Annotated in this window: 85 protein-coding genes, 1 pseudogene and 2 riboswitches (1 of these 88 cut by a window edge); of the genes and pseudogenes, 31 read left to right on the forward strand and 55 right to left on the reverse strand. The window is 72.0% G+C overall.

The annotated features are described in order from the left end of the window. The 10 genes from ACIA6T_RS02515 to rsmH all read right to left on the reverse strand — a co-directional run. A protein-coding gene (locus ACIA6T_RS02515; RefSeq protein ID WP_399444697.1) for a cell division protein FtsQ/DivIB crosses the window boundary here: on the reverse strand, positions 1 to 785 show its 5' portion. Its footprint begins 13 nt before the window's first position; the window shows 785 of its 798 coding nt (coding positions 1-785); the start codon lies at positions 783 to 785; its stop codon lies off the left edge, out of view. A gap of 26 nt (positions 786 to 811) precedes the next feature. Further along, complete coding sequence (gene murG, locus ACIA6T_RS02520) at positions 812 to 1,906, reverse strand: undecaprenyldiphospho-muramoylpentapeptide beta-N-acetylglucosaminyltransferase (protein WP_385058311.1); 1,095 nt, start codon at positions 1,904 to 1,906, stop codon at positions 812 to 814. A 6-nt stretch (positions 1,907 to 1,912) separates the two neighbouring features. Next, positions 1,913 to 3,265 (reverse strand): putative lipid II flippase FtsW, encoded by a 1,353-nt coding sequence (gene ftsW / locus ACIA6T_RS02525; protein ID WP_399444698.1) that lies wholly within the window; start codon positions 3,263 to 3,265, stop codon positions 1,913 to 1,915. Positions 3,266 to 3,339: 74 nt separating this feature from the next. Further along, the gene (murD, locus tag ACIA6T_RS02530) at positions 3,340 to 4,758 is read right to left on the reverse strand and encodes a UDP-N-acetylmuramoyl-L-alanine--D-glutamate ligase (protein WP_399444699.1); all 1,419 of its coding nucleotides are present in this window, start codon (positions 4,756 to 4,758) and stop codon (positions 3,340 to 3,342) included. Further along, a complete protein-coding gene (gene mraY, locus ACIA6T_RS02535) occupies positions 4,740 to 5,813 on the reverse strand; it encodes a phospho-N-acetylmuramoyl-pentapeptide-transferase (protein ID WP_030820598.1) in 1,074 nt (357 codons plus the stop codon). The genes murD and mraY overlap by 19 nt, the downstream gene beginning before the upstream one ends. Further along, positions 5,810 to 7,225 (reverse strand): UDP-N-acetylmuramoyl-tripeptide--D-alanyl-D-alanine ligase, encoded by a 1,416-nt coding sequence (gene murF / locus ACIA6T_RS02540; protein WP_399444700.1) that lies wholly within the window; start codon positions 7,223 to 7,225, stop codon positions 5,810 to 5,812. The genes mraY and murF overlap by 4 nt, the downstream gene beginning before the upstream one ends. A 4-nt stretch (positions 7,226 to 7,229) precedes the next feature. Further along, a complete protein-coding gene (locus tag ACIA6T_RS02545) occupies positions 7,230 to 8,750 on the reverse strand; it encodes a UDP-N-acetylmuramoyl-L-alanyl-D-glutamate--2,6-diaminopimelate ligase (protein ID WP_399444701.1) in 1,521 nt (506 codons plus the stop codon). Between the two features lie 170 nt (positions 8,751 to 8,920). Further along, positions 8,921 to 10,879, reverse strand: a complete 1,959-nt coding sequence (locus tag ACIA6T_RS02550) for a peptidoglycan D,D-transpeptidase FtsI family protein (RefSeq protein ID WP_399444702.1) — start codon at positions 10,877 to 10,879, stop codon at positions 8,921 to 8,923. 5 nt (positions 10,880 to 10,884) lie between these two features. After that, complete coding sequence (locus ACIA6T_RS02555) at positions 10,885 to 11,370, reverse strand: septum formation initiator family protein (protein WP_399444703.1); 486 nt, start codon at positions 11,368 to 11,370, stop codon at positions 10,885 to 10,887. An 89-nt stretch (positions 11,371 to 11,459) separates the two neighbouring features. After that, positions 11,460 to 12,392: a 16S rRNA (cytosine(1402)-N(4))-methyltransferase RsmH gene (gene rsmH / locus ACIA6T_RS02560; RefSeq protein ID WP_399444704.1), complete on the reverse strand. Its 933-nt coding sequence runs from the start codon at positions 12,390 to 12,392 to the stop codon at positions 11,460 to 11,462. Between the two features lie 489 nt (positions 12,393 to 12,881). Between rsmH and ACIA6T_RS02565 the strand changes: the two genes are divergently transcribed. From ACIA6T_RS02565 to ACIA6T_RS02580, 4 genes are all read left to right on the forward strand, one after another. Beyond that, entirely contained in the window at positions 12,882 to 13,430 is a 549-nt protein-coding gene (locus ACIA6T_RS02565; RefSeq protein WP_399444705.1) for a beta-class carbonic anhydrase, read from the forward strand. 261 nt (positions 13,431 to 13,691) lie between these two features. After that, complete coding sequence (locus ACIA6T_RS02570) at positions 13,692 to 14,723, forward strand: AAA family ATPase (RefSeq protein ID WP_399444706.1); 1,032 nt, start codon at positions 13,692 to 13,694, stop codon at positions 14,721 to 14,723. Then, positions 14,723 to 16,096 (forward strand): DUF58 domain-containing protein, encoded by a 1,374-nt coding sequence (locus ACIA6T_RS02575; protein ID WP_399444707.1) that lies wholly within the window; start codon positions 14,723 to 14,725, stop codon positions 16,094 to 16,096. Before ACIA6T_RS02570 ends, ACIA6T_RS02575 begins: the two co-directional genes overlap by 1 nt. A 47-nt stretch (positions 16,097 to 16,143) precedes the next feature. Beyond that, a complete protein-coding gene (locus ACIA6T_RS02580; protein WP_399444812.1) occupies positions 16,144 to 18,483 on the forward strand; it encodes a DUF3488 and DUF4129 domain-containing transglutaminase family protein in 2,340 nt (779 codons plus the stop codon). Between the two features lie 405 nt (positions 18,484 to 18,888). On the opposite strand, the gene ACIA6T_RS02585 is transcribed toward ACIA6T_RS02580, so the two are convergent. From ACIA6T_RS02585 to ACIA6T_RS02595, 3 genes are all read right to left on the reverse strand, one after another. Beyond that, on the reverse strand, positions 18,889 to 19,290 hold the full coding sequence (locus tag ACIA6T_RS02585; RefSeq protein WP_399444708.1) for a DUF3040 domain-containing protein: 402 nt from the start codon (positions 19,288 to 19,290) through the stop codon (positions 18,889 to 18,891). 288 nt (positions 19,291 to 19,578) lie between these two features. Further along, positions 19,579 to 20,349 carry a methyltransferase gene (locus ACIA6T_RS02590; protein ID WP_399444709.1) on the reverse strand — a complete coding sequence of 257 codons (771 nt, stop codon included), beginning with the start codon at positions 20,347 to 20,349 and terminating at the stop codon, positions 19,579 to 19,581. Between the two features lie 87 nt (positions 20,350 to 20,436). Continuing rightward, entirely contained in the window at positions 20,437 to 21,036 is a 600-nt protein-coding gene (locus ACIA6T_RS02595) for an SAV_6107 family HEPN domain-containing protein (protein ID WP_399444710.1), read from the reverse strand. Between the two features lie 721 nt (positions 21,037 to 21,757). Here ACIA6T_RS02595 and ACIA6T_RS02600 point away from each other — a divergent pair. Next, on the forward strand, positions 21,758 to 22,387 hold the full coding sequence (locus tag ACIA6T_RS02600; protein ID WP_399444711.1) for a TetR/AcrR family transcriptional regulator: 630 nt from the start codon (positions 21,758 to 21,760) through the stop codon (positions 22,385 to 22,387). A 416-nt stretch (positions 22,388 to 22,803) separates the two neighbouring features. Continuing rightward, the gene (locus tag ACIA6T_RS02605; RefSeq protein ID WP_399444712.1) at positions 22,804 to 24,300 is read left to right on the forward strand and encodes a phytoene desaturase family protein; all 1,497 of its coding nucleotides are present in this window, start codon (positions 22,804 to 22,806) and stop codon (positions 24,298 to 24,300) included. Between the two features lie 6 nt (positions 24,301 to 24,306). On the opposite strand, the gene ACIA6T_RS02610 is transcribed toward ACIA6T_RS02605, so the two are convergent. The 6 genes from ACIA6T_RS02610 to ACIA6T_RS02635 all read right to left on the reverse strand — a co-directional run bounded on the left by ACIA6T_RS02610 (position 24,307) and on the right by ACIA6T_RS02635 (position 29,639). Then, positions 24,307 to 25,254: a hypothetical protein gene (locus ACIA6T_RS02610; RefSeq protein ID WP_399444713.1), complete on the reverse strand. Its 948-nt coding sequence runs from the start codon at positions 25,252 to 25,254 to the stop codon at positions 24,307 to 24,309. A gap of 56 nt (positions 25,255 to 25,310) precedes the next feature. Next, on the reverse strand, positions 25,311 to 26,234 hold the full coding sequence (metF, locus tag ACIA6T_RS02615; RefSeq protein WP_399444714.1) for a methylenetetrahydrofolate reductase [NAD(P)H]: 924 nt from the start codon (positions 26,232 to 26,234) through the stop codon (positions 25,311 to 25,313). 107 nt (positions 26,235 to 26,341) lie between these two features. Further along, positions 26,342 to 27,073 (reverse strand): thiamine phosphate synthase, encoded by a 732-nt coding sequence (gene thiE, locus ACIA6T_RS02620; RefSeq protein ID WP_399444715.1) that lies wholly within the window; start codon positions 27,071 to 27,073, stop codon positions 26,342 to 26,344. Positions 27,074 to 27,583: 510 nt separating this feature from the next. Further along, positions 27,584 to 27,949: an Rv2175c family DNA-binding protein gene (locus tag ACIA6T_RS02625; RefSeq protein WP_399444716.1), complete on the reverse strand. Its 366-nt coding sequence runs from the start codon at positions 27,947 to 27,949 to the stop codon at positions 27,584 to 27,586. Positions 27,950 to 28,026: 77 nt separating this feature from the next. Next, positions 28,027 to 29,268 carry an NAD(P)/FAD-dependent oxidoreductase gene (locus tag ACIA6T_RS02630; RefSeq protein WP_399444717.1) on the reverse strand — a complete coding sequence of 414 codons (1,242 nt, stop codon included), beginning with the start codon at positions 29,266 to 29,268 and terminating at the stop codon, positions 28,027 to 28,029. Between the two features lie 32 nt (positions 29,269 to 29,300). Beyond that, positions 29,301 to 29,639 (reverse strand): hypothetical protein, encoded by a 339-nt coding sequence (locus ACIA6T_RS02635; RefSeq protein ID WP_399444718.1) that lies wholly within the window; start codon positions 29,637 to 29,639, stop codon positions 29,301 to 29,303. Between the two features lie 43 nt (positions 29,640 to 29,682). Then, positions 29,683 to 29,794, forward strand: a riboswitch (TPP riboswitch). Here ACIA6T_RS02635 and thiO point away from each other — a divergent pair. The 5 genes from thiO (at position 29,792) to ACIA6T_RS02660 (ending at position 35,056) form a co-directional block, all read left to right on the forward strand. Further along, positions 29,792 to 30,958 (forward strand): glycine oxidase ThiO, encoded by a 1,167-nt coding sequence (gene thiO, locus ACIA6T_RS02640; protein WP_399444719.1) that lies wholly within the window; start codon positions 29,792 to 29,794, stop codon positions 30,956 to 30,958. Its footprint overlaps the riboswitch before it by 3 nt. After that, entirely contained in the window at positions 30,955 to 31,155 is a 201-nt protein-coding gene (gene thiS, locus ACIA6T_RS02645; RefSeq protein ID WP_399444720.1) for a sulfur carrier protein ThiS, read from the forward strand. Before thiO ends, thiS begins: the two co-directional genes overlap by 4 nt. 2 nt (positions 31,156 to 31,157) lie before the next feature. Continuing rightward, the gene (locus ACIA6T_RS02650; protein WP_385053980.1) at positions 31,158 to 31,955 is read left to right on the forward strand and encodes a thiazole synthase; all 798 of its coding nucleotides are present in this window, start codon (positions 31,158 to 31,160) and stop codon (positions 31,953 to 31,955) included. Positions 31,956 to 32,181: 226 nt separating this feature from the next. After that, on the forward strand, positions 32,182 to 34,143 hold the full coding sequence (pknB, locus tag ACIA6T_RS02655) for a Stk1 family PASTA domain-containing Ser/Thr kinase (RefSeq protein WP_399444721.1): 1,962 nt from the start codon (positions 32,182 to 32,184) through the stop codon (positions 34,141 to 34,143). 34 nt (positions 34,144 to 34,177) lie between these two features. After that, positions 34,178 to 35,056 (forward strand): deoxyribonuclease IV, encoded by an 879-nt coding sequence (locus ACIA6T_RS02660; protein ID WP_399444722.1) that lies wholly within the window; start codon positions 34,178 to 34,180, stop codon positions 35,054 to 35,056. 13 nt (positions 35,057 to 35,069) lie between these two features. Here ACIA6T_RS02660 and ACIA6T_RS02665 read toward each other — a convergent pair whose 3' ends face one another. Then, positions 35,070 to 35,717: a sulfite oxidase-like oxidoreductase gene (locus ACIA6T_RS02665; RefSeq protein WP_399444723.1), complete on the reverse strand. Its 648-nt coding sequence runs from the start codon at positions 35,715 to 35,717 to the stop codon at positions 35,070 to 35,072. Between the two features lie 184 nt (positions 35,718 to 35,901). Here ACIA6T_RS02665 and bfr point away from each other — a divergent pair, with 184 nt between their 5' ends. Continuing rightward, on the forward strand, positions 35,902 to 36,420 hold the full coding sequence (gene bfr / locus ACIA6T_RS02670) for a bacterioferritin (protein WP_399444724.1): 519 nt from the start codon (positions 35,902 to 35,904) through the stop codon (positions 36,418 to 36,420). 8 nt (positions 36,421 to 36,428) lie between these two features. On the opposite strand, the gene ACIA6T_RS02675 is transcribed toward bfr, so the two are convergent. Continuing rightward, on the reverse strand, positions 36,429 to 36,665 hold the full coding sequence (locus tag ACIA6T_RS02675) for a bacterioferritin-associated ferredoxin (RefSeq protein ID WP_399444725.1): 237 nt from the start codon (positions 36,663 to 36,665) through the stop codon (positions 36,429 to 36,431). 153 nt (positions 36,666 to 36,818) lie between these two features. After that, a complete protein-coding gene (locus tag ACIA6T_RS02680; protein ID WP_399444726.1) occupies positions 36,819 to 38,171 on the reverse strand; it encodes a class II 3-deoxy-7-phosphoheptulonate synthase in 1,353 nt (450 codons plus the stop codon). Between the two features lie 96 nt (positions 38,172 to 38,267). Between ACIA6T_RS02680 and ACIA6T_RS02685 the strand changes: the two genes are divergently transcribed. Both ACIA6T_RS02685 and ACIA6T_RS02690 read left to right on the forward strand, forming a co-directional pair. Next, on the forward strand, positions 38,268 to 38,324 hold the full coding sequence (locus tag ACIA6T_RS02685; RefSeq protein ID WP_399444813.1) for a trp operon leader peptide: 57 nt from the start codon (positions 38,268 to 38,270) through the stop codon (positions 38,322 to 38,324). Positions 38,325 to 38,431: 107 nt separating this feature from the next. Continuing rightward, a complete protein-coding gene (locus tag ACIA6T_RS02690) occupies positions 38,432 to 40,321 on the forward strand; it encodes an anthranilate synthase family protein (protein WP_399444727.1) in 1,890 nt (629 codons plus the stop codon). Here the strand turns inward: ACIA6T_RS02690 and ACIA6T_RS02695 are convergent. The 4 genes from ACIA6T_RS02695 to ACIA6T_RS02710 form a co-directional block, all read right to left on the reverse strand. Further along, the gene (locus ACIA6T_RS02695; RefSeq protein ID WP_399444814.1) at positions 40,273 to 41,268 is read right to left on the reverse strand and encodes a 2-hydroxyacid dehydrogenase; all 996 of its coding nucleotides are present in this window, start codon (positions 41,266 to 41,268) and stop codon (positions 40,273 to 40,275) included. The two genes, ACIA6T_RS02690 and ACIA6T_RS02695, sit on opposite strands and share 49 nt — an antisense overlap. An 80-nt stretch (positions 41,269 to 41,348) precedes the next feature. Further along, a complete protein-coding gene (locus ACIA6T_RS02700) occupies positions 41,349 to 42,041 on the reverse strand; it encodes a response regulator (protein WP_399444728.1) in 693 nt (230 codons plus the stop codon). After that, positions 42,038 to 43,276: a MacS family sensor histidine kinase gene (macS, locus tag ACIA6T_RS02705; RefSeq protein ID WP_399444729.1), complete on the reverse strand. Its 1,239-nt coding sequence runs from the start codon at positions 43,274 to 43,276 to the stop codon at positions 42,038 to 42,040. The genes ACIA6T_RS02700 and macS overlap by 4 nt, the downstream gene beginning before the upstream one ends. Before the next feature lie 51 nt (positions 43,277 to 43,327). Beyond that, positions 43,328 to 44,110 carry a lysophospholipid acyltransferase family protein gene (locus ACIA6T_RS02710; RefSeq protein ID WP_399444815.1) on the reverse strand — a complete coding sequence of 261 codons (783 nt, stop codon included), beginning with the start codon at positions 44,108 to 44,110 and terminating at the stop codon, positions 43,328 to 43,330. Between the two features lie 180 nt (positions 44,111 to 44,290). Here ACIA6T_RS02710 and ACIA6T_RS02715 point away from each other — a divergent pair, with 180 nt between their 5' ends. Both ACIA6T_RS02715 and ACIA6T_RS02720 read left to right on the forward strand, forming a co-directional pair. After that, the gene (locus tag ACIA6T_RS02715) at positions 44,291 to 45,088 is read left to right on the forward strand and encodes an alpha/beta hydrolase (RefSeq protein WP_399444730.1); all 798 of its coding nucleotides are present in this window, start codon (positions 44,291 to 44,293) and stop codon (positions 45,086 to 45,088) included. Beyond that, positions 45,081 to 45,749, forward strand: coding sequence for a hypothetical protein (locus ACIA6T_RS02720; RefSeq protein ID WP_399444731.1), 669 nt, complete (start codon positions 45,081 to 45,083; stop codon positions 45,747 to 45,749). The genes ACIA6T_RS02715 and ACIA6T_RS02720 overlap by 8 nt, the downstream gene beginning before the upstream one ends. Before the next feature lie 27 nt (positions 45,750 to 45,776). On the opposite strand, the gene ACIA6T_RS02725 is transcribed toward ACIA6T_RS02720, so the two are convergent. From ACIA6T_RS02725 to ACIA6T_RS02735, 3 genes and pseudogenes are all read right to left on the reverse strand, one after another. Further along, positions 45,777 to 46,532: an endonuclease/exonuclease/phosphatase family protein gene (locus ACIA6T_RS02725; protein ID WP_399444732.1), complete on the reverse strand. Its 756-nt coding sequence runs from the start codon at positions 46,530 to 46,532 to the stop codon at positions 45,777 to 45,779. Positions 46,533 to 46,571: 39 nt separating this feature from the next. After that, complete coding sequence (locus ACIA6T_RS02730) at positions 46,572 to 46,757, reverse strand: DUF397 domain-containing protein (protein WP_399444733.1); 186 nt, start codon at positions 46,755 to 46,757, stop codon at positions 46,572 to 46,574. Next, positions 46,754 to 46,852: pseudogene (locus tag ACIA6T_RS02735) on the reverse strand (transcriptional regulator); the annotation flags it as partial. The gene ACIA6T_RS02730 and the pseudogene ACIA6T_RS02735, both read right to left, overlap by 4 nt. Before the next feature lie 50 nt (positions 46,853 to 46,902). On the opposite strand from ACIA6T_RS02735, the gene ACIA6T_RS02740 reads away from it, so the two are divergent. Next, a complete protein-coding gene (locus tag ACIA6T_RS02740; protein WP_399444734.1) occupies positions 46,903 to 48,306 on the forward strand; it encodes an FG-GAP repeat domain-containing protein in 1,404 nt (467 codons plus the stop codon). 293 nt (positions 48,307 to 48,599) lie between these two features. Here the strand turns inward: ACIA6T_RS02740 and ACIA6T_RS02745 are convergent, their stop codons facing one another. From ACIA6T_RS02745 to ACIA6T_RS02765, 5 genes are all read right to left on the reverse strand, one after another. Next, on the reverse strand, positions 48,600 to 49,553 hold the full coding sequence (locus ACIA6T_RS02745) for an ROK family glucokinase (RefSeq protein WP_030859055.1): 954 nt from the start codon (positions 49,551 to 49,553) through the stop codon (positions 48,600 to 48,602). A gap of 126 nt (positions 49,554 to 49,679) precedes the next feature. After that, entirely contained in the window at positions 49,680 to 50,198 is a 519-nt protein-coding gene (locus ACIA6T_RS02750; protein ID WP_399444735.1) for a DUF5304 domain-containing protein, read from the reverse strand. A gap of 57 nt (positions 50,199 to 50,255) precedes the next feature. Then, complete coding sequence (locus ACIA6T_RS02755; RefSeq protein WP_399444736.1) at positions 50,256 to 51,404, reverse strand: ArsA family ATPase; 1,149 nt, start codon at positions 51,402 to 51,404, stop codon at positions 50,256 to 50,258. A 121-nt stretch (positions 51,405 to 51,525) separates the two neighbouring features. Further along, entirely contained in the window at positions 51,526 to 51,969 is a 444-nt protein-coding gene (locus ACIA6T_RS02760; protein WP_399444737.1) for an SRPBCC family protein, read from the reverse strand. Positions 51,970 to 52,095: 126 nt separating this feature from the next. Next, positions 52,096 to 52,893 (reverse strand): metallophosphoesterase, encoded by a 798-nt coding sequence (locus tag ACIA6T_RS02765; protein ID WP_399444738.1) that lies wholly within the window; start codon positions 52,891 to 52,893, stop codon positions 52,096 to 52,098. 296 nt (positions 52,894 to 53,189) lie between these two features. Between ACIA6T_RS02765 and ACIA6T_RS02770 the strand changes: the two genes are divergently transcribed. Beyond that, positions 53,190 to 54,986, forward strand: coding sequence for an AMP-dependent synthetase/ligase (locus ACIA6T_RS02770; protein WP_399444739.1), 1,797 nt, complete (start codon positions 53,190 to 53,192; stop codon positions 54,984 to 54,986). A gap of 130 nt (positions 54,987 to 55,116) precedes the next feature. On the opposite strand, the gene ACIA6T_RS02775 is transcribed toward ACIA6T_RS02770, so the two are convergent. Continuing rightward, positions 55,117 to 56,259 (reverse strand): glycosyltransferase family 4 protein, encoded by a 1,143-nt coding sequence (locus ACIA6T_RS02775; RefSeq protein WP_399444740.1) that lies wholly within the window; start codon positions 56,257 to 56,259, stop codon positions 55,117 to 55,119. Positions 56,260 to 56,384: 125 nt separating this feature from the next. Between ACIA6T_RS02775 and ACIA6T_RS02780 the strand changes: the two genes are divergently transcribed. Continuing rightward, on the forward strand, positions 56,385 to 57,620 hold the full coding sequence (locus ACIA6T_RS02780) for a glycosyltransferase 87 family protein (protein ID WP_399444741.1): 1,236 nt from the start codon (positions 56,385 to 56,387) through the stop codon (positions 57,618 to 57,620). Between the two features lie 242 nt (positions 57,621 to 57,862). Here ACIA6T_RS02780 and ACIA6T_RS02785 read toward each other — a convergent pair whose 3' ends face one another. From ACIA6T_RS02785 to ACIA6T_RS02805, 5 genes are all read right to left on the reverse strand, one after another. Then, positions 57,863 to 59,053 carry a hypothetical protein gene (locus ACIA6T_RS02785; protein ID WP_399444742.1) on the reverse strand — a complete coding sequence of 397 codons (1,191 nt, stop codon included), beginning with the start codon at positions 59,051 to 59,053 and terminating at the stop codon, positions 57,863 to 57,865. A 33-nt stretch (positions 59,054 to 59,086) separates the two neighbouring features. After that, a complete protein-coding gene (locus tag ACIA6T_RS02790; protein ID WP_399444743.1) occupies positions 59,087 to 60,100 on the reverse strand; it encodes an NlpC/P60 family protein in 1,014 nt (337 codons plus the stop codon). A 176-nt stretch (positions 60,101 to 60,276) separates the two neighbouring features. Continuing rightward, a complete protein-coding gene (locus ACIA6T_RS02795; RefSeq protein WP_399444744.1) occupies positions 60,277 to 61,317 on the reverse strand; it encodes an NlpC/P60 family protein in 1,041 nt (346 codons plus the stop codon). A gap of 231 nt (positions 61,318 to 61,548) precedes the next feature. Then, positions 61,549 to 62,892 carry an NYN domain-containing protein gene (locus ACIA6T_RS02800; RefSeq protein ID WP_399444745.1) on the reverse strand — a complete coding sequence of 448 codons (1,344 nt, stop codon included), beginning with the start codon at positions 62,890 to 62,892 and terminating at the stop codon, positions 61,549 to 61,551. A 103-nt stretch (positions 62,893 to 62,995) separates the two neighbouring features. Next, complete coding sequence (locus tag ACIA6T_RS02805; RefSeq protein WP_085576074.1) at positions 62,996 to 63,235, reverse strand: hypothetical protein; 240 nt, start codon at positions 63,233 to 63,235, stop codon at positions 62,996 to 62,998. A gap of 156 nt (positions 63,236 to 63,391) precedes the next feature. Between ACIA6T_RS02805 and ACIA6T_RS02810 the strand changes: the two genes are divergently transcribed. From ACIA6T_RS02810 to ACIA6T_RS02840, 7 genes are all read left to right on the forward strand, one after another. After that, positions 63,392 to 64,126 (forward strand): rhomboid family intramembrane serine protease, encoded by a 735-nt coding sequence (locus tag ACIA6T_RS02810; RefSeq protein WP_399444746.1) that lies wholly within the window; start codon positions 63,392 to 63,394, stop codon positions 64,124 to 64,126. Next, positions 64,123 to 64,404, forward strand: a complete 282-nt coding sequence (locus ACIA6T_RS02815; RefSeq protein ID WP_030859083.1) for an Lrp/AsnC family transcriptional regulator — start codon at positions 64,123 to 64,125, stop codon at positions 64,402 to 64,404. The genes ACIA6T_RS02810 and ACIA6T_RS02815 overlap by 4 nt, the downstream gene beginning before the upstream one ends. A 254-nt stretch (positions 64,405 to 64,658) precedes the next feature. Further along, a complete protein-coding gene (locus ACIA6T_RS02820) occupies positions 64,659 to 64,931 on the forward strand; it encodes a small secreted hydrophilic protein (protein WP_399444747.1) in 273 nt (90 codons plus the stop codon). Continuing rightward, complete coding sequence (locus tag ACIA6T_RS02825; RefSeq protein WP_399444748.1) at positions 64,900 to 66,357, forward strand: sensor histidine kinase; 1,458 nt, start codon at positions 64,900 to 64,902, stop codon at positions 66,355 to 66,357. The genes ACIA6T_RS02820 and ACIA6T_RS02825 overlap by 32 nt, the downstream gene beginning before the upstream one ends. Continuing rightward, on the forward strand, positions 66,354 to 67,016 hold the full coding sequence (locus ACIA6T_RS02830; RefSeq protein WP_344556068.1) for a response regulator transcription factor: 663 nt from the start codon (positions 66,354 to 66,356) through the stop codon (positions 67,014 to 67,016). The genes ACIA6T_RS02825 and ACIA6T_RS02830 overlap by 4 nt, the downstream gene beginning before the upstream one ends. A 76-nt stretch (positions 67,017 to 67,092) precedes the next feature. Continuing rightward, on the forward strand, positions 67,093 to 68,508 hold the full coding sequence (locus ACIA6T_RS02835) for an SLC13 family permease (protein WP_399444749.1): 1,416 nt from the start codon (positions 67,093 to 67,095) through the stop codon (positions 68,506 to 68,508). 12 nt (positions 68,509 to 68,520) lie between these two features. Beyond that, positions 68,521 to 69,678: a glycerate kinase gene (locus tag ACIA6T_RS02840; RefSeq protein WP_399444750.1), complete on the forward strand. Its 1,158-nt coding sequence runs from the start codon at positions 68,521 to 68,523 to the stop codon at positions 69,676 to 69,678. Between the two features lie 175 nt (positions 69,679 to 69,853). Here the strand turns inward: ACIA6T_RS02840 and ACIA6T_RS02845 are convergent, their stop codons facing one another. The 6 genes from ACIA6T_RS02845 to ACIA6T_RS02870 form a co-directional block, all read right to left on the reverse strand. Next, positions 69,854 to 71,221: an aminotransferase class V-fold PLP-dependent enzyme gene (locus ACIA6T_RS02845; protein ID WP_399444751.1), complete on the reverse strand. Its 1,368-nt coding sequence runs from the start codon at positions 71,219 to 71,221 to the stop codon at positions 69,854 to 69,856. A 162-nt stretch (positions 71,222 to 71,383) separates the two neighbouring features. Beyond that, positions 71,384 to 71,500: riboswitch (SAM riboswitch) on the reverse strand. 79 nt (positions 71,501 to 71,579) lie between these two features. Then, positions 71,580 to 72,644 carry an anthranilate phosphoribosyltransferase gene (trpD, locus tag ACIA6T_RS02850; RefSeq protein ID WP_399444752.1) on the reverse strand — a complete coding sequence of 355 codons (1,065 nt, stop codon included), beginning with the start codon at positions 72,642 to 72,644 and terminating at the stop codon, positions 71,580 to 71,582. Positions 72,645 to 72,798: 154 nt separating this feature from the next. Next, entirely contained in the window at positions 72,799 to 74,436 is a 1,638-nt protein-coding gene (locus tag ACIA6T_RS02855; protein ID WP_399444753.1) for a cytochrome bc complex cytochrome b subunit, read from the reverse strand. Continuing rightward, the gene (locus ACIA6T_RS02860) at positions 74,433 to 75,491 is read right to left on the reverse strand and encodes a Rieske 2Fe-2S domain-containing protein (RefSeq protein WP_399444754.1); all 1,059 of its coding nucleotides are present in this window, start codon (positions 75,489 to 75,491) and stop codon (positions 74,433 to 74,435) included. Before ACIA6T_RS02860 ends, ACIA6T_RS02855 begins: the two co-directional genes overlap by 4 nt. After that, entirely contained in the window at positions 75,488 to 76,300 is an 813-nt protein-coding gene (locus tag ACIA6T_RS02865) for a c-type cytochrome (RefSeq protein ID WP_399444755.1), read from the reverse strand. The genes ACIA6T_RS02860 and ACIA6T_RS02865 overlap by 4 nt, the downstream gene beginning before the upstream one ends. Positions 76,301 to 76,383: 83 nt before the next feature. Further along, positions 76,384 to 76,995 carry a heme-copper oxidase subunit III gene (locus ACIA6T_RS02870; RefSeq protein WP_385059205.1) on the reverse strand — a complete coding sequence of 204 codons (612 nt, stop codon included), beginning with the start codon at positions 76,993 to 76,995 and terminating at the stop codon, positions 76,384 to 76,386. Positions 76,996 to 77,233: 238 nt separating this feature from the next. Here ACIA6T_RS02870 and ACIA6T_RS02875 point away from each other — a divergent pair, with 238 nt between their 5' ends. Next, positions 77,234 to 77,635, forward strand: a complete 402-nt coding sequence (locus tag ACIA6T_RS02875) for a hypothetical protein (protein WP_399444756.1) — start codon at positions 77,234 to 77,236, stop codon at positions 77,633 to 77,635. A 95-nt stretch (positions 77,636 to 77,730) separates the two neighbouring features. Here the strand turns inward: ACIA6T_RS02875 and ACIA6T_RS02880 are convergent, their stop codons facing one another. The 4 genes from ACIA6T_RS02880 to coxB form a co-directional block, all read right to left on the reverse strand. After that, a complete protein-coding gene (locus ACIA6T_RS02880; protein WP_399444757.1) occupies positions 77,731 to 79,014 on the reverse strand; it encodes an Ig-like domain-containing protein in 1,284 nt (427 codons plus the stop codon). A gap of 117 nt (positions 79,015 to 79,131) precedes the next feature. Further along, the gene (locus tag ACIA6T_RS02885; RefSeq protein WP_361743743.1) at positions 79,132 to 79,530 is read right to left on the reverse strand and encodes a cytochrome c oxidase subunit 4; all 399 of its coding nucleotides are present in this window, start codon (positions 79,528 to 79,530) and stop codon (positions 79,132 to 79,134) included. Next, positions 79,527 to 81,266, reverse strand: coding sequence for a cytochrome c oxidase subunit I (gene ctaD, locus ACIA6T_RS02890; protein WP_399444758.1), 1,740 nt, complete (start codon positions 81,264 to 81,266; stop codon positions 79,527 to 79,529). Before ctaD ends, ACIA6T_RS02885 begins: the two co-directional genes overlap by 4 nt. Beyond that, the gene (coxB, locus tag ACIA6T_RS02895; protein WP_399444759.1) at positions 81,263 to 82,222 is read right to left on the reverse strand and encodes a cytochrome c oxidase subunit II; all 960 of its coding nucleotides are present in this window, start codon (positions 82,220 to 82,222) and stop codon (positions 81,263 to 81,265) included. The genes ctaD and coxB overlap by 4 nt, the downstream gene beginning before the upstream one ends. Positions 82,223 to 82,496: 274 nt before the next feature. Between coxB and ACIA6T_RS02900 the strand changes: the two genes are divergently transcribed. Beyond that, the gene (locus ACIA6T_RS02900; RefSeq protein ID WP_399444760.1) at positions 82,497 to 83,885 is read left to right on the forward strand and encodes a cysteine desulfurase/sulfurtransferase TusA family protein; all 1,389 of its coding nucleotides are present in this window, start codon (positions 82,497 to 82,499) and stop codon (positions 83,883 to 83,885) included. Positions 83,886 to 84,098: 213 nt separating this feature from the next. Here ACIA6T_RS02900 and ACIA6T_RS02905 read toward each other — a convergent pair whose 3' ends face one another. Beyond that, positions 84,099 to 85,073: a carbohydrate kinase family protein gene (locus tag ACIA6T_RS02905; protein ID WP_399444761.1), complete on the reverse strand. Its 975-nt coding sequence runs from the start codon at positions 85,071 to 85,073 to the stop codon at positions 84,099 to 84,101. A gap of 129 nt (positions 85,074 to 85,202) precedes the next feature. Between ACIA6T_RS02905 and ACIA6T_RS02910 the strand changes: the two genes are divergently transcribed. Both ACIA6T_RS02910 and ACIA6T_RS02915 read left to right on the forward strand, forming a co-directional pair. Next, positions 85,203 to 85,418, forward strand: a complete 216-nt coding sequence (locus tag ACIA6T_RS02910; RefSeq protein WP_399444762.1) for a hypothetical protein — start codon at positions 85,203 to 85,205, stop codon at positions 85,416 to 85,418. Positions 85,419 to 85,580: 162 nt separating this feature from the next. Beyond that, on the forward strand, positions 85,581 to 87,341 hold the full coding sequence (locus ACIA6T_RS02915) for a hypothetical protein (RefSeq protein WP_399444763.1): 1,761 nt from the start codon (positions 85,581 to 85,583) through the stop codon (positions 87,339 to 87,341). Between the two features lie 87 nt (positions 87,342 to 87,428). Here ACIA6T_RS02915 and erpA read toward each other — a convergent pair whose 3' ends face one another. Then, a complete protein-coding gene (gene erpA / locus ACIA6T_RS02920) occupies positions 87,429 to 87,785 on the reverse strand; it encodes an iron-sulfur cluster insertion protein ErpA (protein ID WP_073935599.1) in 357 nt (118 codons plus the stop codon). Between the two features lie 298 nt (positions 87,786 to 88,083). Between erpA and nadA the strand changes: the two genes are divergently transcribed. Next, positions 88,084 to 89,268 carry a quinolinate synthase NadA gene (nadA, locus tag ACIA6T_RS02925; protein WP_399444764.1) on the forward strand — a complete coding sequence of 395 codons (1,185 nt, stop codon included), beginning with the start codon at positions 88,084 to 88,086 and terminating at the stop codon, positions 89,266 to 89,268. Positions 89,269 to 89,334: 66 nt separating this feature from the next. On the opposite strand, the gene ACIA6T_RS02930 is transcribed toward nadA, so the two are convergent. The 3 genes from ACIA6T_RS02930 to ACIA6T_RS02940 form a co-directional block, all read right to left on the reverse strand. Further along, complete coding sequence (locus ACIA6T_RS02930) at positions 89,335 to 92,451, reverse strand: efflux RND transporter permease subunit (RefSeq protein ID WP_399444765.1); 3,117 nt, start codon at positions 92,449 to 92,451, stop codon at positions 89,335 to 89,337. A 164-nt stretch (positions 92,452 to 92,615) separates the two neighbouring features. Continuing rightward, positions 92,616 to 93,299 (reverse strand): response regulator, encoded by a 684-nt coding sequence (locus ACIA6T_RS02935; protein WP_399444766.1) that lies wholly within the window; start codon positions 93,297 to 93,299, stop codon positions 92,616 to 92,618. A gap of 26 nt (positions 93,300 to 93,325) precedes the next feature. Then, positions 93,326 to 94,549, reverse strand: coding sequence for a sensor histidine kinase (locus ACIA6T_RS02940; protein ID WP_399444767.1), 1,224 nt, complete (start codon positions 94,547 to 94,549; stop codon positions 93,326 to 93,328). Positions 94,550 to 94,797: the final 248 nt, after the last annotated feature.

Below are 94,797 nucleotides of genomic sequence, written 5' to 3' on the forward strand. Positions count from 1 at the left end.
GACGCCGGGGCCGTGGGCACGCTGACGTCGAAGTGCCGCGCGCCGGGCTCCGCTTTCATCAGTGCGGTGAGGATACGGCCCTTCTCGGCACCCTTCTCACTGCTTCCCCAGTCGACCGTACGGCCGTCCGCCAGTTCCAGCGAGATGTCGTCATAGGAACGGACCTTGACGCTGCGGGTGGCGTGCGCCACGGAGGCCGGGATCGCGCCGGCCACCCGCACCGCCTCCCGGGTCAGCCGGTCCTCGTCGAAGCGACGCAGACTCGCCGCCGCGGAACCGTTCCCGGAAACGGTCATCTTCAGCGCGGGTACCCCTCCGGGATCCTTGGAAACCGTGGCGAACCGGACACCTTCCTCGTCCACTTCGATGTATTTCCCGCCTTTGTGGACGAGGAGGACAGCGGTGCGTTCCGTCACTTTCAGCGAGATCCCGCTCGGCCAGGAACGGACCACGTCAACCGTGTCGATCCGGGGCAACGCCTCGGAAAGCCGCGCCTCGATCACGTCGGTGTCGACGGAGACCAGTTGTTCCCCGAGGGGGACGTCGGCGGCCTCGCGCACCTCCGCCGGGGTCAGGACCCGGGTCCCCGACACCGTCACGCGCTCCACGCGCACCAGGTCCGACCCGTACAGCAGCCAGAACGTCCCGCTGCCGAGGAACACCAGGACGACGGCCGATGCGATGATCCGACGAACCTGCCGTCGCCCGAACCGCCGGACGGGCGGCGGCGGGCCGGACGACTCCCGCTTGCGTTCACCACGCTCGGCGGTGGTCGATCCGGCCATGGCTGCCTGCCTTCCGTCATACGCCTCTAGCGGTGCGCACGGGCGGCGATCGCCTCGTACACCATGCCGACGAGCAGGTCGTCGGCGTCCCGGCGGCCGAACTCGGCGGCGGCGCGGGACATCTCGTACAGCCGGTGCGGGTCGGCGAGCACGGGCAGGACGTTCTGCTGCACCCACTCGGGCGTCAGCTCCGCGTCGTCGACCAGCAGTCCGCCGCCGGCCTTGACCACCGGCTGGGCGTTGAGCCGCTGTTCGCCGTTGCCGATGGGCAGCGGGACGTAGGCGGCCGGGAGCCCGACGGCGGAGAGCTCGGCGACGGTCATCGCGCCCGCGCGGCAGAGCATCATGTCGGCCGCGGCGTACGCGAGGTCCATCCGGTCCAGGTAACTTACCGGGATGTAGGGGGGCATGCCCGGCATCTGGTGCACCTGCGGCAGTTCGTTCTTCGGGCCGACCGCGTGCAGGATCTGGATCCCGGCCTGCTGGAGCCACGGAGCGACCTGCTGGACCACCTCGTTGAGCCGGCGGGCGCCCTGTGAGCCGCCGGAGACCAGCAGGGTGGGCAGATTGGGGTCGAGGCCGAACGCGGCGCGGGCCTCGGGGCGTACGGCGGCCCGGTCCAGGGTGGAGATGGAGCGGCGCAGCGGGATGCCGATGTAACGGGCGCCCCGCAGCTTGCTGTCGGGCGTGGAGACGGCGACCTGGGCGGCGTACCGGGAGCCGATCTTGTTGGCCAGTCCGGGCCGGGCGTTGGCCTCGTGGATCACGATCGGCACACCGAGCCGCTTGGCCGCGAGGTAGCCGGGCAGGGCGACGTAGCCGCCGAAGCCGACCACGGCGTCCGCCTTGGTGCGCTCCAGGATCTGCTCGGCCGCCTTGATGGTGCCGCGCAGCCGGCCCGGAACGGTGATCAGCTCGGGGGTGGGCTTGCGCGGCAGCGGTACGGCGGGGATCAGCGCCAGTTCGTACCCGCGCTCGGGTACGAGACGGGTCTCCAGGCCGCGTTCCGTGCCCAGGGCCGTGATGCCCACGGTCGGATCCTGCCTGCGCAGGGCGTCCGCGAGGGCGAGCGCGGGCTCGATGTGGCCCGCGGTTCCTCCGCCGGCGAGTACGACATGCACCGAAATTCACCGCTCTCCGGACGAACGCGCCACCGGGGCGCGCCGTCGCATCGTGTTCCATCTGCGGGGCCGCTGTGAACCCCCGTTCCGCTTTCTACCAAAGCGGGGTTGCCGCATGGCAAGCGCCATCCGTGCAGCGGGGTCCTCACGCGCGAAGGCGATCAGCAGCCCGATGGCGAACATGGTCGGCAGCAGGGCGGATCCTCCGTAGGAGAACAGCGGGAGCGGGACTCCGGCGATCGGCAGCAGACCGAGCACCGCACCGATGTTGATCACGGCCTGGGCCGTGATCCAGGTGGTCACGCCTCCCGCGGCATACCTGACGAAGGGGTCCTCCGTGCGTCCGGCCACGCGGATACCCGCATAGCCTAGAGCCGCGAACAGGGCGAGCACCGACAGTGTCCCCGCCAGGCCCAGTTCCTCACCGGTGATGGCGAAGATGAAGTCCGTATGGGCTTCGGGCAGTTGGCCCCATTTCTCCACGCTCGCGCCGAGTCCGGAACCGAAAATTCCGCCGGAGGCGAGGGCGTAGATCCCGTGCACCGCCTGCCAGCAGTCGACCGGTCCCGTCTGGGGCTCGGTGGCGCCGAGGCAGGTGAGCCGGGCCATGCGGTTGGGGCTGGTGCGGATGAGGATCGCGCCGAGCAGCGCGGCGATCGACAGCACGCCGACGAACAGCCGGGTCGGTGCCCCCGCCAGCCACAGCAGGCCGAAGAGGACCGCCGTCAGGATGATCGCCGTACCCATGTCGCCGCCGAGCATGATCAGCCCGAGCAGCATGAAGGCGGCCGGGACCAGTGGCACCAGCATGTGCTTCCACTGGGACAGCAGCCGCTTGTCCTGCTTGCGGGCGAGCAGATCGGCGCCCCACAGCACCAGCGCGAGTTTGCCGAACTCGCTGGGCTGGAGCTGGAAGGAGCCGCCGAGGGCGATCCAGTTCTGGTTGCCGTTGACCGCGATCCCGATCCCCGGCACCTGCACCAGGACCATCAGGACGACGGCGCCCGCCAGGATCGGGTAGGCCAGGGCCCGGTGCAGCCTCACCGGCATCCTGGAGGCCGCCAGCAGCAGTACGCAGCCGATCGCGGCGGCCAGGAGCTGCTTGCGGAAGAAGTAGGAGCCCGGCAGCGACATCTGCAGCGCCGTGATCTGGGAGGCCGAGTAGACCATCACCAGGCCCAGCACGGTGATCAGCGCGCTGCCGCCGAGGATCAGGTAGTACGCGGTCAGCGGCCGGTCCCAGGCCCTGCGCGCCCGGGTGACCAGGGTGCGGACGGGGTTCTCGCGCGGGGGCCCGGGTACGACGGGTCCGCGTACGGCCCGCCGCACGGGCGGGCGGCCGGTACGGCTACCGGGCATCCTGGCCTCCGCTGTACGCCGTCGACGGTCCCACGCGTCCCTCCCAAGGTCGCCCGGCGCCAGGCGGGCCGGGGTCAGGCGCCGAGCTCGCGCACCGCCTGTGCGAACGCGTCACCGCGCTTGTTGTAGTTGGCGAACATGTCCATCGAGGCGCAGGCCGGGGCCAGCAGCACCGTGTCGCCGGGCCGGGCGAGCCGCCGCGCCTCCTGGACGGCCCGGAGCATCGCCCCAGTGTCGGTCCGGTCGAGGTCGACGACGGGTACTTCCGGGGCGTGTCGCGCGAGGGCTTCGCGGATCAGGGCGCGGTCCCGGCCGATCAGTACGGCACCGCGCAGCCGCTTCGCCGAGCCGGCGACCAGTTCGTCGAAGGTGGCGCCCTTGGCGAGCCCGCCGGCGATCCACACGATCGACTCGTAGGCCGCCAACGAGGCTTCGGCGGCATGGGTGTTGGTGGCCTTGGAGTCGTCGATGTACGCGACCCCGTCCACGTCGGCGACGTGCGCGATGCGGTGGGCGTCCGGGGTGAAGGCCCGCAGGCCGTCCCGTACGGCGCTCGCGGGCACCCCGTAGGCCCGCGCGAGGGCCGCCGCGGCAAGGGCGTTGGCGATGTTGTGCGGGGCGGGCGGGGTGACGTCGGAGACCTCGGCGAGTTCCTGGGCGTTCTTCTGCCGGTTCTCGACGAAGGCGCGGTCGACCAGGATGCCCTCCACGACGCCGAGTTGGGAGGGACCGGGCGTTCCCAGGGTGAAGCCGACGGCGCGGCAGCCCTCCTCTACGTCGGCCTCGCGGACCAGGTCCTCGGTGGCCTTGTCGGCCATGTTGTAGACGCAGGCGACGCGGTTGCCCTCGTAGACACGGCCCTTGTCCCTGGCGTACGCCTCCATGGAGCCGTGCCAGTCGAGGTGGTCGGGGGCGAGGTTGAGCACGGCCGCCGAGTGGGCGCGCAGGGACGGCGCCCAGTGGAGCTGGTAGCTGGACAGCTCCACGGCGAGCACGTCGTACTGCTCCTCGCCGAGCACGGCGTCCAGGAGGGAGACGCCGATGTTGCCGACGGCGGCGGTGCGCAGGCCCGCCGCCTTCAGGATGGAGGCGAGCATCTGGACGGTCGTGGTCTTGCCGTTGGTGCCGGTGACCGCGAGCCAGGGGGCCGCACCGGGCTTCCTGAGCCGCCAGGCGAGTTCGACGTCGCCCCACACCGGCACCCCGGCCGCGTCCGCCGCCGCGAACAGCGGCTTGTCCGGCTTCCAGCCGGGGGCCGTGACGATCAGCTCGGTGCCTTCGGGCAGGGTGTCGCCGTCGCCCAGGCGCACGGTGACGCCCAGCGCCTCCAGTTCGGCGGCCTGCTCCCGGGCGCGCGGGTCGTCCCCGTCGTTGACGACGGTGACCTTCGCGCCGAGCCCGTGCAGCACCTTGGCCGCCGGGACGCCGGAGACGCCGAGTCCGGCGACGGTGACGTTCTTCCCCTGCCAGTCGGTCACTTGTCCGCTGCCCATCCCGCGTAGAAGAGGCCCAGTCCGACGATCACACAGATGCCCTGGATGATCCAGAAGCGGACCACCACAAGGACTTCGGACCAGCCCTTGAGTTCGAAGTGATGCTGGAGCGGCGCCATCCGGAAGACCCGCTTCCCGGTGAGCTTGAACGAGCCGACCTGGATGACCACCGACATGGTGATGAGGACGAACAGACCGCCCAGGATGGCCAGCAGCAGCTCGGTGCGGGAGCAGATCGCGAGACCCGCGAGCACACCGCCGAGCGCCAGCGAACCGGTGTCGCCCATGAAGATCTTGGCCGGGGAGGTGTTCCACCACAGGAAGCCGAGGCAGGAACCCATCAGCGCGGAGGCGACGACCGCGAGGTCCAGCGGGTCGCGCACCTCGTAGCAGGCGCCCGGGTTGGTCAGCGTCTCACCGTTGGCGCAGGACTCCTGGAACTGCCAGACGCCGATGAAGGTGTAGGCGCCGAAGACGAGCACCGAGGCACCGGTGGCGAGACCGTCCAGACCGTCGGTCAGGTTCACGCCGTTCGACATCGCCAGGATCATGAACAGCGCCCAGACGACGAACAGCACCGGGCCGATGGTCCAGCCGAAGTCCGTGATGAACGACAGCTTCGTGGAGGCCGGGGTCTGTCCGCGGGAGTCCGCGAACTGCAGCGAGAGCACCGCGAAGGCGATACCGACGATGAGCTGGCCGGCCATCTTCGCCTTGGCCCGCAGACCCAGCGAACGCCGCTTGACGATCTTGATGTAGTCGTCCAGGAAGCCGACCAGACCCATGCCGACCATCAGGCCCAGCACCAGCACGCCCGAGTACCTCGGCGGCTCGCCGCTGATCACCTTGCTGAGGAAGTACGCGGCGACCGTCGCCAGGATGAAGGCGATACCGCCCATCGTCGGCGTACCGCGCTTGCTGGCGTGCTCGCGCGGGCCGTCGTCACGGATGTACTGCCCGTACCCCTTGCGCGCGAGCAGCTTGATCAGCAGCGGGGTGCCGATCAGCGTCAGGAAGAGGCCAATGACTCCTGCGAACAGGATCTGATTCATCATCGGGCGGAGACCTCACCCTCGGCACCGGTCTCGAGCAGCGCCTGCGCCACGCTCTCGAGCCCGACCGAACGGGATGCCTTCACCAGTACGACATCCCCCGGGCGCAATTCGCTGCGCAACAGGTCGACCGCCGCCTGTGCGTCGGACACGTGCACCGACTCCTCACCCCACGAACCCTCGTTATATGCGCCCAGTTGCAGCCAGGCGGCTTCCCTGCCCCCGACCGCGACGAGCTTGCTGACGTTGAGCCGGACGGCGAGCCGTCCGACCGCGTCGTGCTCGGCGAGCGCCTCGTCCCCGAGCTCGGCCATCTTGCCGAGCACCGCCCACGTACGGCGTCCCTTGCCCATGGCCGCCAGCGCGCGCAGCGCTGCCTTCATGGACTCGGGGTTCGCGTTGTAGGCGTCGTTGACGACCGTCACGCCGTCCGGGCGCTCGGTGACCTCCATCCGCCAGCGGGAGAGGGAGCCCGCCTCGGAGAGCGCGGTGGCGATCTCGTCTGCGGACATGCCCAACTCGTGGGCGACGGCGGCCGCGGCGAGCGCGTTCGACACGTGATGCTCACCGTACAGGCGCATGGTCACATCGGATGCACCGGAGGGTGTGTGAAGCCTGAAGGAAGGCTGTCCGCTGTCCGTGAGTCGCACGTTCTCGGCCCGAACGTCCGCTTCGTCGGACTCTCCGAAAAGGATCACCTTCGCCTTCGTACGGGACGCCATGGCCCGTACGAGGGGGTCGTCCGCGTTGAGGATCGCGGCACCGCTCTCCTCGGCCGGGGGCAGGGCCTCCACCAACTCGCCCTTGGCCTGGGCGATCTGCTCCCGGCCGCCGAACTCGCCGATGTGGGCGGAGCCGACGTTCAGGACCAGTCCGACCTTCGGGGGCGTCAGACCGGTGAGGTACCGGATGTGGCCGATTCCGCGCGCTCCCATCTCCAGCACGAGGAACCTCGTCTCCTCGGTGGCGGTGAGCGCGGTGAGCGGCAGGCCGATCTCGTTGTTGAGCGAGCCGGGGGTGAAGACCGTCGGCGCCTTGCGCTGGAGCACCTGGGCGATGAGGTCCTTGGTGCTGGTCTTGCCGGCCGAGCCGGTGAGCGCGACGAGGGTGGTGCCGAGCCGGCCGACGACGTGCCGGGCGAGGGCGCCGAGGGCCGTCTGGACGTCCGCCACGACGATCGCGGGAACCCCGACGGGCCGGGAGGCGAGCACGGCGACCGCGCCCGCCTCGACGACCTGCGCCGCGAAGTCGTGGCCGTCCACGCGCTCGCCGGCGAAGGCGACGAACAGGCTGCCCGGACCCGCCTCCCGCGAGTCCCGGACGACCGGTCCGGTGACCCGGACGGACGGGTCCGGTATGTCGTGCGTCTGCCCGCCGACGACTTCTGCGATCTCGGCGAGGGAGAGGGCGATCACAAGTTCATCCCTGGGTTTTCTTGATGGCTTCCCGAAGCACCTGGCGGTCGTCGAAGGGACGCACCACCCCGGCGATGTCCTGCCCCTGCTCATGGCCCTTGCCGGCGACCAGCACCGTGTCGCCGGGCCGCGCCCGTGCGACGGCGGCGGCGATCGCGGCGGCCCGGTCCTCGAAGACCTGCACCTCGCCGCGCTCGTGGGCGGGCACGGAGGCGGCGCCGTGGAGCATGGTGGCGAGGATCGCGAGGGGGTCCTCGGAGCGGGGGTTGTCGGAGGTCAGTACGGCGGTGTCGGCGAGCCGCGCGGCGGCGGCGCCCATGGGCATCCGCTTGGTCACGTCGCGGTCGCCGCCGCAGCCCAGCACGACGTGCACCCGGCCCTCGGTGACCTTGCGCAGGGCGCGCAGCACCGATTCCACGGCGTCGGTCTTGTGGGCGTAGTCCACCACCGCGAGGTACGGCTGTCCGGCGTCCACCCGCTCCAGCCGGCCCGGCACGCCCGGTACGGCGGCGACGCCGTCGGCGGCGGCCTGCGGATCCAGTCCGGCGGCGGCGAGGGCGACGATCGCGGCGAGGGTGTTGGCCACGTTGAAGGGCCCCGGCAGCGGCGACCTGGCGCCGATCCGCTCGCCCTCGGGGCCGGTCACGGTGAACGTCGAGTCCATCGGGCCGACCTCGACGTCCTCGGCGCGCCAGTCGGCGTCGGGGTGGCCCTCGGCGGAGTAGGTGACGACCGGGACGCCGGCCTCCTTGGCGAGCCGGCGGCCGTACTCGTCGTCCACGTTGACCACGCCGAGCCGGCTGCGCTCCGGCGTGAACAGCTGCGCCTTGGCCCGGAAGTAGTCCTCCATGTCGGAGTGGAACTCCATGTGTTCCGGGCTGAGGTTGGTGAAGACGGCGATGTCGAAGACGCAGCCGTCGACCCGGCCGAGGACCAGGGCGTGGCTGGAGACCTCCATGGCGACCGCGTCGGTGCCGCGCTCGCGCATGACGGCGAACAGGGCCTGGAGGTCGGTGGCCTCGGGCGTGGTGCGTTCGGACTTGATGCGCTCGTCGCCGATGCGCATCTCGACGGTGCCGATCAGTCCCGTGTTGTGGACGGTCCTCAGGCCGCCCTCGACGAGGTAGGCGGTGGTGGTCTTGCCGGAGGTGCCGGTGATGCCGAGCTGGAGCAGCTCGCGGCCCGGACGGCCGTAGATGGTGGCCGCCAGCTCGCCCATCCTCGCGCGCGGGTCGTCGACCACCAGCGCCGGCAGTCCGGCCGCGGCGACGCGCTCGGCGCCGGACGGGTCGGTCAGCACGGCGACCGCGCCCAGGCCGGCGGCCTGGGTGACGAAGTCGGCGCCGTGGGCGCGGGCGCCCGGGAGGGCGGCGTACAGGTCGCCGGGGCGGACGGCGCGCGAGTCATGGGTGATGCCCGTGACGTCGGCGGCCTGTTCCGGCGTGGGGACACCCAGCTGACCGGCGAGTTCCGCGAGGGGTGTGGCGGAGACCTGAACCGGACGGGGCGGTCCCGGATATGTCACGGGGTGGCCCTTCTGGGCGGTTTGGGACTGATCAGCGTGTGGCACGGCGGTGAGCGTACCGGGCGTACCGGCTCGGGGGCTAAGTGAGGGGCGGGGGCCGCCCTGGTTCCCGGGGTCGGGGGTGATCGTCGTCACGGGGTGGTTCCTGGTGGCTCGGTGCTCGGTACGGTTCAGGGTTTGAAGGTGACCGGGAGGTCGGCGGGGTCGGCGCCGGTCGGCGGCACCTGAAGGGTCTTCAGGGCGAACTCCATGACCTGCTTGTACACGGGTCCGCAGATCTGGCCGCCGAAGTAGCTGCCCTCGGTGGCGTTCTGGATGGCGCAGTAGACGGTGATCCTGGGCTTGTCGGCGGGGGCGAAACCGGCGAAGGACGAGGTGTAGCCGTGGTACCTGCCGGTGGCCGGATCCACGCGGTTCGCCGTACCCGTCTTTCCCGCGACCCGGTAGCCCGGGATGCGCGCCTTGGTGCCGGTGCCCTCCTCGTCGTCGACGACCGACTCCAGCATCCGGGCGAGCGTCTTCGCCGTCTTCTCGCTGACGACCCTGGTCTTCTCGGGCTCCGGGGCGGGGGTGAAGCGCCCGTCGGGGCCCGTGGAGCCGCGTACGAGGGTGGGTTCGACGCGGACGCCGCCGTTGGCGATGGTCGAGTAGACGGACGCGGCCTGCATGGCGTTCACGGAGACGCCCTGGCCGAAAGGAATCGTGTACTGCTGCGAGGTGGACCACTCGTCCGGCGGGGCGAGGATGCCCTTGGTCTCGCCGGGGAAGCCGATCCCGGTGTGGCTGCCGAGGCCGAACTTGCGCAGGTACTCGTAGAGGACCTTGTTGGCCTGCGCCTGGGTCCTGCCGAGCTGGCCGGTGGCGAGGATGGTGCCGATGTTGCTGGACTTGGCGAGTACGCCGTTGAGCGTCAGGTACCAGGTCGGGTGGTCGATGTCGTCCTTGAAGAGCCGGTCGCCGCGGTGCAGCCGGTTGGGCACGACGACGTGGGTGGTGGGGGTGGCGGCGTTCTCCTCGAGGACCGCCGCCATGGAGAGCACCTTGGCGGTGGAGCCGGGTTCGAAGGCGTCCTGGACGGCCGCGTTGCCGAGCGCGTCCGGGTCGGCCTCGGAGAGGTCGCCCGGGTCGAAGCCGGGCGCGTTGGCCATCGCGAGGACCTCGCCGGTGCGGGTGTCCTGGACGATGACGTAACCGCGGTCGGCCGCGGACTCCTTCACCTGCTCGCTGATGGCGTTCTGCGCGGCCCACTGGATGTCGCGGTCGATGGTGAGCTCGACGTCGTCGCCGGGCACGGCCGGGGTCTCGGTGGAGCCCGCGGTCGGGACGAGACGGCCGCCGGACTGGGCGTAGCGGATCTTGCCGTCCTCGCCGGCCAGCCGCTCGTTCAGCCGGAGCTCGATGCCGCCGCCGCCCTTGCCCTCGGCGTTGACCCAGCCGAGTATCCCGGCGGCGAGCTCGCCGTTGGGGTACACCCGCTTGCTGGTGGGCACCGAGAAGACGCCGGCCAGGACGTTGGCGGTGGACTCGTCGGTCTCGGTCTTCTTGGCGAGCGCGGCCTTCAGGTCCTTGATCTGCTTCCAGGTCTGCGGGGTCTGGCGGCCGGCCAGTTTGACGTAGCGCAGGGCCTTGTTCTCCGGGCGCAGCTTCTCGACCAGCTCGTCCTGGTCCTGGCCGAGGATCGGCGCGAGGAGGGCGGCGGCCTGCTCGGGGCCGTCGGCGATCTCCAGTTCGTCCGGGGCGAACATCGTGGGGTCGGCCGTGATGTCGTACGCGTCCTCGGTGGTCGCCAGGGCCACGCCGTGACGGTCGGTGATCCCGCCGCGCTCGGCCTCCAGCACCTGGCCGACGTAGCGGTTGCGGTCGGCCTTGGCGGCGTAGGTGCTCGCGTCGACGGCCTGCACCTGGAACAGGCGTACGACGAAGGCGAGCAGGACCAGGGTCAGGACGACGCCGATCAGGCGCAGCCGGGGGCGGGGGCTGCCCAGCCGGATGACCTTCGGGGGCGCGGGGCGGGGCCCCGCGGGCCTGCGGGCCGGGCGGGCGCCGGGCCCTGGACGCTGTCCGGCGGCCGGGCGGACGGGCCTGGCGGGGCCGGGCACCCGGCGGCGGGGCGGTTCCCTGTCGGACACTTCCGTCACCTGCCGGGGGTCGATGAGGAGGAGGGCGTGGAGGCGGTGGGCGGCGGGACCGTCGCGGTGGCCGTCGCCTCGGGCGCGAGGACCAGGGGCGCGCGGGCGGCGGAGGCGGCACCGGGTACGCCCTTGACCTTGCCGTCGGGCCCGAGGAAGGCGGGGTCGCCGCCGGGCACCATGCCGAGTTCGCGGGCGCGGCGCTGGAGGGCGTCGGGGGCGGAGTAGGCGTCGATGTCCCGCTGCAGGGCCTGTTCCTCGTCGGTGAGGTTCTTGGTCTCCCGCTGGAGGTCGTCGAGCTGGAACGCGCCCTCGCTGAGGGCGGAGTTCAGCACCAGGAGGCCGATCAGACCGCCGCCGAGGAGGGTGACGACGAGGAGGACGAAGGGGGTGCGCGCCGCCTGGGCGCGCCCGGTGGGCAGGAGATGCGTGAGCCGGGCCGCCCGCCCCTTCAGCTCGGGCCGCCCCTTCAGTTCGGGTTTCCTACTCACTCACGCTCCCCTGAGTTCGCTTTTCCCACCCGTCCGCCCGGCCGCCCGTCACCCGCCTCGTGCGCCGTCCGTGCCTCACCGTCCGTACCTCAATCGACGTCCTCCCGGATCCGCTCGGCGCCGCGCAGCCGCGCGGGGGCCGCGCGCCGGTTCTCGGCGATCTCCTCCTCGGTGGGAAGTTCGGCACCGCGCGTGAGCAGCTTGAGCCGGGGCTGGTACTGCTCGGGGACGACCGGGAGGCCGGGCGGGGCGGTGGTGGCGGCGCCGGCCGCGAACACCTGCTTGACGAGCCGGTCCTCCAGGGAGTGGTACGACAGCACGGCGATCCGTCCGCCGACGTCGAGGGCCTTCACGGCCGCGGGGACCGCCCGCTCCAGCACCGACAGCTCGCCGTTGACCTCGATCCGCAGGGCCTGGAAGGTGCGCTTGGCCGGGTTGCCGCCGGTGCGCTTGGCGGCCTGCGGCAGCGCGTCGCGGATCAGCTCGACCAGGCGGGCGCTGTTGGTGAACGGCTCCTTCTCGCGTTCGCGCACGATCGCGGAGACGATGCGCTTGGCCTGCTTCTCCTCGCCGTAGGCGCGCAGGATGCGGACGAGTTCGCCGGCCGGGTAGGTGTTGAGGACCTCGGCGGCGCTGACGCCGGTCGTCTGGTCCATGCGCATGTCGAGGGGGGCGTCCTGGGCGTAGGCGAAGCCGCGGCCGGCCTCGTCGAGCTGCATGGAGGACACCCCGAGGTCGAACAGGACGCCCCGCACGCGCGGGAGCCCGAGCCGGTCGAGGACGTCGGGGAGCTCGTCGTAGACGGCGTGCACCAGGGTGGCCCGCTCGCCGTAGGGCGCGAGCCGCTCACCGGACAGGCGCAGGGCCTCCTTGTCGCGGTCCAGGGCGACGAGCCGCGCCTCGGGGAACCGCCGGAGCAGGGCCTCGCTGTGGCCGCCGAGCCCGAGGGTGCAGTCGACCACCACCGCTCCCGGCCGCTCCAGGGCGGGCGCCAACAGGTCCAGGCACCGCTGGAGCATCACCGGGACGTGCCGACCCTGTCCCGCCTGTCGCCCGCCACCACCCTCGTGCGGAAGCGCTTCGCGCCCTTTCACTGTGGCCCTCTCAAGTCCGGCACGGCGCTCACGCACCGCCGGGTTCCCGCCCTCCCCGGTGAGGGGCGGCCGGCGCCGTCAGGCGCAGGCCGGGCGGCGGCGGGAGGAGGCCGAGCCGTACGTGCGCGCCGCGCACGCGGGGAGATCCCCCGGTCGTCGCCGGGAGATCCGGGAAAGTCAGTGCAGCGGGCGCTCTCGCCTCCCGCTTCGCGCCACTTTAGTCCACGGTCCCGCCCGGTCAATCAACCGGCCTGCGCGTCGCGGCCCGCGCGGCGGGTCAAGGGGCGGATCGGACACATCACCCGCGGGAGGGAGCACACACCACCCCTGTGGGTTACCTCACACCAAGGCTCGCTGACGTTCTTTGTCGCCTCTCACAACGGGCCCGATGCCCAGGTGACCAGTAACGTCATGGGTATGACGACTTCCGCATCGGTTCCCACCGGCCCTCAGAACGCCACCGCCGGCCACGGCACGGTCACCGACCGTCTGGTCGACGCCAACCAGCAGTACGCGGCCGCCTTCACCGACCCCGGCATGGACGCCCGCCCGGTCCTGAACGTCGCCGTGGTGGCCTGCATGGACGCCCGCCTCGACCTGCACGCCGCGCTGGGCCTGTCGCTCGGCGACTGCCACACCATCCGCAACGCGGGCGGTGTCGTCACCGACGACGTGATCCGCTCGCTGACCATCAGCCAGCGCGCCCTGGGCACCCGCAGCGTGGTCCTCATCCACCACACCGGCTGCGGCCTGGAGTCCATCACCGAGGAGTTCCGGCACGACCTGGAGATGGAGGTGGGCCAGCGTCCCGGCTGGGCCGTGGAAGCCTTCCGGGACGTGGACCAGGACGTACGGCAGTCGATGCAGCGCGTGCGGACCTCGCCGTTCCTGCTGCACACCGACGACGTGCGCGGCTTCGTCTTCGACGTGAAGTCGGGCCGGCTGCGCGAGATCGACCCCGCCTGACCCGGCCGCCCGCCCCGGAGAGAACCCGGACTCCGGGCTCCGTGCGACGTCGTAAGACCTGACATATCGCTGTCAGTTGTCCACAGGCGAGTGACACGAATCGGTAACGGCGGCAACAATGCGGGAGTGGTGCCACGCGGAACTTTTCCCGCGTGGTGTCCGTGATTCGGGGTGGGCCGGTCCGCACAGCAAGGCGTCGGCCCGGGACATTTGGGGTCCCCCGCTCCTTGGGGAGCGCGGGGAAGGGCCGAGGAGGGCCGGGTGACGACCTATGACGATCGAGCGAGCCTCACTGATCTGACCGCCGTGGTGGAGCGCGTGCGGAGTTCGGTGGAAGGCGTGATCGAGGGAAAGCCCGAGGTCGTACGGCTCTCGCTGACCGTGCTGCTCGCCGAGGGACATCTGCTCATCGAGGATGTCCCGGGAGTCGGCAAGACGATGCTGGCCAAGGCACTCGCGCGGTCCATCGACTGCTCGGTGCGGCGGATCCAGTTCACGCCGGACCTGCTGCCCTCGGACATCACCGGCGTGCCCATCTGGGACCAGCAGCGCCGCGACTTCGAGTTCAAGCCGGGCGCCATCTTCGCGCAGGTGGTGATCGGCGACGAGATCAACCGCGCGTCGCCGAAGACGCAGTCCGCGCTGCTGGAGTCGATGGAGGAGCGCCAGGTCACCATCGACGGCAAGACCTACGAACTGCCCAGCCCGTTCATGGTCGTGGCGACGCAGAACCCGGTCGAGATGGAGGGCACCTACCCGCTGCCGGAGGCCCAGCGCGACCGTTTCATGGCCCGCGTCTCGGTCGGCTACCCGAGCGCGGACGCCGAGCTGCGGATGCTGGACGTGCACGGCGGCGTCTCCCCGCTGGAGGACCTCCAGCCGGTGGCGCACGCTCACGAGATCCTGAAGCTGATCGAGGCGGTGCGCGACGTGTATGTGGCCGAACCGATCCGCCGGTACGTGGTGGACCTGGTCGCCGCCACCCGTACGCACCCCGATCTCAGACTCGGCGCCTCACCGCGCGCGACCCTGCATCTGCTGCGCGCGGCGAAGGCGTCGGCGGCCCTCGGCGGCCGGGACTACGCGCTGCCGGACGATGTGCAGGCGCTCGCCGTGGCCGTCCTCGCCCACCGGCTGCTGCCCACCGCCCAGGCCCAGCTCAACCGCCGCACCTCCGAACAGGTGGTGCAGGAGATCCTCCAGCGCACCCCGGTGCCCGCGGACGCCTCGCGGCAGAGCGGCCTCGGCCGCGGCGGGCCGGGCCACGGCCAGCAGCCGCCCCGGAAGCTGTGATGACGACCGCGGGCCCCACCGCGGGTACGGTCCAGGCGGAGGGCGACCGGGGTGACCGGAGCGGCGTCAGGACGGCCCTGGCGGGTCTCACCACCCGCGGGCGCTCCTTCCTGGCCGCCGGTGTGGCCGCCGCGATCTGCGCGTACGTGCTCGGGCAGAGCGATCTGCTGCGGGTCGGGCTGCTGCTGGCGGTGCTGCCGCTGGTGTGCGCGGCCGTGCTCTACCGCACCCGCTACCGGGTCGCCGGCAGCCGCCGGCTCTCCCCCGGCCGGGTGCCCGCCGGCTCCGAGGCGCGGGTGCACCTGCGGATGGAGAACGTCTCCCGGCTGCCCACGGGCCTGCTGATGCTCCAGGACCGGGTGCCGTACGTGCTCGGCCCGCGCCCGCGGTTCGTGCTGGACCGGGTGGAGGCGGGCGGGCGCCGCGAGGTGTCCTACCGGGTCCGCTCCGATCTGCGCGGCCGCTATCCGCTGGGTCCGCTGCAGCTGCGGCTGTCCGACCCGTTCGGGATGTGCGAGCTGACCCGGTCCTTCTCCACGTACGACACGCTGACGGTGATCCCGCGCGTGGAGCCGCTGCCGCCGGTGCGGCTGAGCGGCGAGGCGAAGGGGTACGGCGACGGACGGCAGCGCGCGCTGGCGCTGGCCGGCGAGGACGACGTGATCCCGCGCGGCTACCGCTACGGCGACGACCTGCGCCGGGTGCACTGGCGCTCCACCGCCCGCCACGGCGAGCTGATGGTGCGCCGCGAGGAACAGCCGCAGCGCGCCCGGTGCACGGTGCTCCTCGACACCCGGGCCGTCGCCTACGCGGGCGCCGGACCGGACTCGGCGTTCGAGTGGGCGGTGTCCGGCGCGGCCTCCGTGCTGGTGCACATGCTGGAGCGGGGTTTCTCGGTGCGGCTGCTGACCGACACCGGCGCCTCGGTGCCCGGCGAGGGCTCCGACGGGTTCGCGGGGGCGAACCAGGAGTCGGCGGACGCGGCCGGGCTGATGATGGACACCCTCGCCGTGGTGGACCACTCCGACGAGGAGGGCCTGTCCCGCGCCTACGACGTGCTGCGCGGCGGGAACGAGGGGCTGCTGATCGCCTTCCTCGGCGACCTGGACGAGGAGCAGGCCGCGGTGCTCGCCCGGATGCGGCAGCGCGGCGGAGGCGCACTCGCCTTCCTGCTGGACAGTGGGACCTGGCTGCGGGAACCGGCCGATGTGCCCGGCGCGTCGGACCGGCGCGGGGAGCGGCTGCGGATGCTGCGCGAGGCGGGCTGGACGGCGCTGGGCGTGCCGCCGGGCGCCTCGCTGGACGAACTGTGGCGGCAGGCGGACCGGGAGCGTTCGGGCCGGGCCGCGGCGAGCGGTGGGGAGGGACCGTGATCAGCGGACGGGCGAGGCTGACGCTGTGCGCGTGGGCGGCCACACTGATGGCGGCGTGCGCCCTGCTGCCGCTGGTCGACCCGGCGACCTGGATCCTCCAGGCGGCGTTCCTGCTGGCGGTGCAGTCGGGCGTGGGCGCGGCGGCCCGGCGGGTGCCGCTGGCGCGTCCGCTGACGGTGGCGGCGCAGTTCCTGGTGACGCTGGTGCTGCTGACCCTGATGTTCGCGCGTGAGCACGCCTTCGCCGGGCTGATACCCGGCCCCGACGCCATCCGCTTCTTCGCCGGACTGCTGGAGCAGGGCGGCGACGACGTCAGCCGGTACGCGATCCCGGCGCCGCTGTCCGACGGCATCCGGCTGATGCTGGTCGGCGGCGTGCTGGTGATCGGGCTGCTGGTGGACACCCTCGCGGTGACCTTCCGCGGCGCGGCCCCGGCCGGGCTGCCGCTGCTCGCCCTGTACTCGGTGGCCGCGGGGCTGGCCGACAACGGCGTCGACTGGCTGTGGTTCCTGCTGGCGGCGGCCGGCTATCTGATGCTGCTGCTCGCGGAGGGCCGGGACCGGCTCTCCCAGTGGGGGCGCGTGTTCGGCGGGGCGCCCGGCCCGGGCGGGGACTCGCCCGGCGCCGTCGCACCGGTGCGCACCGGGCGGCGGATCGGCGCGGTCGCGCTGGGCATCGCCCTGGTGGTGCCGCTCGCCCTGCCCGCGATGAACGGCGGTCTGCTGGGCCCCGCCGGTACGGGGGTCGGTTCGGGCTCCGGCGGGGGCGGGACCATCTCCGCGGTGAACCCGCTGGTGTCGCTGCGCGACTCGCTGAACCAGGACGAGGACCGCCAGGTCATGTCGGTGCGCTCCGAGATGACGGACGTGTCGGACCTGTATCTGCGGATCGTGTCCCTGGACGACTTCGACGGCACCACGTGGAAGCCGTCGAAGCGTTCCATCACCACCGTCCCCGACGGCACGTTCCCGACCCCGCCGGGCCTCGGCCCCGAGATCGCGCGCACGGAGATCGGCACGACGATCTCGACCGCCGACTCGTACGGCCAGGACTGGCTGCCGATGCCGTACCCGCCGAGCGGGGTGAGCATCCGGGGCAACTGGCGCTACGAACCCGTCGGCATGACCTTGGTCGGCGACCACGGGCAGAACACGCGCGGTCTGACGTACGAGGTGCGCAGCCTCCACGTGCGGCCCACGGCGGAGCAGCTGGCCGGCGCGCCGCAGCCGCCGCCCGCGCTGAAGCGCGAGTACACCGAGCTGCCGGACTCGCTGCCGGCCGTGGTGTCCCGCACCGCCCGCGAGGTCACCGAGGGCGCGACCAACGCCTACGACCAGGCGGTCAAGCTCCAGGAGTACTTCACGCTGTACGGCGGCTTCGAGTACGACACCGAGGTCGACGTCGGCAGCGGCTCGCAGGCGATCGCCCGCTTCCTGCGGGACAAGCAGGGCTTCTGCGTGCACTTCTCCTTCGCGATGGCGTCGATGGCCCGTTCGCTGGGCATACCGGCGCGGGTCGCGGTGGGCTTCGCGCCCGGCACCCGGCAGCCGGACGACACGATCGCGGTCACGCTGCGGGACGCGCACGCCTGGCCCGAGCTGTACTTCGAGGGTGTGGGCTGGACCCGGTTCGAGCCGACCCCGACCCGTGGTTCGACGCCGTCGTACACCGTGCAGGACACCGCGGAGAACACGGTGCCCGATCCCGCCAGGCCCTCGCGGACCGCGTCCGCGGAGCCGTCGGCGGAGCCCTCGGAGAGCGAGAGCTGCACGGCGGAGCGGCGGAAGCTGGGGGCGTGCGAGAGCGAGTCACCGCAGGCGGCCCTGCCCGCGGGCGGTGACGGGCCGAAGTGGTACGCGCTGCTGGGGTGGGCGCTGGCCGGTCTCGTGGTGCTGGTGCTGCCGCTGTCGCCGATGCTGTGGCGGGTGAGGACCCGGGCGGTGCGGCTGGGCGGGCACGGCCGGTCGGAGGCGGAGGCGGTGCCGTACGTCCTGGCCGTCTGGGACGAGCTGACCGACACGGCGTGGGACTACGGCATCGCGCCGGACGAGTCGCTGACCCCGCGCGGGACGGCGGACCGGATCGTGCGGCTGGGCCGGCTCGGTCCGGGTGCGGCGGCGTCGGTGCACCGGGTGGCCGATGCGGTGGAGCAGGTCCTGTACGCGCCTCGGCCGCGGCCGGTGGTGGGGCTGGCGGACGAGGTGCGGGGGGCTGCCGCGGGGCTGCGGGCCTCGGCCGGCGGCCGGCGGGTGCGGGTGCGGGCGGTGTTCGCTCCGCGGTCGAGTGTGCGGGTGGTGTGGGCGGTGTCGGCGTGGGGGGCCGGGGTGCGTGCGCGTCTGCTGGCGCTGCGGCCGACCTGGCGCCGGCCGTCGCGACAGCAGGGCTGAGCCCCACCGGCCTCGCGGGGTGGGGCCGGCCCGTGCGGGGTTGTGCGGTGCGGGGTTGTGCGGTGCCCGGTGTGCGGGCTGGGCGGGGGTGGGCCGCGCTGCCCGGCGCTTGCGGGGTGCCGTCGCGCCCACCCGTGCCGCCCTGCGGCACGACTGCCCGCGGGAACGAGCGGGAAGGCACCACTGCCCGCCGGAACGAGCGGGAAGGCACCACTGCCCGCCGGAACGGGCAGGGAGGCACCACTGCCCGCCGGAACGGGCAGGGAGGCACCACTGCCTGCGGGAACGAGCGGGAAGGCACCCACTGCCCGCCGGAACGGGCAGGGAGGCACCACTGCCCGCGGGAACGGTGAAGGGGGCGACCACCTTGTTGGTGGTCGCCCCCTTCGGCGAGTTTTCAGTGGGCTAGTGGCCGCCCTGTTCGTCGCGGCGGCGCTGCCAGCGTTCCTCGATGCGGTCCATCACCGAGCGGCGCTGTCTGGCCTGGCGGCCCGCCTGTGGCGTGCCCGCCGCGCCGACGGCCTGCTCTCCCGGCTTGGGTGCCTTGCGCCAGCCGGTCACCGCGAGAACCGCGCAGCCCAGCATCACGAGGAACCCCACCACACTGAGCCAGACCTGCTGGGCGACCATACCGGCCATGAGGAGCGCAATACCCACGAGGAAGCCCGCGACCGCCTGGTAGACCCGTCGCCGGGTGTACGTACGCAGCCCGCTTCCCTCGAGCGCCGTCGCGAACTTGGGATCTTCGGCGTACAGCGCTCGCTCCATTTGCTCGAGCATGCGCTGCTCGTGCTCCGAGAGCGGCACGGAGTCCTCCTCATCGTGCAGTCGCCGGGGCGACCCGGGGGGTCCCTTCAGGATAGGCAGGGAATCGCCCCCGTGAAACCCGCCCCTCTGCGCCAATTGGCCAACCGGTACCAGCCATCACGTCCCGGCCCACTGAGGCTTCTCATTCCCCGGCGGCCGACCCGTCATGCCCGGCGGTCTCCCTCGATCATACGGCGCCGAGCCGCCATTCGGGGGGCCTGTGGCGCACTCCATGCGCGGCGGGGCCACCGGACGCGCCGCTGATCAGCGGCGCGTCCCGGCAGCCGCTCAGGCCTCCGGGGTCCCCCGCGTCTCACCGAGCACATGAAGTTGCGTGGCCACGGAGTGGAAGGCGGCGAGCTCGGCCGCCGCGGCCTCCAGCTTCAGCAGCGCGTCCAGGGCTCCGGGCTCGGTGTCGACGAGCACGCCGGGGACGAGGTCGGCGAAGACCCGCACGCCGTGCACGGCGCCGACCGTCAGGCCCGCGCCCTCCACGAGCGCGGTGAGCCGGTCGGCGGTGAAGCGGCGCGGCACGGGGTCGCCGGTGCCCCATCGGCCGTCCGGGTCGTCGAGCGCCTGCTTGGCCTCCGTGAAGTGACCGGCGAGGGCGCGGGCGAGCACGGCGCCCCCGAGGCCCGCGGCGAGCAGGCTGAGGACGCCGTCGGGGCGCAGGGCCGCCACCGCGTTGCGGACGCCTTCGGCGGGGTCGTCGACGTACTCCAGGACGCCGTGGCACAGCACGACGTCGTAGCCGCCGCGCTCGGCCACGTCGAAGAGGCCCCGGACGTCGCCCTGGACGCCCCGCACCCGGTCGGCGACGCCGGCCTCGGCGGCACGGCGCTCCAGGGCGAACAGCGCGTTGGGGCTGGGGTCGACGACGGTCACCTGGTGGCCGAGCCGGGCGAGGGGCACCGCGAAGTTGCCGCTGCCGCCGCCGGTGTCGAGGACGTCCAGCGCCTGCCGTCCGGTCGCCTTGACCCGGCGTTCCAGGGCGTTCTGGAGGACCTCCCAGACCACGGCGGTACGGAGGGCGGCGCGGGGCCGCATCGGGTCCGACACGGTAGTTGACTCCTCGGCGGGGCGATCGGGTTCAGGCGGTGTCCACCCTATGGCCTGCGCCGTGGTTTCCGGCCACCTGGCTGGGGGCTAGGGGGCCGCGCGAGGTGTTTCGCCCCCTCCGCCCCTTCCCGTCCCGTCCCCGGGGGCTTCGCCCCCGGACTCCCTTCGCGCAGTTCCCCGCGCCCCGGGGAGGGGCAGGACCGGTTGGAGGACCAGCATCTGTTCGACCAGGCGGAGGAACATCGCGACGTCGCGTATCAGGTCGTCGGCGTCGCGGACGGTGGCCGCGCCCTGGATGCCGGCCTCGGCGCGGGCGCGGCGCCGGGCCCCGGAGGCGAACAGCGCGCTCCACTCGGTGAGCTCGGGCGCGATCTCGGGGAGCACTTCCCAGGCGCTCCGTATTCGGGCCCGGGCCCGGGGCGAGGCCTCGGGCCGGCCGCGGGCGGCGAGCACGGCGGCGGCGGTGCGCAGGGCGGCGAGGTGGGCCGTCGCATAGCGCTCGTTGGGTGTCTCGAGGACGGCGGCCTCGTCGAGTCCGGCACGGGCCTGGGCGAGCAGGTCGAGGGCGGCGGGCGGGGCCGTGGCGCGGCGCAGCACGGGGTGGATGTCGCTCGCCGGGCCGTTCAGTGAGGGGGCAGGGCCGGTTGCGCGGCGCCGACGGGCGGCGGCTGCGGACGGGTTGGCCATGACGAACCTCCTGTCGTCTATGTGACGGCTCCCCTACTAAGAGGTGCCGTATGTACACATCGTGAGGTATGCCACTGACAATCCGTTCTGACCTGGGCTTTTGCTTCGATCGACTGTTCGCGTCAATTTTTGTACTGACCAGTCAGCTGAAAAAACGGGGGGACTTGATGGATGGTCCGTCCGGACTCGCCGTCACGGCCCGCGGCTTCGGCCTGAAGGGGCCCCGGGGTGGGCGTCCCGCGGGGTCTCGGCCGACGCGGAGCCCGGCTCGATGATCGCGCTGGAGGGGCCGTCCGGGTCGGGCCGCGCCTGCCTGCTGCTCGCCCTCACCGGCCGGGTGCGGCCCACGGAGGGCCTCGCCTCCCTGGGCGGGCTGGAACCGCCCAGGCGCATGTCCCCGTACGCCGCCGCAGCGCCCTCGCGCACGTCGCCGGTAGCGGTTGGCCTGCCGCCCGGACATGATCCTGCCGTCCGAGATGGTGGCGATGCCGAGGTAGACGCCGGGGAAGCCTTTCCTCCCGGGGCTGAGGGACTCTGTCGGGAAAGGGACAGGGTAGGCACCGTTGATTCGGAGCCGCCCGCCCTGAACTGCGGGTTCGGGGCCGAAGAGGTATCCGCTCGAGGCGGTTCCTCCTTTTTCCGACGGAGTCCTGAAGCCCCGGGCTTCCCGGCCGGGTATCAGGTGAACGGACGGACCGGCGTTCCTGTGACAATCAGGGCCATGGAACGCAGCAGCACCAAGCCGGGCGGCAGTGCCCGCCGCGAGGCCACCCGGCAGAAGCTCTACGAGGCGGCCGTCACCCTCATCGCCGAACAAGGTTTCTCCGCCACCACCGTGGACGAGATCGCCGAGCGGGCGGGGGTCGCGAAGGGCACGGTCTACTACAACTTCGCGAGCAAGTCGGTCCTCTTCGAGGAGCTGCTGCGGCACGGGGTCGGTCTGCTGACCGCCTCCCTGCGGGAGGCGGCCGAGCGGACGGCCGCGGAGGGCGGCGGCAAGGTCGACGCCCTGGACGCGATGATCCGCGCGGGGCTCGTCTTCATCGACCACTACCCGGCCTTCACCCAGCTGTACGTGGCCGAGCTGTGGCGCACCAACCGGGCCTGGCAGTCCACGCTGACGGTGGTGCGGCAGCAGGCCGTGGCGGTGGTCGAGGGCGTGCTGCGCGAGGGGGTGGGGAACGGCGAGTTCAGCGACGAGATCGACGTCCCGCTGACGGCGGCGGCGCTGGTCGGCATGGTGCTGGTGGCCGCGCTGGACTGGAAGTCCTTCCAGCCGGAGCGTTCCCTGGACGACGTGCACTCCGCCCTGTCCCGGCTGCTGCAGGGACGGGTCAGCGGCCGCCGCTGAACCCCGGACGGACGAAGGCGCCGGTCCGACGGTGGCCGCGTCCCCCGCGGGCCACCGGCGGACCGGCGCCTTCCTCACTCCCCCGTGCGTTCCCCCAGAACCCCGTTGCGGTCGTCCCCCGGGTTCCCCCGTGCCTCGCTCCCGCCGACGGTGCCGGCGGAAGGAGCGGATCGTGGGCCCGTACCGTTCCGGCGCCCCGTGTCGCCGGTTCCGGGGCCGGGCCCCTCTCCGTGGTCTCCACTCTCCCGTTCCCGGGGGCCGGCCCCCATCCGCGCGCGTACTCAACTCGGCGGCTAGGTACGGGTACTCAGGGCTGCGCACGCGCGCCCACGGCCCGGTGCCGCCGCCTGGAGCCCGGGGCGGGGGCGCGGGTACTCGGGGACGGGCTGTCGGTGGCGGCGGATAAAGTCCCTGGCATGGCACGGATTGCGGTGATCGGCGCCGGGATGGGCGCGATGGCGGCCGCCGCCCGGCTGGCCGTCGCGGGCCACCGGGTGACGGTGTACGAGCGGACGGAGACGTACGGCGGCGCGCTGCGCCGTCTGGAGCGGGACGGGTTCGCCTTCGACACCGGGCCAGGACTGCTCCCGCTGCCGGCGGTCTACCGGGACCTGTTCGTGAAGACCGGCAGGGAGCCGCTGGAGGCGTGCGTCGAGCTGGCCCAGGTCGACCCGTCGTCGCACCACGTGTTCGCGGACGGTACGCGCGTGTCGCTGCCGAACGCCTCCCGCGCGGGCGTCGTCTCCGCGCTGGAGGAGAGCCTCGGGGCGGACGCGGCCCGGCGCTGGGGGGACTTCCTGGTGCGGGCCCGGGAGACCTGGGACCGGTCGCGCAGACCGCTGCTGGAGGAGCCGCTGTGGCCCAACTGGCAGGTGCTGGCCGGGCGTGAGCCGTATCCGGCGGTCCCGCACAGGAAGTTCCTGCGCGCGCGCACGGCGGGCACGCTCGCGGAGGTCGGTGCGTGGGAGCTGCGCGATCCCCGGCTGACCGCGCTGCTGGAGAGCCACGCGCTGGCGTACGGCCTCGACCCCCGGCAGACCCCGGCGAGCGCGGCGGTGCTGCCGTACATGGAGCACGCCTTCGGCATGTGGTACGTGCGCGGCGGCATGCGGGAGCTGGCGCGGGCGGTGTACGAGCGGTGCCTGGCCCGCCGGGTCGAGTTCCGCTTCGGCGCGGAGGCCGCCGGGGTGCTGGAGAAGGACGGCCGGGCGGCGGGGCTGGAGCTCGCCGACGGCACCGTCGCGGAGGCGGACCTCGTGGTCGCCGGGGTGGCTCCCGGGATGCTGGACCGGCTGAGCCGGGGGACGCGGGTGCGTGCTGCCGGCGAGGTCCCGGCCCAACGGGGGACGGCGAGCAGGGTGACGGTGGCGCTGGCGCTGCGGGGCGGACGCCCGGAGGGGACCCCGCACCGTACGGTCGTGCACACGGACGACCGGGAGGCCGAACTGGAGTCACTGTCCGGTGCGCCCGGGGGCCTCCCCCCGCGACCCACGGTCACGGTGCTGCGGCCGGACGACCCGGCACTGGTCCCCGACGCCGGCCACGAGGCGGTCACGGTGACGTCGGTGGTGCCCGCCGGGACCGAGGAGTCCCGGGACACCTACGCCGAGCGTCTGATCGCCGTCGCCGGGCGTGCGGTACCCGGTCTGCGCGACCGGCTGCTGTGGCACGAGGTGCGCACCCCGGCCGACATCGCCGCGGAGACCGGCGCGGAGGGCGGCGCGGTGCCGGTACCGGCGCTGGCCGCGGCGGGCGGGCGGCTGCTGCACCCGGCCAACGGCACCGGGCTGGCGGGGCTGTTCACGGCCGGCGGCTGGTCCCACCCCGGCGGCGGGCTCCCGCACGCCGGGATGTCGGGGGCGCTGGTCGCCGGACTGGTCGTGGAGGGGCCGGAGTTCCGCGGGTCGCAGTGAGCGCGCTCAGTAGCGGTACTGCTCGTCGTACCCGGTGCCGTTGCCGTGCGTCTGTCCGTCGCCCTGGTACGGGTGCTGCTGCTCGGGCGGGAGTTCACCGCCGTACGGGTCGTCGGCGCTGCGCTGCTGCGGGACCCACAGGCCGCCGGCCGGGGTCTCGCCGCCGTGGCCCTGCTGGGCGTACGGGTCCTGCCCGTAGCCCTGCTGGGGATACTGCTGCGGGTCGGCGTAGCCGGTGTCGTACGAGGTGTCCCCGTAGGCCGAGTTGCCGATGTACGGGTCGGAGTAGGCCGCGTACTGCTGCTGGCCCGTGGCGTCGTAGTCCTGCTGCTGACCGTAACCGGAGTAGTCGTAGGCGTAGTTGGGGTCGGCGCCCGGGGCCGCCGCCGCGTACTGGTCCTGGGCCGGGGCCGTGTACCCGGTGTCGCCGCCGTAGACGCCGTAGGAGCCGGTGTCGTCGGGCATGGGCTGCGGCTCGTAGACGGCGGTGGTCCCGTCGGCCGCCGACTGGTCGGGGCGGGCGGCGGGGGTGAACACGTCGTCGCGGTCGTAGTCGTCGTCCGCGTGGTGGCCGGCCCGGTCGCGGGGGGCGTCGCTCTCGGCGCCGTAGCCGGCGCCGGACGCCTCCAGGTCGGAGACCTCCAGGGTCGGCTCCTGGCGCCCGCGGCCGCCGCGGCGGCCCTTGGCTGCGGCCAGCACCGGCGCGTTGACCGCCCAGCCGGCCGCGAAGCCGCGGCGGAACGACAGGGTCACATAGGTCTGGCCGACCGCGAAGGCCGCGGCGCCCAGCCCGATGACGACCACGGACGGGATCAGCACGCCGAGCACGACGCCGAGGAAGCCGGCGAAGGCGAGCAGCCGCCAGCGCAGGCGCGCCTTGTACTGCAGCAGCACCTCACCGAGCAACCACAGCGCGACGACGCCGAACGCGATGTAGAGGACCGCCCAGCCCATGTACGCCCCTCTCCCAGTGGTCGCTACTCAGTGTGTCGTATATGAGTGCGACCGGTCTAGGCCCGCGGTGGGTGGTGCAGGCCCAGGTTCTCGTAGATTTCCAGGGTCGCCGTGGAGTTGTTGAGCGTGATGAAGTGCAGTCCGGGCACTCCCTCGGCCAGCAGCCGGGCGCAGAACTCCGTGGCGAACTCGATACCGATCGAGCGTACCGCCGCCGGATCGTCCTTCGCTGCGAGGATCCGCTCTTTGAGGGCCTCCGGGAACACGGCGTTACTGAGCTTTGGCAACCTCTCCAGCATCTTCACGCTGGTCACCGGCATGACCTCGGGAATCACCGGGGTCTCGCAGCCCGCCGCGTGGACTCGGTCACGCAGCCGCAGATAGGACTCGGGCTGGAAGAACATCTGGGTGATCGCGTAGTCGGCGCCGGCCCGGCACTTGTCGACGAAGCGGGCGACGTCGGTGTCCCAGTCGGCCGAGCGCGGGTGCATCTCCGGGAAGGCGGCGACGCCGACGCAGAAGTCGCCCGACTCCTTGATGAGCTGGACGAGTTCGGCGGCGTAGGTCAGCCCCTGCGGGTGCGGCACCCAGTCGCCCATCGGGTCGCCGGGCGGGTCGCCGCGCACGGCGAGCATGTTGCGGATCCCCGCGTCGGCGTACTGGCCGATGATGTTGCGCAGTTCGGCGATGGAGTGGTCGACCGCGGTGAGGTGGGCGACCGGGGTGAGGGTGGTGTCGGCGACGATCTGCTGGGTCTCCTTGACCGTGCCGGCGCGCGTGGAGCCGCCCGCGCCGTAGGTCACGGAGACGAAGTCCGGCGCGACCGCCTCGACCCTGCGCAGCGCGCTCCACAGGTTCCGCTCGCCCTTGGGGGTCTTCGGCGCCGAGAACTCGAACGAGTACGTCGTCTTGCCGGCGGCGAGCATGTCACGCACGGTGCGTGCGCGGTCAGTCCTGGTGGATGCGGTTCCGAGGGCCATACCGGCAGGTTAGCCAGGGGGCGGCGGTCCCCCAACCGGATGCGGGATATTTGTCTGAAATGCCGACTTGTTGTCCACCCCTTGGACAAACCTGAGACGCGCGGGGGTCATCCGGCGTCCGAGGGCGCCGCCTGCCGCAGCCGCTTCGTGAACTCGGCCGCCGCCGCGCCCGGGTCGTCCGCCTCGGTGACGGCCCGTACCACGACGACCCGGCGGGCACCGGCGTCCAGCACCTCGTCGAGGTTGCCGAGGTCGACGCCGCCGATGGCGAACCAGGGGCGCTCGGTGCCCAGGGCGGCGGTGTACCGGACGAGGTCCAGGCCGGGGGCGTGGCGGCCGGGCTTGGTGGGGGTGGGCCAGCAGGGGCCGGTGCAGAAGTAGTCCACGCCGGGCTGGACGGCCGCCGCGGCGGCCTCGGACCCGGCGTGCGTGGAGCGGCCGATCAGGACGTCGTCGCCGAGGATCGCGCGGGCGGCGGGGACGGGCAGGTCGCCCTGACCGAGGTGGAGGACATCGGCTCCGGCAGCGTGGGCGACGTCCGCGCGGTCGTTGACCGCGAGCAGCTTGCCGTGCCGGGCGCAGGCGTCGGCGAGGACCGCCAGGTGCTCCAGTTCCTCGCCGGCCTCCATGCCCTTGTCCCGCAGCTGCACGATGTCGACCCCGCCGGCCAGGACCGCGTCCAGGAACTCCGGAAGATCGCCCTGCCGCCTGCGGGCGTCGGTGCACAGATAGAGCCGGGCGTCGGCGAGCCGGGCGCGAGCGGTGGCGGTCACAGAAGGGTCCCCCAGGGTGTCGGCGGCGTACGGACCCGGCGGGCCCGGTATGTCACGGGCGCACATCCCCGGCCGTCACGGGCCGACGGAGCACACACCGCAACGGACCCTATGCCGCCACGCCGACGACCGCGAGACACCCCTCACCGACCACCGCACCGCCCCGGACACCACGAGCCGCCCACACCCGGCACTCGGGGCGGCCCCGCCCGGAATCCCGGTGGCCGCGGACTGGCGAACGCCTCCGCGCGGACGAGAGACTGCCCCCGCGTCACGCGGCCGGCCCACCGCCCGGTGCGGCCCCGCCCGGAATCCCGGTGGTCGCGGCCCGGCGGACACCTCCGTGCGGGCGCGAGGCCGTCCCCGCGTCACGCGGCCGGCCCACCGCCCGATGCGGCCCCGCCCGGAATCCCGGTGGTCGCGGCCCGGCGGACACTTCCGTGCGGGCGCGAGGCCGTCCCCGCGTCACGCGGCCGGCCCACCGCCCGCCCCGGGCTCCGTACCGGCACGGGTTCCCGCGGCCGGGGCTCGCCGCCCCGGCCGGTGGTGTTCGGATCGCGGACGGTCAGGGCCGGGTCAGACCGCGAGCGCCTGGGCCCGGCGCTTCACCTCCGTGCCACGGTTCTCGCCGAGTGCCTGGGCGGGCGTGCCCGGCAGGGAGGGGTCGGGGGTGAAGAGCCATTCCAGCATCTCTTCGTCCGTGAAGCCGTCGTCCCGCAGGAGCGTCAGGGTCCCGGTCAGGCCCTTGACGACCTTGTCCCCGTCGATGAAGGCGGCGGGCACGTGCAGCGCGCGGTTCTCACCTCGGCGTACGGCGATGAGCTGGCCCTCCTTGACCAGCTGCCGGACGCGCGTCACCTCGACACCGAACATTTCGGCGATGTCGGGCAGGGTGAGCCAGGCGGGGACGAGAGCATCGATCTTTGCGTCAATCTCGGTCACGGGACAAGCCTGCCATCTGCCACTGACAGTCGGAAGTCAGCCCCGCCCACCTGGGCGGACGCGCCGGGCCGGGAGCATCACACCGTCGCCGACTTCAGGGGCCGCGCCGGGTCCGCCAGCAGCTCCGCGTCCATCGCCGTGCCCGCCTCGATCAGCCGGCGCCCCTGCGTCAGGTCCCGGGGCCGTCCCACCGCGAGCAGCGCCACCAGGCGGGACTCCCGCAGCCAGCAGACGCTCCACGCCGCCTCGGCGGGGTCCCCGCGCCACACCGTCCGGTCGGCGTCCGCGTGATGTCCCGCGTACTGCACGAAGCGCCCGAACTGCTCGGACCAGAAGTACGGCACCGGGTCGTAGACCACCGGCTCCCGGCCGGTGGCCGCGCCGAGGATGTTCACGGCGACCGTGCGCGGCCCCTGGAGGGCGTTGTCCCAGTGGTGGACCAGCAGGCGCTCGCCGTAGCGCCCGGACGGGAAGGACGCGCAGTCGCCGACCGCGTACACGTCCGGCAGGGAGGTCGTCAGATGGTGGTCGGCGACGACCTCCCCGTGCGCCCCGAGCCCGATCCCGGAGCCCGCCAGCCAGCCGGTGGCGGGCCGGGCCCCGATGCCGACGACCACGGCGCCCGCGGGCAGCCGCGTGCCGTCGTCCAGGACCGCGGCGCCGGGTTCGACGCGCTCCACGCGCGCGTGCGTGCGCAGCGTGACGCCCGCCTCGGCGTACCAGGCGGCCATCGGGGCGGCCACCTCGGCGGGCAGCGCCTCGACGAGCGGCCGCTCCCCCGCCTCCACGACGGTGACCGCGCAGCCCGCCTCGCGGGCCGCCGTGGCGAACTCCGCGCCGATCCAGCCGGCGCCGACCACCACGATGTCGTGCTGCCGCGCGAGCACCGGCCGCAGCCGCGCGGCGTCGTCCAGGGTGCGCAGCAGATGCACGCCGGGCACGCCCTCCGCGCCCGGCAGCCGGACCGGTTCCGCACCGGTGGCGACCACCAGGACGTCGTACGGGACGGGCCCCTTCTCCGTGTCCAGTTCGTGGTCGGCGGGGCGCAGGCCGAGCACCTCGCAGCCGAGCCGCAGTTCGATGCCGGCGTCCTCGAAGTCGACGTCGAAGGCGGAGTCCTCGGCCTTGCCGAGCAGCACCGCCTTCGACAACGGCGGCCTGTCATACGGCTGGTGGGGTTCCGCGCCGATCAGGGTCACGGTGCCGGTGAAGCCCTGCTCCCGCAGGGCGAGGGCGGTCTGCACACCGGCCATGCCCGCGCCCGCCACCACCACCCGCCGCGGCTCGGACCGTCCCGGTCCCTGCGTCTGCTCGCTCACCCGATCACCTTAGACACCTGACGCGGCGTCGATCAGCCGAGCTGTTCCACCACGCTCGTCCCGCTGCCCGGCTGCGACTCCCACTGCCAGTCCTCCTCCAGTCGTACCCGTCCGTCGGGCAGTTCCACGACCGTCGACACGCAGTGCCCGGAGGAGGTCGTGCCGTCCCGCTTGAGCTGCACGTACCGGAAGTCCAGCCGGTCCCCCGCGCGGGTGCCCACCAGGTGTCCGCGTACGACGTCGCCGCCCGCGTACTCGGCCCAGATCTCGCCGCCCCGCTCGTGGTAGGTGAACCGGGTGCGGGTGCCGACCTGGCCGGGGGCCTGGTCGGCCACGGGGGCGAGGACGAGTCCGTCGAGCGAGCGGGCCACGGTAGAGGCTCCCTTACAAGTGCGTTGCTAGGGTGGCCAACGTACAAGCACTCGCGGGAGCCCGGACGCACCGGGCTGAGAGGGAGGCTGGCGGCCTCCGACCGTACGAACCTGATCCGGGTCATGCCGGCGAAGGGAGGGGCTGGACGCCCATGTCGCCCACGCGTACCTCAGACGTCCTCGTCGTCGGGGGCGGAATCATCGGTCTGGTCACGGCCTGGCGGGCCGCGCAGCGCGGTCTCGCCACGGCCGTGGTGGACCCCGAGCCGGGCGGCGGCGCCGCCCGGGTGGCCGCCGGGATGCTGGCCGCCGTCACGGAACTGCACTACGGCGAGGAGACCCTGCTCGGTCTGAACCTCGCCTCCGCGCGGCGCTATCCCGGCTTCGCGGCCGAACTGACCGAGCTGACCGGCCACGACCTCGGCTACCGCGCGTGCGGCACGCTCGCCGTGGCACTGGACGCCGACGACCGCGCCCACCTGCGGGAACTGCACGCCCTGCAGCAGCGGTCGGGGCTGGACTCGCAGTGGCTGTCCGGGCGGGACTGCCGGCGCCTGGAGCCGATGCTCGCGCCGGGGGTGCGCGGCGGCCTGCGGGTGGACGGCGACCACCAGATCGACCCCCGGCGGCTGGCGGCCGCGCTGGTCACCGCCTGTGAGCGCGCGGGCGTGACCGTCCACCGCGCGCGGGCCGAGCGGCTCGTCGTCGCGGGAGACCGTGCGACGGGCGTGGCCACGGCCGACGGCACCGAGCTGGGCGCCGGGCGGGTGGTGCTCGCCGCGGGCAGCCTCAGCGGACGGCTCGCGGGCGTCCCGGCGGACGTGCTGCCTCCCGTGCGCCCCGTGAAGGGGCAGGTGGTGCGGCTGACGATGCCCGCGCGGCACGGCCCCTTCCTGAACCGGACCGTGCGGGCCGTGGTGCGCGGCAGCCATGTCTACCTGGTGCCGCGCGAGAACGGCGAGCTGGTGATCGGGGCGACCAGCGAGGAGATGGGCTGGGACACCACCGTGACCGCGGGCGGCGTGTACGAGCTGCTGCGCGACGCCCACGAGCTGGTCCCCGGCATCACCGAGCTGCCGCTGACCGAGACCCGGGCCGGACTGCGCCCCGCCTCCCCCGACAACGCGCCGCTGCTCGGCCCGACGGAGCTCGAGGGGCTGCTGCTCGCCACCGGCCACTACCGCAACGGTGTCCTGCTGACGCCGGTCACCGGCGACGCCATGGCGGAGGTCCTGACCACCGGCGCCCTGCCGGAGGTGGCCCGCCCCTTCACCCCCCGGCGCTTCGGCGCCGCCGTCCGCACGGAGCAGCCCGTATGAACATCTCGGTCAACGGGGAGCGCCGGGAGTTCGCGCCCGGCACGGCTCTCGACCTCGTCGTGAGGTCGCTCACCGCGGCCCCCTCGGGGGTGGCCGCCGCCCTCAACGAAACCGTCGTCCCGCGCGCGCAGTGGCCCGCCACTCCCCTCTGCGAGGGTGACCGCGTGGAAGTCCTGACCGCCGTCCAGGGAGGCTGACCATGGCCGACGATCCGTTCCTCCTCGGTGGTACGTCCTTCACGTCCCGCCTGATCATGGGCACCGGCGGGGCGCCGAGCCTCGACGTGCTGGAGCGGGCGCTGGTGGCGTCCGGGACGGAGCTGACGACCGTCGCGATGCGGCGGGTGGACCCCTCGGTGCACGGGTCCGTGCTGTCGGTGCTGGAGAGGCTGGGCATCCGGGTGCTGCCGAACACGGCGGGGTGCTTCACCGCCGGGGAGGCCGTGCTCACCGCGCGGCTCGCGCGGGAGGCGCTCGGCACGGACCTGGTCAAGCTGGAGGTCATCGCCGACGAGCGGACGCTGCTGCCGGACCCGATCGAGCTGCTGGACGCGGCGGAGACGCTGGTCGACGACGGGTTCACGGTGCTGCCGTACACGAACGACGATCCGGTGCTGGCGCGGAAGCTGGAGGAGGTGGGGTGTGCGGCGATCATGCCGCTGGGGTCGCCGATCGGGTCGGGGCTGGGGATCCGGAATCCGCACAACTTCGAGCTGATCGTGGAGCGGGCGGGGGTGCCGGTGATCCTCGACGCGGGGGCCGGGACCGCGTCCGATGTGGCGTTGGCGATGGAGCTGGGGTGTGCGGGGGTGATGCTGGCGTCGGCGGTCACCCGGGCGCAGGCGCCGGTGGTGATGGCTTCCGCCATGCGGTGTGCGGTGGAGGCGGGGCGGTTGGCCCGGCTGGCGGGGCGGATTCCTCGGCGGTGGTTCGCCGCCGAGGCGTCGTCTCCTGCGGAGGGCATGGCTGTGCTGGATCCGGAGCGGCCCGCGTTTTGACGGTGCCGGGGCTGCAGCTGGGCGGGGGCGGGTTTCGCTTGCCGGCGCTTGCAGGGTGCCGCCGCGCCCACCCGTGCCGCCCCAGCGGCACGATTGCCCGCAGTTACGGCGGCGGGGTGTCCGCAGTTGCGGCGGCGGGGTTGTCCGCAGCTGCGCACGTCACAGGTCCGCTTCAACGGGGGATGAACGGGTCGGGGGTGTCGGTGGGGGCTCGTAGACTCGGGGCGTGGATACGACCCTTCAGGACCCCCTGGTCGGGCAGGTGCTCGACGGCCGGTATCGCGTCGAGGCGCGGATCGCGGTCGGCGGGATGGCCACGGTCTACCGGGCCGTGGACACCCGTCTGGACCGCATCCTCGCGCTCAAGGTGATGCACCCCTCCCTCGCGGCCGACGGCTCGTTCGTCGAGCGGTTCATCCGCGAGGCGAAGTCGGTCGCCCGGCTGGCCCACCCGAACGTGGTGCAGGTCTTCGACCAGGGCACCGACGGGGCGTACGTCTATCTGGCGATGGAGTACATCGCCGGCTGCACCCTGCGCGACGTGCTGCGCGAGCGCGGTGCGCTCCAGCCGCACGCCGCGCTGGACATCCTGGAGCCGGTGCTGGCCGCGCTCGGCGCCGCGCACCGGGCCGGGTTCGTGCACCGGGACATGAAGCCCGAGAACGTGTTGATAGGGGACGACGGCCGGGTCAAGGTCGCCGACTTCGGGCTGGTCCGCGCCGTGGACTCGGTGACGAACACCACGGGCACCGTGCTGGGCACGGTCTCGTACCTGGCCCCCGAGCAGATCGAGAACGGCGTCGCCGACCCCCGCGTGGACGTCTACGCCTGCGGCATCCTGCTCTACGAGATGCTGACCGGCGAGAAGCCGCACGACGGCGACTCCCCCGCGATCGTGCTCTACAAGCACCTGCACGACGACGTGCCGGCCCCGTCGGCCGCCGTGCCCGGCATGGCGGCCGAGCTGGACGAGCTGGTCGCGTCGGCTACCGCCCGCGACCCCGGGATCCGCCCGCACGACGCGGTGGCGCTGCTCGCGCTGGTCCGCGCGGGGCGCGGCCGGCTCACCGCCGAGCAGCTCGACGCGGTGCCGCCGCAGGCGCTGGCCTCGGAGCACGACAACGCCGAGGACCGTACGAGCGTCATCCCGCGCTCGCTCGGTTCCCCCACGCTCGGCTTCGCTCGCGCGGGGGGACCCCCATCCCGCCCACTGCCCGTCAACGAGGACGAGCCCGCGGACCCCCCGCACCACACCAGCCGGTTCCAGTCCCCGCCGCCGCTGCCGCCCCGGCGCCGGACGGCGCTGCGGCGCGGACCGATGGCGATCGTCGTGGCCGTGCTCCTGGTCCTCGGGGTCGGCACAGGGATCTGGTACATCAACTCCGGCCAGTTCACCAAGGTCCCGCCGCTGCTGGGGAAGACCGAGCAGGAGGCCAGGGACCGGCTGACGGACGCCGGGCTGGACACCGGCCAGGTGGAGGAGGCGTACAGCGACACCGTGGAGCGGGGCACGGTGATCAGCACCGACCCGAAGGCGGGCGCCCGCGTCCGCGGCAGCGACTCGGTGTCGCTGACCCTCTCCAAGGGCCCGCAGACCGTGCGGGTGCCCGACCTAGACGGCTACCCGCTGGACAAGGCGCGGGACCTGCTGAAGGACGACGGTCTGGAGCCCGGCATGGTGACCCGGGAGTTCAGCGACTCCGTGGAGCGGGGCTCGGTGATCTCCACGGAGCCGGGCAAGGGCACGAAGGTCCGCGCGGACTCGGCGGTGGCACTGACCGTGAGCAAGGGCAGCCCGGTGGACGTGCCGGACGTGACCGGCGACGACGCGGAGGACGCCCGCGCGGAGCTGGAGGAGGCCGGTCTCAAGGTGAAGATCGCCGCCGGGCGGGTCAACTCCGAGCACGACGCCGGTCAGGTGGCCCGGCAGACCCCGGGCGCGGGGCGGCAGGCCGCCGAGGGCGACACCGTGACGCTGACGCTGTCCAAGGGTCCCGAGATGATCGAGGTTCCGGACGTGGTCGGCGACAGCGTGGACGAGGCCAAGCGGAAGCTGAAGGACGCCGGGTTCGACGTGGACGAGGACCGCGGGCTGCTCGGACTCTTCGGCGACACCGTCAAGGGCCAGTCCGTGGACGGCGGGGACACCGCGCCCAAGGGCTCGACGATAACCATCGAGATCCGCTGACCGACGGGACCGGCGCACGTGACACCCTTGACGGGTGAAGAGTCACCTGTCCGGTCCCGCCCGCAACCCGGTCGGCGGCCATGTCCCCGTGGCCGGCGGTCTGCACTCCGTCGGCCTGTCCTACGCCCGTGAGCTGAACGCCGAGACGGTGCAGGTCTTCGTCGCCAATCCGCGCGGCTGGGCCACCCCGGCCGGCAACCCCCGGCAGGACGAGGCGTTCCGCGCGGCCTGTGCGGCCGGTTCGATCCCTGCGTACGTGCACGCCCCGTACCTGATCAACTTCGGGTCCCACACCGAGGCGACCGTCGAGCGGTCCGTGGAGTCGCTGCGGCACTCGCTGCGGCGCGGCCGGGAGATCGGCGCGCTGGGCGTGGTGGTGCACACGGGCAGCGCGACCGGCGGGCGGGAGCGGGCGGTGGCGCTGCGGCAGGTGCGGGAGCACATGCTGCCGCTGCTCGACGAGCTCACCCATGACGACGACCCGTTCCTGCTGCTGGAGTCCACGGCGGGACAGGGCTCCTCGCTGTGTTCACGGACCTGGGACTTCGGGCCGTACTTCGAGGCGCTGGACGCCCATCCGAAGCTGGGCGTCTGCCTGGACACCTGCCACATCTTCGCGGCCGGCCACGACCTGGCCGGGCCGAGCGGGATGCACCGGACGCTGGATCTGCTGGTGGACACCGTCGGCGAGGGCCGGCTGAAGCTGATCCACGCCAATGACTCCAAGGACGTGGTCGGCGCACACAAGGACCGGCACGCGAACATCGGCGCCGGACACATCGGCGAGGACCCGTTCCGGGCGCTGATGACGCACCCGGCGACCGAGGGCGTACCGCTGGTCATCGAGACGCCCGGCGGCAAGGAGGGACACGCCGCGGACGTGGAGCGGCTGAAGAAGCTCCGGGACGCCTGAGACCGTACGACTGTCAGAGCTCGGGCCCGTCCCCGGGCCCCTCCTGGTAGGAGTAGCGCTGCTCCGTCCAGGGGTCGCCGACGTTGTGGTAGCCGCGCTCCTCCCAGAAGCCCCGGCGGTCGGCGGTCATGTACTCCACACCGCGCACCCATTTGGGGCCCTTCCAGGCGTACAGATGGGGGACGATCAGCCGCAGCGGGAAGCCGTGCTCGGCGGTGAGCAGCTCGCCGTCCTTGTGGGTGGCGAAGAGGGCGCGCTCGGAGGTGAAGTCGGCCAGCCGGAGGTTGGAGCTGAAGCCGTACTCCGCCCAGACCATCACATGGGTGACGTCCGGCGCGGGCGGGGCGATGTCCACGACGGTGCGCGCCGGGATCCCGCCCCACTCGGCGCCGACCATGCTGAACTTGGTGACGCAGTGCAGGTCGGCCTCGACGGTGGTGTACGGCAGGGCCGTGAACTCCTCGTGGTTCCAGCAGTGCTTCGCACCGTCGGCGGTGGCGCCGAAGACCCGGAACTCCCAGCGTTCGGGCCGGAACTTGGGGACCGGCCCGTAGTGCGTGACCGGCCAGCCCTTCTGCAGCCGCTGACCCGGCGGGAGCTCGAACCGCTCCGCTCCTTCTGCTGCGCGCTCCCCCGATTCGCGTTCCGCCGGCTGACCCATGCCTCCATCCTGACAGACCGGTGGTGATGCCCCTGAACCGGGCCCGGCAGATTCGGTCAAACAGGTACACAACCTGCCAGGCATGGACCTACTTACTAAGTCAGTACTTACTGGACGATCTTCTCCGCCGGTGCAATCATGCGCCCCAACCTGCCAGTTCCCCCGCGCGGAAGGAGCCCATGCGATGCAGGGCGACCCCGAGGTCATCGAATTCCTGAACGAGCAGCTGACCGCCGAGCTCACGGCGATCAACCAGTACTTCCTGCACTCGAAGCTGCAGGACCACAAGGGCTGGACGAAACTCGCCGAGTACACGCGCGCCGAGTCCTTCGACGAGATGCGTCACGCCGAGGTGCTCACCGACCGCATCCTGCTGCTCGACGGCCTGCCGAACTACCAGCGGCTGTTCCACGTCCGGGTCGGGCAGACCGTCACCGAGATGTTCCAGGCCGACCGGGAGATCGAGCTGGAGGCGATCGACCGGCTGCGCCGCGGGGTGGAGGTCATGCGCAACAAGGGCGACATCACGTCGGCCAACGTCTTCGAGGCGATCCTGGCCGACGAGGAGCACCACATCGACTACCTGGAGACCCAGCTCGACCTGATCGAGAAACTGGGCGAGTCGCTGTACCTGTCGACGGTCGTCGAGCAGTCCCAGCCCGACTCGTCGGGCCCGGGGACGAGCGGCTTCTCGACCCGCTAGGGCAGGTCCTACGCGGCTTCCGGGAGCTTCGCCGTGAGCGGCGGCTCGCCCTGGTCGACGAGCTGCCGGCGCGGACAGGAGCCGCGGCCGAGCAGTGCCTGGATGCGCCGTACGCAGCCGCCGCAGTCGGTGCCGGCCTTGCAGGCGGAGGCGATCTGCCGAGGTGTGCACGCTCCGGCGTCCGCGTGACTCCTCACCTGTTCCTCGGTCACACCGAAGCAACTGCAGACGAACACGCGGTTCACCTCCCGGGAGGACACTGGGTCGAGCCGTCCCGACCCCTGGCCGGTGAGGCTAACCTAACCTTACCTGTCGCCCGAAGGGCAAAGAAGTGGGGTGGGGCGCGATCCTGTGTGATACACGCCCCACCCCTCAGCCGGTGTCACCGGCCGCGCCGGCTACTGGTCGCGGTACATCTCCGCGACGAGGAACGCCAGGTCCAGCGACTGGCTGCGGTTGAGCCGCGGGTCGCAGGCCGTCTCGTAGCGCTGGTGCAGATCGTCGACGAAGATCTCGTCGCCGCCGCCCACGCACTCGGTGACGTCGTCACCGGTGAGCTCCACGTGGATGCCGCCCGGGTGGGTGCCGAGCCCCTTGTGGACCTCGAAGAAGCCCTTGACCTCGTCGAGCACGTCGTCGAAGCGGCGGGTCTTGTGCCCGGAGGCCGCCTCGAAGGTGTTGCCGTGCATCGGGTCGGTCACCCAGGCCACGGTGGCGCCGGACGCGGTGACCTTCTCGACCAGCTCGGGGAGCTTGTCGCGGACCTTGTCCGCGCCCATCCGGACGATGAAGGTCAGCCGGCCGGGCTCCCGCTCGGGGTCGAGGCGCTCGATGTACTGCAGCGCCTCCTCGGCCGTGGTGCTCGGGCCGAGCTTGATGCCGATCGGGTTGCGGATCCTCGAGGCGAACTCGATGTGCGCGTGGTCCAGCTGCCGGGTGCGCTCACCGATCCACACCATGTGCCCGGAGACGTCGTACAGCTGCCCGGTGCGCGAGTCGACGCGGGTGAGCGCCGACTCGTAGTCGAGCAGCAGCGCCTCGTGCGAGGAGAAGAACTCGACGGTCTTGAACTCCTCCGGGTCGGTGCCGCAGGCCCGCATGAAGTTCAGCGCGTTGTCGATCTCCCGGGCGAGCTGCTCGTAGCGCTGGCCGGACGGCGACGACTTCACGAAGTCCTGGTTCCAGGCGTGCACCTGGCGCAGGTCGGCGTAGCCGCCGGTGGTGAAGGCGCGCACCAGGTTCAGCGTGGACGCCGAGGCGTGGTACATGCGCTTCAGCCGCTCGGGGTCCGGGATCCGGGCCTCTTCGGTGAAGTCGAAGCCGTTGACGGAGTCGCCCCGGTAGGTGGGCAGCGTCACGCCGTCGCGGGTCTCGGTCGGCTTGGAGCGCGGCTTGGAGTACTGGCCGGCGATCCGTCCGACCTTCACGACCGGCACCGAGGCGGCGTACGTGAGCACGGCGCCCATCTGGAGGAGGGTCTTGAGCTTGTTGCGGATGTGGTCGGCGGACACGGCGTCGAAGGCCTCGGCGCAGTCGCCGCCCTGGAGGAGGAACGCCTCTCCCTTGGCGACGGACGCCATCCGGGCGCGCAGCTGGTCGCACTCGCCCGCGAAGACGAGCGGCGGATACGACTCGAGGTCCGCGATCACTGCGCGCAGAGCCTCGGTGTCGGGGTACTCGGGCTGCTGCGCCGCGGGCAGGTCTCGCCAGGTGTTGCCAGCGCTCGGGCTGGTCTTAGCGTTCACGGTCACGCCCTCAACACTACGGGGTGCTCTCGCCGCCTCCGGGCCGTGCCCAGAAAGTGAGACACGCGATACGTTCCGTGGACATGGGGTAGGGTGCGTCACATGTTCGCGCACTCGACCCGGAACTGGTGGTGGCCCGCTTCTCCGGCGGCCCACTGACTGCGCGTACGCACAGACTTCGCGAAGGCCGCCCGAGGGGCGGCCTTCGGTGTTTCCCGGGGCCGTTCCTCACGCTCACGACAGCGACGAAACGAGGAAGGCCCATCATGGACCTGGCACAGCTCCCGCACGACGACCGCCCCTTCGCCCTGCTGCGCCGCCGCACGCCGGGCCGCTCCATCGACAACAGCGACGTGGTCGAGCTGCTGATCGGCCCGGTCGGCACCCGTGACCTGCTGGCCGACCTGCCCGACGAGTGCCTGGCGGTCGTCCCCTTCCGGCAGATCCGCGAGCGCGGCTTCGACGTCCGTGACGACGGCACCCCGCTGCTGGTGCTGACGCCCGAGGAGCGGTACGAGATCCCGCTCGCCGAGGCCCTCGACCGGCTCCCCGCGCACGACGTCCGGGTGGAGGGCGGCGGCTTCGACGTCGGCGACGAGGAGTACGCGCGGATCGTCGGGCGCGTCCTGGACGAGGAGATCGGGCGGGGCGAGGGCGCCAACTTCGTGATCCGGCGGACGTACGAGGGTGAGATCCCCGGGTTCGGACGGGCCGACGCGCTCGCGCTGTTCCGGCGCCTCCTCGAAGGCGAGCGGGGCGCTTACTGGACGTTCGTCGTGCACACCGGGGACCGGACGCTGGTCGGGGCCAGCCCCGAGGTGCACGTCCGGGCGTCGGGCGGGACGGTCGTGATGAACCCGATCAGCGGCACCTACCGCTATCCCGCCGAGGGGCCGACCCCCGAGCACCTGCTGGAGTTCCTCGCCGACGGCAAGGAGATCGAGGAGCTGTCGATGGTCGTCGACGAGGAGCTCAAGATGATGTGCACCGTCGGCGACATGGGCGGGGTCGTGGTCGGGCCCCGGCTGAAGGAGATGGCGCACCTCGCGCACACCGAGTACGAGCTGCGCGGCCGGTCCTCGCTGGATGTGCGCGAGGTGCTGAAGGAGACCATGTTCGCGGCGACCGTCACCGGCTCGCCGGTGCAGAACGCCTGCCGGGTGATCGAACGGCACGAGGTCGGCGGGCGCCGCTACTACGCGGGCGCCCTCGCCCTCATCGGCCGCGACGAGGGCGGCGCCCAGACGCTGGACTCCCCCATCCTGATCCGCACGGCCGACATCGACGCGGCCGGCGGGCTGCGGGTGCCGGTCGGGGCCACGCTGGTGCGCGGCTCGGACCCGGCGGGCGAGGTCGCGGAGACCCACGCCAAGGCGGCCGGGGTGCTGGCCGCGCTGGGCGTGCGCCCGGGACGGCCGCGCGAGGAGTCCGTACGGCCGAAGCTGGCCGACGACCCCCGGGTGCGGGCGGCGCTGGACGGACGGCGGGCCTCCCTGGCGCCGTTCTGGCTGCGGATGCAGGAGCGGTCGGACGAGCTGACCGGGCACGCCCTGGTCGTCGACGGGGAGGACACCTTCACCGCGATGCTCGCCCATGTGCTCCGCGCCGCCGGGCTGGACGTGACCGTCCGCCGGTACGACGAACCGGGACTGCGGGAGGCGGTGCTCGGGCACGAGGGACCGCTGGTGCTGGGCCCCGGACCGGGCGACCCGTCCGACACGGCCGACCCGAAGATGCGGTTCCTGCGCGCCCTGACCGCCGAGGTGATCAGGGAGAACCGGCACGGCGTCCTCGGGGTCTGCCTCGGCCACGAGCTGATCGCGGCCGAGCTGGGCCTGGAGACCGTGCGCAAGGAGGTGCCGTACCAGGGGGCGCAGACGGAGATCGACCTGTTCGGGCGGCCGGAGACGGTCGGCTTCTACAACAGCTTCGTGGCGCACTGCGACGAGGACACCGCGCGGGAGCTGGCCGCGCACGGTGTCGAGGTGAGCCGTGCCGCGAACGGCGAGGTGCACGCGCTCAGAGGGCCGGGCTTCGCCGGGCTGCAGTTCCACCCCGAGTCGGTGCTGACCCTCAACGGCACGGCGATCGTCCGGGAGCTGGCGGGTCAGCTCCGGGGCACCAGCACGTTCGCGGAGCGGCGGCCGGCGGTGTAGTCGAGGACGTTGTTCACCGTGGTCTCGACGATCTGCCCGACGGCGTCCACGGTGTAGTACGCCTGGTGGGAGGTGACCAGGACGTTCGGGAACGTGACGAGGCGGGCCAGGGTGTCGTCGTCGACGGCCTCCAGGGACTTGTCGAGGAAGAACAGTCCCGCCTCCGCCTCGTACACGTCCAGGCCGACGCCCGTGAAGCGGCCCTCGCGCAGCTCGGCGACGAGGGCCGCGGTGTCGATGAGGCCGCCCCGGCTGGAGTTCACCAGGATCGCGTCGTCCCGCATGGCCTTCAGGGCGTCGGCGTCGATGAGGTGCTCGGTCGTGGGCAGCAGCGGGACGTGCAGGCTGATCAGGTCGGACTCGGCGAGGAGCTGTTCCTTGGTGACGTAGGTCATGCCGAGCTCGCGGCAGGCGGGGTTCTCGTGGACGTCCCAGCCGAGCAGCCGCATGCCGAAGCCGTGGGCGATCCGGGCGAACGCCTCGCCGATCTTCCCGGTGCCGAGGATCCCGGCGGTGCGGCCGTGCAGGTCGCGGCCCATCAGTCCGTCGAGCCGGAAGTCGAAGTCGCGGGTGCGGATGGAGGCGCGGACGATCCGGCGGTTGACGGCCATGGCGAGCGTCCAGGCGAACTCGGCGACCGAGTACGGCGAGTAGGACGACACCCGGGCGATCGTGAGGCCGAGCCGTTCGGCGACCTCCAGGTCGATGTTGTTGAAGCCGGTGGAGCGCTGGGCGACCATCCGGGTGCCGCCCGCCGCGAGGTCGGAGAGCACCTCGGCGCCGAGGTCGCAGTTGACGCTGGTGGAGATGATCTCGTGGCCCGCGGCGATGGGGGCGGTGTCCGCGTTGAGGAAGACGTCGAGGCCGCGCACCTCGTGATGTCCGGCGAAGGCCCGCTCGACCAGGGGCTTCTCGTCGGCCTGCACTCCGAACGCCAGGATCTCCACGGTTCCCTCCGGGGGTTGTGTCGCCGTACGGGCGAATATACGGGTGTCCACGAGCCGCTCGGGGCAGGCGCGGGGGCGGTCTACTCGTCGTCGAGGCCGCGCTCTATGGCGTAGCGGACGAGTTCGACGCGGTTGTGCAGTTGCAGCTTGCCGAGGGTGTTCTGCACGTGGTTCTGCACGGTGCGGTGGGAGATGACGAGCCGTTCGGCGATCTGCTTGTAGCTGAGGCCCTTGGCGACCAGGCGCAGCACCTCGGTCTCACGGTCGGTCAGCCGGGGCGCGCCCGGTTCGCCGTCGGCGGGGACGGGTCCGGCCGGTTCGGAGGCGAGGCGGCGGTACTCGCCGAGGACCAGTCCGGCCAGGCCCGGGGTGAACACCGGGTCGCCGACGGCCGTACGGCGCACCGCGTCCCGCAGCTCCTCGGTGGAGGCGGACTTCAGCAGATAGCCGGTGGCGCCGGACTTGACGGCCTCCAGGACGTCGGCGTGCTCGCCGCTCGCCGAGAGCACCAGCACCCGGACGGCGGGGTTCGCGGCGACGACCTCCTTGCAGACCTGGACGCCGGGCTTGCCGGGCAGGTTCAGGTCGAGGACGAGGACGTCGGGTGTGACGGCCTTGGCGCGGCGCACCGCCTGGTCGCCGTCGCCGGCGGTGGCGACGACCTCGAAGCCGGACTCGGACAGGTCGCGGGCGACGGCGTCGCGCCACATGGGGTGGTCGTCGACCACCATGACCTTGATCGGGCCCTCGCGTTCCCCTGTGCTGTCCGTCATCGCCGTTCCGCCTTCCCCCGCGGGTCGTCCGCTTCCCGCTTGTCCTTGGGCACCTTCAGTTCGACCTCCGTGCCCTGCCCCGGCACCGAGATCAGTTCCGCGCTGCCGCCGAGGTCGCGCAGCCGGCCCCGGATGGACAGGGCCACGCCGAGCCGGCCCTCGCCCTCGGCCTGGGCGAGCCGGCCCTCGGGGATGCCGGGTCCGTCGTCGCGGACGGTGACGATCACCTCGTCCGGTTCGTCCTCGACCAGGATCCAGGCGCGCGCCCGCCCCCCGGCGTGCTTGCGGACGTTGTCCAGGGCGGCCCCGACGGCGGCGGCGACCTCCCGCGCGGCGACCGGTGCGAGCCGGACCGGCGCTCCGGGCTCGGCGAGGCTGACCAGGGAGCCGGCGTAGGGGGCGAGCAGGGTGCGCAGGTCGACCGGCCCGTCGTCCCCGGTGTCGTCCTCGTCCACGGCCCGTACGACGGCGCCCTCGGCGGCGTCCTCCGAGGCCCGGGAGACGGGGACGAGCCCGCCGGAGACCAGGGTGCGCAGGGCGATCTCCTGCTCCCCGGCCAGCCGGCCCAGTTCGGCCGCCTCACCCCCGATGACCGCGCCCCGGCGCTGCACCATGGCCAGCACCTGGAGCACGCTGTCGTGGATGTCCCGCGCGAGGCGCTCCCGCTCCCTGGTCGCGGCCTCGATCTCCAGGGCGCGGGCGAGGGTGCGCTCGGAGGCGCGGGCGACCTCGACGACGTAGCCGATGGCGATCGAGGCGACCCACACCAGGATCACGTTGTGCACGGTGTCGCGGGCGGGGTTGCCGCGTTCGACGAGGTTGGCGGCGGCGACGAGGGTGGAGGCGAGGGCCGCCCAGCGCCAGCCGCCCTTGATGGCGAACGCGAGCACCGATCCGGCGGTCCAGATGGACGGCAGCGTCGGGCCGCCCTCCTGGACGCGCTCGGGGGCGTCGGCGAGGGGCGTGAGCAGGATGCCGACGAGCGCGATGGTCAGGTCGGCGGTGAGGAAGCGCTTGGTGCAGGCGGCGGCACTCGCGGTCCTGGGCAGGGTGGCCAGGGTCCACACCGCGAGGACGGCGAAGTAGCCGACGGCCAGCCAGGGGCGGGGGAACTCCTCGTAGGCGGTGGCGAACAGGCCGATCGCGTACACGAGGGTGAGGACCCGGTAGCCGGTGAGGGCACGCCACAGCGGCTGCTCGACCGACATGCGCATGACTCGCTCGCGCCTGGCCATGTCCCCCACTCCCCCTCCGCGCCCCGTCCGGGGGCCGGGCCGTCGCCCGTTCTACTGCTCCTGGCCGTCCTGCTCCATCGCGGCCTTCAGCTTCTCCGCCTGTTCCTTCTCCGCGCGGGCGAGCGCGGCCTTCGCCGCCTTCTCCGCGTCCTTCTCGGCCTTGGCCGCCTCCGAGAGCTGCCGCTTCATGGCGGTGGCGTACATGTCGACGTACTCCTGGCCGGACAGCTTCATGATCTCGTACATGACCTCGTCGGTCACCGCGCGGAGCACGAAGCGGTCGTGCTCCATGCCCTGGTAGCGACTGAAGTCCAGCGGCCTGCCGATCCGTATGCCGGGCCGCATCAGCTTCGGCACGACCTGACCGGGAGGCTGGATCTTCTCCGTGTCGATCATGGCGACCGGGATCACGGGCGCCCCGGTGGCCAGCGCCACGCGCGCGAGGCCGCCCGGCTTGCCCCGGTAGAGGCGGCCGTCGGGCGAGCGGGTGCCCTCCGGGTAGATGCCGAACAGCTCGCCGCGCTCGATGACCTCGATGCCGCTCCTGATCGCGGCCTCGCCCGCGCCGCGCGCGCCGGAGCGGTCCACCGGGAGCTGGCCCACGCCCTTGAAGAAGGCGGCCGTCAGCCGGCCCTTCACGCCCGGCGTGGTGAAGTACTCGGCCTTGGCGATGAAGGTGACCTTGCGGTCCAGTACGGCCGGCAGGAAGAAGGAGTCGGAGAACGACAGGTGGTTGCTGGCCAGGATGGCGGGGCCCTCGGCGGGGATGTTCTCCAGGCCCTCCACCCAGGGCCTGAAGGCGAGCTTCAGCGGCCCTCCGATGGCGACCTTCATCGTGCCGTACAACAACCGAGTGCCTCCTGTGCGTGTTCGTCAGACCATATCCCGGAGTGCGGCCGAAGGCCTCGACGGCCCTGGTCGGTGTCAGTGCGGTCGCGTACGGTGAAGGTCCTGCAACCCGTGTGCGGCGCCTGCCGCGATCATCGTGACCTTCCTACGAACAGGAGGCCGAAGGTGCCGCTCCTGACCGGAGCCGAGCCGTTCCGCCACGAGGGCGGGGAGACCGCCGTCCTCCTCTGCCACGGCTTCACCGGTTCACCGCAGTCGCTGCGCCCCTGGGCGAAGCACCTCGCCGCTCGCGGCCTGACCGTGTCGCTGCCGCTGCTGCCCGGCCACGGCACCCGCTGGCAGGACCTCTCGGTCACCGGCTGGCAGGACTGGTACGCGGAGGTGGACCGCGAGCTGCGACTGCTGCGGGACCACCACGAGCGGGTGTTCGTCGCCGGTCTGTCGATGGGCGGCGCGCTGGCGCTGCGGCTGGCCGCGCTCCACGGCGACGCGGTGAGCGGGGTGGTGGTCGTCAACCCGGCGAACAAGGTGCACGGGGTGGCCGCGCACGCCCTTCCGGTGCTGCGTCATCTCGTCCCCGCCACGAAGGGCATCGCGAGCGACATCGCGAAGCCGCTGGGCAGGGAGCTCGGGTACGACCGGGTGCCGCTGCACGCGGCGCACTCCCTGCGGAACTTCTTCCGGCTCGTCGACGGCGAGCTGCCCCGGGTCACCCGGCCGCTGCTCCTGCTGCGCAGCCCGCAGGACCATGTGGTGCCGCCCGCGGACTCGGCGCGGATCCTCGGCCGTGTGTCGTCGACGGACGTCACGGAGATCCTGCTGGAACAGAGTTACCACGTGGCGACGTTGGACCACGACGCGGAGCGGATCTTCCAGGAGAGCACCGCGTTCATCGGCCGGCTCGCACCCGGCGCCGTCAAGGAGCCCGGTCTCGGCAAGGAAGGGACGACCGCAGGTGGCTGAGCACGACTCGGACCGCGAGGACCGCGAGGACCGTGAAGGCCGCGAGGACCGTGAAGGCCGCGAGGACCGTGAAGGCCGCGAGGACCGTGAAGGCCGCGAGGACCGTGAAGGCCGCGAGCCGGAGGAGAAGGGGGTCCCCTTCGACGAGACCGCCGCGTGGGAGGCGATCGTCGCCGGGTACGGCGAGGAGCCGCCGGACCCGCCGGGCGCCAAGCCGTTCAAGTCCGTCGAGGACCTGGCGCTGCTGGAGCCCGAGACGAACGAGGGCGAGGTGGAGGCCAAGGCTCCCCGGAAGGCCGAGGACAAGCCGGCCAAGCCGCTGGGCGGCTCCGTCTCCTTCGCCCCCGGCGTCGGCGGCCCGCGCGACTACAGCGTGCGGGAGCCGTCGGACGACGACCTCGACGAGACCGACGAGGGCCACTTCGTCCCGCCGGAGCCGCCCCCGCTGCCGGACGCCGACGTCACGTCGAAGTTCGCCTGGCTGGGAGTGCTCGGCGGCCCGATCCTGCTCCTGCTGGCGATCCTGCTCGGCTGGGAGATGACCTGGTGGCTGACCACCCTGTGCATCGGCGGCTTCCTGGGCGGCTTCGCCACACTGGTGACGCGCATGCGCACGGACGACGAGGACGACGACGATCCGGGGCGGGGCGCGGTGGTCTGACCGCTTCCACGCGGCGGGAACCCTGCTCTACGCGGCGGGAATCCGGAGGGCGGCCAGGACCGGAAGGTGGTCCGTGGCCGCCCTCAGGTCCGCCGCGCTCACCCCGGGCTGTTCGAGCGGAACCCCGCAGCCCAGCACCTCGACGCCCTTGGTGACGAAGAGCGCGTCGATCCGCCGCCGCGGTTCGTCACGGACCCAGGTGTGCTCACCGCCCCAGGGAGCGGCGGCCCAGCAGTCGGTGAGCGACTCGGCCAGCCGCCGGAAGGTCCGTCCGTCCGGCCGCTCGTTCACGTCCCCGCCCGCGACCGCGTGCTCGACACCCATCCTGGCGAGCCGGTCCAGGAGCATGCCGCCCTGCTCGTACCGCTCGTCCTTCCGCAAGGACAGGTGACAGCTCAGCACGCCGATCCGGGCACCCCCGAACCGTACGACGGCGGTGGCGAACCCACGCCGGTGCTGCCCGGGCGTGAGCGGCAGCAGCACGTCCTCGGTGCGCTCCACGGTCGCCCGCAGCGAGCACAGCATCGCGGGCCCGGCGGCCGTGGCACCCCCGGAGAGGACGACGAGGCCCGTCTCCGAGGCGAGCCGGGCCAGTTTCTTGCGCCAGCGGAAGAACCGCGGCGCCTCCTGGAGCAGGACGAGATCGGGAGCGCAGGCGCTGATCACCCGCGCGAGGGCACCGGTGTCGTCGCGCAGCGAACGGATGTTGTAGCTCAGCACCCGGATGACGGCCGAACCGTCGGACCCGGTCCGGGAGTCGGGCAGCAGCGGAGTCGTCGCCATGCGGATCAAGATACGCCGACCGGCGCGGCGTGACGCGGGTCAGCGCTCCACGCGGTCCAGGAAGTCCTGCCACGCGGCCGAGGAGACGGCGAACCGCGGCCCGTCCCGCGTCTTGGAGTCACGCACGTGCACGGCGCCGACCGCGAAGGCCACCTCCACGCAGTCGTCGCCCTCGGACCCGCTGTAGCTGCTCTTGAACCAGTCCAGCTCGCTGTAGGTGCTCACAGCGCTCCTCGCATCCGCTGCAACAACTCCACCGAGTCCGCCGGGGACAAGGCCTGTGAGCGCATCTTGGCACAGCGCATCTGCATGACGCTCACTGTGGCGCACCGGCTACGGCGACAACAAGATTCTCGACAAGAACGTCACGGTGACCAGCACCGGCAAGGCGTCGGCCACGGTCTCCCAAACGGCGCTCACCAACGGTTACCAATACTCCTGGCGGGTCCGCGCGATCGACTCCACCGGCGCGGCGTCCTCCTACGCGCCCACCTCCGACCCCAAGGTGTGCCGGTTCGTCTTCGACAGCAGCAAGCCCAACGAGCCGATCGTGACGTCCACCGACTTCCCGGCGGCCGACGAGGACGGCTCGGTCTGGTCCGAGGTGAAGTACGGCACGGCGGGCAAGTTCACCTTCGCGCCGGACGAGGACACCGACATCACCACATTCGAGTGGTCGTTCAACACCACGTCGTACGCCAGCAGCAAGACCGTCACCGCGGGCACGTCGTACACCGCGTCGCTGACCCCGCTCACCGCCGGCCCGAACGTGCTGTACGTACGGGCCGTGGACAGCGCGGGCAACCCGTCACTCGGCACCGAGTACCTCTTCTACGTCACCCCGCGCGACTCCGCCGACAAACCCGGCGACACCACCGGTGACGGCATCCCGGACCTGTACGCGATCAGTTCGGGCGGCAACCTGCTGATGTACCCGTCCACCAAGGCCGGTGACCTGCACACCGGCATGGAGGCCGGCCAGGACGACGGCGTCGGCCTGCTCTCCGACCCGGACGGCGACGGCGACGACCACATGCCTGGCTACTGGAAGGGCACCGACGGCAAACCCGCCCTGATCGCGCACGGTGGTGACGCGCTCGCGGGCGACGGGGTCGGCGACCTGTTCGCCCGGATGCCCGACGGCGAGCTGTACGTGTACCCCGGCGACGGATACGGCGGTGTGGACATCTCCCGGCGCAGCACCGTCCGGCTGCCGTCCGGCTCGCCCGACCCGGCGCTGTTCGACCAGATCATCGTGGGCGACTACGACTCAGACGGCCGTGCCGACCTGCTCGCCACCGGGACCAGCGGTGAGCTGTGGGCCTTCGAGGGGTACACCGGCGCGACCTTCCTGACGGTCACCAAGATCGCCTCGACGGCGTGGCTGGAGCGTGACCTGGTCTCGGTCGGCGACCACGACAAGGACGGCGCCCCCGACCTGCTGTGGCGCTCCGGCGCCTCGGACCGCCTCTACCTGCGATACGGCGTCGCGGACAGCGCGGGCGGCTCCACCATCGCCTCCCTGGCCACCGCGGCGGCGTCCAGGACCGGCGCCGACGAGGTCTACGCCGAGGGCTGGTCACCCACCACCGTGCCCGCCACCCACCTGCGGGGCACCCCGGACGTCACCGGTGACGGCATCCCCGACATCTGGGCGCTGGGCAGCACCGGCGACGTGTACTTCCACAAGGGCGGCGCGTCGACGATCGGCACCGGGACGGCGGTCATCACCCGCACCAGCGAGTGGGCGACGACGAAGCTGACGTTCGGGTAGGGACCGCGCACGGTGTCCGGGGCGGGAGGAACCACTTCCCGCCCCGCCCGCATGTGTTCTCCGGTTCCTCAGGAGAAGGGCGAGGACGGAGGTGGGGGGATCCGTGCCGCTTACTTACGTCAACGTGACACCGGCAGCGGGCTACGAGGTCAAGCTCTCCAGGGCGGACCCTGCGCCGTCCGGTCGGCCGTCGGTGTCCAGCGCGTCGCGGTCCGCTGCTCATTACCCGAGACGGCTGCGCCCGCCGTCCCCGGAAGGGGCCAGGCGGGCGCTGCCGTGCACGTGGAGGGGTGTCACATGACCGGGTCGGGCTCCCGGGCCAGGTCCGCCGCGCCCACCAGGCCCGCCTTGTTGCCGAGCTGGGCGCCGAGGACGTCGGCGACCGGGCGCCAGTTGCCGCCGACCAGCCAGCGCTTGTAGGACTTGCGGATCGGGCCGAGGACCAGTTCGCCCTCGTCGGAGAGGCCGCCGCCGACGATGAACGCGGAGGGGTCGAAGAGGGAGGCCAGGTCGGCGAGGCCGGCGCCGACCCAGCGGGCCAGCTCGCGGTAGGAGTCGACGGCCACCCGGTCGCCCTGGCGGGCGGCCATGGAGACGTGCTTGCCCTCGATGCCCTCGGGGGTGCCGTTGCCGAGGGAGAGCAGGGTCTCGGCGTTCTCGGGGGTGGCGTTGGCGCGCTGCTTGGCGTAGCGGACGAGGGCGCGGCCGGAGGCGTACTGCTCCCAGCAGCCCTGCGAGCCGCAGCCGCACAGCAGGCCGTCCGGCACCATGCGGATGTGGCCGAACTCGGCGGCCACGCCGAAGTGGCCGCGGCGCAGCTTGTTGCCGATGATCACACCGCCGCCGAGACCGGTGCCGAGCGTGATGCAGATGACGTTGCGGTGGCCCTTGCCCGCGCCGAACTTGTACTCGCCCCAGGCGGCGGCGTTGGCGTCGTTCTCCACGACGACCGGGAGACCCGTGCGGGCCTCGACCTTCTCCTTGAGCGGCTCGTTGCGCCAGTCGATGTTGGGCGCGAAGTACACCGTCGAACGCTGGCGGTTGACGTACCCGGCCGCACCGATGCCCACGCCGACGATCTCGTGCCCCGCGCGCGCTCCCTCCACCGCGGAGGCGATGGCGTCCACGATGCCCTCGGGCGTACCCGGGGTCGGCACCTTGTGGGTCGAGAGGATGTTGCCTTCCTCGTCGACCACGCCGGCCGCGATCTTCGTGCCGCCGATGTCGACGCCGATGGTGAGTCCCATGAATCCCTCAGTTTCGGTCGAGCCCCGCTACCGCCAACGGTACCCGAGGCGCTGCCGTCGGGGCCCCGGCGTCCGTACGGTGAGCGGTCCGGCGGGGATCATGGGCGCCCTGCCGAGGGCCCCGCGTCAGTCCAGGTCGATGCGTTCGCCGGGGCCGGTGCCGGGGTCGTCGCCCCGGTCGCGGCGCTCGTCGAGGTCGCGGGGGTCGGACTCGCGGGCGGTCCAGCGGCGTTCCTGGTCCTGTACGGCGGAGCGGTAGGCGGCGAGGAGTTCGCCGCCGGCGGCGGCGAGGTGGTCGAAGACGTCGGGGTTGCGTTCGATGACGGGTTCGACGGCGGCCTTGGCCTGCTGGACGACCTGCCGCACCACCTGCTGCGCGGCGGGTCCGGCGACCGCGCCGAACAGCGGGGACTGCAGACCGGAGAGCTTGTCGGCGACCGCGTCGACGAGCTTCTTCAGCTCCTCGGCGGCGGAGCCGGGGGTCGGTCCGTACTGTGCGCGGCGGCGGGCCTTCTCCGCCTCGAGGTCCTCGGCGGCGGCGGTCGCCCAGGCGTCTGCGTGGGTTTCGGCCGCCCGTACGTCGTCCACCGGCTTGTCGACGATCTCGTCCCCGGCGTCGTCGGACGGGGGGAGCTGTTCGCTCATGACGGACTCCTGACTACGGATGGCACCTTCGACGGTACCCGAACGGCCGCCGTCGCTTCAGCGGGTGCGCGGCCACAGTGCCGGATCCGGCCGGAAGCGGATGCGCAGCCCGTCCTCGCGCAGGGCGGCGCCGGCGACGGTGCAGCGGCGCAGCGCGGAGGGCAGCGGGACGACGCGGCGGAACGGTCCGGCGGTGACGACGATCTCGTCGCCGCGCCGGATCAGGTCGAGTTCGTCGCGGCGGGCTCCGGGGAGGGGGAGGTGCCAGACGAGGACGCCGTCGTCGGCGAGGTGGTCGGTGACCGGCCAGTCGACGGCGGCGGGGCGCGTCGTGACGCCCGGTACGGCGAGTGCGGCGAGGTCGTCGGTGCCGCGCGGGTCGCGGCCCAGGTGGGCGACGGGGTGGACGTCGTAGGACTCGCGCCACTCGTCCAGGGTCTTGCGCTGCTGGGCGACGGGTCCTGCGAGCCAGCCGGCCGCCTCGCTCTCCGGCAGGACGCGGGTCGCGATCAGCGCGTCGGTGCGCAGTCCGCGCAGGGCGAGTCCGAGGGTGGCGGTGCGTACGGCGTCGGCGCCGGCGGGGCCCGGTTCGGCGACCAGTCGTACGACGGTGTCGCGGTCGGCGAGTACGGCCTCGACCGCGGCGAGCCGGCGATCCAGGCGGGCCGCCGTGCCGTAGAGCCACTCCGCGGGCATGGGGACGCCGGCGAGGCGGCCGAGGACGGGGCGCAGGGCGCGGGCGGCCTGCCGTTCGGGCGGGAGGAGGAGGCGCAGGTAGCGGCGGAGTTCCTCGGGGAGGGCGAGGAGGGAGAGGGCGCGGGGGGTGGGTGGGAGGTCGACGACGAGGAGGTCGTACGACTCCGAGAGCGCGGCGTCGCGCAGGGCGCGCAGGACGGCGAGCTCCTCGGCGCCGGGGAGGGGGCCGGTCTCCTCGGGTTCGAGGCGGGAGGCGCCGAGGAGGTCCAGGGCGGAGGCGGCCCGGTCCTGGAGGGCGGCGAGGTCGGTGCGGAAGTCCGCGTCGGGGTCGACGCGCTTCACCGTGAGGCGGGGGGTGGCCTCGGCGCCCAGTACGGGGCCGAGGGTGTCCGTGCGGTCGGTGCCGAGGAGCAGGGTGCGGGTGCCCTCGCGGGCTGCGGTGAGCGCGGTGGCGGCGGCGGTCGTGGTGCGGCCGCTGCCGCCGGGGCCCGTGATCAGGAGGGTGCGCATGGGGGTGAACGGTAACTGACGCCGGGCGGGGGTGGGTTTCGCTCACCCGCGCTCGCGGGGTGCCGCCGCGCCCACCCGTGCCGCCCCGGCGGCACGACTGCCCGCAGTTGCGGGGGGAGTGTTACTCCGGGCTCGACTCCACTCGTTTCTTCAGGCCTGCCAGGGCCCGGTCGATGATGACCTTCTCCGCCTTGCGCTTGATCATGCCGAGCATGGGGATCTTGACGTCGACGGTGAGGCGGTAGGTGACCTCCGTCGTGCCCGGGGCGGCCGGGGTGAGGGTGTAGGAGCCGTCGAGGGAGCGGAGCATCTGGGACTTCACCAGGGTCCAGGAGACCTCGTGCTGCCCGGTCCAGGTGTACGCCAGGGTCTGGTCGTCCTTGATCGCGCCGGCGTCCATGACGAGACGCACCTGCTCGGCGCGGCCCTCGGCGTCGGTCGCGAGGACCTCGGCCTCCTTCACCTCACCGGTCCAGTCCGGATAGCGGGCGAAGTCGGCGATCACCCCCATGACGTCGGCCGCCGCCGCCTCGATCGTGATGCTCGAGCTGGTGTGTTCCGCCATCGCCGTGGCTCCTCCAGATGCGGGCCGGTAGTCGTCGTCACTGCGCGCGGGGCGCACAGCGCACGCGCGTGCAGCGGAAGGCTACCGCGCGCCCGGCCGGCACAACTCATCCGACCTGGGACATCGTCACCATTCCAGCCGCCAGGGCCGCCCGCTGCTCGCGAAGTGCCCCACGTTCACGCACTCGGTGGCGCCGATCCGCATCCGCCGCACCAGCGGCTGGTGGACGTGTCCGAACAGGGAGTAGCGGGGCCGGGTGCGGCGGATGGCGTCCAGCAGGGCACGGCTGCCGCGTTCGAAACGGCGCGCGACGGTGTCGTAGACCAGCTCCGGCACCTCCGGCGGGATGTGCGTGCACAGTACGTCGACCTCGCCCACGGCCTCGATCTTCGCCGCGTACTCCTCGTCGTCGATCTCGTACGGCGTGCGCATCGGCGTGCGCAGGCCGCCGCCGACGAAGCCGAAGGTCCGGCCGCCGATCTCCACCCGCTGCCCGTCCAGCACGGTCAGGCCGGGACCCGCGTACTCCCGCCACAGGGGCGGCACGTCGACATTGCCGTACGTCGCGTACGTCGGGGTGGGGAACGCGGCGAACAGCTCGGCGTACTGCCTGCGCACCGCCTTCTCGATCGCGGCGGCCTTGTCCGTGCCGATGCCCTCCCACAGCCGGCGCTGGAACTCGCGCGCCTCCTCGAAGCGGCGGGCGGTGCGCAGCTCCACGATGAGGTCGGCGTTCTCGGTGCCGAAAAGGTCGGGGAAGATGCCGCGCGAGTGGTCGGCGTAGTCCAGGAAGAGCACCAGGTCACCCAGGCAGACCAGGGCGTCGGCGCCCTCCCCCGCGCGGGCCAGGTCACGGGCGTTGCCGTGCACGTCACTGACCACGTGGACGCGTGTGCGCCGGTTTCCGCCTGGTGTGGGTGCCATGGCGATCAAGGGTAAGCGTGGGCGGCCCGCGTGAACAATGGCGGGCCTACCTGCGGTTACTGGCTCGTCGGTGAAGGGGTGGACTACTGTGCGCAATGAAACACCAACCTGTGTGACGCAGCGAACATCTCGCCGGGACCCCCTGTCGTAGACGCCATACCGGCGGGTAACGTCCGGGCAGTCCAGTCGTGCTCGGGATTTCAACATGTGAATTCGCGAGCATCCGTCCGAGCCTTGGACCGCACCGTCGCATCGCACAACGTCGTGGCGCCGGCGCCCTAAGAGGAGCAGCAGTCTTGCGCGAGTTCAGCCTTCCGGCTTTGTACGAGGTCCCCGCGGACGGAAACCTGACCGACATCGTCCGCAGAAACGCCGCGCAGCACCCGGACGTCGCCGTCATCGCCCGCAAGGTGGGCGGGACCTGGCAGGACGTGACGGCGACCGCCTTCCTGGCGGAGGTGCGGACGGCCGCCAAGGGCATGATCGCCGCCGGTGTGCGGCCCGGCGACCGGGTCGGCCTGATGTCCCGTACCCGCTACGAGTGGACGCTGCTGGACTTCGCGATCTGGAGCGCCGGCGCGGTCACCGTGCCGGTGTACGAGACCAGCTCGGCGGAGCAGGTGGCGTGGATCCTCGGCGACTCCGGCGCCACCGCCTGCTTCGTGGAGCTCGACGCCCACGCGGCGACGGTGGAGTCCGTGCGCGACCGGCTGCCCGCGCTGAAGAACCTGTGGCAGATCGAGGCCGGCGGGATCAAGGAGCTGGGCCGGCTCGGGCAGGACGTCGACGACGCGACGGTCGAGGAGCGCAGCTCGTCCGCGAAGGCGGACGACCCGGCCACCATCGTCTACACCTCCGGTACGACCGGACGGCCCAAGGGCTGTGTGCTCACCCACCGCAGCTTCTTCGCCGAGTGCGGCAACATCGTGGAGCGGCTGCGTCCGCTGTTCCGCACCGGCGAGTGCTCGGTACTGCTGTTCCTGCCGCTCGCGCACGTCTTCGGACGGCTGGTGCAGATCGCGCCCATGATGGCGCCGATCAAGCTGGGCTGTGTGCCCGACATCAAGAACCTCACCGACGAGTTGGCCGCGTTCCGCCCGACGCTGATCCTGGGCGTGCCGCGGGTCTTCGAGAAGGTCTACAACTCGGCGCGGGCCAAGGCGCAGGCCGACGGCAAGGGCAAGATCTTCGACAAGGCGGCGGACACGGCGATCGCCTACAGCCGGGCGCTGGACACGCCGTCCGGGCCGTCGCTCGGCCTGAGGATCAGACACAAGGTGTTCGACAAACTGGTCTACGGCAAGCTGCGCGCGGTGCTGGGCGGGCGCGGCGAGTACGCCATCTCCGGTGGCGCCCCGCTGGGCGAGCGCCTCGGGCATTTCTTCCGCGGTATCGGCTTCAGTGTGCTGGAGGGCTACGGGCTGACCGAGTCCTGCGCGGCCACCGCGTTCAACCCGTGGGACCGGCAGAAGATCGGCACGGTCGGCCAGCCGCTGCCCGGCTCGGTCGTCCGGATAGCGGACGACGGCGAGGTGCTGCTGCACGGCGAGCACCTGTTCAAGGAGTACTGGAACAACCCGGGCGCGACCGCCGAGGCGCTCGCCGACGGGTGGTTCCACACCGGGGACATCGGCACCCTGGACGAGGACGGGTATCTGCGGATCACCGGCCGCAAGAAGGAAATACTGGTGACGGCGGGCGGCAAGAACGTCGCCCCGGCGGTGATCGAGGACCGGATCCGGGCGCACGCGCTGGTCGCGGAGTGCATGGTCGTGGGGGACGGGCGGCCGTTCGTGGGGGCGTTGGTCACCATCGACGAGGAGTTCCTGGGCCGGTGGTGCGCGGAGCACGGGAAGCCGGCGGGGTCGACGGCGGCGTCGCTGAGCGAGGACCCCGATCTGCTCGCGGCGATCCAGGCTGCCGTGGACGACGGCAACTCGGCGGTCTCCAAGGCGGAGTCGGTGCGGAAGTTCCGGGTCCTGCCGGCGCAGTTCACCGAGGATTCGGGGCACTTGACGCCTTCGCTGAAGCTGAAGCGGAATGTCGTGGCCAAGGACTACGCCCACGAGATCGAGGCGATTTACGCCAAGTAGGGCTTGCTTGGGCGCGGTTCGGGGTGCCTCTTGAGCGCCGTGGGCGGGTGCGGGTTGGCTGTGGCTTGTCGCGCCCACGCGGCGGAGCCGCACAATGTCACAGCCCCGCGCCCCTATGGGGCGCGTTGCCCTACAGCAGTGTTTTCAAGTGTTCGGCCAGTAGGTCCCAGCGCCACTTTTCCTCGACCCATTCGCGGCCCCGCTGTCCCATTCTGCGGCGCAGTTCCTCGTCGCCCAGGAGGGTGATGACGCGGTCTGCGGTCTGGTCGGCCGAATCGCCCGGTACGACCCAGCCGGTCTCGCCTTCGAGGACCGCGTCGGGGGCGCCGCCGGAGTCGCCGGCGACGACCGGGAGGCCGGTCGCGGAGGCCTCCAGATAGACGATGCCGAGGCCTTCCACGTCCAGGCCCCCGCGCCGGGTGCGGCACGGCATCGCGAAGACGTCGCCGGCGCCGTAGTGGGCGGGCAGCTCGGACCAGGGGACGGAGCCGGTGAAGCGGACGGAGGCGGCGACGCCCGTGTCGTGCGCGAGGCGGCGCAGGTCCTTCTCGTAGGGGCCGCCGCCGACGATCAGCAGGACGGCGTCCGGTTCGGCTGCCAGGACCGCCGGCATCGCCCGGATCAGCGTGTCCTGCCCCTTGCGCGGCACCAGCCGGGAGACGCACACGACCACCGGCCGGTCGGTCAGCCCGAGCCGCGCCCGCACCTCGTCGCCGCCCGAACCGGGGTGGAAGGTCTTCTCGTCGACGCCGGGCGGCAGTTGCACCATCCGGGAGGCCGCCTCGGGGGTCAGCGCGCCGGCGATCCGGGAGCGCGTGTACTCGCCGAGGTAGGTGATCGTGTCCGTGGAGTCCCCGATACGGCGCAGGAGTTGCCGTGCGGCGGGCAGCTGGGCCCAGCCGGCCTCGTGGCCGTGGGTGGTGGCCACGATCCGCTCGGCGCCCGCCCGGCGCAGCGCCGGCGCCATCAGCCCGAGCGGTGCCGCCGCCCCGAACCACACCGAGGTGCACCCGTGCTCGCGCAGCAGCCCGACGGCCCGCCGGGTGGCCGCCGGGGTCGGCAGCAGCATCGTCGTACGGTCGCGCACGACGGTGAAGGGCTGCTCGGCGTCGAAGGCGGCGGTGGCCTCGACGCCCTCCCGGGAGCGCTTCCAGGTGGAGGCGTAGACGACGAGCCGCTCCGGGTCGAGCCGCAGCGCCATGTTGTGCAGGAACGCCTGGATGCCGCCGGGGCGGGGCGGGAAGTCGTTGGTCACGATCAGGGTCTTGTGCATCGCCGCCGACCCTACCGAACGGGGGGTGCGCCGTTCGCCGCGGCGGCGCTCTGTGGCACGTACACAGGTGTCCGGGACATCATGGCCCCTCACGACCGCGCACCGGACGGCAGGGAGCACAGCACATGAGGACGACGGCCGTGCGGGGCTCCCTCGCCCCGCTGCTGCTTCTGTGGGGGCTGACACGGGCCGCCCTGCTGCTGTGCGTGCTGAAGGTGATCGTCTTCCCCGGGCCGGACGTCACCAGCGACGTGTCGGTCATCTACCGGGGCTGGTACGACGTCCTGCGCACCGGAACGTTCCCGCTGGACGACGTGACCTGGCAGTACCCGCCCGCCGCGGCCCTGGCGATCCTCTCCCCCGGTCTGCTGCCGTTCCTGGAGTACGCCACCGCCTTCTTCGTCCTGGCCTGCCTCGCCGACCTGGTCACCCTGTGTTTGCTGCGGTACGCCGGCCGTCGTCCCGGACGGTCGCCGCGCGGTGCCTGGGTGTGGGTGGTGGGCGTGCCGCTGCTCGGGCCGACGGTGTACGCGCGCTACGACGTGATGGTGACCGCGGTCGCCGTGGCCGCGCTGCTGGCGGCCGCCCGGTACCCCCGGCTGGCGGGGGCGCTCGCCGGTTTCGGGGCACTGGTGAAGGTGTGGCCGGCGCTGCTGCTGCTCGCGGTGCGGCGGCGCGGGGCGTGGGTGTCGGCGGCGGTGACCGGTGCCGGTGTGGCCGGCCTGTTCGCCGTACTGATGCCGGGGGCGTTCGCGTTCCTGGCCTTTCAGCGGGACCGGGGGACGGAGGTGGAGTCGCTGGGGGCGCTCGTCTTCCATGTGGCGCGGCATCACGGCTGGGAGGGGGAGGTGCTGCTCAACTACGGATCGGTGGAGTTCCTCGGGCCGTATGTGGGCTGGGTGAGCACGGGGGCGCTGCTGCTGAGCGGGGCCGCGCTGGGGTGGCTGGTGCTGTGGCGGGTGGTGGCCGTCCGGTTCTCGGCGCACAGTGTCGCCGACGCGGCGTTCGTGGCGGTGCTCCTGTTCACGACGACGAGTCGGGTGATCAGTCCGCAGTACATGGTGTGGCTGGTGGGGCTCGGGGCGGTGTGTCTGTGTTTCCGCGGGAGTCGGATGGGGGTGGCGGTGGGGCTGGTGCTGGGGGCTTCGCTGGTGACGGTGCTGGAGTTTCCGGTGTGGTTCGCCCATGTGGTCGCCAGCGACTCGCTCGGGATCGCGCTGCTGGTTCTGCGCAACGGGCTGTTGGTGGTGGCGACGGTTGTGGCGGCGCGGGTGCTGTGGTGTGCGACGGTTCCCCGTCGGCGGTCGGTTCCCCGGGTACCCGGGCCGGCCCGTGCCGCCGAGACGCCGGTCTCGTCCTGATCCCGGGCGGTGCGGCCGTGTGTCGTGAGCCGGGGGGGCCGCGCGGCCCGGCGCTTGCGGGTGCCCCCGCGTTGGTGCGGGCCGGGAGTGGGTCGCGCCGCCCGGCGCTTACGGGGTGCCGTCGCGCCCACCCGTGCCGCCCCAGCGGCACGACTGCCCGCGGGAGCGGCCGGGGGGAGCGGCACGACTGCCCGCGGGAGCGGCCGGGGGAGCGGCACGGCTGGCCGTGGTTGTGGGAAGGCTCAGGCCAGTTGGTTCCTCACGTACTCCTGCCACTGCACTGTGAACTCCTCTCGGGTCGTCCCGAGAACTCGGTGCATCGCGGCCTCCACCGCGCCGTCGCGGTGTTCGTGTGCGCCCACCGCGCGGTAGAACTCGTCGAGGCGGTCCTCGCCCCAGTGGTCGGCGATGAGGCGGCAGGCCAGCCAGCCGCTCTCGTAGGCGCGGGCGAGGTGGTCCGCGTCGCCGGAGAAGCCGAAGTCCTCGTCGTCCGGCAGCCCGGCGGGCACCTCGCCCCGGCCCACCGCGTAGGCGAGCTCCGGTGCGACCTCCGCGGGGGCGCGGTCGCCGTCGCGGTAGCCGACCCAGTCGGCGAACCCCTCGGACAGCCACAGCGGGGTCGCGGCGGAGGTGTGGGCGCGGGTGGCGACGTGGGTGGTCTCGTGGGTGAGGACGACCTGCCGGCCCGAGTCGCCGAGCATTCCGAAGGCGTCCGGGTTGACGATGATCCGGTCCGCCGGGGCCCGCCCGTCCGCGCCGGTGGCGCCGGTGGTGACCGCGGCGATCCCCCGGTAGGAGGAGGCGGGCGAGCCCAGCAGGCCCGCCATGCCCTCCAGGGTCTCCGGGACGAGGACGACCACGCTCCGGGCCCACCGCGGGCCCCACGCGTCGGACACCGCGGGCACCGCGCGGTCGGCCAGTTCGGCGTAGTCCCGCAGCTTGTCGTCGGGCTGCCCGACGCCGAGGACCAGGCTGCGCTCGCCCCGCACGGCGCGTGCCGTGCCCTGGTCCCACAGTTGCTGGCCGGACTTCTTCGCGGGCCGGTCGGAGTCGACGGACCAGCGGCCGTCGCGGTCCCGGCTCAGGCTCAGGGAGCGGGCGGTGGTGACCGGGGACCGGTCGTGGCCCTCGACGCGGTAGCTCAGGTCGGCGGAGGCGGTGGCGGTGTCACCGGTGCGGTCGAGGGCGGTGACGCGGTAGGACCAGTCCGCGAGCGGCACCGCGCGCAGGTTGGCGAACCCGGCCCGGGTGCCGGTGCGGGCGTACGCGGCGGCGTCACGGTCGAGGACGGCCTCCGCGCGGCGGTCGAGGAGGGACTGCACCTGCGCGCGTGCGGCGTCGACGGCCGGTCCCCCGCCGCATCCCACCAGGGAGACGAGCAGCAGACACAGCGTCATCACCGACGCACCCGACACCCGCCTTCGACCAGCCATCTTCCCGAGGGTACGGGCGCCGGGCCGGTGCGGTCAGACCCTGGTGACCGACGCGACGGGCATCATGCCGACCGGGTCGTAGCGCACCGGGGCGCCGGGGTGGGGCGCGTGGATCACCTGGCCGTCGCCCATGTACATCCCGACGTGGGAGGCGTCGGAGCGGTAGACGACCAGGTCACCGGGGCGCGCCTCGGAGAGGGGGACCTGCCGGCCGGCGTGCCGCTGGGCCTGCGAGGTGCGTGGCAGCGCGACCCCGGCCTGGGCGTACGACCACTGGGTCAGCCCGGAGCAGTCGAAGGCGGACGGGCCCTCGGCGCCCCAGACGTAGGGCCTGCCGAGGGCGGAGCGGGCGGCGGCGACGGCGGCTGCCGCGCGGGCCGAGGCGGGCGCGCCGGACGGGCCGAGCAGGTCCGCGCGTGCGGAGCGGGTGGCGCGGTCCCAGGCGGCGCGTTCGCCGGCCGGGAGGGAGTCGAGCAGCCGGCGGGCCTCGGTGAGCTTGCGCTCGACGGTCCGCTTGTGCGCGGCGACGGCCTTGCGGCTCCTCTCCAGCGCGCCGAGCTTTCCGGCCGCCTCCGCGCGGTCCTGGTCGAGGGAGCGCAGGGCGCTCCTCAGTCTCCTCAGCTCGGCGGCCTGGTGGACGGTGATCCGGTCCAGTACGGAGGCCCTCTCGAGGTAGTCCTCCGGGTCGTCGGAGAGCAGCAGGGCGAGGGCGGGGCCTAGGCCGCCGGAGCGGTACTGGGCGCCGGCGAGCGAACCGAGCGACTCCCGCATGGTGTTGACGCGTGCCTGCTGCCGGGCGATCCCGTCCTGTGCGGTGGCGATCTGCCGGCGCAGTCCGTCGGCGCGCTCGTCGGCCTCGTTGTACGCCTCGGTCGCCTTCTCGGCCTCCCGGTAGAGGCGGTCCACCTCGGCCCGGGTGACGTCGTACGGCGTGGCCGCGGCCGGTACGGCGGCGAGGGCGGTGGCCGCCGCGGACAGCAGACCGAGGGCGACGGCGGCGCTCCGGTCGGCTCCGGACGACGGTGCGGTACGGCGATGGGACCCCACGGGAAGCCGCGCTCCTTCCACTGGCGGACAGGGAAACGCGGCAGACAGTAGCCCCACGGCGTCGGGCGAACCCTTGGCCGAGGCGACCGCACACAGTGACGCCCCGCCTGTGACCTGCGTCAGAGGCGGGGCGCGGGGAAGATCAGCGCGACGGGGAATCCCCCGAACGGCGGCAGCTAGACACGGACGCCGAACATGAACGGGCCGCCGATGGTGTTCATCGACTCGTAGCGCACGACGGTGCCGGTGCGCGGGGCGTGGATGATCTGGCCGTTGCCCGCGTAGAGGCCCACGTGGTGCAGGTCGTTGAAGAAGAAGACGAGGTCGCCGACCTTGAGCTGGCTCACCGAGTAGATCCTGGTGCCGTCGTTGGTCTGGGCCTCGGAGGTGCGCGAGATGCCGACGCCGGCCTGCGCGTAGGCCCAGGAGGTCAGGCCGGAGCAGTCGAAGGAGGACGGGCCGGTGGCACCGTAGACGTAGGGGGTGCCGAGCTTGCTCTGGGCGGCGGCGAAGGCGGCGGCGGCGCGGCCGGAACCGGCCGGGACGTTGACGTTCAGCGCCTCGCGCTCGCTGGCCCGGGTGGCGCGGCTCTCCTCCTGGGCGAGCTGGGCCTTCTCCGCGGCGGTGAGGCTGTTGAGCAGCTTCTGCGCGGAGGAGAGCTTGCTCTGGACCTCCTTCTTCTTGTTGCCCAGTTCGGTGCGGGTGGCGGAGAGGTCCTTGAGCTTCTCGGACGCCTCGGAGCGCTGCTGGGCGAGCTCGCGCTGCTTCTCCTGGATCTCCTTGAGCGCGTCGACCTGCTGGGTGCTCAACTGGTCGAGCGTGGACGCCTTGTCGAGGTAGTCGTCCGGGTCGGCGGAGAGGAAGAGCTGGACGGAGGGGTCGATGCCGCCGCTGCGGTACTGGGCGCTGGCCATCGAACCGAGGCCGTCGCGCAGCTCGTTGAGCTCCTGCTGGCCCTTGGCGACGTTGTCCTGGATCGTGGAGATCTCCTTCTGGAGCTTCTCCTGCTTCTCCTTGGCGCCGTTGTACTTCTCGGTGGCCTGCTCGGCCTGCTCGTAGAGCTTGTCGACCTTGGCCTTGACCTCGTCCTTGCTGGGCTTCTCGCTCGGCGCGGCGTTGGCGGCCTGCGAGCTCATGACGACAGCGGCTGCGGCAGCGGTGGTGAGCACGGTGACGCGTGCGCGGCTCGGCTGCTTGGGACGACGGTGGGACGCCACGGAGACGAGCTCCTTCTCGAGAGTGATCGCGCGAGCGAGGGTTCGAAGGGAGACCCTAGTGATTCTCTTGTGATCAGTTCAAATCCCTGGACACAAAATCTCCGTTACAGCCGGTTTATTTGATCCGAACTCACCTGCGGTGACGCCCTCTTGACGCTACGTTGCGTGACGGTTCCGTCAATTCGGGCAAAGATGCCGTACGTTGTACGGGGGACGGATGGGAATCAGATATCAGGAAAGCCTCTTGAGGAGCACCACCGACGCGACGGGGCGCGCGCCCGCGCGGGCCACCCCGTCGGCGACCTCGCGGTCGGTGGAGGCGACGATGACGGGCCGTCCCGGCGGCTCGGCGCGCACCAGCTGGCGGATCAGCTCGTCGGCGGTGACGCCCGGCTTGGAGAACAGCACCCGCACCCCGCGCGGCGGCGCGAGCAGCACCGGCGCGGCCAGTTCGGCGCCGTCGAAGACACAGGTCACCTCGGCGCCGGTCTGGGCGGCGAGCTGGGCGAGCTGGCCCAGCAGCCTGAGCCGCTGCTTCTCCAGGGGCATCTGGGGATAGCCGGTCTTGGTGACGTTGTAGCCGTCGACGACCAGATGGGCCTGCGGCAGCGCCAGCAGCTGGTCGAGGACGGCCGGGTCGTGCTCGGACAGCGCGCGGTTGGCGATGTCCTTCGGGGTCATACGGCCGGGCTCGACGGCGTCCACGGTCTCGGCGGGCCGGACGGACACGGGGGGCAGCGCCAGCTCCCGGCGGAGTCCCTGGGCGGCGTCGAGGACGGTGTCGAGGAGCAGCCGGACCCGCATGTCCTCCACGCTGCGGCCCTCCCGGGCGGCCCGGCGGGCGGCCTCCAGGGCGGCCTCGGTCTCCCCCAGCCGGGCCTTGAGGCGCCGGCTCTCGCTCTCGGCGGCCGACACCTGGGCGTGGCCCTCGGCGCGCACGGTCTCCATCTCGCCCCGCAGCTTGCGCACGGCGGCCTCGCCGCGCTTGACGTCGCTGAGGGCGGAGCGCAGCTTGCGGTGCAGCGACTCGGCTTCCTTCTTCGCCGACTCCAGCTCGGTGCGCAGCCGCTCGGTCTCGGACCTGGTGTGCTCACGGGCCCGGGCGAGTTCGGCGCGCAGCCGCTCCAGCTCGGCCCGGGTCTCCTCGTCGGCGCGCTCGGCGTCGGCGCGCTGGGCCTCCTCGCCGGCGGCGGTCACCAGCTTGACCCAGCCGGCCGGGCGGAGCACATAGGCCGCGGCCGCCACGTCGAGCGGGTCCGCGGCCGGGGGCGGGGAGCCGGAGTCGAGAGCGCCGGTCAGTTCCGGCTGGGCCTCTCTGAGCTTCTCCCCGATGCGCTGCCGGAACAGCGGATCGGTCTCCAGCGCCGCGGCCATGGCGTTGCCGGCGAACTTGGCACGCCGGTTCGGGGCGAAACGCGCGTACTGCCGCAGCTGGGCGGGCAGCTCGGCGACCGTGAGCCCGCCGAAGCCGTCGGCGACGATCTGGACGACCCGGCGGCGCACTCCGTCGGGCAGCGGACGGTCGAGCACCTCGGCGGCGCCGTCCTGCGGCCCCCCGCCCGTGGTCTCCACCATCCGTCACACCCCAATGTCCGTGTGCGACCCCGCGCGCGGGGTCGCCGTCAGCGGGTCCCTCCCCCACTCTCGACTTCGCTCGAGCGGGAGGGACCCCCTTCGCTCAGGAGCCGGCACCCGGCCTGTCCACGAGTTCCACCTGGTCCACGGCGTTGCACCAGCGGCACCGCACCGACTCGATGGTCTCATCGAGCACCTCACGCTCCTCGACCTTGGGCTCTCCGGCCAGATCGAGGTGGATGTACTCGACGACCTTCGACGAGCGGGTCACGTCGAAGCGGGTGAGGTTTCCGCAGAGGGTGCAGCGCCACCGCGTCGAGGCGGTCGGCAGAGGAACCGTCATCGTGGCTGTTCGCCTTCCTTCCAGTGTCCGTGACACACCGGCTCCCCGGTGCGTATGGCTCGTAACCCTACGGCCTGGCGGGTCCCCGCCGCCCGCCCGTCCACGGCGGCGAGGCGGTCTGTGCTGTTGCGTCCGGTTACGTCATGCTCTGTATTCATGATCCGCAACTGGAGTGCGTCGGCCGCCGGGGCGATCCGGGGCACCTCCGCGCCGGTGACCCACACCCTCATCGTGCTGTGCTGCCTGGTCTTCCTGATCGGGCCGGCCTCCGGCCTGCATCCGGCCCACGGCTCCGGGGAGGAGCTGCTGGACGCGCAGAGGGCCTATTTCCGGCACTGGGGGGTCATTCCCGCAGACCTGTTCGAAGGGTCCCCCGGGGCCGTCCTCACCCCCGCCACGGCGCTGTTCGTGCACGGCGGCTGGGTGCACCTGCTCGGCAACATGCTCTTCCTCCACGTCTTCGGAGCGATGACCGAGGCACGGATGGGCCGGGTGCGGTTCACCCTGTGCTACGCCGGCTGCGGCTACCTCGCGCTGCTGGGGTACGCCGCCGCCAACGCGGACTCCGAGCGGTCCCTGGTCGGCGCCTCCGGGGCGATCTCGGCGGTGCTCGGCGCGTTCCTCTTCCTGTTTCCCCGGGCCCGGGTGACCAGTCTCCTGCCGTTCCTGTTCTTCCTGCCGGTACGGCTGCCGGCGTGGGTGGTGCTGCCGTTCTGGGCGGCGCTGCAGTGGGCGGCGGCGGGGCGGGCGGGCGAGGGGCCGGGGGTGGCGTACCTGGCGCACCTGATCGGGTTCGGGCTGGGCTTCGGCTACGCGTGGGTGCGCTTCGGCAGGGCGACTACAGTGAAGGCCACCCCTGCTCCGGCCCCCGAGGGAGAGAACCAGCCGTGATCACCGCGATCGTCCTCATCAAGACCAGCGTGGACCGGATCCCCGAGATCGCGGAGCGGATCGCCGCGCTGGAGAGTGTCAGCGAGGTGTTCTCCGTGACCGGGACGTATGACCTGATCGCCATGGTGCGGGTGCGGGAGCACGAGGACCTGGCGGAGGTCATTCCCGGGCGGATCAGCAAGATCCCGGGGGTGGAGGGGACCGACACGCACGTGGCGTTCCGTACGTACTCGCAGCACGATCTGGAGGCGGCGTTCGCCATCGGGCTGGACAGCTAACGGTCAGCCGGGGCGGAGGGCTCGGCCTTCGGTCGGTGGCGGTCCGGGGTGTCTCAGCCGGTTTTTCGCCCCCACCGCCCCTTCCCGTCCCGAACCCGGGGCTCCGCCCCGGACCCCGCTCCTCAAACGCCGGAGGGGCTGGATTGTGCCGGAGGGACTGGATTTCAGCGGGCGGATGACTTTCGGCGGGCGGATGAAGAGTTCTTCATCCGGCGCTCATCCTGGGGCTCCGGTGCGGTGCGCAGGATCGGGGCATGGTCTTCACTCGCCGGATGGCGGCGCTCGCCGCCGTCGTGCTGATTCCGCTGGGCGTCGCCGCGACCAGCTTCGCGCTCGCCGACAGTCCCGCACCGCCCAAGGTGCCGCCCCGGGTCGAACTGGACAGCGGCTCCCCCACTCCGACGTCCACGGCCCCGTCCGCGCGGCCCGAGCCGACGCCGAGCGACGAGGTCGTCTCCCGGCCTCCGGTGACCGACAGCCCCGCGGATGACGACGATGACGACGACGGACCCGGTGACGACGGCTGACGCTCCCCGCCGGCGGATCTCCGCCCGGGTCCGCATCCTGCTGTGGCTGCTGTTCGTCATGGCGGTCGCGCTCGGCTCGGTCGCCATGACCACCCGTTCCTTCCTGCTGCGGGACGTCGACCACCGGATCAACGGGCTGCTCGCCCAGGAGGCCGGCGAGTTCGCCAACTTCGAGGAGCGCGGCTTCGATCCGGAGACGGGCCGGCCCTTCACCGACCCGGACCGGCTGCTGCGGGTCTTCCTGGAACGGCAGTACGCCGACCCGGACGAGGAGCTGATCGGCCTGGTCGCGCGGAAGAGCGGCGGCCCGGCGAAACTCACCCAGCCGCGCGACCTGCCCGTCGCCCTGCCCCTGCACCGGGACGGCGACGCCCGGCGCCGCGTCTTCGACTCGCCCGACGCCTCCGGCGTGCTGCACCGGCCCGAGGGCGAGATCCGCTGGGCCAAGGTGTCCGTGGCCCGGCACGGCGGCGGCGCACCCGAGGCGGCGTTCGTCGTCGCCTTCCACCCCGAGCGCGAAGTGGCGCGGGTGGACGAGGTGTTCCGGGTGCTGCTCGCCATCTCCGGGGTCGCCCTGCTGCTGACCACCGGCATCGGCTGGGCGGTCGCCGGGCGGATCCTGCAGCCCGTACGGCTGGTGCGCACCGCCGCCGCGCAGCTCACCGAGCAGGACCTCACCCGCCGTATCCCGGTGCGCGGCCGCGACGACATCGCGGCCCTCGCCGAGACGTTCAACGCGATGCTCGACCGGCTGGAGCGGGCCTTCGCCGCCCAGCGCCAGTTCGTCGACGACGCCGGCCACGAACTGCGCACCCCGATCACCATCGTGCGCGGCCATCTGGAGCTGATGGGCGACGATCCGGCCGAACGCGAGGAGACCGTCCGGCTCGTCACCGACGAACTCGACCGGATGAGCCGCATCGTGGAGGACCTGCTGCTGCTCGCCAAGGCCGAACGCCCCGACTTCGTCACCCCGGAGCCGGTCCAGCTCGCCGAACTCACCGCCGACGTCTACGTCAAGGCCCGCACCCTCGGCGAACGCGACTGGCAGCTCACCGACATAGCCGACCGGGAGGCGGAGCTGGACCCCCAGCGGATCACCCAGGCGATGGTGCAGCTCGCGCAGAACGCGGTGCAGCACACCACCACCGGCCAGACCATCCGCATCGGTTCCCGCGCGCGGGGCGCGCGGATCGAGCTGTACGTCGCCGACTCCGGGCCCGGTGTCCGGCCGCAGGACCGTGAGCTGGTCTTCGAACGTTTCCGGCGCGGCACCTCCCGGCGCGGGGCGCGCGGTTCGGGCGCCGGGCTCGGCCTGTCGATCGTCAAGGCGATCGCCGAAGGCCACGGCGGCCGGGTCCGCCTGCACGACACCGAGGGCGGCGGCGCCACCTTCGTACTCACCCTGGGAGACACACGGACGTGAACCGGATTCTGATCGTCGAGGACGAGGACCGCATCGCCTCCTTCGTGGAGAAGGGCCTGCGCGCCAACGGCTTCACCACCACCGTCGTCCCCGACGGCGAGGCCGGCTACGAGTACGCCCTGACCGGCGGTTTCGACCTGGTCGTCCTGGACATCGGGCTGCCCGGCCGGGACGGCTTCACCGTGCTGCGCGAGCTGCGCGAGTCCCGGGTGACGACCCCGGTGATCGTGCTGACCGCGCGGGACTCGGTGCGGGACACGGTGGCCGGTCTGGAGGGCGGCGCCGACGACTGGATGACCAAGCCGTTCCGCTTCGAGGAACTGCTCGCCCGGGTACGGCTGCGGCTGCGTACGGCGGCCCGGGCACCGGAGGTGACGGTGCTCAGGTCCGGCTCGCTCAGCCTCGATCTGCGCACCCGCCGCGCCCGCGCCGGGGAGCGCACCGTCGATCTGACGGCCCGTGAGTTCGTGCTGCTGGAACTGTTCCTGCGCCACCCCGGACAGGTGCTCTCCCGCGAGCAGATCCTCTCCCACGTGTGGGGCTACGACTTCGACCCGGGCTCCAACATCGTGGACGTCTACGTGCGGGCGCTGCGCAAGAAGCTCGGCGCGGAGAAGGTGGAGACGGTCCGCGGGATGGGCTACCGCCTCCCCGCGTGACGGCCCCGCCGCCGGGTGAAGTTCCCTTCATCTCCCGCTCATCGACGGCTCACCGCCCCCGTGGATCGTCGATGACGTGACACTGAACCCCCGCTTGGCCGCGGCCCTGTGCGTGGCGCTGTCGCTGTGCGCGCTGCTCGCGGTCCCCGGCAACTTCCCCGGTCTCGGCGGGGACGCGCGCCTCACCCTCGCCGTGTTCGCGCTGGCGACCTGTGCGTGGGTCGGTACGCCGATCGACGACACGTACATCGCGCTGGGCGCCGGACTCGCGCTGACGGTGACCGGGGTGATCAGCAGCGACACCCTGTTCGGCACCCTGGGCGACTCGACGGTGTGGCTGCTGATCTGCGCGTTCGTGCTGGCCGCCGCGGTGAGCCGGACCGGGCTCGCGGGGCGGGCGGCGGCCTTCCTGGTCGGCGGGGCCCGTACCGTACGGCAGTTGACGCATCTGACGACGGCCGCGCTGGTCGTCACGGCGTTCGCGGTGCCGGCCACCTCCGGCCGGGCGGCGCTCGCCCTGCCGGTGTTCCTCGCCCTGGCCAAGGCACTCACCGACCGGAAACGACTGGTCGTGATGCTGGCGCTGCTGTTCCCGACCGTCATCCTCCTGTCCGCGGTGGCGACCCTGATCGGTGCGGGAGCGCATCTGATCACCGTGTCGGTGCTGTGGGAGGCCGCCGGGGAACGGGTCGGCTTCACCGAGTGGCTGCTGCTCGGGCTGCCGCTGGCCGTGGCCTCCTCCCATCTCGCCGCCGAGGCCGTCCTGTTGACCACCACCCGGCGCGCGGACCGCAAGGGCGGCGTGCACATCACCGCCGAGGAGATCCAGCGGCACAGCGACCGCCCGGTGACCGGCCCCTGGAGCCAGGCCGAGAAGCGCTGCGCCCTGCTGCTGGCCACGGTCGTCGCCCTGTGGTGCGGCGAGCCGCTGCACCAGGTGTCACCGGCCGTGGTCGCGCTGATCGGCGCGGTCGTCGCCGCCTCGCCGGCGCTCGGCACCGTACGGCTGAAGGACGCGCTGAAGACGGTGCCCTGGTCGCTGCTGCTGTTCATGGCGGCGACGATGGCGATGGGTGTGGCGCTCGCCGAGTCGGGCGCGGCCGGGTGGCTGGTCGGCGGGGTGCCGGCGGGGATCACGCCGGTGATGTTCCTGGCGGTCGTCATCGCGGTCAGCACGGCCGCCCATCTGGTCCTGCAGTCCCGTTCCGCCCGTTCCTCCGTGCTGGTCCCGCTGGTGGTCGCGGCGGCCGTGGGCGCCGGGGTGAACCCGGTCGCCGCGGCGCTCGCCTCCACCGCCGCCGCGGGCTTCTGCCACACGCTCCCGGCCTCCGCGAAGCCGGTCACGCTCTTCGCGGACATCCCCGGCACCCCCACCTACACCCCGCGCGACCTGCTGCGGCTGTCCGCCGTGCTGGCCCCGCTCACCGCCGCCCTGGTCCTGCTCTTCGCCGTCGCGGTGTGGCCGCTGCTCGGCGTCCCCGTGACCCGCTAAGGAGTTCCCCTCATGCTGAACCGTGTCGTCGTGGCCCCCAGCGGCTTCAAGGAGTCGCTGTCCGCCCAGGCAGCCGCCGACGCCATCGCGGCGGGCGTCCGCCGGGTGCTGCCGGACGCCGAGATCGACCGGATCCCGCTGGTGGACGGCGGTGAGGGCACGGCCTCGGCGCTGGCCTCGGCGACCGGCGGCCGACTGGTCGCGCTGGCCGCCACCGGCCCGGTCGGCGAACCGGTCGGCACCCACTTCGCGCTGCTCGGCTCCCGGGACACGGCGGTGGTGGAGATGGCGGCGGTCGCCGGCCTCTCCCTGGTCCCCCGCACCCGGCGCGACCCGGGCGCCACCACCACGTACGGCGTCGGGGAACTGATCCGCGCCGCCCTCGACCAGGGCGTACGGCGGATCCTGGTGGGCTGCGGCGACTCGGGCACCTCCGACGGCGGCGCGGGCGCGCTCCAGGCGCTCGGCGCGCGACTGCTGGACGCGGACGGGTTCGAACTGGCTCCCGGAGGAAGTGAGTTGACGCGCCTGGCCCGTATCGACCCGACCGGGCTCGATCCCCGCCTCGCCGACGTGGAACTCCTCGTCGCCTGCAATCCCTTCAACGTGCTGTGCGGGGAGCGGGGCGTGGCCCGGGTGTTCGGTCCGCAGAAGGGGGCGGGTCCGGAGCAGGTGGAGGAGTTGTCGGCGGCGCTGGAGAACTGGGCGCGGGTGCTGACCCGCGATCTCGCCGTCACCGGCACCGATCTGCGCCTCGGGCGGGGTACGGGCGCCTCCGGCGGGCTCGGCGCCGGGCTCGCCGCCCTGGGCGGGGCCCTCCTGCCGCGCTTCCACGTCCTGCTGGACCACCTCGACCTGGACGCCCGGCTGGCCCGCGCCGATCTGGTCGTCACCGCGGAGGGGGCGCTGGACCACCAGACGCCGCGCGGGAAGGTGCCGGCGGAGGTGGCACGGCGCGCCAAGCTGTCGGGGCGGCCGGTGCTGGCGCTCGCGGGGACGCTCGGGGAGGGGGCGGGGGAGGTACCGGGGGTGGATGCCTGTCATGGCATCCTGCCCGCGCCGATGGCTCTGGCGGAGGCGCTGGTCCGCGGCGCGGAGCTCCTCACCGACGCGACGGAGCGCGCCCTGCGCATGATCGTGCTGGGCGCCCGGCTGCCGGCAACCACCTAGTTTTTCGCCCCCGCCGCCCCTTCCCGTTCCCGTCCCCGGGGGGGGCGCTGCCCCCGGACCCCCGCTCCTCAAACGCCGGAGGGGCTGAAAGTTAGCCCCTCCGGCGTTTGAGGAGCGGGGTCTGGGGCGGAGCCCCAGGTTCGGGACGGGAAGGGGCGGCGGGGGCGAAACCCTCTCAGGCGGAGGTGTCCGGCACGCAGCGGCCGTCCACCGTGCGGTAGTTCCAGCGAGCCCCGTCCCGTACGAGCTCCCGTACCGCCCGCACGAACCGCTCCACGTGCTCATCGGGCGTCCCCGCCCCGAAACTGACCCGGATCGCGTTGAGCGACTTCTCACCGGGCCCCGCCTCAGGCGCCCCGCACTCCCCCTGCGCCCGCGCATCGCCACCGAGCAGCGTACGCACCAGCGGATGCGCGCAGAACAACCCGTCCCGCACCCCGATGCCGTACTCCGCGGACAGCGCCGCGGCGAAGTGGGAGCTGTTCCAGCCCTCCACGACGAAGGAGAGCACACCGACGCGCGGGGCGTCGTCCCCGAACAGGGACAGGAACCGCACCTCGGGCACGTCCGCGAGCCCTTCGCGCACCACGCGGACCAGCCGCTCCTCACGCGCGGCCAGCGCCTCGAACCCGGCCTCGGTGAGCGCCTTGCAGGCGGACGCGACGGCGTGGGCGCCGATGACGTTGGGCGAGCCGGCCTCGTGACGGGCGGCGCCCTCGTGCCACTCCACGTCCACTCCCCCGTCCTCGCGCCGGGTGACCTTGCGGCTGGCGCCGCCGCCCGCGAGGTAGGGCTCGGCCTCCCGGAGCCAGTCGGCGCGGCCGGCCAGTACACCGGAGCCGAAGGGGGCGTACAGCTTGTGCCCGGAGAAGGCGACCCAGTCGACGTCCAGGTCGGTCACCGAGACGGCGTGGTGCGGGGCGAGCTGGGCGGCGTCCAGCACGATCCGCGCGCCGTGCGCGTGCGCGGCGGCGGCCAGTTCCCGTACGGGCCACAGCTCGCCGGTGACGTTGGAGGCGCCGGTGACGCAGACCAGGGCGGGGCCGTGGGGGTCTCGGCCGGCGAGGGCGCGCTCGAGGGTCTCCACCGCCCGCCGGGGGCTGCGCGGAGCGTCCAGGCAGGTGACCCGCGCGTCCCGCCAGGGCAGCAGGGAGGCGTGGTGCTCGGTCTCGAAGACGAAGACCTCGCAGCCGTCGGGGAGCGCGGCGGCGAGCAGGTTGAGGGAGTCGGTGGTGGACCGGGTGAAGACCACCTGGTCCCCGGTACGGCAGTCGAGGAACTCGGCGACGGTCCGGCGGGCGTTCTCGAACAGGTCGGTGGAGAGCTGGGAGAGGTATCCGGCGCCCCGGTGGACGCTGCCGTAGTACGGGGCGTAGGCGGCCACGTCGTCCCAGACCTGTTGGAGGGCGGGGGCGCTGGCGGCGTAGTCGAGGGCGGCGTAGGTGACCTCGCCCCCGGTGACGAGGGGGACGGTGACGTCCCGGCCGAGGACGGGCAGCGGGGCGCGGACGGACCGGTCGGCGGCAACGGCGGAAACGGACATGACACAACTCCCGGTGAGGCAGGCGGAATCCCCGCGCGAGCGCACATCGCTCAAGCACGGAAGGAAGGGAAAAAGGGTGCGCGGAGGCGGGGCTCGGCAGCCCTAACGCATTCGCTTGCTCACGGAAGACTCCTCGACGACCAGGACCCCTGGTGTGCGAGGGGTCCGCGCTTGCCGTGAGCCTTGCTGCTCGCGGCCTGGTCTTCACCCGGGGCACCCCGCCACGGACGGAGGGTTGCCGGACAGCCGGCCGGGGCCTGATGGCTGTCACTCATGACCTGGTCGGAAAAGTACGCGAAATGATCGGTGCCCCGCAACCCGTGTCCGGATCACGGGACATCCCACCGCCGGGCAGGTCTTACGCGTTGCTGACGGTCACCCAGCGTTCCAGGACCCGCTTGGCGGCCCCCGAGTCGATCGACTCGGCCGCCTTCGCCATTCCGGCGCGGAGCTGTTCCGTCAGGGTGCCGTCGCCCGGTTCCAGGGCCACCAGGGCCGCCGCCGAGTTCAGCAGCACCGCGTCCCGTACGGGGCCCGGTTCGCCGTCGAGGAGCCGACGGGCGACCTCGGCGTTGTAGGAGGCGTCGGCGCCGCGCAGCGCCTCCACGGGCACGAGGTCGATGCCGACGTCGCGCGGGTCGAAGGTCTCCTCGGCGACCTTGCCGTCGCGGACCACCCACACCTTGGAGGTGGCGGTGGTCGTCAGCTCGTCCAGGCCGTCGTCGCCGCGGAACACCAGCGTCGAATTGCCGCGTTCGGCGAAGACCCCGGCCATGATGGGCGCCATCCGCGGGTCGGCGACCCCGACGGCCTGTGCCTTGACCCGTGCCGGGTTGGCCAGCGGGCCGAGGAAGTTGAACACCGTGCGGACGCCCAGCTGGCCCCGCGCGGCGGCCACGTGGCGCAGCGCCGGGTGGAACTTCACCGCGAAGCAGAAGGTGATCCCGGCCTCCTCGGCGACCTCGGCCACCCGTCGCGGCGTCAGCTCCAGATTGACGCCGAGCTTCTCCAGGACGTCGGAGGCGCCGGACGCGGAGGACGCGGCCCGGTTGCCGTGCTTGACGACCTTCGCGCCGGTGCCGGCCACGACGATCGAGGACATCGTGGAGATGTTCACCGTCTTGGCGCCGTCACCGCCGGTGCCGACGATGTCGACGGTCGCGCCCGGCACCTCGATCACATGGGCGTGGTCGTACAGCGCCCGTACGCAGCCGGTGATCTCCTCGACGGTCTCGCCCTTGGCACGCAGGGACACCGCGAACCCGGCGATCTGCGCGTCGGTCGCCTCACCGCGCATGATCAGGTCCATCGCCCAGGCGGTGTCGTCGGCGGTCAGGTCCCGGCCGTCCAGCAGCCCGTTCAACACGGCGGGCCAGGAGCGGCCCGCCGCGGTGTCGCCTCCAGCGGGGGTCACAGCGCTCATGGCCGCTCCTGATGGTCGTAGAAGAGTCCGGGAACCCGGCAGGGTACCGGTGTCCACCCTATCCAGGTCCGGGGACGGCGAAGGGCCCCCGTCCGCAGAACGGACGGGGGCCCTTCGCCGTCGTGTGGCGACTGGGGTGAGGCGCTGAAGGTGATCAGTGGTGGCCGTGGCCGCTCGTGATCTCCTTGTACTCCTCGACGGTCGGCTTCGGGATCTGGGCGTCCTCGCCGTAGTAGCCCTTGCTCAGCTTGGCGCGCAGCTTCTCGGTCGCCTTCACCTTGCGCTTCACGCCGTTCTCGTCGACCGTCGGGCCGATCTCGGCCGGCTTGTACTGCTCGTGCGCGGTGAGGGTGTACATCTGCTCCTGGCTGAGCGGCTCGTGCACCTCGATGAACTCACCGTGCGGCAGGCGCTTGATGATGCCCGACTCGCGGCCGTGCAGCACCTTGTCCTTGTCCCGGCGCTGGAGGCCGAGGCAGATCCGCTTGGTGACGACGAACGCGATGACCGGTCCCACGAAGAAGCCGATGCGGACGAACCAGGTGACCGCGTTGATCGACAGGTGGAAGTGGGTGGCGAAGATGTCGTTGCCACCACCGATCAGCATGATGATGTACGCCGTGACCCAGGCGACGCCGAAGGCCGTACGGGTCGGCGCGTTGCGCGGCCGGTCCAGGATGTGGTGCTCGCGCTTGTCCCCGGTGATCCAGGACTCGATGAACGGGTAGAGCGCGATGATCGCCAGGAAGAGACCGAAGATCACCAGCGGGACGAAGACGCCCAGGACCAGGGTGTGGCCCCAGAGGTTGATCTCCCAGCCGGGCATGGCGCGGACCAGGCCCTCGGCGAAGCCCATGTACCAGTCGGGCTGGGCGCCCGTGGAGACCATGTCCGGACGGTACGGGCCCAGGGCCCAGATCGGGTTGATGGACGCGATGCCGGCGATCAGGGCGGTGAAGCCGAAGACCAGGAAGAAGAAGCCTCCCGCCTTGGCCATGTAGACCGGCAGCAGCGGCATGCCCACGACGTTCTTGTTGGTCCGTCCGGCACCCGCGAACTGCGTGTGCTTGTGGTAGAAGACCAGGATCAGGTGGGCGACCACCAGGCCGAGCATGATGCCCGGCAGCAGCAGGATGTGGATCGAGTAGAACCGGGCGACGAAGTCGGTGCCGGGGAACTCTCCGCCGAACAGGAACATCGAGATGTACGTGCCGACGATCGGCACGGACAGGATCGCGCCCTGGGTGAAGCGGACACCGGTTCCGGAGAGCAGGTCGTCCGGCAGCGAGTAACCGGTGAAACCGGTGAACATGCCGAGGACGAACAGCAGGAAGCCGAACAGCCAGTTGATCTCACGCGGCTTGCGGAACGCGCCGGTGAAGAAGACGCGCATCATGTGCACGAACATGCCGGCCAGGAAGATGACCGCGGCCCAGTGGTGGATCTGCCGGATCAGCAGACCGCCACGGACGTCGAAGCTGATGTCCAGCGTCGACTTGTAGGCCTCGCTCATCAGCTGTCCCTGCAGCGGGACGTAGCTGCCGTGGTACTCCACCTCGTTCATCGACGGGTGGAAGAACAGCGTCAGGTACACACCCGTGAGGATGATGATGAGGAAGCTGTAGAGGCAGATCTCGCCCAGCATGAAGGACCAGTGGTCCGGGAAGATCTTGCGCATGTTGGCCTTGGCCAGGGAGTAGATCCCCAGCCGGCCGTCGGCCCAGTCGGCGACGCGCTCGCCGGCCGGTGCCTTCCCGCGCGAGCGGGACTCGGGGGTCGTCGTAGTACTCATCCGCGCTCCCAGAAGGCAGGACCGACGGGCTCTGCGAAGTCGCCGAGCGCTTCGAGGTAACCCTCGTCGTTCACGCCGATGCGCAGCTGCGGCAGCGGGTGACCGGCGGGGCCGAAGATGACCTTGGCACCGTCGGAAAGGTCGAAGGTGGACTGGTGGCAGGGGCACAGCGCGTGATGCGTCTGCTGCTCGTACAGGGAGATCGGGCAACCGACGTGGGTGCAGATCTTCGAGTACGCGAGGATGCCCTCGTGCGACCACTCGAGCGACTGCTTGTCCTTGATGTCGTCCGGCTGGATACGGACCAGCATCAGGGCAGCCTTGGCGATCTCGTTCTGGAAGCCGTGGTCGTGCTCCTCCAGGCCCTCGGGCTTGGCGAAGGTCAGCGAGCCCACGATGAGGTCGGACGGCCGCAGCGGCTCGTTGGTGTTCATGTTGACGAGCAGCTTGCCCTTGCCCCACAGGGTGTGCCGCAGCTTGGTCTCGGGCAGCGGCCCGAGCTCGCGCAGCAGCACGACGCCGGAGAGCGGGAACAGGGCGAGGGCGCCGAACATGGTGTTGCGGATCAGCTTGCGCCGGCCGAGCGCCGACTCCTTGGCACCCTGGCGGAAGTCGTCCATGACCTTCGCCTTGACCTCGGGCGAGGCCTCGATCGGGTGCCGCTCGTCGGCCAGTTCCTCGTCGGACATCAGGGTGCGGGCCCAGTGGACCGCGCCCGCGCCGATGGCGAACAGGGCGATGCCGAGCGTCACGCCGAGCGCGAAGTTCAGGGCGCTGATGTGGCCCAGCGGGAAGATGTAGACGATCTTCTCGACCGGGATCGCCACGAACGAGGCGATGAAGCCGATGGTGGCCAGCATCGACAGCGTGAACATCAGGGCGACCGCGCGCTCGGACCGCTTGGCGGCCCGCTCGTCGATGTCCTGGATCCGGTGCTCGTGGGGCGGCAGGCCCGGGTCGGCGAACGGGTTCTTCTCGTCCGCGACCCTCACTGCGCCGTGGGTGGTGTCCCGCGCTGCGGGCAGGTTCTCTTCGGGGATGTCTTGGCTACTCATGACTTCTTGGCCTTTGCGGTCCGAGCGGCGACCCACACGGCGACGGCGATCAGGCCGCCGAGACCGAAGATCCAGCCGAACAGGCCCTCGCTGACCGGGCCCAGCCCGCCCAGCGACATGCCGCCCGGGCTCTCGGACTCGTCGGTGTTGACCTCGCCCAGGTACGCGATGATGTCCTTCTTGTTCTGCTCCGTCAGCGTGCTGTCGGGGAAGGAGGGCATGTTCTGCGGGCCGGTGAGCATGGCCTCGTAGATGTGCTTGGGAGCGACGTCCTCAAGAGTGGGGGCGTACTTGCCGTGCGTGAGCGCACCGCCCTTGCCGGTGAAGTTGTGGCACTGCGCGCAGTTGTTGCGGAACAGTTCGCCGCCCTTGGCGATGTCGGCGCCCTCGGGGCCGTACTGCTCGGCGGTGGGGACGGCCGGGCCGGCGCCCAGGGAGGCGATGTACGCCGCCAGCTGGTCGATCTCGGCCTGCGTGTAGACGGCCGGCTTGTCCGGGACCTGCGCGGCCTGCGAGGTGGCGGCCGGCATACGGCCGGTGCTCACCTGGAAGTCGACGGCCGCGGCGCCCACGCCCACCAGGCTCGGGCCGTCGGACGTGCCCTGACCGCCGGTGCCGTGGCAGCTGGCGCAGCCGACCGAGTAGAGCTTCTTGCCCTCCTCGATCGTGAGGGACTGGGCGGTTTCGTCGGCCTGCGCCTTGCCCGCGGGTGCGAACACGGCGTAGAGCCCCCCGGTGCATGCCAGCGCGAGGAGTAGGACGACGAGCGCCGCCAGCGGATGGCGTCGTCGTGCGGAGAGCTTTTTCACGGATTACCCCGGTGTCAGGATCTTCTGCGTCGATGCTTCTGGTTGGTGCGCCCGGAAGGGGGCGCGCGCGGATGTGGGCCCGGCTACTTGATCATGTAGATCGTGGCGAAGAGGCCGATCCAGACGACATCGACGAAGTGCCAGTAGTAGGACACGACGATGGCCGCGGTCGCCTGCTCGTGGGTGAACCTCTTGGCTGCGTAGGTCCGGCCCAGGACCAGCAGGAAGGCGATGAGACCGCCTGTCACGTGCAGGCCGTGGAAGCCGGTGGTCAGGTAGAACGCCGAGCCGTACGGGTCGGAGGAGAGGGACAGGCCCTCGTGCTTGACCAGCTCGGTGTACTCGAAGACCTGACCGCCGATGAAGATCGCGCCCATGATGAAGGTGACGACGAACCAGCCCCGGAGCTTCTTCACGTCACCGCGCTCGGCGGCGAACACGCCGAGCTGGCAGGTGAGGGAGGAGAGCACCAGGATCGTGGTGTTCGTCGCCGAGAACGGGAAGTTCAGGGCGTCGGCCTTCTCCGACCAGAAGTCGGGTCCGGTCACCGATCGCAGAGTGAAGTACATCGCGAAGAGGGCCGCGAAGAACATCAGCTCGGAACTCAGCCAGATGATGGTTCCGACGCTGGTGAGGTTCGGTCGGTTGACCGACGGGTGCGCGTGCCCGGTATCTACTGTCGTTGCTGTCGCCACGCCGACATTATGTCGGTCGCTTATCCCGCCCTCACTCCCGGGGGTGCCGTTCGGTGTGTTCGGCCCTCCTGGACTGCCCGTATGGCCCATCCGGGGCCCGTGCCGGAGCCGTCTCGGAGCCGTCTCGAAGGCGTGTCCGAACCAGTGTTGACAAGCGGTCGGAAGGGGTAGCATCCGCGCCATCGGTACCCGAAGTTCCCGACAGAGCCGTGCCCTCTCTCTTACGCGTGGAGGAACAATGCAGGCGACCGCCACGGTGCTGGTCTACAGCGACGACGCCAACACCCGGGAGCAGGTGCGGCTCGCCACCGGGCGGCGGCCGGCGCCGGACGTGCCCGTCGTGGAGTTCGTGGAGTGCGCGACCCCGGCGGCCGTACTGGCCGAGCTGGACCGGGGCGGCATCGATGTGTGCGTACTGGACGGCGAGGCCGTGCCGATGGGGGGCATGGGGATGTGCCGGCAGATCAAGGACGAGGTGTTCAACTGTCCGCCGGTGCTTCTGTTGATCGGCAGGCCGCAGGACGCGTGGCTGGCGACGTGGAGTCGCGCCGAGTCCGCGGTGACCCTGCCGGTGGAGCCGGTGGAGTTCGCCTCGGCGTTGGCTTCGTTGCTGCGGCAGAAGTATTTGCAGAGCGCCTGAGGGGGCGGACCTGTCCGTGGTTCGGCGGCCCCGGGCCGGTGGGGGTTGTTCGCGCAGTTCCCCGCGCCCCTGAGGGCGCTGCCCCCCCGGGGCATTCACACGGTCTGTGGCCTCAGCCTGGCCTGCTCCGCCTCACTGGAGGCGTTCGGGGCGGTGCCCACCAGGGCGCTGCCCGCCTGCCACTTGGGCCAGTCGAGGTTCCAGTCGCCGTAGCCGTTGCCGAAGGGTTCCATCGTTTCGCCGGCCGAGTTCTCGACCTTGACGATGTCGCCCTCGCGGACGGTGTCGAAGAACCACTCCGCGTCGTCGGTGCTCATGCCGACGCAGCCGTGGCTGACGTTGTCGTAGCCCTGGGAGCCGACGGACCAGGGCGCGGCGTGCACGTACTCGCCGCTCCAGGTCACCCGGGTGGCGAACTCGACGTCCATGTCGTACGACTCCGCCGAACCCTCGGCGATGCCGACGGTGGTACTGCGCATACGTACGAGGCGTTCCTTGGCGAGTACGACCTTGACGCCGTTGCGGGTCTCGAAGCCGGGCTTGCCGGTGGTGACGGGGATCTGCTTGATCTCCTCGTCGTTCTTGTAGACCGTCAGCCGGTGCGTGGCGGCGTCGGTGACGGCTATCACCCGGTCGCCGGTGCGGATCGTCAGGGGCGCGGACCTGCCGCCCCGCAGCCGGTCGTTGACCTTGACGCCCTCCAGGGTGCTGCGCACGCCGATGGTGGCGTGGGCGGGCCAGTAGTCCTGGGGGCGGTAGTGCAGCTTCTTGTCGTCCACCCAGTGCCAGGTGCCGGACACGGCGGGGGTGGACTCGACCTTCAGGGCGCGCTCCACGACGGCTCGCTGGGCCCGGTCCTTGACGGGTGCGCTCAGCTCGGCGGTGAGGGGCTGGCCGACGCCGTACGTGCCCGCCCCGGGGCCGAAGGCGACGGTCAGGCGCCGGGTGGCGGCCGACTTGGCGGTGGTGAAGGTGAGGACCTTGCGGCCGGGCGCCCCGTCCTCGTCCTCGGTGCTCACCCGGACCGTGTACCGGGCGCCCGCGGCCAGCGGGGAGGTGCTGTGCCAGCGGCTGCCGTCGGCGGCCAGTTCGCCCGTCACGTGGCGCCCCGAGGCGTCCACGGCGGTGACGTCCGTGATGCGCCCGTCGGAGTCCTCGGCGACGACCTCCAGGGGCTTGTCGGGGTCGGCCTCCCCGCCCGTTTCGACGGATCCGCCGAAGGAGATCCGGTCCGCCGCGTCGTAGGGTTCGGCGGACAGCGGGTCGCCGCCTGAGGAGCAGCCCGCGACGCCCGCGCCGAGGGCGATCACCAGCAGCGTGCAGCCGGCTGCGCGGCTCCGCCCGGCGCCCGCGCCACGAGGGGACTTGGTACGTCTCATGACCTCACGCTAGGAACCCGCGCCGCCCTCGGCTCACTGGACGGCCCGAACGGGTGAGGGAACGGCGAGGGGCCCGGACCCTCCTGGTGGAGTGTCCGGGCCCCTCGACGTCGTGGGTCACTGGGTGCGGTTCTCACCGCGGTAGTACTCGAAGACCCAGCCCCAGATGCCGATCAGGAGCAGCGGCGCCGAGAAGTACATCAGCCACCAGCCGATCGCGACGCTCATGAAGGCCAGGGCACCGCCCACGGCCAGGGAGAGCGGCTGCCAGCTGTGCGGGCTGAAGAACCCGACCTCGCCGGCGTCGTCGGCGACGTCCGCCTCCTTGTTGTCCTGCGCGCCCACGTCGACCCGCCGGGCCGTGAAGCCCAGGTAGAAGCCGATCATGATGGACAGGCCGAACGCCAGGAAGAGGGCGGTGGTACCGACCGGCTCCTTCGACCACACGCCGTAGACCCCGGCCATGATGAGGAAGAAGACGCTCAGCCAGATGAACATCTTGCCCTGGATCTTCACTTGCCGGCCTCCTTGCTGCCGGAGAGGGCCTTCTCACCGTGACCGGCGTTCTCGAGTTCGTCGAGTGCGGCGATCTCGGGGTGGTGCAGGTCGAACGCCGGGGACTCGCTGCGGATCTTCGGCAGGGTGAGGAAGTTGTGCCGCGGGGGCGGGCAGGAGGTCGCCCACTCCAGGGAGCGGCCGTAACCCCAGGGGTCGTCGACGCGGACCGGCTTGCCGTACTTGGCCGTCTTCCAGATGTTGTAGAAGAACGGCAGCATCGACATGCCCAGCAGGAACGAGGCGATCGTCGAGACCGTGTTCAGGGCGGTGAAGCCGTCCGCGGCCAGGTAGTCGGCGTAGCGGCGCGGCATGCCCTCGACACCCAGCCAGTGCTGGACCAGGAACGTGCCGTGGAAGCCGACGAACAGCGTCCAGAAGGTGATCTTGCCCAGGCGCTCGTCGAGCATCTTGCCGGTGAACTTCGGCCACCAGAAGTGGAAGCCGGCGAACATCGCGAACACCACGGTGCCGAAGACCACGTAGTGGAAGTGCGCCACCACGAAGTAGCTGTCGGAGACGTGGAAGTCCAGCGGGGGCGAGGCCAGGATGACACCGGTCAGACCACCGAAGGTGAAGGTGATCAGGAAGCCCAGCGTCCACAGCATCGGGGTCTCGAAACTCAAGGACCCCTTCCACATGGTGCCGATCCAGTTGAAGAACTTCACACCGGTGGGCACCGCGATCAGGAACGTCATGAAGGAGAAGAACGGCAGCAGCACACCGCCCGTGACGTACATGTGGTGCGCCCACACGGTCACCGAGAGGCCGGCGATGGCGATGGTCGCGCCGATCAGGCCCATGTAGCCGAACATCGGCTTGCGGGAGAAGACCGGGATGATCTCACTGACGATGCCGAAGAACGGCAGCGCGATGATGTACACCTCGGGATGGCCGAAGAACCAGAACAGGTGCTGCCAGAGCAACGCCCCGCCGTTGGCCGAGTCGAAGATGTGCGACCCGAACTTGCGGTCCGCCTCCAGGGCGAACAGCGCCGCGGCCAGCACCGGGAAGGCGAGCAGGACCAGCACACCGGTCAGCAGCACGTTCCAGGTGAAGATCGGCATGCGGAACATCGTCATGCCCGGAGCGCGCATGCAGATGATCGTGGTGATGAAGTTGACCGAGCCGAGGATGGTGCCGAAGCCGGAGAAGGCCAGACCCATGATCCACATGTCGGCGCCGATGCCCGGCGAGCGGACCGCGTCCGACAGCGGCGAGTAGGCGAACCAGCCGAAGTCGGCCGCGCCGTCCGGCGTGAGGAAACCGCCCACCGCGATCAGCGAGCCGAACAGGTACAGCCAGTAGGCGAACATGTTCAGCCGCGGGAACGCCACGTCCGGCGCGCCGATCTGCAGCGGCATGATCCAGTTCGCGAAACCGGCGAACAGCGGCGTCGCGAACATCAGCAGCATGATCGTGCCGTGCATCGTGAACGCCTGGTTGAACTGCTCGTTCGACACGATCTGCAGACCCGGCCGGGCCAGCTCGGCGCGCATCACCAGCGCCATCACGCCACCGATGACGAAGAACACGAACGACGTCACCAGATACATGGTGCCGATCGTCTTGTGGTCCGTGGTCGTCAGCCACTTCACCACGACATTGCCGGGACTCTTGCGCCGTACCGGCAGCTCGTTCTCGTACGAGTCCTCAGCTGCGACGGCGGCACCCTGGGGTTCGTTGAGGATGCTCACAGGTTGTTCGTCTCCCGGTTCTTCTCGTGGCTCGTCTGCGCGATGCCGGCGGGAACGTAACCGGTCTGCCCCTTCTTCGCGAGGTCCTTGAGGTGCTGCTCGTAGCGCTCGGGGGAGACGACCTTCACGTTGAACAGCATCCGGGAGTGGTCGACGCCGCACAGCTCGGCGCACTTGCCGAGGAAGGTGCCCTCACGGTTGGGGGTCACCTCGAAGGCGTTGGTGTGGCCCGGGATGACGTCCTGCTTCATCAGGAACGGCACCACCCAGAAGGAGTGGATGACGTCGCGCGAGGTCAGCACGAAGCGGACCCGCTTGCCCTCGGGCAGCCACAGGGTGGGACCCGGGTTGTTGGTCTGCGGGTTCCGCGTACCGGGGGTACCGCAGTCGTAGACACCGCCGGCGTCGGCCGGGAAAGCGTCCTTGTAGCGGTTCGGGATCGCCTCGAGTTCCTTGGACTTCTTGGCGTCACCCGTGGAACCGTCGACGTTCTCGACGTAGTTGAAGCACCAGCTCCACTGGAAGCCGACCACGTTGACCGTGACGTCGGGCTTCTTCTCGAGCCTCAGCAGCTCGGATTCGTCACGCGCGGTGAAATAGAAGAACACCGAGACGATGATGAGCGGAACCACCGTGTACAGCGCCTCGATGGGCATGTTGTACCGGGTCTGCGGAGGAACCTCCACCTTGGTGCGGCTGCGCCGGTGGAAGAAAGCACTCCACAGGATCAGGCCCCACACCAGCACGCCGACGACGAGCGCGGCGGCCCAGGATCCCTGCCACAGGGAGAGGATCCGCGGAGCCTCTTCCGTGGTGGGGGTGGGCATACCAAGGCGGGGGAAGTCCTCCCATGTGCAACCGGTGGCGGTCGCCAGGACCAGGCCCGCGGTCATTGCCTGCAGCAGCTTCCGCCGCATCGGGCGCCGCGGCGAGCGGTCGGAGCCGTTGGGACTCACGTAGCGCCTTCCCGAGAGTCTCGCCCGCGCGGATTGGCTGCGGCCTGCCTTCTCGCTGGTCGGTCGCCGCCCTGCGTCGGGCAGGGGTTTGGATGTTTATGCGGACCAAACCCTAGCCGACGCCCTCCGGGGGTTCGCGAGGAGGGGTGCCGTACGCGCCGCGGGTTACACCGAGCGCCTCATCATCCGGGGGGTGCAGGCTTTGTGGCGACTGCGGCGCCGTCGTGGTTGATCGCGCAGTTCCCCGCGCCCCTGAGGGGGTTAGCGTTGCCGTGTGTCCTACTTCGATGCTGCCTCTGGTGCTCCTCTTCATCCCGTTGCCCGTCAGGCGTTGATGGCCTCTCTGGACGAGGGGTGGGCTGATCCGGCGCGGTTGTACCGGGAGGGGCGGCGGGCCCGGTTGCTGCTGGACGCGGCGCGGGAGGCGGTCGCGGAGGCGGTGGGGTGCCGGGCGGACGAGTTGGTGTTCACGTCGTCCGGCACGCGGGCGGTGCACTCCGGGATCGCGGGGGCGCTGGCCGGGCGGCGGCGCGTCGGAGGTCACCTGATCGTGTCGGCGGTCGAACACTCTTCTGTGCTCCATGCGGCGGAAGTCCACCAGGCCGGCGGAGGATCGGTCAGCGAGGTCGCGGTGGGGCGCACGGGGGCCGTGAGCCCGTCCGGGTACGCGGACGCCCTGCGGCCGGACACCGCGCTGGCCTGTCTGCAGTCGGCCAACCACGAGGTGGGGACCGTGCAGCCGGTGGCCGAGGTGGCCGAGGTGTGCCGGGCTGCGGGGGTGCCGCTGCTGGTGGACGCGGCCCAGTCACTGGGGTGGGGGCCGGTGGAGGGCGACTGGTCGCTGCTCGCGGCGAGCGCCCACAAGTGGGGCGGTCCGTCGGGGGCCGGGCTGCTCGTCGTACGGAAAGGGGTGCGGTTCGCTCCCCAGGGGCCGCGGGACGAGCGGGAGTCGGGGCGGGCGGCCGGGTTCGAGAACCTGCCGGCGATCGTCGCGGCGGCGGCTTCGCTGCGGGCGGTGCGGGCGGAGGCCGCCGAGGAGGCGGTGCGGCTGCGGGAACTGACGGAGCGGATCCGGGCGCGGGTGCCGCGGCTGGTGCGGGACGTGGAGGTGGTCGGGGACCCGGAGCGGCGGCTGCCGGGCATCGTCACGTTCTCCTGTCTCTATGTCGACGGGGAGACAGTGCTGCACGAGCTGGACCGGGCCGGTTTCTCCGTGTCGTCCGGGTCGTCCTGTACGAGCAGCACGCTGACGCCGAGCCATGTGCTGCGGGCGATGGGCGTGCTCAGCGAGGGCAACATCCGGGTCTCGCTGCCGTCGGGGACGCGGGAGGAGGACGTCGAGCGCTTCCTGTCCGTCCTGCCGGAGGTGGTGTCGGGGGTGAGGGAGAAGCTCGGCGCGCCGGTGTCCACCGGCCCCGTCCCGACGGAGGAGAAAAACGAGGCCTTGGTGGTGGACGCCCTGGGCCGACGGTGCCCGATCCCGGTCATCGAACTGGCCAAGGCCATCGGAGACGTCCCGGTGGGCGGCACGATCCGCGTCCTCGCCGACGACGAGGCGGCCCGCCTGGACATCCCGGCCTGGTGCGAGATGCGCGGCCAGGAATACGTGGGCGAAGAACCGGCGAACCAGGCAACGGCCTACACGGTCCGCCGACTCAGCTGAGCACTTCCAGGAGCGCGGGGAAGCGCGCGTCTTTCAGGGGCGCGGGGAACTGCGCGTCTTTCAGGGGCGCGGGGAACTGCGCGTCTTTCAGGGGCGCGGGGAACTGCGCATCGTCCAGACAAACGAGGCCCAGCCTCTTCGGAGGGGCCACCTCCAAGGGGCGCGGGGAACTGCGCGACCGGCCCCCACGCACCCGCACCCGCACCCGCCGACTCAGCCCAGGTGCTCCCGAACCTCCTCCGCCGCCTCGTCCCCGTACGCCTTCATGAAGCGCTCCATGAAGTGCCCCCGCCGCAACTGGTACTCCTGCGTCCCCACCGTCTCGATGACGAGAGTCGCCAGCATGCAACCGACCTGAGCCGCCCGCTCCAGCGAAACCCCCCACGCCAGCCCCGACAGGAATCCCGCCCGGAACGCGTCGCCGACGCCCGTCGGATCGGCCTTGCGCTCCTCGTCCGGGCACCCGACCTCGATCGTCTCCTCGCCGGCCCGCTCGATGCGGACACCCCTCGCACCGAGGGTGGTGACACGGTGGCCCACCTTGCCGAGGATCTCCGCGTCGCTCCAGCCGGTCTTCGTCTCGATGAGCCCCTTCTCGTACTCGTTGGAGAAGAGGTAGGTCGCCCCGTCCAGCAGTATCCGGATCTCCTCGCCGTTCATCCGGGCGATCTGCTGGGAGAAGTCGGCGGCGAACGGGATGCCCCGGGAGCGGCACTCCTCGGTGTGCCGGAGCATGCCCTCCGGGTCGTCCGCGCCGATGGAGACCAGGTCGAGGCCGCCCACGCGGTCGGCGACGGTCTTCAGCTCGATCAGCCGGGCCTCGCTCATCGCGCCCGTGTAGAAAGAGCCGATCTGGTTGTGGTCGGCGTCCGTGGTGCACACGAAGCGGGCGGTGTGCAGCGTGTCGGAGATACGGACGGACTCGGTGTCGACGCCGTGCCGGTCCAGCCAGGCGCGGTATTCGTCGAAGTCGAAGCCGGCGGCTCCGACGAGGATCGGGCGGGTGCCGAGCTGGCCCATCCCGAAGGCGATGTTCGCGCCCACGCCGCCCCTGCGCACGTCGAGGTTGTCGACCAGGAAGGACAGCGAGACCGTGTGCAGCTGGTCCGCGACGAACTGGTCGGCGAAGCGCCCGGGGAAGGTCATGAGGTGGTCGGTGGCGATGGAGCCGGTGACTGCGATGCGCACGGCGTGGATTCTCCTGAGGGAGGCGGTTTGACACTTCACGCTACCGGTTGGGGAGTGCCCGCAGAAGCGGCCGAAACTACCCGATAGTAGATCTTTCTTCGTGACCTTCTCCGTGCGTACGGTGCCGATATGACGAACCCCAGGGCCCATACCCCCGCCCCCGCCCCGGCAGACCTCGAAGGCGGCCTGGCGTCGCTGCGCGGCGACTGCGCCCGGATGGTCCCCCACTGGGCGGTGCCCGGCCGGGTGGCCGCCCGGCCGGTCTCCCCGTCCTCGATCCACGGCGTGACCGTGCCGCCCGGCTCGGCGCGGCTGCTGGACGCGATGACCGAGTACGGCGACTGAGCCCGCTCCGGCCGGTTCGGCGCCCTCGGGGAACCGCGCGCTCCCCCGCTGCGTCCCATCGCTGTCCCCCGTAAAGGGGATGCGGGATACGACCCACGAGCGGTCCCGGCACGACCGGGAAGGGTCTTTCCGGGACAGTCGCGCAGCCGAAGGAGCGATGCGGTGAACACCGAGCGACCCGACAACGACGACGAGGCGCGCACCGCCCCGGGCGGCGCGCCCGACTCCGGGGGCGCTTCGGGCCACGACGGGGAGACGGACGCCCCGGAGCGGCAGGAGCGGGAACCCGCCGCTCCTGAGCCGGGTACGGCACGGCCGGCCGGCGGCGCGCCCGACGCCGCTGCCGGGAAGGCGGACGCCACCCCCGCCGGGGAGGCCCCGGAGGACGAGCCGGGGTCCGGCGCGGACGGGACCGTCGTCGGGGAGCACCGGGCCGGCGGCCCGCCCTCCCGGGAGGGACACGCCGACGAGCCGGCGGCGGGACGGCGGCGTCCGTCCCTGCTGATCGCCTCCGTCGCCGCCGCCGTGCTGCTGGTCGGGGGCGGCGGGGCCTACCTCGCCTCCGGCGCCTCCGGTGGTTCCGGGGACTCCGGGGGCGGTACGACTCCGGGGGCGAACGGCGACGCCACTCCCCCGCCGCTCGCCCTGGACGGTCACTCCGAGGGCGCCGCGAACGGGATCGCCCCCGGCGAGCCCAACCCCTACGGCGTCGTCTACCGCGCCGACGGCTCACTCCCGGAGGGTCCCGGTTCGGCACCGGTGTACCGCGTCCGGGGGCAGGTCACCGAGGACCGGGTGGTCGCGCTGGCGAAGGCCCTGGGGCTGGAGGGGAAGCCGGTCGCGGAGGGCGGGTCCTGGCGGATCGGCGGCAAGGACGGTTCGGGACCCACGCTGCGGGTGGACCGGGAGGCTCCCGGCTCCTGGACGTTCAGCCGGAACACCCCGGGCAGCGACAACTGCAAGGGCGCGACGTGCTCGGCCCCGTCCACGGGCGGTCCGGTCGTGAGCGAGTCCGTCGCGAAGAAGGCCGCCGCGCCTGTGCTGAAGGCGGTGGGTCAGGACGACGCGAAGCTCGACGCGGGCCGGACCATGGGCGGCAGGCGCGTGGTGAACGCCGATCCCGAGGTCGGCGGGCTGCCGACCCACGGCTGGACGACCGGTGTGGTCGTCGGCGCCGAGGGCGAGGTGGTCGGCGGCAACGGCCGGCTCGCGGAGCCGGTGAAGGGGGACGCCTACCCCGTGGTGAGCGCCGCCGACGCGCTGAAGCTGCTGAACGCGGCGCCGGACGCCGGCCCGAGCGCGGGAACCGGCGGCTGCGCCGGTTCCGTACCGCCGGAGGACGGGCGGCCGGAGCCGTGTGCCCCGGCGACGAAGCCGAAGGGCGACACCGTCACGGTCGGCGACGCGGTGTTCGGGCTGGCCTCGCACTCCGTGGACGGGCGGCCGGCGCTCGTACCGTCCTGGCTGTTCGAGGTACGGCCCCAGGGGGCGGAGGACACCTTCACGGTGACGTATCCGGCGGTCGACCCGGAGTTCCTCGCCCCGCGGACGGGGTCCGGGTCCGGGTCCGGGGAGGCGAGCCCGCGGCCCACGAAGCCCGGCGACGAGCCGACCGCGGCACCGTCCACCCGTGATGTCGACGTCCAGGGCTACACCGCCGAGGGCGACGAGCTGACCGTGACCTTCACGGGCGGCGTGTGCGCCGACTACGAGGCGACGACGAGCGAGAAGGGCGACCGGGTGACGGTGCGGGTGACCGAGACGCCCTGGCCGGACAAGGTGTGCATCCTGATCGCCAAGCAGTACCAGCAGACGGTGCGGCTGGACGCCCCGCTCGGCGACCGCGGGGTCGTGGGCACGGACGGCGAGCCGGTCCCGCTGTGGAAGGACGGTGCCCGGCTGCCGGCGCCGCCCACCCGGTAGCTCCGGGAGGAGGAGAGCCCGAAGGCGGCGGCCCCCTCGGAGGGGGCCGCCGCCTTCGTCACGTGCTGCCCGAGGTGGGGACCCGGCTCAGCTGAAGGAGTCGCCGCAGGCGCAGGAGCCGGTGGCGTTGGGGTTGTCGATCGTGAAGCCCTGCTTCTCGATGGTGTCGACGAAGTCGACGGTGGCGCCGCCCAGGTACGGAGCGCTCATGCGGTCGGTGACGACCTTCACACCGTCGAAGTCCTTCACCACGTCGCCGTCGAGCGAGCGCTCGTCGAAGAAGAGCTGGTAGCGCAGGCCGGAGCAGCCGCCGGGCTGGACGGCGACGCGCAGGGCGAGGTCGTCACGGCCTTCCTGGTCGAGCAGGGCCTTGACCTTGGACGCGGCGGCGTCGGTCAGGACGATGCCGTCGGTGACGGTGGTGGTCTCGTCCGATACGGACATCTACATCTCTCCCGGGTTGTACGGAGACTGCTTGCCGACGGTTGCAACCGGCGGGACCGCGGATTCATTCCGGGCCGGGCGCGTGTCTTCCTCGCCTCCCTCTTCATGCTCGCACACGCGGTACGAAGCGGAAACCGGCCCTTGTGGGCCCTTCCGGCGGTGAATCGGCGCCCATAGGGATTCCCGTCACATGGACGCTATGGCCCTTCGTCAAAGTGACGTGAACCGGTTATGATAGATAGCGTCATTTCGACGAGAAGTCGGACGAGAAGTCGCCAGAACAGAAAGGGTGCGTGTCGTGACCACCGCCCAGACCCAGGAGCTCGACGTACAGCCGACGCCCCTCGCCCTGCTGCTGCTCGGCCGTGAGGCCGACCCGAGGAGCGAGCGCGGTGTGGAGTGCCCCGGCGACCTCCCCTCGCCGTCCGACCCGGACCTGGTGGAGCGCGCCCGCGCCGCCAAGGAGAAGCTCGGGGACAAGGTCTTCGTGCTCGGCCACCACTACCAGCGCGACGAGGTCATCCAGTTCGCCGACGTCACGGGCGACTCCTTCAAGCTGGCCCGCGACGCCGCCGCCCGCCCGCAGGCCGAGTACATCGTGTTCTGCGGTGTGCACTTCATGGCCGAGTCGGCGGACATCCTCACCGGCGACGACCAGAAGGTGGTCCTGCCCGACCTCGCGGCCGGCTGCTCCATGGCCGACATGGCCACCGCCGAGCAGGTCGCCGAGTGCTGGGACGTGCTGACCGAGGCCGGGATATCCGAGCAGGTCGTCCCCGTCTCGTACATGAACTCCTCCGCCGACATCAAGGCCTTCACCGGCAAGCACGGCGGCACCATCTGCACCTCCTCCAACGCCCGGCGGGCCCTGGACTGGGCCTTCGAGCAGGGCGAGAAGGTCCTCTTCCTCCCCGACCAGCACCTGGGCCGCAACACGGCGGTGCGGGACATGGGGATGTCCCTGGAGGACTGCGTCGTCTACAACCCGCACAAGCCGAACGGCGGGCTGACGGCGGACGAGCTGCGCGCCGCGAAGATGATCCTGTGGCGCGGCCACTGCTCGGTGCACGGCCGGTTCAGCCTGGACTCGGTGAACGACGTGCGCGAGCGCATCCCGGGCGTGAACGTCCTGGTCCACCCCGAGTGCAGGCACGAGGTCGTCGCCGCCGCGGACCACGTCGGCTCGACGGAGTACATCATCAAGACGCTGGAGGCGGCCCCGGCCGGCTCCAAGTGGGCCATCGGCACGGAACTGAACCTGGTCCGCCGCCTGGCGAACCGTTTCGCGTCCGAGGGCAAGGAGATCGTCTTCCTCGACAAGACGGTCTGCTTCTGCTCGACCATGAACCGCATCGACCTCCCCCACCTGGTGTGGGCGCTGGAGTCGCTGGCAGACGGCGCACTTGTCAACCGCATCGAGGTGGACAAGGAGACGGAGGCGTTCGCGAAGCTGGCGCTGGAGCGGATGCTGGCGCTGCCGTAGGACCGTACACGTGAGGGGGCGCCCCGTGCGGTGCACGGGGCGCCCCCTCGTCGTACGGGCCGGACGTCAGACCTGGACCGGCTTCGGCTCCTGGGCAGCCTCCCCCTGTGCGGGGAGACCCTTCTTCGCCGCCCGCTTCTTCGCGCGCCGCTCCTTGCGGAGCTCCAGCATCGCGTAGAGCGTCGGCACCAGCAGCAGGGTCAGCAGGGTCGACGTGATCAGGCCGCCGATCACCACGACCGCCAGCGGCTGGGCGATGAAGCCGCCCTCGCCGGTGACGCCCAGTGCCATCGGGAGCAGGGCGAAGATGGTCGCCAGGGCCGTCATCAGGATCGGCCGCAGACGGTGGCGGCCACCCTCCAGCACGGCCTCGACGACGCCGTAGCCCTGCTTGCGGTACTGGTTGATCAGGTCGATCAGCACGATCGCGTTGGTGACCACGATGCCGATCAGCATCAGCATGCCGATCATCGCCGGGACGCCCATCGGGGTGCCGGTGACCAGCAGCAGGCCGATGGCGCCGGTCGCCGCGAACGGGATGGAGACCAGCAGGATCAGCGGCTGGGCGAGCGACCGGAAGGTGCCGACCAGCAGCATGAAGACGATCGCGATCGCGGCCAGCATCGCCAGGGCCAGGTTGAGGAACGCCTCGTCCTGGTCCTCGGTCACGCCGCCGATCTCCGCCGTCGCGCCGGCCGGCAGCTTCAGCTCGTCGATCTTCTTCTGGAGGTCCACGCCCACCGCGCCGGTGTTGTCGCCGGTCGGCTTCGCGGTGACGGTGGCCGAGCGCTGACCGTCGATCCGGGTCATGGAGACGGGGCCGTCCACCACCTCGACGGTGGCGATGTCGCCCAGCTTCACCGCGCCCAGGCGCAGGTTCCTCAGCTCGTCCACGGTGGTGGCCGGCTTCGCCGAACGGATGACGACGTCACGCTCGGTGTCGTCCAGGACCACCTTGGCGGCCGGGGTGCCCTTCACCGACTGGGCGACGGCCCCGCCGAGGGTCTGGTCGCTGAAACCGGCCCCGGCGGCCTTGTCGTTGGCCTTCACCGAGACCCGGGGCACGCTCTGCGCCAGGTCGCTGGTGACGTCCGTGACGTCGTCCAGGGAGGCCACCGCGTCGCGGACCTGGTCCGCCGCCTTGCGCAGCGCCTGCGCGTCGGCCGCCTTGACGACGACGTTCAGGTCCTGGCTGCCGAAGCCGTCACCGGCCGCGATGGTGGTGGTACCGATGCCGTCGAGCCCGCCGAGGCCCTTCTCCAGGCTGTCCGTCACGTCCTCGGAGGACGCGTCGTCCTCCAGCATCACCCGGTACGTCGCCTGGTTGGTGTCCGTACCGCCGCCGAAGGCCGCCATGAAGCCGGACGAGCCGATCGTCACCTGGTGGTCCTTGACGCCCTCGGTGTCGCCGAGCAGCTTCTCGACCTTCGCCGCCTGCGCGTCGGTCGCGGCCAGGCTGGTGCCGGGCTCCAGCTCCTGCCGGACGGTGAGGACCTGCTGCTCGCCCGCGTCGAAGAAGTTGGTCTTCAGCAGCGGCGCCATGGCGAACGTGGCGATCAGCACGACGACCGCGATGGCCACGCTGGTCAGCCTGCGCCGGGTGGCGAAGCGCAGCACGGGGACGTAGAAGCGCTGGAGGCGGCTCCTGGCCTCCTTCTCCTCGGCGATCCTGCGCGCCTCCTCGGCGTCCTCCGGGGTGCCCTTCGGGGCCCGCAGGAACCAGTACGACAGGACCGGCACGACCGTCAGCGACACCAGCAAGGACGCCAGCAGCGCCGCCGTGACGGTGAGGCTGAAGGAGCCGAACAGCTCGCCCACCATGCCGCCGACCAGGCCGATCGGCAGGAACACGGCGACCGTGGTGAGCGTCGAGGACGTCACCGCGCCGGCCACCTCACGCACCGCGTTCATGATCGCGGACTGGCGCTCCTCGCCGTAGCCGAGGTGCCGCTTGATGTTCTCCAGGACGACGATCGAGTCGTCCACGACCCGGCCGATGGCGATGGTCAGCGCACCCAGCGTCAGCATGTTCAGCGACAGGTCGCGCGTCCACAGCACGATCAGGGCGAGCACCACGGACAGCGGGATGGAGACCGCCGTGACGAGGGTCGAGCGGACCGACGCCAGGAAGACCAGGATCACCAGGACCGCGAAGAGCAGACCGAGCGCGCCCTCGGTGGTGAGGCCCTCGATGGCCTTGGAGACCGCCGGACCCTGGTCGCTGACGACGGTGAGGGTGGCCCCGTCACCGAGGTCCTCGCGCAGGTCGGGCAGCTTCTCCTCGACGGCCTCCGAGATGGCGACCGCGCTGCCGTCGTGGTCCATGGTCGCCATCACGGCGAGGCTGGGCCTGCCGTTGGTGCGGGTGAGGGAGTCGGCCCTGGCCTCCTCCTCCTTCACCGTGGCGACGTCCCCGAGGCGGACCGGCTTCCCCTTGCCGGGCTCGCCGGTGACCATCAGGTCCTCGATCTGCTCGATCGAGGTGAAGCCGCCGCCGACCTGGACGGTGCGGTTGGCGCCCTCCTCGTCGAAGGAGCCGGCCGGGACGGTCGCGCCACCGGCCTGGAGGGCCGTCGACAGCGACTGCGAGGTGAGACCGGCCTTCGCCAGCTTCGCGTCGTCGGGGGTGACGGTGACCTGGACGTCGCGCACGCCGTCCACGGTGACCTGGCCGACGCCGTCGATGCCCTCCAGCGCGGGCACCACGGTCCGGTCGAGCTGGTCGGCGAGCGCCTGCTGGTCCTTGCCGGAGGTGACGGCGAGGATCACGGTCGGCATGTCGTCCGTGGAGCCGGCGACGACCTGCGGGTCGACGTCCTCCGGGAGACGGGCGCCGGCCCGGTTGACGGCCTGCTGGACGTCGGCGACGAGCTGCTGGGTGTCGTTGCCGTAGTCGAAGGACGCCATGATCACGGCGTTGCCCTCGCTCGCCGTCGAGGTGACGCCGGAGATGCCGTCGACGGCCTCCAGGTTGTCCTCGATGGGTTCGACGACCTGCTTCTCGACCACGTCCGGGGAGGCGCCCTGGTACGGGGCGATCACGGACACCATGGGCAGTTCGATGGTCGGCAGCAGCTGCTGTTTGAGCTGGGGTATCGCGATCGCCCCGAAGACGAGCGCGATGATCGACATCAGTCCGATCAGCGCCCGTTGCGCGAGGCTGAATCTGGACAGCCAGGACATGGTCAGGGTCTCTTTTCCGTGGAGCGGCAGAAGTCCGGCAAGCGGGCGCGCGCACGAGTGGGCGCCCGCTCTACACCCTGGGCCATGGACGGGGGCCGATCCGTAGCCCCGAGGTCCCATCCCTTATGCGGCGCATACTCCCGTCGCAGTACGCCCCGTGGAGCTCACTCCACCCTTGGACGGACCAGCCCCGACTCGTAGGCGGTGACCACCAGCTGGGCCCGGTCGCGGGCGCCCAGCTTGGCCATGGCCCGGTTGACGTGGGTCTTCACGGTGAGCGGGCTGACCTCCAGGCGTTCGGCGATCTCGTCGTTGGAGTGGCCGCCGGCGACCTGGACCAGCACCTCGCGCTCGCGCACGGTGAGCGACTCGAGCCGCTCGGCGCGGGCCGGGTCGTGGTCGGCCCCGGACGCGCCCTCCTGGGCGAGGAAGCGGGCGATCAGGCCCTTGGTGGCCACCGGGGACAGCAGGGCCTCCCCCCCGGCGGCGATCCGGATGGCGTTCAGCATCTCGTCGGGCTCGGAGCCCTTGCCGAGGAAGCCGGAGGCGCCGGCCCGCAGCGACTGCACCACGTAGTCGTCGACCTCGAAGGTCGTCAGGATCACCACCCGGACGCCGGCGAGCTCCGGGTCCGCGCTGATCATGCGGGTGGCGGCGAGTCCGTCGGTGCCGGGCATCCGGATGTCCATGAGGACGACGTCGGCACGCCGCTCCCGGGCCAGCCGGACCGCCTCCGCGCCGTCGGACGCCTCACCCACCACCTCCATGTCCGGCTCGGAGTCGACGAGCACCCGGAAGGCGCTGCGCAGCAGTGCCTGGTCGTCGGCGAGCAGGACACGGATCGTCATACGGGCTCCAGCGGGGTGATCGGTGGTCACGGGCCGCTGTCCTGAGCGGCGGACGTACGGGTCTTGACGGGCAGGATCGCATGGACGCGGAAACCGCCGCCGTAGCGGGGGCCGGTGGTGAGGGTGCCGCGCAGCGCGGTGACGCGTTCACGCATGCCGAGCAGTCCGTGCCCGCCGCCGGGGGTGTGGTCCTGCTCCTCGCCGGTGCCGTCGTCGAGGACGGTGATCTCGATGTGGGGTCCGACGCGTACGACGCTGACCTCGGCCCGCGCGTCGGTGCCGGCGTGCTTCTGCACGTTGGTCAGGGCCTCCTGGATGATCCTGTACGCGGCCAGGTCGACGGCTGCGGGCAGGTCGGCGCCCTCGTCTCCGCGGGCGACCTCGACGCGCAGTCCGGCGCTGCGGAAGGTGCCGGTGAGTTCGTCGAGGCGGTCCAGTCCCGGCGCGGGTTCGGTGGGGGCCTCCGGGTCGCCGGACTGGCGCAGCAGGCCTACGGTGGCCCGCAGCTCGCCGAGCGCGGAGCGGCTGGCCTCGCGGACGTGGGCGAGGGCCTCCTTGGCCTGGTCGGGCCGCTTGTCCATGACGTGGGCGGCGACTCCGGCCTGGACGTTGACCAGGGCGATGTGGTGGGCGACCACGTCGTGCAGATCGCGGGCGATGCGCAGGCGCTCCTCGGCGACGCGGCGGCGGGCCTCCTCCTCGCGGGTCCGCTCGGCCCGTTCGGCGCGTTCCCGGATGGCCTGGACGAAGGCGCGGCGGCTGCGGACGGCGTCCCCGGCGGTGGCCCCGATGCCGGTCCAGGCGAAGATCGCCAGGTTCTCCTGGGCGTACCAGGGCAGGGGGCCGACCGCCATCGCGGCTCCGGTGAGGACGGTCATGGTGAGCAGACCGATCCGCCAGGTGGTGGGGCGGTCGGTGGTGGAGGCGACGGTGTAGAGCGCGAGCACGGCGCACATGGCGACGGGGGCGCGGGGGTCGCCGGTGACGGACTCCGCGACGGAGAAGCCGCCGGCGAGGGCGAGGACCGTACGGGGGGCGCGGCGGCGGAAGACCAGCGCCGCGGCGCCGAGGGTCATGAGGACGAGGCTGAGCGGGTCGGGGGTGCGCAGGCCCCACTTGACGCCCTCGGGGCCGTGGGGCTCGACGAAGGAGCCGGCGACCATGCATATGAGGACGCCTGCGGCGAGGGCTGCGTCCAGTGCGAAGGGGTGTGCCTGTGCTCGGCACCGGGCGCGGGTCAGGGTGCTCACGGCTGTTTACGGTAGCCGGGGTGGGCGCCGGTGCGGGTGGCGACCGGGGATGATCCGGCCCGGGTGGGGTTACGCGGCCCGGCGCTCACGGGGCGCCGCCGCGCCCACCCGTGCCGCCCTGCGGCACGATTGCCCGCAGTGACGGCACGATGCTGCGGGTGGCGACCGGGGATGATCCGGCCCGGGTGGGGTTACGCGGCCCGGCGCTCACGGGGCGCCGCCGCGCCCACCCGTGCCGCCCTGCGGCA

Source organism: Streptomyces sp. NPDC051740, assembly GCF_044453165.1.
Taxonomy (GTDB): domain Bacteria; phylum Actinomycetota; class Actinomycetes; order Streptomycetales; family Streptomycetaceae; genus Streptomyces; species Streptomyces atrovirens.

Excerpts from the sequence above, each read along its gene's own strand:
- mraY (WP_030820598.1), bottom strand. The coding sequence starts at position 5,813 with ATGATGAATCAGATCCTGTTCGCAGGAGTCATTGGCCTCTTCCTGACG.
- ACIA6T_RS02755 (WP_399444736.1), bottom strand. The coding sequence starts at position 51,404 with ATGCGCACCCTCCTGATCACGGGCCCCGGCGGCAGCGGCCGCACCACG.
- ACIA6T_RS02845 (WP_399444751.1), bottom strand. The coding sequence starts at position 71,221 with ATGTCCGTTTCCGCCGTTGCCGCCGACCGGTCCGTCCGCGCCCCGCTG.
- thiO (WP_399444719.1), top strand. The coding sequence starts at position 29,792 with ATGTCGCCCACGCGTACCTCAGACGTCCTCGTCGTCGGGGGCGGAATC.
- ACIA6T_RS02775 (WP_399444740.1), bottom strand. The coding sequence starts at position 56,259 with ATGCACAAGACCCTGATCGTGACCAACGACTTCCCGCCCCGCCCCGGC.
- ACIA6T_RS02810 (WP_399444746.1), top strand. The coding sequence starts at position 63,392 with ATGATCCGCAACTGGAGTGCGTCGGCCGCCGGGGCGATCCGGGGCACC.
- ACIA6T_RS02875 (WP_399444756.1), top strand. The coding sequence starts at position 77,234 with ATGCAGGCGACCGCCACGGTGCTGGTCTACAGCGACGACGCCAACACC.
- ACIA6T_RS02765 (WP_399444738.1), bottom strand. The coding sequence starts at position 52,893 with ATGGCACCCACACCAGGCGGAAACCGGCGCACACGCGTCCACGTGGTC.
- ACIA6T_RS02785 (WP_399444742.1), bottom strand. The coding sequence starts at position 59,053 with ATGGCTGGTCGAAGGCGGGTGTCGGGTGCGTCGGTGATGACGCTGTGT.
- ACIA6T_RS02725 (WP_399444732.1), bottom strand. The coding sequence starts at position 46,532 with ATGGCGACGACTCCGCTGCTGCCCGACTCCCGGACCGGGTCCGACGGT.
- ACIA6T_RS02565 (WP_399444705.1), top strand. The coding sequence starts at position 12,882 with ATGACGACTTCCGCATCGGTTCCCACCGGCCCTCAGAACGCCACCGCC.
- ACIA6T_RS02575 (WP_399444707.1), top strand. The coding sequence starts at position 14,723 with ATGACGACCGCGGGCCCCACCGCGGGTACGGTCCAGGCGGAGGGCGAC.
- ACIA6T_RS02745 (WP_030859055.1), bottom strand. The coding sequence starts at position 49,553 with ATGGGACTCACCATCGGCGTCGACATCGGCGGCACGAAGATCGCGGCC.
- ACIA6T_RS02800 (WP_399444745.1), bottom strand. The coding sequence starts at position 62,892 with ATGGTGGAGACCACGGGCGGGGGGCCGCAGGACGGCGCCGCCGAGGTG.
- ACIA6T_RS02760 (WP_399444737.1), bottom strand. The coding sequence starts at position 51,969 with ATGGCGGAACACACCAGCTCGAGCATCACGATCGAGGCGGCGGCGGCC.
- thiS (WP_399444720.1), top strand. The coding sequence starts at position 30,955 with ATGAACATCTCGGTCAACGGGGAGCGCCGGGAGTTCGCGCCCGGCACG.
- ACIA6T_RS02825 (WP_399444748.1), top strand. The coding sequence starts at position 64,900 with ATGACGACGACGGACCCGGTGACGACGGCTGACGCTCCCCGCCGGCGG.
- ACIA6T_RS02880 (WP_399444757.1), bottom strand. The coding sequence starts at position 79,014 with ATGAGACGTACCAAGTCCCCTCGTGGCGCGGGCGCCGGGCGGAGCCGC.
- ftsW (WP_399444698.1), bottom strand. The coding sequence starts at position 3,265 with ATGCCCGGTAGCCGTACCGGCCGCCCGCCCGTGCGGCGGGCCGTACGC.
- thiE (WP_399444715.1), bottom strand. The coding sequence starts at position 27,073 with ATGTGCGCCCGTGACATACCGGGCCCGCCGGGTCCGTACGCCGCCGAC.
- ACIA6T_RS02840 (WP_399444750.1), top strand. The coding sequence starts at position 68,521 with ATGCTGAACCGTGTCGTCGTGGCCCCCAGCGGCTTCAAGGAGTCGCTG.
- ACIA6T_RS02710 (WP_399444815.1), bottom strand. The coding sequence starts at position 44,110 with ATGAAGGTCGCCATCGGAGGGCCGCTGAAGCTCGCCTTCAGGCCCTGG.
- ACIA6T_RS02700 (WP_399444728.1), bottom strand. The coding sequence starts at position 42,041 with ATGACGGACAGCACAGGGGAACGCGAGGGCCCGATCAAGGTCATGGTG.
- ACIA6T_RS02750 (WP_399444735.1), bottom strand. The coding sequence starts at position 50,198 with ATGAGCGAACAGCTCCCCCCGTCCGACGACGCCGGGGACGAGATCGTC.
- erpA (WP_073935599.1), bottom strand. The coding sequence starts at position 87,785 with ATGTCCGTATCGGACGAGACCACCACCGTCACCGACGGCATCGTCCTG.
- murD (WP_399444699.1), bottom strand. The coding sequence starts at position 4,758 with ATGGGCAGCGGACAAGTGACCGACTGGCAGGGGAAGAACGTCACCGTC.
- ACIA6T_RS02595 (WP_399444710.1), bottom strand. The coding sequence starts at position 21,036 with ATGGCCAACCCGTCCGCAGCCGCCGCCCGTCGGCGCCGCGCAACCGGC.
- ACIA6T_RS02780 (WP_399444741.1), top strand. The coding sequence starts at position 56,385 with ATGAGGACGACGGCCGTGCGGGGCTCCCTCGCCCCGCTGCTGCTTCTG.
- metF (WP_399444714.1), bottom strand. The coding sequence starts at position 26,234 with ATGGCCCTCGGAACCGCATCCACCAGGACTGACCGCGCACGCACCGTG.
- trpD (WP_399444752.1), bottom strand. The coding sequence starts at position 72,644 with ATGAGCGCTGTGACCCCCGCTGGAGGCGACACCGCGGCGGGCCGCTCC.
- ACIA6T_RS02605 (WP_399444712.1), top strand. The coding sequence starts at position 22,804 with ATGGCACGGATTGCGGTGATCGGCGCCGGGATGGGCGCGATGGCGGCC.
- ACIA6T_RS02910 (WP_399444762.1), top strand. The coding sequence starts at position 85,203 with ATGACGAACCCCAGGGCCCATACCCCCGCCCCCGCCCCGGCAGACCTC.
- ACIA6T_RS02665 (WP_399444723.1), bottom strand. The coding sequence starts at position 35,717 with ATGGGTCAGCCGGCGGAACGCGAATCGGGGGAGCGCGCAGCAGAAGGA.
- ACIA6T_RS02855 (WP_399444753.1), bottom strand. The coding sequence starts at position 74,436 with ATGAGTACTACGACGACCCCCGAGTCCCGCTCGCGCGGGAAGGCACCG.
- ACIA6T_RS02860 (WP_399444754.1), bottom strand. The coding sequence starts at position 75,491 with ATGAGTAGCCAAGACATCCCCGAAGAGAACCTGCCCGCAGCGCGGGAC.
- ACIA6T_RS02935 (WP_399444766.1), bottom strand. The coding sequence starts at position 93,299 with ATGACGATCCGTGTCCTGCTCGCCGACGACCAGGCACTGCTGCGCAGC.
- bfr (WP_399444724.1), top strand. The coding sequence starts at position 35,902 with ATGCAGGGCGACCCCGAGGTCATCGAATTCCTGAACGAGCAGCTGACC.
- macS (WP_399444729.1), bottom strand. The coding sequence starts at position 43,276 with ATGGCCAGGCGCGAGCGAGTCATGCGCATGTCGGTCGAGCAGCCGCTG.
- ACIA6T_RS02820 (WP_399444747.1), top strand. The coding sequence starts at position 64,659 with ATGGTCTTCACTCGCCGGATGGCGGCGCTCGCCGCCGTCGTGCTGATT.
- ACIA6T_RS02930 (WP_399444765.1), bottom strand. The coding sequence starts at position 92,451 with ATGTCCTGGCTGTCCAGATTCAGCCTCGCGCAACGGGCGCTGATCGGA.
- ACIA6T_RS02805 (WP_085576074.1), bottom strand. The coding sequence starts at position 63,235 with ATGACGGTTCCTCTGCCGACCGCCTCGACGCGGTGGCGCTGCACCCTC.
- ACIA6T_RS02600 (WP_399444711.1), top strand. The coding sequence starts at position 21,758 with ATGGAACGCAGCAGCACCAAGCCGGGCGGCAGTGCCCGCCGCGAGGCC.
- ACIA6T_RS02610 (WP_399444713.1), bottom strand. The coding sequence starts at position 25,254 with ATGGGCTGGGCGGTCCTCTACATCGCGTTCGGCGTCGTCGCGCTGTGG.
- ACIA6T_RS02650 (WP_385053980.1), top strand. The coding sequence starts at position 31,158 with ATGGCCGACGATCCGTTCCTCCTCGGTGGTACGTCCTTCACGTCCCGC.
- ACIA6T_RS02580 (WP_399444812.1), top strand. The coding sequence starts at position 16,144 with ATGGCGGCGTGCGCCCTGCTGCCGCTGGTCGACCCGGCGACCTGGATC.
- ACIA6T_RS02690 (WP_399444727.1), top strand. The coding sequence starts at position 38,432 with ATGGACCTGGCACAGCTCCCGCACGACGACCGCCCCTTCGCCCTGCTG.